The 95,058-nt window shown below is 72.9% G+C and carries 71 protein-coding genes and 5 pseudogenes (1 of these 76 cut by a window edge); 35 read left to right on the forward strand and 41 right to left on the reverse strand.

Translation table 11 applies throughout. From position 1 onward, the window contains the following. From AC3ET4_RS01870 to AC3ET4_RS01890, 5 genes are all read right to left on the reverse strand, one after another. Positions 1–56: the start of a helix-turn-helix domain-containing protein gene (locus AC3ET4_RS01870; RefSeq protein WP_431945117.1), read on the reverse strand. 652 nt of this gene lie to the left of the window's left edge; 56 of the gene's 708 nt are visible here — the first part of the coding sequence; the start codon lies at positions 54–56; the stop codon falls past the left edge of the window. 296 nt (positions 57–352) lie between these two features. Continuing rightward, positions 353–2,752 (reverse strand): glycoside hydrolase family 65 protein, encoded by a 2,400-nt coding sequence (locus tag AC3ET4_RS01875; protein ID WP_431945119.1) that lies wholly within the window; start codon positions 2,750–2,752, stop codon positions 353–355. A gap of 67 nt (positions 2,753–2,819) precedes the next feature. Continuing rightward, a complete protein-coding gene (locus tag AC3ET4_RS01880; RefSeq protein ID WP_431945121.1) occupies positions 2,820–3,050 on the reverse strand; it encodes a ubiquitin family protein in 231 nt (76 codons plus the stop codon). Between the two features lie 320 nt (positions 3,051–3,370). After that, positions 3,371–3,604, reverse strand: coding sequence for a hypothetical protein (locus AC3ET4_RS01885; RefSeq protein ID WP_431945123.1), 234 nt, complete (start codon positions 3,602–3,604; stop codon positions 3,371–3,373). Positions 3,605–3,775: 171 nt separating this feature from the next. Further along, on the reverse strand, positions 3,776–4,042 hold the full coding sequence (locus AC3ET4_RS01890) for a DUF4235 domain-containing protein (RefSeq protein ID WP_431945125.1): 267 nt from the start codon (positions 4,040–4,042) through the stop codon (positions 3,776–3,778). Positions 4,043–4,538: 496 nt separating this feature from the next. On the opposite strand from AC3ET4_RS01890, the gene AC3ET4_RS01895 reads away from it, so the two are divergent. Both AC3ET4_RS01895 and AC3ET4_RS01900 read left to right on the forward strand, forming a co-directional pair. Next, complete coding sequence (locus tag AC3ET4_RS01895) at positions 4,539–5,033, forward strand: SPW repeat protein (protein WP_431945127.1); 495 nt, start codon at positions 4,539–4,541, stop codon at positions 5,031–5,033. 709 nt (positions 5,034–5,742) lie between these two features. Then, positions 5,743–9,174, forward strand: a complete 3,432-nt coding sequence (locus AC3ET4_RS01900) for a CARDB domain-containing protein (RefSeq protein WP_431945129.1) — start codon at positions 5,743–5,745, stop codon at positions 9,172–9,174. A 48-nt stretch (positions 9,175–9,222) separates the two neighbouring features. Here the strand turns inward: AC3ET4_RS01900 and AC3ET4_RS01905 are convergent, their stop codons facing one another. Then, the gene (locus AC3ET4_RS01905; protein WP_431945131.1) at positions 9,223–9,945 is read right to left on the reverse strand and encodes a methyltransferase domain-containing protein; all 723 of its coding nucleotides are present in this window, start codon (positions 9,943–9,945) and stop codon (positions 9,223–9,225) included. Positions 9,946–10,116: 171 nt separating this feature from the next. Here AC3ET4_RS01905 and AC3ET4_RS01910 point away from each other — a divergent pair, with 171 nt between their 5' ends. Further along, positions 10,117–10,245 carry a hypothetical protein gene (locus AC3ET4_RS01910; RefSeq protein WP_431945133.1) on the forward strand — a complete coding sequence of 43 codons (129 nt, stop codon included), beginning with the start codon at positions 10,117–10,119 and terminating at the stop codon, positions 10,243–10,245. A gap of 35 nt (positions 10,246–10,280) precedes the next feature. On the opposite strand, the gene AC3ET4_RS01915 is transcribed toward AC3ET4_RS01910, so the two are convergent. The 5 genes from AC3ET4_RS01915 to AC3ET4_RS01935 all read right to left on the reverse strand — a co-directional run bounded on the left by AC3ET4_RS01915 (position 10,281) and on the right by AC3ET4_RS01935 (position 17,390). Then, positions 10,281–11,312 carry a Rieske (2Fe-2S) protein gene (locus AC3ET4_RS01915; RefSeq protein ID WP_431945134.1) on the reverse strand — a complete coding sequence of 344 codons (1,032 nt, stop codon included), beginning with the start codon at positions 11,310–11,312 and terminating at the stop codon, positions 10,281–10,283. Then, positions 11,309–12,316 carry a phytoene/squalene synthase family protein gene (locus AC3ET4_RS01920; RefSeq protein ID WP_431945136.1) on the reverse strand — a complete coding sequence of 336 codons (1,008 nt, stop codon included), beginning with the start codon at positions 12,314–12,316 and terminating at the stop codon, positions 11,309–11,311. Before AC3ET4_RS01920 ends, AC3ET4_RS01915 begins: the two co-directional genes overlap by 4 nt. Continuing rightward, positions 12,313–13,830 (reverse strand): phytoene desaturase family protein, encoded by a 1,518-nt coding sequence (gene crtI, locus AC3ET4_RS01925; protein WP_431945138.1) that lies wholly within the window; start codon positions 13,828–13,830, stop codon positions 12,313–12,315. The genes AC3ET4_RS01920 and crtI overlap by 4 nt, the downstream gene beginning before the upstream one ends. 46 nt (positions 13,831–13,876) lie before the next feature. Further along, the gene (locus tag AC3ET4_RS01930) at positions 13,877–14,983 is read right to left on the reverse strand and encodes a polyprenyl synthetase family protein (RefSeq protein WP_431945140.1); all 1,107 of its coding nucleotides are present in this window, start codon (positions 14,981–14,983) and stop codon (positions 13,877–13,879) included. 952 nt (positions 14,984–15,935) lie between these two features. Next, positions 15,936–17,390, reverse strand: coding sequence for an MFS transporter (locus AC3ET4_RS01935; protein ID WP_431945142.1), 1,455 nt, complete (start codon positions 17,388–17,390; stop codon positions 15,936–15,938). 165 nt (positions 17,391–17,555) lie between these two features. On the opposite strand from AC3ET4_RS01935, the gene AC3ET4_RS01940 reads away from it, so the two are divergent. The 5 genes from AC3ET4_RS01940 (at position 17,556) to AC3ET4_RS01960 (ending at position 22,201) form a co-directional block, all read left to right on the forward strand. Further along, positions 17,556–17,996: a MarR family winged helix-turn-helix transcriptional regulator gene (locus AC3ET4_RS01940; protein WP_431945144.1), complete on the forward strand. Its 441-nt coding sequence runs from the start codon at positions 17,556–17,558 to the stop codon at positions 17,994–17,996. 129 nt (positions 17,997–18,125) lie between these two features. Continuing rightward, positions 18,126–18,818 carry an SDR family oxidoreductase gene (locus tag AC3ET4_RS01945; RefSeq protein ID WP_431945146.1) on the forward strand — a complete coding sequence of 231 codons (693 nt, stop codon included), beginning with the start codon at positions 18,126–18,128 and terminating at the stop codon, positions 18,816–18,818. A 235-nt stretch (positions 18,819–19,053) separates the two neighbouring features. Beyond that, a complete protein-coding gene (locus tag AC3ET4_RS01950) occupies positions 19,054–19,524 on the forward strand; it encodes a cation:proton antiporter regulatory subunit (RefSeq protein ID WP_431945148.1) in 471 nt (156 codons plus the stop codon). A gap of 2 nt (positions 19,525–19,526) precedes the next feature. Next, positions 19,527–20,774, forward strand: a complete 1,248-nt coding sequence (locus tag AC3ET4_RS01955) for a cation:proton antiporter (protein WP_431945252.1) — start codon at positions 19,527–19,529, stop codon at positions 20,772–20,774. Positions 20,775–20,947: 173 nt separating this feature from the next. Continuing rightward, on the forward strand, positions 20,948–22,201 hold the full coding sequence (locus tag AC3ET4_RS01960; RefSeq protein WP_431945150.1) for an MFS transporter: 1,254 nt from the start codon (positions 20,948–20,950) through the stop codon (positions 22,199–22,201). Positions 22,202–22,276: 75 nt separating this feature from the next. Here the strand turns inward: AC3ET4_RS01960 and AC3ET4_RS01965 are convergent, their stop codons facing one another. Beyond that, positions 22,277–23,164, reverse strand: a complete 888-nt coding sequence (locus AC3ET4_RS01965) for a LysR family transcriptional regulator (protein ID WP_431945152.1) — start codon at positions 23,162–23,164, stop codon at positions 22,277–22,279. A gap of 305 nt (positions 23,165–23,469) precedes the next feature. Between AC3ET4_RS01965 and AC3ET4_RS01970 the strand changes: the two genes are divergently transcribed. The 4 genes from AC3ET4_RS01970 to AC3ET4_RS01985 all read left to right on the forward strand — a co-directional run bounded on the left by AC3ET4_RS01970 (position 23,470) and on the right by AC3ET4_RS01985 (position 33,655). Further along, positions 23,470–30,885, forward strand: a complete 7,416-nt coding sequence (locus AC3ET4_RS01970) for a non-ribosomal peptide synthetase/MFS transporter (protein WP_431945154.1) — start codon at positions 23,470–23,472, stop codon at positions 30,883–30,885. 88 nt (positions 30,886–30,973) lie between these two features. Next, the gene (locus AC3ET4_RS01975; protein ID WP_431945156.1) at positions 30,974–31,897 is read left to right on the forward strand and encodes a pyridoxal-phosphate dependent enzyme; all 924 of its coding nucleotides are present in this window, start codon (positions 30,974–30,976) and stop codon (positions 31,895–31,897) included. Then, on the forward strand, positions 31,887–32,840 hold the full coding sequence (locus AC3ET4_RS01980; RefSeq protein WP_431945158.1) for a fatty acid desaturase family protein: 954 nt from the start codon (positions 31,887–31,889) through the stop codon (positions 32,838–32,840). Before AC3ET4_RS01975 ends, AC3ET4_RS01980 begins: the two co-directional genes overlap by 11 nt. Positions 32,841–33,127: 287 nt before the next feature. Continuing rightward, positions 33,128–33,655 carry an NUDIX hydrolase family protein gene (locus AC3ET4_RS01985; protein ID WP_431945254.1) on the forward strand — a complete coding sequence of 176 codons (528 nt, stop codon included), beginning with the start codon at positions 33,128–33,130 and terminating at the stop codon, positions 33,653–33,655. Between the two features lie 72 nt (positions 33,656–33,727). On the opposite strand, the gene AC3ET4_RS01990 is transcribed toward AC3ET4_RS01985, so the two are convergent. Continuing rightward, on the reverse strand, positions 33,728–34,117 hold the full coding sequence (locus AC3ET4_RS01990; protein WP_431945160.1) for an STAS domain-containing protein: 390 nt from the start codon (positions 34,115–34,117) through the stop codon (positions 33,728–33,730). A gap of 397 nt (positions 34,118–34,514) precedes the next feature. Between AC3ET4_RS01990 and AC3ET4_RS01995 the strand changes: the two genes are divergently transcribed. After that, positions 34,515–35,612 (forward strand): baeRF2 domain-containing protein, encoded by a 1,098-nt coding sequence (locus tag AC3ET4_RS01995; protein ID WP_431945162.1) that lies wholly within the window; start codon positions 34,515–34,517, stop codon positions 35,610–35,612. A gap of 68 nt (positions 35,613–35,680) precedes the next feature. After that, positions 35,681–36,109: pseudogene (locus tag AC3ET4_RS02000) on the forward strand (ATP-binding protein); the annotation flags it as partial. A gap of 114 nt (positions 36,110–36,223) precedes the next feature. Here the strand turns inward: AC3ET4_RS02000 and AC3ET4_RS02005 are convergent. Both AC3ET4_RS02005 and AC3ET4_RS02010 read right to left on the reverse strand, forming a co-directional pair. Continuing rightward, a pseudogene (locus tag AC3ET4_RS02005) lies at positions 36,224–37,315 on the reverse strand (SpoIIE family protein phosphatase); the annotation flags it as partial. A 60-nt stretch (positions 37,316–37,375) separates the two neighbouring features. Beyond that, positions 37,376–37,735: pseudogene (locus tag AC3ET4_RS02010) on the reverse strand (PAS domain-containing protein); the annotation flags it as partial. 189 nt (positions 37,736–37,924) lie between these two features. Here AC3ET4_RS02010 and AC3ET4_RS02015 point away from each other — a divergent pair. The 5 genes from AC3ET4_RS02015 (at position 37,925) to AC3ET4_RS02035 (ending at position 40,772) form a co-directional block, all read left to right on the forward strand. Beyond that, a complete protein-coding gene (locus AC3ET4_RS02015) occupies positions 37,925–38,512 on the forward strand; it encodes a hemerythrin domain-containing protein (RefSeq protein ID WP_431945164.1) in 588 nt (195 codons plus the stop codon). A 141-nt stretch (positions 38,513–38,653) separates the two neighbouring features. Next, a complete protein-coding gene (locus tag AC3ET4_RS02020) occupies positions 38,654–39,064 on the forward strand; it encodes a hypothetical protein (RefSeq protein WP_431945166.1) in 411 nt (136 codons plus the stop codon). Between the two features lie 136 nt (positions 39,065–39,200). Then, positions 39,201–39,875, forward strand: coding sequence for a DUF6766 family protein (locus AC3ET4_RS02025; RefSeq protein ID WP_431945168.1), 675 nt, complete (start codon positions 39,201–39,203; stop codon positions 39,873–39,875). Positions 39,876–39,889: 14 nt separating this feature from the next. Then, a complete protein-coding gene (locus AC3ET4_RS02030) occupies positions 39,890–40,507 on the forward strand; it encodes a phosphatase PAP2 family protein (RefSeq protein ID WP_431945170.1) in 618 nt (205 codons plus the stop codon). Between the two features lie 13 nt (positions 40,508–40,520). Further along, positions 40,521–40,772, forward strand: a complete 252-nt coding sequence (locus AC3ET4_RS02035; protein WP_431945172.1) for an acyl carrier protein — start codon at positions 40,521–40,523, stop codon at positions 40,770–40,772. Positions 40,773–41,073: 301 nt separating this feature from the next. Here AC3ET4_RS02035 and AC3ET4_RS02040 read toward each other — a convergent pair whose 3' ends face one another. Both AC3ET4_RS02040 and AC3ET4_RS02045 read right to left on the reverse strand, forming a co-directional pair. Beyond that, complete coding sequence (locus tag AC3ET4_RS02040; protein ID WP_431945174.1) at positions 41,074–41,361, reverse strand: hypothetical protein; 288 nt, start codon at positions 41,359–41,361, stop codon at positions 41,074–41,076. A gap of 8 nt (positions 41,362–41,369) precedes the next feature. Beyond that, a pseudogene (locus tag AC3ET4_RS02045) lies at positions 41,370–41,606 on the reverse strand (DUF2243 domain-containing protein); the annotation flags it as partial. Between the two features lie 567 nt (positions 41,607–42,173). Between AC3ET4_RS02045 and AC3ET4_RS02050 the strand changes: the two are divergent. Together AC3ET4_RS02050 and AC3ET4_RS02055 are read left to right on the forward strand one after the other, a co-directional pair. Continuing rightward, positions 42,174–43,376: a PP2C family protein-serine/threonine phosphatase gene (locus AC3ET4_RS02050; RefSeq protein ID WP_431945176.1), complete on the forward strand. Its 1,203-nt coding sequence runs from the start codon at positions 42,174–42,176 to the stop codon at positions 43,374–43,376. 201 nt (positions 43,377–43,577) lie between these two features. Beyond that, positions 43,578–43,928, forward strand: coding sequence for a hypothetical protein (locus AC3ET4_RS02055; protein ID WP_431945178.1), 351 nt, complete (start codon positions 43,578–43,580; stop codon positions 43,926–43,928). Between the two features lie 203 nt (positions 43,929–44,131). Here the strand turns inward: AC3ET4_RS02055 and AC3ET4_RS02060 are convergent, their stop codons facing one another. From AC3ET4_RS02060 to mmsA, 3 genes are all read right to left on the reverse strand, one after another. Next, positions 44,132–45,244: a substrate-binding domain-containing protein gene (locus tag AC3ET4_RS02060; RefSeq protein WP_431945180.1), complete on the reverse strand. Its 1,113-nt coding sequence runs from the start codon at positions 45,242–45,244 to the stop codon at positions 44,132–44,134. A gap of 77 nt (positions 45,245–45,321) precedes the next feature. Continuing rightward, positions 45,322–46,620 carry a multiple monosaccharide ABC transporter permease gene (gene mmsB, locus AC3ET4_RS02065; RefSeq protein WP_431945182.1) on the reverse strand — a complete coding sequence of 433 codons (1,299 nt, stop codon included), beginning with the start codon at positions 46,618–46,620 and terminating at the stop codon, positions 45,322–45,324. Next, positions 46,617–48,164, reverse strand: coding sequence for a multiple monosaccharide ABC transporter ATP-binding protein (gene mmsA / locus AC3ET4_RS02070; protein WP_431945184.1), 1,548 nt, complete (start codon positions 48,162–48,164; stop codon positions 46,617–46,619). The genes mmsB and mmsA overlap by 4 nt, the downstream gene beginning before the upstream one ends. A 265-nt stretch (positions 48,165–48,429) precedes the next feature. Here mmsA and AC3ET4_RS02075 point away from each other — a divergent pair, with 265 nt between their 5' ends. Further along, positions 48,430–49,620 carry an ROK family transcriptional regulator gene (locus tag AC3ET4_RS02075; protein ID WP_431945186.1) on the forward strand — a complete coding sequence of 397 codons (1,191 nt, stop codon included), beginning with the start codon at positions 48,430–48,432 and terminating at the stop codon, positions 49,618–49,620. 120 nt (positions 49,621–49,740) lie between these two features. Here AC3ET4_RS02075 and AC3ET4_RS02080 read toward each other — a convergent pair whose 3' ends face one another. Continuing rightward, entirely contained in the window at positions 49,741–51,111 is a 1,371-nt protein-coding gene (locus AC3ET4_RS02080) for a sensor histidine kinase (protein ID WP_431945188.1), read from the reverse strand. Next, positions 51,108–51,767 (reverse strand): response regulator transcription factor, encoded by a 660-nt coding sequence (locus AC3ET4_RS02085; protein WP_431945190.1) that lies wholly within the window; start codon positions 51,765–51,767, stop codon positions 51,108–51,110. Before AC3ET4_RS02085 ends, AC3ET4_RS02080 begins: the two co-directional genes overlap by 4 nt. Positions 51,768–51,881: 114 nt before the next feature. Here AC3ET4_RS02085 and AC3ET4_RS02090 point away from each other — a divergent pair, with 114 nt between their 5' ends. Further along, on the forward strand, positions 51,882–52,517 hold the full coding sequence (locus AC3ET4_RS02090) for a PepSY domain-containing protein (RefSeq protein ID WP_431945192.1): 636 nt from the start codon (positions 51,882–51,884) through the stop codon (positions 52,515–52,517). A 37-nt stretch (positions 52,518–52,554) separates the two neighbouring features. Here AC3ET4_RS02090 and AC3ET4_RS02095 read toward each other — a convergent pair whose 3' ends face one another. From AC3ET4_RS02095 to AC3ET4_RS02105, 3 genes are all read right to left on the reverse strand, one after another. Continuing rightward, positions 52,555–53,178, reverse strand: coding sequence for a histidine phosphatase family protein (locus AC3ET4_RS02095; RefSeq protein WP_431945194.1), 624 nt, complete (start codon positions 53,176–53,178; stop codon positions 52,555–52,557). Positions 53,179–53,317: 139 nt separating this feature from the next. After that, complete coding sequence (locus tag AC3ET4_RS02100) at positions 53,318–53,836, reverse strand: response regulator transcription factor (RefSeq protein ID WP_431945196.1); 519 nt, start codon at positions 53,834–53,836, stop codon at positions 53,318–53,320. A gap of 142 nt (positions 53,837–53,978) precedes the next feature. Then, complete coding sequence (locus AC3ET4_RS02105; protein WP_431945198.1) at positions 53,979–54,326, reverse strand: hypothetical protein; 348 nt, start codon at positions 54,324–54,326, stop codon at positions 53,979–53,981. 250 nt (positions 54,327–54,576) lie between these two features. On the opposite strand from AC3ET4_RS02105, the gene AC3ET4_RS02110 reads away from it, so the two are divergent. Further along, positions 54,577–58,332 carry a S8 family serine peptidase gene (locus AC3ET4_RS02110; RefSeq protein WP_431945256.1) on the forward strand — a complete coding sequence of 1,252 codons (3,756 nt, stop codon included), beginning with the start codon at positions 54,577–54,579 and terminating at the stop codon, positions 58,330–58,332. 148 nt (positions 58,333–58,480) lie between these two features. Here AC3ET4_RS02110 and AC3ET4_RS02115 read toward each other — a convergent pair whose 3' ends face one another. The 6 genes from AC3ET4_RS02115 to AC3ET4_RS02140 all read right to left on the reverse strand — a co-directional run bounded on the left by AC3ET4_RS02115 (position 58,481) and on the right by AC3ET4_RS02140 (position 69,775). Continuing rightward, entirely contained in the window at positions 58,481–60,184 is a 1,704-nt protein-coding gene (locus AC3ET4_RS02115; RefSeq protein ID WP_431945199.1) for an ABC transporter family substrate-binding protein, read from the reverse strand. A 115-nt stretch (positions 60,185–60,299) separates the two neighbouring features. Beyond that, positions 60,300–62,414 carry an ABC transporter ATP-binding protein gene (locus tag AC3ET4_RS02120; RefSeq protein ID WP_431945201.1) on the reverse strand — a complete coding sequence of 705 codons (2,115 nt, stop codon included), beginning with the start codon at positions 62,412–62,414 and terminating at the stop codon, positions 60,300–60,302. Beyond that, positions 62,411–63,430 carry an ABC transporter permease gene (locus tag AC3ET4_RS02125; protein ID WP_431945203.1) on the reverse strand — a complete coding sequence of 340 codons (1,020 nt, stop codon included), beginning with the start codon at positions 63,428–63,430 and terminating at the stop codon, positions 62,411–62,413. The genes AC3ET4_RS02120 and AC3ET4_RS02125 overlap by 4 nt, the downstream gene beginning before the upstream one ends. Before the next feature lie 58 nt (positions 63,431–63,488). Beyond that, positions 63,489–64,460 (reverse strand): ABC transporter permease, encoded by a 972-nt coding sequence (locus AC3ET4_RS02130; protein WP_431945205.1) that lies wholly within the window; start codon positions 64,458–64,460, stop codon positions 63,489–63,491. 361 nt (positions 64,461–64,821) lie between these two features. Next, the gene (locus AC3ET4_RS02135; protein WP_431945207.1) at positions 64,822–68,100 is read right to left on the reverse strand and encodes a GH92 family glycosyl hydrolase; all 3,279 of its coding nucleotides are present in this window, start codon (positions 68,098–68,100) and stop codon (positions 64,822–64,824) included. 943 nt (positions 68,101–69,043) lie between these two features. Then, positions 69,044–69,775, reverse strand: coding sequence for a DUF7873 family protein (locus tag AC3ET4_RS02140; RefSeq protein ID WP_431945209.1), 732 nt, complete (start codon positions 69,773–69,775; stop codon positions 69,044–69,046). A gap of 1,005 nt (positions 69,776–70,780) precedes the next feature. On the opposite strand from AC3ET4_RS02140, the gene AC3ET4_RS02145 reads away from it, so the two are divergent. From AC3ET4_RS02145 to AC3ET4_RS02155, 3 genes are all read left to right on the forward strand, one after another. After that, positions 70,781–71,677, forward strand: a complete 897-nt coding sequence (locus AC3ET4_RS02145) for an SCO4651 family lipoprotein (RefSeq protein ID WP_431945211.1) — start codon at positions 70,781–70,783, stop codon at positions 71,675–71,677. A 226-nt stretch (positions 71,678–71,903) separates the two neighbouring features. Beyond that, on the forward strand, positions 71,904–73,055 hold the full coding sequence (locus tag AC3ET4_RS02150) for a methyltransferase (protein ID WP_431945213.1): 1,152 nt from the start codon (positions 71,904–71,906) through the stop codon (positions 73,053–73,055). Positions 73,056–73,103: 48 nt separating this feature from the next. Beyond that, on the forward strand, positions 73,104–73,547 hold the full coding sequence (locus tag AC3ET4_RS02155) for an archease (protein WP_431945215.1): 444 nt from the start codon (positions 73,104–73,106) through the stop codon (positions 73,545–73,547). Positions 73,548–73,577: 30 nt separating this feature from the next. Here the strand turns inward: AC3ET4_RS02155 and AC3ET4_RS02160 are convergent, their stop codons facing one another. Then, positions 73,578–74,990: an RtcB family protein gene (locus AC3ET4_RS02160; RefSeq protein ID WP_431945217.1), complete on the reverse strand. Its 1,413-nt coding sequence runs from the start codon at positions 74,988–74,990 to the stop codon at positions 73,578–73,580. A 214-nt stretch (positions 74,991–75,204) separates the two neighbouring features. On the opposite strand from AC3ET4_RS02160, the gene AC3ET4_RS02165 reads away from it, so the two are divergent. The 4 genes from AC3ET4_RS02165 (at position 75,205) to AC3ET4_RS02180 (ending at position 79,144) form a co-directional block, all read left to right on the forward strand. Further along, entirely contained in the window at positions 75,205–75,561 is a 357-nt protein-coding gene (locus tag AC3ET4_RS02165; RefSeq protein WP_431945219.1) for a PRC-barrel domain-containing protein, read from the forward strand. 30 nt (positions 75,562–75,591) lie between these two features. Then, the gene (locus AC3ET4_RS02170; RefSeq protein ID WP_431945221.1) at positions 75,592–75,759 is read left to right on the forward strand and encodes a hypothetical protein; all 168 of its coding nucleotides are present in this window, start codon (positions 75,592–75,594) and stop codon (positions 75,757–75,759) included. A 95-nt stretch (positions 75,760–75,854) separates the two neighbouring features. Then, a complete protein-coding gene (locus AC3ET4_RS02175) occupies positions 75,855–77,735 on the forward strand; it encodes a transketolase (RefSeq protein ID WP_431945223.1) in 1,881 nt (626 codons plus the stop codon). Between the two features lie 353 nt (positions 77,736–78,088). After that, positions 78,089–79,144 carry a hypothetical protein gene (locus tag AC3ET4_RS02180; protein WP_431945225.1) on the forward strand — a complete coding sequence of 352 codons (1,056 nt, stop codon included), beginning with the start codon at positions 78,089–78,091 and terminating at the stop codon, positions 79,142–79,144. Between the two features lie 91 nt (positions 79,145–79,235). Here AC3ET4_RS02180 and AC3ET4_RS02185 read toward each other — a convergent pair whose 3' ends face one another. The 4 genes from AC3ET4_RS02185 to AC3ET4_RS02200 all read right to left on the reverse strand — a co-directional run bounded on the left by AC3ET4_RS02185 (position 79,236) and on the right by AC3ET4_RS02200 (position 85,991). Beyond that, entirely contained in the window at positions 79,236–82,091 is a 2,856-nt protein-coding gene (locus tag AC3ET4_RS02185) for an FAD-binding and (Fe-S)-binding domain-containing protein (protein WP_431945227.1), read from the reverse strand. A 41-nt stretch (positions 82,092–82,132) separates the two neighbouring features. Beyond that, positions 82,133–83,317: an anhydro-N-acetylmuramic acid kinase gene (locus AC3ET4_RS02190; RefSeq protein ID WP_431945229.1), complete on the reverse strand. Its 1,185-nt coding sequence runs from the start codon at positions 83,315–83,317 to the stop codon at positions 82,133–82,135. A gap of 86 nt (positions 83,318–83,403) precedes the next feature. Continuing rightward, positions 83,404–84,984: a sodium:solute symporter gene (locus tag AC3ET4_RS02195; protein ID WP_431945231.1), complete on the reverse strand. Its 1,581-nt coding sequence runs from the start codon at positions 84,982–84,984 to the stop codon at positions 83,404–83,406. Between the two features lie 8 nt (positions 84,985–84,992). Beyond that, the gene (locus tag AC3ET4_RS02200; RefSeq protein WP_431945232.1) at positions 84,993–85,991 is read right to left on the reverse strand and encodes an N-acetylglucosamine kinase; all 999 of its coding nucleotides are present in this window, start codon (positions 85,989–85,991) and stop codon (positions 84,993–84,995) included. 204 nt (positions 85,992–86,195) lie between these two features. Here AC3ET4_RS02200 and AC3ET4_RS02205 point away from each other — a divergent pair, with 204 nt between their 5' ends. The 3 genes from AC3ET4_RS02205 to AC3ET4_RS02215 all read left to right on the forward strand — a co-directional run bounded on the left by AC3ET4_RS02205 (position 86,196) and on the right by AC3ET4_RS02215 (position 88,969). Continuing rightward, positions 86,196–87,146: a MurR/RpiR family transcriptional regulator gene (locus AC3ET4_RS02205; protein WP_431945234.1), complete on the forward strand. Its 951-nt coding sequence runs from the start codon at positions 86,196–86,198 to the stop codon at positions 87,144–87,146. A 49-nt stretch (positions 87,147–87,195) separates the two neighbouring features. Beyond that, positions 87,196–88,101, forward strand: a complete 906-nt coding sequence (gene murQ, locus AC3ET4_RS02210; protein ID WP_431945236.1) for an N-acetylmuramic acid 6-phosphate etherase — start codon at positions 87,196–87,198, stop codon at positions 88,099–88,101. A gap of 487 nt (positions 88,102–88,588) precedes the next feature. Then, positions 88,589–88,969 (forward strand): DUF488 domain-containing protein, encoded by a 381-nt coding sequence (locus AC3ET4_RS02215; protein ID WP_431945237.1) that lies wholly within the window; start codon positions 88,589–88,591, stop codon positions 88,967–88,969. Between the two features lie 175 nt (positions 88,970–89,144). Here AC3ET4_RS02215 and AC3ET4_RS02220 read toward each other — a convergent pair whose 3' ends face one another. The 5 genes from AC3ET4_RS02220 to AC3ET4_RS02240 all read right to left on the reverse strand — a co-directional run bounded on the left by AC3ET4_RS02220 (position 89,145) and on the right by AC3ET4_RS02240 (position 93,997). Then, on the reverse strand, positions 89,145–89,714 hold the full coding sequence (locus AC3ET4_RS02220; RefSeq protein ID WP_431945239.1) for a GNAT family N-acetyltransferase: 570 nt from the start codon (positions 89,712–89,714) through the stop codon (positions 89,145–89,147). Between the two features lie 383 nt (positions 89,715–90,097). Next, the gene (gene snpA / locus AC3ET4_RS02225; RefSeq protein WP_431945241.1) at positions 90,098–90,955 is read right to left on the reverse strand and encodes a snapalysin; all 858 of its coding nucleotides are present in this window, start codon (positions 90,953–90,955) and stop codon (positions 90,098–90,100) included. Positions 90,956–91,551: 596 nt separating this feature from the next. Then, entirely contained in the window at positions 91,552–92,412 is an 861-nt protein-coding gene (locus AC3ET4_RS02230) for an alpha/beta fold hydrolase (protein ID WP_431945243.1), read from the reverse strand. A gap of 351 nt (positions 92,413–92,763) precedes the next feature. Then, complete coding sequence (locus AC3ET4_RS02235; RefSeq protein WP_431945245.1) at positions 92,764–93,189, reverse strand: cytidine/deoxycytidylate deaminase family protein; 426 nt, start codon at positions 93,187–93,189, stop codon at positions 92,764–92,766. A 634-nt stretch (positions 93,190–93,823) separates the two neighbouring features. Continuing rightward, entirely contained in the window at positions 93,824–93,997 is a 174-nt protein-coding gene (locus tag AC3ET4_RS02240) for a hypothetical protein (protein ID WP_431945247.1), read from the reverse strand. A gap of 504 nt (positions 93,998–94,501) precedes the next feature. On the opposite strand from AC3ET4_RS02240, the pseudogene AC3ET4_RS02245 reads away from it, so the two are divergent. Beyond that, positions 94,502–95,058, forward strand: a pseudogene (locus tag AC3ET4_RS02245) (serine protease); the annotation flags it as partial.

Consider the following 95,058-nt stretch of genomic DNA (forward strand, 5'->3'; position numbering starts at 1 on the left):
TCGGCGTCCAAGGAGCCTTTGCCCGCCGAGCGGGACTGTTCCGGACCACCCCGCACAGCCGCTCACCTCCTGCGTCATGTCTCCTTACAGGCCGCGCGCATAGGCGGGCCTGCGTCGCGGGTCGACGGCTCTCGCCCGGCGGCGTTGTCGTCGGTCGCCGCAGCTCCGCTGCGTCTCCCTTCTCCGCCTTGCCCGGCTCGGCCCTCGACCCGCTCCTTTCTCCACCCCGCCTATCCGCGCGACCTCTTAATCAAGCGCAGCAGACCCGCTCGCCGCCCGCCAGTCCAGAGCCCGTACCTGTGTCTGGGCTCGCCCGCGCGCAGGGGAACGGCCCCTGCGCCGCCGAGCCGTGTCACCGGGCCGGCAGGTCGAGCAGCCGGGAGCGGCCCGGCGCGACGGACCAGGTCCGGCCGTCGAGGCGCACCCGGACGGGAGCCGCGGCGAAGGCGGGGACGGCGATGCCGACGTGGTCCCTGTCGACGTGGATGCGCACGCCCCAGTGGCCCCGGTAGCGCACGGTCAGGGCGAACCGGGAGAGCTGCGGCAGCGGCGCCGGATCGAGCCACAGCGCGTCCTCGCGGGCCTCCAGGCCGGTCAGGCCGCGCTGCACGAGGTCGAGGGTGCCGGCCATGGCCCCGAGGTGGACGCCCTCCTCGGTCGTGCCGCCCTGGATGTCGGTGACGTCGCCCAGCAGGGCCTCCTGCGCGCAGGACCACGCGCCGGCCCGGTCGGTCCGGGCCAGCACCCAGGCGTGCACCACCGCGCTGAGGGTGGAGCCGTGGCTGGTGCGCCGCAGGTAGTGCTCGACCGTCGCACGCCATGTGCTGTCGTCGAGCTCGTATCCCAGGTGCGCGAGGAGGCGGTGCAGTTCGCCGGGCGGGAACAGGAAGCCCAGCATGAGCACGTCGGCCTGCTTGGACGCCTGGTAGCGGTTGACACAGTCCCCTTCCGCCTCCAGGATCCGGTCGAGCCGGCGAATGTCGCCGTACCGCGCGCGCAGTCCTTCCCAGTCGAGCTCCTCCAGCTCGCCGTAGCCGGCGAACTGGCTGATCACGCCGGCGTGCCAGGGGACGTACAGCTTGTGTGAGACGTCCTCCCAGCGGTCCGTCTCCTCGGCTGCGAGACCCATGCGCTCACGCAGTTCGTCGCGGCGCGGCGCCGGGAGGGTGCGCCACAGGTGGAGGGCCCGGTCCAGCACCCAGGCGGCGGTGAGGTTGGTGTACGCGTTGTCGTCGATGCCGGGTGAGGCGGAGTCGGGGTAGGCGTCGTGGTACTCGTCGGGCCCGACGACACCGCGGATGCGGTAGCGGCCGCCGCTGTCGCGGTCGGGGTCCCAGGTGGCGAGGCAGGCCCAGAAGCGGGCGATCTGCAGCAGCATCTCGGCGCCCTTGGTGTGCAGGAACTCAGTGTCACCGGTGGCCTGGGCGTACCGCCAGATGTTGTAGGCCACGGCCGATCCGACGTGGTGCTGGAGCCTGGTGTGGTCGGGCAGCCAGCGCCCCGAGCGCGGGTTGAGGTGGAGGGTCTGGGTCTCCTCGCGTCCGTCGCTGCCGCTCTGCCACGGGTACATCGCCCCGGTGCGGCCGGCCCGCTCCGCCGCCAGGCACGCCTCCCCCAGGCGGCGGTGGCGGTACTCCAGCAGCGCCCGGGACACCTCGGGAAAGTGCAGGTCCAGGTAGGGCAGGACGAACAGTTCGTCCCAGAAGACGTGGCCGCGGTAGGCCTCACCGTGCAGGCCCCTGGCAGGCACGCCCACGTCCAGTTCCGCCGTATGGGGGGAGAGGGTCTGCAGGACGTGGAAGGTGTGCAGCCGGAGGATCCGTCCGGCCTCGCCGGGGACGTCCAGGCCGGCGCGGTGCCACAGCCGCTCCCAGGCGGCCGCGTGGGAGGCGAGGAGGCCGCGGAAGTCCGGGGACCGCCCGACGCGGTCGAGTGCGGCGTGCAGCGGGTCGCCGATCGCCCGGTCCCGGGAGGTGTGCAGGGCGACGGTCTTCTCGACGACGGCGGGGCGGTCCGGCGCCACCGGGACGGTCAGCCGGTGCACCACGGTGCGCTCTCCCGCCTCGAATGAGCCGGTGTCCGCCGGACGCGGCGTGGCGCGGGTGCGGGCGGCGAGTGTGATGCGGATGTCGGAGGCGGTGGTCCGGCAGCGCAGCCAGACGGTGTCGGGTTCCGCCGTCCCGGTTTGCGTGCCGGTCAGGTGACGGCCGTTCAGGGCTCGGTAGCGGGCGACACCTGTGTTGGCGACGGCGCCGTCGAGCGCGGACTCCACCTCCAGTTCCCCGGACCAGTCGCCCTCGGCGCGGAAGACGGTGCGCAGTGCGGCGAGGTGCGGATCGCTCATGTGAACCAGCCGGGTCTGCTCGACGGCGAGGATCCGTCCGCGCGGGTCGCGCAGCCGGAACGTCCGGGTCAGAGTGGCGTGGCGGAGGTCGAGATCCTGCCGGTGCTCCAGCAGCGAGCCGTCGTCCGGGGTGAACCACGTGCCGCCGTCCCGGATCCTGAACCTCAGCGGCAGCCAGTTGGGCAGGTTGACCAGGTCCTCGTTGCGGACGGTTCGTCCGGCGACGGTGGAGTCGAGCCGGTTGTAGCAGCCGGCGGCATAGGTGCCGGGGTAGTGGTGGGGGCCTGCGGTGGTCTCCGGGGCTGCGGCGCGGGTGGCGAAGTAACCGTTGCCGAGGGTGCACAAGGCCTCACGCAGGCGCTCGCGGGCGGGGTCGTATCCCTCGTAGGACCAGGTCCACTCCCCCATCGTCACCCCTCTCGGGCCCGCGGCGGCCGGGGTCGGGCCCGCGGCACGCCGGAGGTGCGTGCGGACGTCACGCGGGCACGACCTCGATGAGGTCGCCGTCCGTGAGGCCCAGGGCGTCCGGTGTGCGCGTCGGGCTGCAGGGTGCGCCGTGGGCGAGGAAGCCGAGTCCTCCGTGGGCTCGTCCCGTCCTGGCGCAGTACGTGTCCATCAGCTGCTTGAGGGGCGTGTGCGGGCGCACCTGGAAGATCATCTCTCCGGTGTCGTCCTTGACCCACAGATTGATCGTGGCTTCGCTCATGACCGCACCTCCGCCGATACTGATCCGGCACGACACCCGATCCGGTGCGTCCGCCGCGCCGGGCCGGGCCGCCGTGGTCGTCGCCGGTGGCGGCTTCGAGGGGAACCGGCCTGGGCCGGACGGGCGCAGGGAGCGGCGGCGGCACCGGCTCCCGCGCGGCCGCGCCGCCCCGTAGGGCCACGGGTCCGGCCGGAACCGGCGAAACCCCCTTCCATGATGCGACACGGACTCCGCGCACGCCGCGCGCCGGCACAGGAGCGCCGACGTGCCCGCACCCAGGCCGGCTGAGCGGGCAGGGCGGCGGCGCGGCCGCGGTTGCCTCAGGCGTGGTCGACGAGCCGGGCGTGGCCCTTCTGGCGCGCGCAGTGGGCGCAGCAGAAGAACTGTCCGTCGGACTGCAGCCCGTGCCCCAGGATGCGGCACTGGCAGTTCTCGCAGATCGGAGCCATCTTCTGCGCCGCGCACTCCAGGCTGTCGAAGATGTGGAGTGCTCCCGCCGCGCGGACCTCGAAAGCCATCTCGTAGTCGTTGCCGCAGACTTCGCATACCGCCATCGGTTGCTCCTCGCGCCGTTTCACGGGTGGACCCTGGACGCTACGAGGCTGGAGCCGGGCCCGCCCCGAGGCAAGGCGACCAGCGGCAGGAGCGCCGGCAATCACCCTCCTGCACCCCGGGGAGCGCACCCGCGGGGCCACCAGGCGCGTCCCCCTGCGTGCCGGCCGCCCTCAACCGGGCCAGGTGCCCGTCAGCCGCCGGACGGTAGTGGCGCCCGCGCGGTCGACGGCGGCCTTGACGGCCGCGAAAAGCGCCCCCTGCAGAGCCGCCGCCAGGAGTACCTCACGCCACGTGCGGTCCTCGTCGGTGGCGTCCGGAGCCGCCGCCTCGTGCCGCAGTGCCTTCCACACCTGTTTGAAGAGCGCGCCGGCCACCATTCCCGAGAGCGCGCCCACCGCCATGCCGACAGGCTTGTACACGATCTTCGACTTCCTCACCGGTACACCTCCCAGGTGGCTTACCCACCCTCTTCCCCTTCCCCGGAACGCGCCTTCGGCCGCCGAAGCCGCAGCAGCCGAGAGGCCGTGCGGAGAGGTGGGCGGAGCAAGGAGCGGGTCGAGGCCGACTCCGGCACGGCGGAGCAGGAAGTCGCGGCGGAGTTGCGGCGATCGACGACAACGCCGCCATGCGGGAGCCGTCGACCCGCGAGCCGCCCCGCCTGTCCGCGCCGCGTACAAGGCCCACGCGCCGCGAGGGCCCCGGAGGCCACTGCCAGGGCCGTGCCGTTCACGCGGCGCGTGAGCCGCTGCTCCCAGCCTGCTCCCGACCTGGCCGCGGCGCATCCCGGCCCTTGACCGGCATCCCCGCCGAGTCCCCCTGATCACCACCGGCCACATATCCGTCACGAAGCGAGAACCCCATGGCTTCGCTTCGACGCCTACAGGCCGGGTAAGCGAAAACAGAAGAAACCACACAAAAGGGGAGATGGTCTGGATGACTCACACGCAACCCGGCATCGAGCAACATCCCGATCTGCTCGAACTGCGCGACGACTACGAGAGGGCCACCGCCACCAATCGCGGGCAGGCGACGGAGGCCATGGGGCTGATAGCAGGTACCTACCTGGCCGCCTCGCCGTGGATCGTGGGATTCAACGGACTGTCGACGATCACGGTCAGCACCCTGATCGCCGGTATCGCCTACGCCCTGCTCATGGGAGGCGTGGGACGGGGCTACGAGCGCACCCACTCCAAGGCGTGGGCGGCCGCCGTCATCGCCCTGTGGACGATCATCTCGCCCTGGTGCATCGCCGGTGACGTCAGCACGACGCGCACCATAACCAACAACGTGATAGTGGGCGTGATCGCGCTCATCCTCGCTCTCGCCACCGCCTCGATGCGCCCGGACGGCGCCCGCAAGAAGGGCGGCGGCATGAGCGAGGCCATGAGCGGCCTGCGCGGCTCGCAGGGCGGTGCGTCGTCGCGGTGACCACGGCCGCCGCCGACGGGGAGCCTGCCGCCGCGAGGCGACAGCCCTCTCGGACGCATGGCCGAAGAACCGGATGCGTTCCCGAGCCTCGCCGGCGCGCAGCGCTCGGCGAGGGCCGCCGGAAGAAGGAGAACTGACGGCGGCCCGGTGAGTGGCCGGCACGCGCCGGCGGCACGGACCGTCCCCTCGACGACCCGGAGGCAGCGACGCCGAGTGCGGCGCCTCCGGGTCGATCGCTGTCCTGGGCGTGAGGGCCGGTGCCCGGCACGACCGTGCCGGGCACCGGCCCTCAGTGTCGCCCCGTCAGCGCCCTTGCGCGGAACACTCAATAAATTGCGCTGCCTTCGCACCCGCGGACGGGCCGGAGAGGCCCGTTCCGGCACGCGTCCGGAGCACTGCCAGGTGTTAAACCGCCAGCGCGCCCCGATGCGCCGCCCGCAAGCACTCCGCAACCAGCGCAAGCCTCGACGCGGCCAACTGCCCTCTTGATTACGTGCTGTTGACAAAGCGGAGACGTGCAAGAAATCTAATGACGCCGTTTCCGCAAGAATTCGACTGGTTGACTCAATCCGCATGCATGACCTCCCTCCCGGGCACCGGGAGGGACCTCGTCGGTCCCTGCTCGTCCCGCGAAACCTGCGTCCCCGCTCCCCCTGGTTCCTCCTCTGCCGCCACCGCGCACCCCCACCCCCACGGAATAGAGGACCCCATGCGTTGGAGATCCCTCAGCCGGCGGTCGCTGTCCACCGCCGCCCTGGCCGGGCTCATGGCCCTTGCGCCGTTACCGACGACCGCCCCCGCACTGGCAGTCTCCTCGGCCCCCGCCGCTGCCGCCGCCGACGTCAACCTCGCTCTCGGCCGCCCCGCCACGGCGGGCGGCTCCCACGGCGAGTACCCGGCCGGGAACACCACCGACGGCACCCAGGCCACTTACTGGGAGGGACCGTCCGGCTCCTTCCCGCAGTGGGTGCAGGTCGACCTCGGCGCCGCCCGCGGTGTCGACCGGCTCGTGCTGAAGCTGCCCGCCGCGTGGGAGGCCCGGACCCAGACACTCTCCCTGCAGGGCAGCACCGACGGCTCCTCGTTCAGCACCCTGGCCGCCTCGGCGGGACGCGTGTTCGACCCGGCCCAGGCCAACACCGTCGCCGTGGACCTGACCTCCCCCGCCGAGGCCCGCTACGTCCGCGTCAACGTCACCGGCAACACCGGCTGGAACGCCGCGCAGCTTTCGGAACTGGAGGTCTACGGCGAGGAGGACGGCGGGAACGAGCCGCCGCCCACCGGCACCAACCTGGCGCGCAACAAGCCGGTCGAGGCCACCTCGTCGGTGCACACCTATGTGGCCGCCAACGCCACCGACGACTCCACCGCCACCTACTGGGAGGCGGCCGGCCATCCGGCGGACCTCACCGTCAAGCTGGGTTCGGCGGCCGACGTCACCGGCGTCGTCGTCAAGCTCAACCCCGACCCGGTGTGGGCAGCCCGCACCCAGGGCATCCAGGTGCTGGGCCGTGCGCCGTCCGCGACCGGTTTCACCTCGCTGCGCGACCGCGCCGACTACTCCTTCAGCCCGGGCGCGGGCAACGCGGTGACCATTCCGGTCAGCGGACGCTGGGAGGACGTACGGCTGCGGTTCTTCGCCAACTCCGGGGCGCCCGGCGGTCAGGTCGCGGAGTTCCAGGTCGTCGGCACCGCCGCGCCGGCGCCCGACCTCACCGTCACGAGCCTGAACTGGTCGCCGGCCACCCCGTCCGAGCGGGACGCGGTCACCGTGAACGCCGGGATCCGCAACGCCGGCACCGCGCGCTCCGCCGCGACGACCGTGGACGTGGGCGTGGAGGGCACGGTCGCCGGCTCCGCCCAGGTGCCCGCCCTCGACCCGGGCCAGTCCGCCACCGTCGCCGTCCCCGCCGGCACGCGCGCGGCGGGCAGCTACGCGGTCTCCGCGGTCGTCGACCCGCGCGACACGGTGGCGGAGCTGGACGACAGCAACAACAGCCGCAACGCCGCCGACCGGCTGGTCGTCACCCAGGCGCCCGGGCCCGACCTCGAGGTCGGCGCCATCACCACCAACCCGGCGAACCCAGCGGTCGGCTCGTCGGTCTCCTTCACCGTCGCCGTGCACAACCGGGGCACGACGGCCGCGCCCGCCGGCTCGGTCACCCGCCTGCAGGCCGGTGCCACCACGCTGAACGGCACGACCGGTCAGGTCGCGGCCGGGGCGACGGTGAACGTCGCGATCAGCGGCAGCTGGACGGCGACCGCGGGCGGCGCAACCCTCACGGCCACCGCGGACGCCACCGAAGTGGTCGCGGAGACCAACGAGAGCAACAACGTGCTCGCCAAGCCCCTCGTCGTCGGGCGCGGCGCGGCCGTGCCGTACACCGAGTACGAGGCGGAGGACGGGCGCTACCAGGGCACCCTGCTGACGGCCGACGCCAAGCGGACCTTCGGGCACACCAACTTCGCCACCGAGTCCTCGGGCCGCAAGTCCGTCCGGCTCGACTCCGGAGGCCAGTACGTCGAGTTCACCTCCACCACGCCCACCAACTCCATCGTGGTCCGCAACTCCATCCCCGACGCCCCGGGCGGCGGCGGCACGGACGCCACGATCAGCCTCTACGCCGACGGCGGCTTCGTGCAGAAGCTGAACCTCTCCTCCAAGCACAGCTGGCTGTACGGCAGCACCGACGACCCGGAGGGCCTGACCAACCGGCCCGGCGGCGACGCGCGGCGGCTGTTCGACGAATCGCACGCGCTGCTGTCGCGCACCTACCCGCAGGGCACGACCTTCCGCCTGCAGCGTGACGTCGGCGACTCGGCGGCCTACTACGTCATCGACCTGATCGACCTGGAGCAGGTCGCGCCCGCGGCGGACAAGCCGGCCGAGTGCGCCTCGATCACCGAGTACGGGGCCGTCCCCGGCGACGGGCTCGACGACACCGACGCCATACAACGAGCGGTCACCGCCGACCAGAACGGCCGGATCTCCTGCGTGTGGATCCCGGCCGGGCAGTGGCGGCAGGAGCAGAAGATCCTCACCGACGACCCGCTCAACCGCGGCCAGTACAACCAGGTCGGCATCCGGGACGTCACCATCCGCGGCGCGGGCATGTGGCACTCGCAGCTCTACACGCTGACCCCGCCGCAGAACGCCGGGGGCATCAACCACCCGCACGAGGGCAACTTCGGCTTCGACATCGACAGCAACACCAAGATCTCCGACATCGCCATCTTCGGCTCGGGCACCATCCGCGGCGGCGACGGCAACGCCGAGGGCGGCGTCGGCCTCAACGGGCGGTTCGGCCAGGGCACGAAGATCACGAACGTGTGGATCGAGCACGCCAACGTCGGCGTGTGGGCCGGACGCGACTACTCCAACATCCCCGAGCTGTGGGGACCCGGCGACGGGCTGGAGTTCTCGGGGGTGCGGATCCGCAACACCTACGCCGACGGCATCAACTTCGCCAACGGCACCCGCAACTCCACCGTCTTCAACTCCTCGTTCCGCAACACCGGCGACGACGCGCTCGCGGTGTGGGCCAGCAAGTACGTCAAGGACACCTCCGTGGACGTCGGCCACGACAACCACTTCCGGAACAACACGATCCAGCTGCCCTGGCGCGCCAACGGCATCGCGATCTACGGCGGCTACGGCAACACCATCGAGAACAACATCGTCTCCGACACGATGAACTACCCCGGCATCATGCTCGCCACCGACCACGACCCGCTGCCGTTCTCCGGGCAGACGCTCATCTCGGGCAACGCCCTCCACCGGACCGGCGGCGCGTTCTGGGGCGAGGCGCAGGAGTTCGGCGCCATCACCCTCTTCGCGCAGGGTCAGGACATCCCCGGCGTCACCATCCGGGACACGGAGATCCACGACTCGACCTACGACGGGATCCAGTTCAAGACGGGCGGCGGCGCGATGCCGGGCGTGAAGATCACCGGCGTCCGCATCGACAGGTCCACCAACGGCTCGGGCATCCTCGCGATGGGCGGCGCCCGCGGCAGCGCCACCCTCACCGACGTCACCATCACCAACTCGGCGCAGGGTGACGTGCTCGTCGAGCCCGGCTCGCAGTTCACCATCACCGGCACACCGAACGGCGCGTCGGCGGCGCGCTCGTCCCGCTGAACCGGGCGGGGTCCCCGGCTCGCGCCGGGCCGGGGACCCCGCGCGGTGTCATACGCGCCCGTGGACCGGCGCCCGGGCGACGAACGTGTGCGCGACACCGGTCTGCCAGCCGGGCAGCGGCAGCACCCGGACCCGTGTGAAGCCCGCCCGCCGCATCCGTGCGGCGAAGGCCTCGGCCGTGTCGAAGGCGAGGACGCTGCGCCACAGGTGCTCGTAGAGGGGGCGGTCCCCGGTCAGGCGGGCGACGGGCAGCAGCAGTCCCCGGCACACGGCCGTCCACACCGCGCGGTGACGCGGCTGCCCGCTCAGGGCGAACTCGTGGACGGCGATGCGCCCGCCCGGGACCATCGCCTCCCGCACCCGGGCGAGGACGAGATCGGGGTCCGACACATTGCGGAAGAGATAGGCGGCGAACACCGCGTCGTACGGCCCGGCCGCCCCCGACTCGGCAAGCCTCTCGGCCGGGGCGCGGCGGAAGGTCACGCCGGGGCCCCACCGCTTGCCGGCCGCCACCCGGAGCATGCCCGCGGAGGAATCCACGGCGGTGATCAGGGCGCGGGGGGCCGCGGTGAGCAGGGCGGCGGTGGACGCGCCGGTGCCGCACCCCAGATCCAGCAGCCGCATCCCCGCCCCGCCCGCGGGCAGCCCCAGCCGCCGGGCCGACCTGCGCAGATGGGCGTGGTAGCCGGGATTGGCGGCGACCAGCCGGTCATAGAGCGCGGCTGCGTGGTCGAACGCGGTCACGAGGTCACCGCCGTGCAGCACCGTCATGAGCACTCCATTCGCCGGCATGGGCATCGGGGCGGGCCGGACCGGCGCACGGACGGCCCGCGCCCATCCCACCCCCCCCGCCGGTCGGTGCGCACCTCGGCGCGGCGCCTCCCCGGTTCCACGGACGGCCCAAGAACCGCGTGTCCGGCCCGGCCGTGGGCCCTGTCGGCCGTGCGAGCGGCGATCATCGCCGCAGCGCCGCAGCGCCGCAACCGCCGCACCACCGGCCCGGAGGATCCGTTGACCGAGACCGGCCTCCGTGGTGCCGTCGACGTCGTGATCCTGGCGCGCCGGGGCTGACCGGCCGCGCCGCCCGCCCGGCGCGCCTGGCGGCTTCAGCCCGGGAACCGGCCCTTGCTGCGCAGGGCGTAGCGGCGCTCGGCGTAGGCGAGGTCGTCGCGCCACAGGCGGGCCGCGGTCCGCCGCATCGCCGGCCGCAGCAGCGGCGCGGCCCGGCGTACGAGGGTGAAGCCAGGGCGCGGCGAGTGGGCGACGACGGCCTCGGTCACGGCGGTCCGCGGCCGTCCGTCCTCGCCGTCGCCGAGGGGGGTCGCATGGGTCTCGACGACGCTGCCGGCCCCCTCCCCGGAGACGATGCGCATCACGACGGTGCGCGGTCCGGGCGCGGTGAACTCGGCCCGCACGGGGACGCCGAGGCGTCCGCGCACCCGGAAGGAGACGTCGACCAGGAAGCGGTCGGCGGACGCGTCCGCGTCCGGCGTGTCCGTCCCCTGGGCGGCGGAGGGCCCCGGCGCCTCGACGACGGTGAGGTCGGCGAAGGAGTGGGGGTGGAACCAGGCCCCGTGCCACGGGTCCAGGCGGTTGGCGACCACGTCCTCGGGCTCGCACCGCCCGGTGGCGGTCATGACGGCCGCCATCGACGTCGCGGGGGCGGGCCGCGCGGGAACGGACGGCGCCGGTGAGGGTTCCTCACCGCCCACCGCGTCCAGCCGCACCCACACCAGGAGGCCGTCGTCGTGGGCGGGGTAGGGCTCCCAGCCCGGGTGCCCCGAGGGCTCGAGTGCGAGGCCGTGCCAGTGGCAGACGATCGTGCCGTCCCGCACGAAGCTGTCGCACAGCGGGGCGCCCAGGTGCGGGCACGCGCCGGGGGCGGCCCTGGCCTGCCCCTGCCGGTCGCGCCACAGCACCACTTCGAGGCCCGCCACGGACCTGCCGGTGACGCGGCGGCCGACGACCTCGGCACTGGCGGCCGCCACGTACCAGTTGCCGGACGGGCGGGACTGGGCACGCTTCAGCGCCGCCGCGATCAGGGCGGGTCTGGCGGCACGCCAGGTGGGCGGCTGGCCCTGCCACGGGCCGCCGCCGATCCGTGCCAGCGGTTGGAACGGACGGCCGGAGCGGCTCATACGGTCGACCCCTCGGGCGTGTCGGACACGGCGCCGCAGGGCACCGGGCGCGGGCGCACCCGGTGGCCGACGCGGCTGGAGACGACGCCCACGAGCCCGCGGGCGGCGCCGCGGGCACGGCGGCGGCGCGGCACGGCCACGCGGCGGTGCAGCACCGGGTAGTCGGCGGCCTCGATCTCGTCCAGGATGCCCCGGTAGAGCACCAGGGCCGTGTCCACGCAGGGGCGTGAGACGGGGGCGAGCATGGGGATGCCGACGGCCGCCCGGCGGTAGACCCCGCGGGTGAGCTCGGCGGTCTCGCGGAGCGCGGCGCGGACCCGCGGGTCGGTGGTGCCGCGCCGGCGGCACCAGGTCAGCAGGGCGCGGTCGGCCCCGTGGGCGGCCAGGATGTCGCCGGGGATGTAGATCCGGCCGCGGTCCAGGTCCTCGCCGACGTCGCGCAGGAAGTTGGTGAGCTGGAAGGCGATTCCGAGGGCGGCCGCGGCGGGCGCGGCCTCCTCCCGAGGGGTGACCGTGTCCAGGACGGGCAGGAGCTGGAGGCCGATCACCGCCGCCGAACCGTGCATGTAGGCGGCCAGATCGGCGTAGGTGGGGTACGCGGTGACGGTCAGGTCCATCCGCATGGAGGCCATGAAGTCGGTGAACAGCGCGTGGTCGAGCCGGTGCCGCCGCACGGTGTCGGCGAGGGCGGTGACGACGGGGTGGTGCGCCCGGCCCCCGCGCAGCGCGTCCGCCAGCGCCGTCTCCAGGGCGGCGAGCTCCTCGCGCCGGGCTGCGGGTGTGACGTTCGCGGGGGCGTCGGCCTCCACGGTGTCGACGATGTCGTCGGCCCACCGGGCGAAGCCGTAGAGGGCGTGGACGAAGGGGCGGCGGTCCGCGGGGAGCAGCCGGGTCGCCAGGAAGTAGGTCTTGCCGTGCCGGGCGTTCAGGGCGCGGCAGCGCGCGTAGGCGGCCCGTGTCCCGGGCTCGGTGATGCCGGCGGCGTCGAGTTCCCGGGCGGTCACAGGACCCTCCCTCGCGGTCGCTGCCTCGCCACGACCCGGTCCCCGGCGATGCGGGCCGCGGCGAGCTTCCCCGAGATCAGCACGGTGGGCACTCCCACTCCGGGGACGGTGCCGCAGCCGGCCAGGACGACGTTCTCGGCTCCGTGGACGAGGTTGCGGGAGCGGAAGGGGCCCGTCTGGGCGAAGGTGTGGGCGGCCGAGAAGGGGGTGCCCACCGCGTGTCCGGCCGCTGCCCAGTCGGCGGGCGAGACGGTGCGCAATGTCTCCACGGACGCCTCGAACCCCTCCAGTCCGCGCTTGTCCAGCTCTTCCATCAGGCGCTCCAGGTAGGCGGGGGCCAGCTGGGCCCAGTCGACGGGCCCGGTGGCCAGGTTGGGGCACGGGGCGAGGACGTAGTGCAGGTGGCGGCCCTCGGGTGCGAGGGAGGGGTCGGTGGCCGTGGGGCGGGTGATCAGCAGGGAGGGGTCGCTCATCAGGCGTCCCTGACGGGTCAGTTCGTCGAAGGTGCGGGTCCATGCGGCGCCGAAGGAGAGGGTGTGGTGCGCCAGGAGCGGCCAGGTGCGGCGGGTTCCGGCGTGCAGCACGAACGCCGAGGGCGACCAGCGCAGCCGTACGGGCCGCAGGGGGGCGCGCCCCAGGAGCCGGTGCACCACCGGCAGATCGGGTGTGAGGACGACGGCGTCGCAGGCGATCCGCTCGCCCTCGCCGGTGCGTACGGCCGTCACCCTGCCGCCGTGGCCGCGTTCCAGGGCGGCGGCCTCGCTGCCGTAGCGCAGGTCGGCCCCCGCGGCGGCGGCCTCGGCGGCCAGGCCGCGGGCGACGGCGTGCATGCCGCCTCGCGGGAAGTACACGCCGGCGACGGTGTCCATGTAGGCGATGACGGCGTACGCCGCCAGCGCCCGGGCGGGCGGCACGCCGGCGTAGAGGGCCTGGAAGGAGAACACGCGCTGCAGGCGCTCGTCCTTGACGAAGCGCGCGATGCGTGGCTGGAGCCGGCCGAATCCGCCGAGCGCCGCCAGCCGGGCCAGGTCGGGGGTGAGCAGGGCCAGCGGCGAGTCGAAGTTGACGTCGATGAAGCTGCGCATCTGCACCCGGTACAGCTCGCGCAGCCAGGACCGCAGCCGCCGGTACCCGAGTGCCTCCGGACCCCCGGCGAACCGGGCGACCTCGGCCTCCATCGCCTCCGGGTCGCAGTGGACGTCGAGCACGGAGCCGTCGGCGAACCGCGCCCGGTATGCGGGGTGCAGTTCCCGCAGCTCCACCCGCGAGGCCATGGAGCCGCCGGTGGCCGCGAACGCCTCTTCCAGGAGATCGGGCATGGTGAGTACCGTCGGGCCGGTGTCGATGCGGTAGCCGTCCAGTTCGAGCAGGCCGGCGCGGCCCCCCGGTCCTCCGTCGCGTTCCAGGACGGTCACCCTGCGGCCGGCACCCAGCAGGTGGAGGGCGGCGGCGAGCCCGGACAGTCCGGCGCCCACGACGACCACGTGATCGGTGCGGCCCTGGACGGTCCTCATCGCCGGTCGTCCTGGCGTACGAGGGTCCGGCGGACCGGGGCGGCGGTCATGCGACGGCCACCGCGCCGATGCGGCGGGCCAGGGCGGTCAGGTGGCCGATCCCGCGCGGTGTGAGGAGACACGCCGTGGTCGTCAGGAGGGCGGCGGCCTCGTCGGCGAGCGCGGCGATCCGGGCCTCCACGGCCCGCACCGCGCCGAGGTCGCGCAGGAGCCCGCGGAAGGCCTTCAGTTCCGTCTCGTCCGCAAGGGGATTGCCGAGAGTGGAACGGATACGGGCCTCGGCTCCGGGCGGCCCGGACCGCCGGGCCAGCTGCACGGCCACGGCGGTCAGATACGTGAGCTTGCCCGAACGGATGTCGTCGCCGGACGGCTTCCCCGTCTGCGCGGGGTCCCCGTAGACGCCCAGAAGGTCGTCGCGGAGCTGGAACGCCAGGCCGGTCCGGCGGCCGAACTCGTGCAGGACCTCCGTCGCGCGGTCGTCCGCGCCGGCGGCGACCGCGCCAACGGCCAAGGGGCGGGCGACGCTGTAGAGGGCGGACTTCAACTCGGCGGTGCGCAGCGCCGCCTGTGGGTCGTCGGAGCCCTCCGCCTGCAGGCGGAGGTCCAGGTGCTGGCCCGCCACCATCTCGGACCGCATGGCCTGCCAGAGCTCTTCGACCCTGCGGCGCACGGCGGCGTCCATGGGAACCGTCCTGAGCAGGTCCTCGGCCCACACCAGGGCCAGGTCGCCCGCCAGCACGGCCTGTGCGAACCCGTAGGCCGCCGCGTCCCCGGACCAGCCCGCGCGGCGGTGCGCCTCGGCGAAGTGGGCGTGCACGGCGGGCCCGCCGCGGCGGGTCTCCGAACGGTCCATCACGTCGTCGTGGATCAGTGCGCAGGCCTGCAGCAGCTCCAGCGCCGCCCCCAGCCGCACCGGCACCCCGGCCTCGTCCCCGGCGGTGGGCCCGCCGGCGGCGAGCCAGCCCCACCACACGCAGCGGGCCCGCAGCCGGGCACCGCCCCGCGAGACGAACTCCGTCAGCACCTCGGCCAGGGCGGCGTCCGCGGGCAGGACGCCCGATCCGGTGAGGCGCCGCTCCGCCATGTAGGCGGACAGTTCGGCCTCCACTGCTCCCACCACTTCGGTGTCGGCTCCCGCATCCGCGCGTTCCACGTCGGCCTCTCGGTCGATGTCCCGGGCGGCCGGACTCCGCGTGCGGAGTCGGCTCCCTCTGGCGACCGCTTCCCACTCCGCCGCCTCGGAGCCTCGCGCCCGCCGCAGGGCGTGCCCGCGGCGGTGTGCGGACCCCTCGGGGGTCCACGGTCGCTCCCGACTCTCGCACCGGCCCGGCCGCCGCGCATCCGCAGGCACCCGCACGGCCGGTCTCGCCGGGGCGCGTCGGGGCGCGTCGGGGCGGGGTCACGTCAGGTCGGGTGGGTGGGGTCGGGACGGGCGGGATCTGATCGGACGCACGCTGCCGGTTCGGGGAGCGGGGGTGCCCCGTCCAGGTGGGCGACGACGGCCCCAGGGCGGGTCCGCCCGGTTGCCGCCGTCCGAGGTCTGCGGCGGTTCAGCCGTTCGCCGTCCACGGGCGCGAGCGGCACGCGGGTCGGCGACGGTCCCGTCGTGCCCCGTCAGAGGGGAGGGTGTGCGCCGCCACCGCGGCCGGCCGTCGCAGCTCGTACGCTCCGTGGGCTTCCCGGTCGTCCCGCCCGAAGCCTTGCTCCAGCACGTGCCGCGCGGGGCGGTGGGATGGGTCGATGGCCGCCTGCGGTGCGCTCCGCTCGGCGCCCACCACCGTCGTGGCGTTCGGGCGGTCCCGTGTCCGGCGGGCCCGGCGCAGCACCGCCGCCCCGCGGGGGCCTGTTCGAGCGGGCCCGCGGGTGCGGAGCCGAGCGGGCCTCGGTTCCGGCTCGCGCCGGTGCGCGGCTTGCCCGCACGGCGGCGGGCGGTCGCGGGCCCGTGACGGGACGTCCGACCGCGCCGCGCCCGGCGCAGCCCGGAGCGGGAAGAGCGGGGGGGGCCGTACGCCCGGCCCGGGGCGTGCGGCCCGTCCCCGACCGCGGTCGGTGACACTCTGGGGCCGGCACCGCGTGGTGGCGAACCGCCGCTCAGCCACCGCCGTTCAGCTGTCGAGGACCGCCTGCCGGGGCTCGGTGGCCGGTGCCGCCTCAGCGGTGCCGGACGCCGCGCGGGCGGCCGGGATGGCCGCGGCGATGAGCGCGGCGAGCAGTGCGATGCCGCAGCCGATCATCAGGCCGGTGCGGAAACCGCTCTCGGAGGTGAAGGTGTAGCCGCCCGCGGTCATGGACATCTGGGAGAGGACGACACCGACCACAGCGGCGCCCACCGAGGTGCCGAGCGAACGCATCAGGGCGTTGAAGCCGTTGGCGGCGGCGGTCTCCGCCAGCGGGACGGAGCCCATGATCAGGGCGGGCATCGACCCGTACGCGAGTCCTACACCACTGTTGACGACCATGACCGCCAGCATCAGGCCCCAGGCGGTGCCGGTCAGGACCAGCGACAGCCCGTACCCCGCGGCGAGGACCAGGGTGCCGCAGATCAGGGTGACCTTGGGGCCGCGGGCGTTGGTCAGCTTGCCGCCGAGGGGAGAGACGATCATCATCATGACGCCGCCGGGCAGGAGCCACAGGCCCGCCGCGAGCATGGACTGGCCGAGGCCGTAGCCGGTCGCCTTCGGGAACTGCAGCAGCTGCGGGACCACCAGCATCCCGGCGTACATGCCGAAGCCCACGAAGACCGAGGCGACATTGGTGATCAGCACCCGGGGCCTGGCCGTGGTGCGCAGGTCCACCAGCGGGTCGCGGGTGCGCAGTTCCCACCATCCCCAGACGCCCAGCACGACGACGGCCGCACCGAAGAGGCCGAGCGTGGTCGCCGATCCCCAGCCCCAGTCGGCGCCCTTGGACACGGCCAGCAGCAGGCACACCAGGCCGGCGCCCAGGCCGAGCGCCCCGGGCACGTCGAAGCGCTGTCCCTTGGCGCCGGCGGGCACCTCGGGAATGAAGAACCAGATCAGCGCCGCGACCACGGCCGCGAGGCCCCCGGCGCCCCAGAACAGCACGCGCCAGTCGGCGTACTGGGCGACGGCGGCGGCGATCGGCAGGCCCAGGCCACCGCCGATACCCATGGAGGCGCTGACCAGGGCGATGGAGGAGCTGAGCCTCTCCGCGGGCACCACGTCGCGCAGCAGGGCGATCCCGAGAGGCACCATGCCCATGCCCATGCCCTGCAGACCGCGTCCGACGATCATCGGCACGACGGAGGACGACAGGGCGCACACCACCGAGCCCGCCACCAGCGGCACCGAGCAGGCCACCAGCATGCGCCGCTTGCCGACCAGGTCGCCGAGCCGTCCGAAGACGGGCACGCACACGGCCGCCACCAGGAGGGTGGCGGTGATCACCCACGCGGCGTTCGAGGACGAGGTGTTCAGGATCCGGGGCAGTTCGGTCAGCAGCGGGGTGACCAGCGTCTGCATGATGGCGGCGGTGGTGCCGGCGAGGGCGAGCGTGGCAACCACGCCCCCTGCACGGGCTGTGGGTGGTGGGGCGTTCATGTCGGCACTCCTCGACGGGCGTCCATACGTTTCAAGCGGTGTGCATCATACATATGAGATGCATGGCACACATGATGTGTCGGGTGCACGCCTATGCGACGATGACCATGGGCGCCGAGGAGGGACACCGGCGGCGGCCTGTGAACGGCAGGAGGCGGAAGCGACATGGGCAGACACTCCCACGAGGTCGAGTACGAGCAGATGCTCCTAAGCCGCCACGAGGTGCTGCGCCACCGGTCCAGCAGCCTGGACCGCAGCGCCTACATCCTCCTCAGCCGTATCCGCGTCCAGGGGCCGATGTCGATCGGCGAACTGAGCGAGGCCTTCGCGCTGGACACCTCGACCCTCAACCGGCAGACGGCCGCCGCCATGCGCGCCGGCCTCGTCGAACGCATCCCCGACCCCGAGGGCGGCATGGCCCGCAAGTTCCGCATCACCCTCCGGGGCGCCCGCATGCTCGACGAGGAACGGGACACGATCATCAGCGGCCTGGACAGGGTGATGGCCGACTGGTCCGACGAGGACATCGCCGCCTTCGCCTCCTACCTCAGGCGCTTCAACACCGACATCGAACGCCTCGCCGGGCGGCCGTGGCCGCGCCCGTGACCATCTGCGGCGCATCTCACTTTCAAATATAAATTCAGGAGGTAGCCTGGGGGTGCGCGGACCTCCAGGGGCCCGCTGCGGAACACTGCACGGAGCCCTGAAGAAGGGCATGTCGCGAAGGACTGCGGTATGGAGATCAAGGGGTCGGTCGCCCTGGTGACGGGAGCCAACCGGGGGATCGGGCACGCGTTCGCCCGGGCCCTCCTCGAACGCGGCGCGGCGAAGGTCTACGCCGCCGTTCGCGATCCGAAGAGCGTGACGGATCCGGACGTCGTGCCGCTGCGGCTGGACGTGACGGACGAGGCGCAGGTGGAGGCGGCGGCGCGGGCCGCCGGCGACGTCTCCGTCCTGGTCAACAACGCCGGCGTCGCCGGCGGGGGCGCCGGGCTGCTGTCGGGCGGCCTCGACGGCGCGCGCCAGGCCATGGAGGTCAACTTCTTCGGCACGTGGTCGGTCTCCCGGGCCTTCGCCCCGGTGCTGGCGCGCAACGGCGGCGGCGCGGTGGTGAACATGCTGTCGCTGGCGTCCTGGGTCGGGCGGCCGGACTTCCCCGGCTACGCCGCGTCCAAGGCGGCGCAATGGTCGCTGACGGATTCCCTGCGCAAGGGGCTGCATGCGCAGGGCACCCTCGTCGTCGGCGTGCACTGCGGATTCGTGGACACCGATCTGAGCGCCTGGACGGACGCGCCGAAGATCAGCGCCGCCGACGTGGCGGACATGGCCTTGGACGCCGTGACCCAGGGCCGGTACGAGGTCCTCGGCGACGAGGCGACGCGGAGCACCAAGGCCGCCCTCTCGCTGCCGCCCGTGTCCGGCGCCTGATCCGCGCCGCTCCTCAGGGTCCGCGCCGGTCCGCGCATGATGTCGCCCCGCACCACCGGCGATCCGGCGCGCGGGACACCCCCCGCGAACCGTCACGCGCACACCGGCGCGGAATAGAACCCTCCGGAGGAACGTAATAAGGAGGCAAAAGACGCTGGTCACGTGAGAGCCCGTACACCTCGGTGGCGGTCGGGTCCGCGGTCGGCGCAGATCACGGACCGTCCGGGAGGCAGACATGGGCATACGGCGGACGACCCTTCCGGGCATCGGGACGCAGTATGTCGTGCCCACGCGTACCGGGCGGAACCTGTCGGTGGTGGTGCACCAGGACGGGCGGAGGTTCCTCGGGTTCTACGAGGCCGACGATCCCGACGCCTGCGGAATGTCCCTCCCCCTGGAGGCCGACGAGGCCGCGGCACTGGCCCGGCTGCTGGACCCGACGCCCCTGGACGCGGTGCGGACGGACGGCATCGGGCTGGTCACCGAGCAGCTCCCCGTCGACTCGAGATCGCCGTACGCGGGGCGGCCGCTGGGCGACACCCGGGCGCGGACGCTGACCGGTGCCTCCGTCGTCGCGGTGCTGCGACGGACGAGCGCGCATCCCTCGCCCGGCCCGGACTTCCGGCTGGCGATCGGCGACACGCTCGTGGTGGTCGGCACGCGTGAGGGCGTCGACGCCCTGGCCGCCATCGTGGCGGGTCGGTGAGCATGCACGACACCACCGCTCTGCTGATCGAACTCGGGGCCGTCATTCTCGGCCTGGGCCTCATCGGGCGCTTCGCGGGCCGGCTGGGGCTCTCGCCCGTCCCGCTCTACCTGCTGGCCGGTCTGGCCTTCGGGCACGGCGGCGTCCTTCCGCTGTCCGCGAGCGAGGACTTCATCTCCGTGGGGGCGGAGATCGGGGTGATCCTGCTGCTCCTGATGCTGGGGCTGGAGTACAGCGCCTCGGAACTGGTCACCAACCTGCGCACCCAGTACCCCTCGGGGGCCGTGGACTTCGTTCTGAACGCGGTGCCGGGCGCGGTGGCCGCGCTGCTGCTGGGATGGGGGCCGGTGGCGGCCGTCGCGCTGGCGGGGGTCACCTGGATCTCCTCCTCGGGGGTCATCGCGAAGGTGCTCACGGACCTCGGACGGCTCGGCAACCGCGAAACGCCCGTGGTGCTCGGCGTCCTGGTCATCGAGGACCTGGCCATGGCGGTCTACCTGCCGCTGCTGACCACCTTGCTGGCGGGCCTCGGGCTGGCGGCCGGGGGCGTGACCCTGGCCATCGCCCTCGGCACCGTGGGCGTCGTGCTGTATCTGGCACTACGCCACGGACGACTGCTGAGCAGGGCCGTCTCCTCCGACAACCCCGAGATGCTGCTGCTGGTCGTGCTCGGGCTGGCGCTGGTCGTGGCGGGCATCACGCAGAAGCTCCAGGTGTCGGCGGCCGTCGGCGCGTTCCTGGTGGGCATCGCCCTGTCCGGTGAGGTCGCCGAGGGTGCGGGACGGCTGCTGACGCCGCTGCGCGATCTGTTCGCCGCCGTCTTCTTCGTGTTCTTCGGGTTGTCGACCGACCCCGCGGCCATTCCGCCGGTACTGCTCCCGGCGCTCGCCCTGGCGCTGGTCACCACGGGAACCAAGATCGCCACCGGCTGGTACGCCGCGCGGCGGGCGGGCATCCAGGCGCGCGGCCGGTTGCGGGCGGGGGGCGCGCTCGTGGCGCGCGGGGAGTTCTCGATCGTCATCGCCGGCCTGGCCGTCGCCGCGCAGCCCGGGATCGGGCCTCTCGCCACCGCGTACGTCCTGATCCTGGTCGTCGCCGGTCCGCCGGCGGCCCGCTACACCGAGCCCGCGGTCACCGCGCTCGCCCGGCTGCTGCGGCGGGACGCGTTCGCGCCCCCGCCACCGGAGACCCTGGAGCCCTTCGAGGCCCTCGATGTGGCGCAGGCCGAGGAGTCCTCCGCGCGGCCCTGAGCGCGGCCATCTTGTTCCGAGATGACTGACATCATGATCCATCTCTACTGAAGGGGAAGCATCCGCGGCGTGCGGGCGCTGCACCAGTGGTCCGGGCGGCACAAGGAGTCGTCCGGCACCGACACCGTCCGCTGAACCGCGCTCCCGGTCCCCGCCGGGGAAGGGGCTGCCCCATGGCCACCCGCCCGAAGCGCCCTTCCGTGCGTTCCCAGGCGCCCGCCGCTGCCGCCCCCGGCGTCCCCGGATGGCTGATAACCCTGCTGGCCGTCGCCTCCGGCATGACCGTCGCCAACCTCTACTACGCCCAGCCGCTGCTGTCGTCCCTGAGCCGCGACTTCCACCTCGGAACGGCGACCGCCGGCGCGCTGGTCACGGTGACGCAGATCGGTTACGTGGTGGGGATGGTCTTCCTGGTCCCGCTCGGCGACCGGCTGGAGAAGCGCCGGCTGGTCACCTCGGTGCTCGCCCTCACCACGGTCGCCCTCGCGGTGGCGGGCACCGCCTCGAGCTTCCCGGTGCTGCTCGTGGCGTCGCTGGTCAGCGGTGTCACCTCCGTCGTCGCGCAGATCCTCGTGCCGTTCGCGGCGGACCTCGCGCCCGACCAGGCCCGCGGTCGCGTCGTCGGCCGGGTGATGAGCGGGCTGCTCGCGGGGATCCTGCTCTCCCGCACCGTCAGCAGCCTGGTTTCCGACGTCGCGGGCTGGCGCTACGTCTATCTCGGCTCCGCGGTCCTGATGGCCCTCCTGGCCCTGGCGCTGCATGCCGCCCTGCCGCAGCGCGCCCCGACGACCGCCCTTCCCTACGGCCAGGTCCTGCGCTCGACGGCGCGACTGGTGCGGACGCATCCGGCGTTGCGGCGCCGGGCGCTGTACCAGGCCGCCCTGTTCGGCGCTTTCAGCGCGTTCTGGACCACCGTGTCCTTCCTGCTCACCGGACCGTTCCACTACTCGCAGATCGGGGTCGCGGTCTTCGCGCTCGTGGGCGCCGCGGGTGCCGCGGTGGCTCCGGCGGCGGGCCGCTGGGCGGACCGCGGGCTCTCCCGCCCGATCACGGGGACCGCATTCGGCGTGGCGGCCGCGGCCTTCGCCGTGGCGGGCTTCGGGCAGCACAGCATCGTCCTGGTCGCCCTCGCCGGGATCCTGATCGACATGGCCGTGCAGACCACGCTGATCCTCGGGCAGCACACGGTGTACCAGCTCGACGCCACCGCCCGTTCCCGGTTGAACAGCGCCTTCATCGCGCTCTTCTTCGTGGGCGGTGCGCTCGGATCCGAGCTGGGGTCGTTGGCCTACCACGCGGCCGGCTGGACGGCGGTCAGCTACCTGGGCGCCGGACTGCCCCTGATCGCGCTCGGCTACTGGGCGACGGAGTGGCGCGCCGCCCGCACGACCGCGCGGGACCCGGCGGCGCAGACCCACACCCGCTGACCGGACTCACCCGCCCACCGCGGTTCTTGCGGCCCGACACCCCGCCTGCCTCCCCGCAACGGCGCCCCGCACGGATCACCCCTGCCCCGTAGCGGCCGTACCGGAAACGATGTGCCTCAACAGCGCCTGCACCGCGGGCGCCGGATCACCGCCCGGCCTGACCACCATGATCTTCCAGGCGGGCGCGTGCCGCTCGAACCGGCGGACGGCCAGATCCGGGAAGTGCGCGGCGATCGAGGCGGGCATGACACAGACCCCCAGATCGTGCCGGACCAGCTCGGCCGCGGCAAGGACGTCGTTCGCCTCGAACACCCGGGTCCGCTCCACCGCCGCTGCCCGAAAAGCCCGGTCCACCTCGGCGCGGGCGGCGAAACCGGGCGGGAAGTCCACGAAGGGCATACCGGAGACCTCCTCGAAGGTCACCACGTCCTTCCTCGCGAAGGCCCGCCCCGGCGCGGAGACCAGAAGCATCTGCTCGCGCGACAGGAGGCGGGTCACCAGCCCCCGTTGCTGCTGGCGGTCGAGGGCCACCACCGCGAGGTCCACCGTGCCCTCCCGCATCGCCTGCCGGATGTCGGCCACCGCGGCCTGCCGAAGGCGCACGGTCACCCCGGGGTGTTCCGCGCGCAGGCGCGCCAGGGGCTGGTGCAGGCCGGCCCAGACCCCCTGCATCGTGCCGACGGTCACCAGCCCCCGCAGCTCCCCCCGGACGGCGTCGACGGCGGCGCGCGCCTCCTCGGCCGCGCGGAGCGCGGCACGCGCAGCGGGCACGAACGCCTCCCCCGCCGGGGTCAGCGACACCCGGTGCGTCGTCCTCTCGAAGAGTGCGCTGCCCAACTCCCGCTCCAGCGCCCGTACGGCTCCGGACACCGCGGACTGCACGACGTGCAACCGGCGGGCGGCCGCCGTGAAGCCGCCCTCCTCGGCGACCGCGACGACCACTTCCATCTGCCGCAGATCCATGCGCACCAGCCGCCTTCCCGTCACCGGCCCCGGGCCGGCCGCCCTGATGATCCACCGCTGCAAGCATCGCACCGGCAGCAGGACGGGCGGACTCTCCGCGTGGTGCGGGGCCTGGCGGCCCTGGCCGCCCGATCCTGTCCCCGAACGTCATATGCGTCTCAACTTCCCTCTCTCGACACTCCGTTCATGTGATCACGCGCCTGACGACCACGCTCGTTCACACCGCGGCCGGGTGCGTGCCGCACATTCGCCGGGGCGTTCCGCTCGGGGCCGCCGCAGTGCAGGGACAGCACCAGGGAGAACGCGTGCGAGCCACACCAGCCGCCGTCCCCGCCGCGCCGGGCGGCGCGGCGGCAGCCGCTGACACCGCTGACACCACCTCAAGCGTCCTCGGGGCAGCGCCGCCGGACGTGCTCGCCGCGATCGAGGAGCAGGCGCGGCGGACACCCGACGCCCCGGCAGTCGTCGATGCCGCGGGCACCACCTCCTACGCAGGGCTCCTGGCCGCCGTCACCCCGCTGGCGCGGGCCCTGCGGGGGCACGGAGTGCGCCCGGGGGACCTGGTGGGCCTGTGCCTGCCCAGGGGCCGGGACGCGGTCGTGGCGATGCTGGCGGTGCTGCGGGCCGGGGCCGGCTACCTGCCGCTCGACCCGGGATACCCGGCGGCGCGAGTGGCGGTCATGCTCGAGGAGGCCGCGCCCCGGGTGGTGCTGGTCCCGCCCGGCGGCACGGACGGGTTCGCCCCCTCCCTGCCCGCGGGGACGCCGGTGCTCGCGGTGGACGCGGCCGCCGGGGCCGATCCCGTCCCGGGCACGCCGCTGGCCCCGGAGGACCCGGCGTACGTCATCTTCACCTCCGGCTCGACGGGACGGCCCAAGGGCGTGGTGGTACCGCGCCGCGCGCTGACGCACTTCTGCCGGGCGGCCGGGGAACGCTACGGCTTCTCCCCCGTCGACCGCGTGCTGCAGTTCGCGTCCCTCAGCTTCGACGCCAGCGTGGAGGAGATCTTCCCCCCGCTCGCCGCCGGCGCCGCGGTCGTCGTCCGGGACGACGACATGATCAGCCGTCCCGACGTCTTTCTGGACCGCTGCGCCGGGCTCGGCATCACGGTCCTCGATCTGCCGACCGCCTACTGGCACGAACTCGTCGCCGCGCTCGCGCGCGGCGAGGCGGTGCTCCCCCCGACGGTGCGCACGGTGATCATCGGCGGTGAGGCGGTCCATCCCGAGGCGGTCGCCCGCTGGGAGGCGCGGGTGGGCACGCGGGTGCGGCTGCTCAACACCTACGGGCCCACCGAGACCGCGGTCGTGGCGACCGCCGCCGACCTGACCTCCTGGACGGGCGAGGGGCCGGTGCCCATCGGCACTCCGCTGCCAGGTGTCGCCGTACGGGTCGTCGCCGAGGACGGCACGACAGCGGCGCCCGGCGAACCGGGCGAGTTGCGCATCGGAGGCGCCGGAGTGGCCACCGGCTACCTCGAACGCCCGGAACTGACCGAGGACCGGTTCCGCGAGGGACCGCACGGACTACGCGAGTACCTGTCCGGCGACCGGGTGCGGCAGCTGCCGGACGGCGGCCTGGAGTACCTGGGCCGGCTCGACCACCAGGTGAAGATCCGCGGCTTCCGGGTGGAACCGGGCGAGGTGGAGAGCGCGCTGCGGGCGGTGCGGGGCGTCACGGACGCCGTCGTCCTCGTGGACACCGGCGCGGGCGCGCCGCGGCTCGCGGCCCACCTCGTGACCGCGGACAAAGCGCCGGGCACCGACGCCATCCGCCGTGAGCTGGCCACCCGCCTGCCGCACTACCTCGTTCCGGCCGTCCTCTTTGTCCACCCGGCCTTCCCGTTGACGGCGCAGGGCAAGGTGGACCGCGCCGCGCTGGCCGCCTCGGCGACCGCGGCCCCGGTGGTGCCCCCGGTCGCGGCGGACAGCGCCGGGGACCGTTCGCCCGAGGCGCTCGTGGCCGCCGTGTGGCGGGAGGTGCTCGGCGCCGGGGACATCCGTCCCGGTGACGACTTCTTCGCCCTCGGCGGGGACTCGCTCTCCGCCATCCGTATGATCAGCCGGCTGCGGCACGCGCACGGGGTCGACCTCACGCTCAGCGCGCTCTACGCGGCGCCCACGCTGGCCGAGGTCGCCACCGCCGTCCGTGCCGCCGGCGGTGCCCCGGGTTCCTCGCCCACCCTGGGCGCCCGCGAGGACGAGGAGCACGGTGAGGGACACGGCGGGGAGCTGCCGGCCGGAAAGCCGTCGCAGGTCCCGCTCACCGCTCTGCAGCGCGACTTCTGGATGGCCGAGCAGGTGAGCCCGGAACTTCCGGTTCACACCCTGGGCATCCGCTATCGCTGGGCGGCGCCCGTCCGTCCCGAACTGCTGCCCCGGTGCCTCGCCGAACTGGCCGCGCGCCACCCCGCTCTGGTGTCGCGCTTCCCCTACCGCGACGACACGCCGGTGATGGCCGTCGACCCGTCCGCGACCATCCCCTTCGGCGAGATCGACCTGCGGGACCTGGAACCGGCGGCGGCCCGGGCGCGGGCGGCGGAGGAGCGCCGCGGGATCGTGGGCGAGCCGATCGATCTCGAGCGGGGCCCGGTCGCCCGCGCGGTGCTGGTGCGCACGCCCGACGGGGACGAGCTCCTTTTCGCCGTCCACCACCTGGTCTTCGACGGCTGGTCCGTGGGGGTGCTCGGGGACGGGCTCGCCGAGGTGTACGACGACCTGAACGCGGGTCGTGAGCCGCGGCGCACCGGCCCCGACCGCCTCGCGGAGGCCGTTCGCCGGCGGACGGCCGCCTCGGGTGACGCCGCCCTCACCGCGTACTGGCGCGACCGCTTCGACGGCGCGGACCTCGACCTGGAGCTGCCAGCGGACCGGCCGCGTCCCGCCGCGGCGACCCACCGTGCGGGACGGGTCACCCGCGACCTCGGTCCCGCGTCGCTCGCCCTGCTGAACGCGTGCGCCAGGGAGCACCGGGTCAGCCTCTTCATGGTCGTCCTCGCGGCTGTGCAGGTCGTCCTCGGCAGATACAGCGGCCGAAGCGACGTGACCGTGCTGGCCCCGGTGGCCGGACGGGAGGACCCCGCGCTGGACCGCGTCGTCGGCTCCGTCCTCGACATCCTGCCGCTGCGCGGCGACCTGACGGGCCGTCCGACGTTCGCCGGGCTGCTGGCCCGGGTGCGGGACGCCGTGCTGCGCGACCTTGAGCACCAGGGGCTGCCGCTGCCCGAGATCACGGCGGCGGTACGGCGCCCGGGCGGCGGCCGGCTCGACCCGCTCAGCCGGGTGAGCGTGACCGTCCACAACACGGCGGCGCCGCGTGACCCGCTGGTGGCGTACGCCGGGGACGAGGCGCCCGCCGCGACCGTGGCGGACCTCGCGATCGGTCTGGACTTCCCGGCCGACGGCCCGGTCCTGACCGTCGACTACGCGGCCGAACTCTTCGACGCCGAAAGGGTCGAGGCCTTCGTGGGCCATCTGCTGACCCTGCTCCTCGCCGCGGCCGCCGCCCCGGGGACCGAGGTGGGCCGGCTGCCCCTGCTCACGGCCACCGAACGGCACACCGTCCTCCGCACGTGGAACGACAGCGCCGCCGAGATCCCCGCGGCGCGCGGCCTGTCGGAGGTCTTCGAGCGCTGCGTGGCACGCCGGCCGGACGCGCCCGCCCTCACCTCGGGCTCGCGGACGGTCAGCTACGACTGGCTCAACCGGAGGGCGAACCGCGTCGCCCACGTGCTGCGTGAGCGCGGCGTGCGCCCTGGCGAGCGGGTGGCGATCTGCCTGGACCGCGGGATCGACCTGTTCGCGGCGATGTGGGGGGTCCTCAAGGCGGGCGGCGCCTATGTGCCGTTGGACCCGGCATACCCGCACGAGCGGCTGCGCTACATGCTCGAGGACAGCGGCCCGGTGGCCCTGGTCACCCGGCTCGACCTCGCGGGCGCCCCGGACGCGCCCACAGGCTCGGCCGTCCTCGCGCTCGACCGGGACGCCCCGCTGCTCGACGCCGCGGCGGACACCGACCCGGAGCCCGTCGGGACACCGGACGACCCGGCCTACGTCATCTACACCTCCGGGTCCACCGGCCGCCCCAAGGGCGTGGTGGTGACCCACCGGAACCTGGTGCACGCCGCCACCATGTGGCAGCGCGCCTACGACCTCGACCCGGACTGGACGTACCAGCAGGCCGCAAGCTTCTCCTTCGACATGTTCGTGGGCGAGACGCTGCGCGCGCACTGCACCGGCGGCCGGCTCGTCGTCGTCCCGCGCGAGACGCTGCTGGACCCGGCGGAGCTCTACGCGCTCATGCGTACGGAGCGGGTCCAGTGCACCGAACTGGTGCCGGCCGTGCTGCGGGCGCTGCTGGCCCACGCCGAACAGGCCGGGGAGCGCCTGGACTTCGTGCGGCTGCTGATCGGCGGTGGCGAGAAGTGGCAGGTACGCGAGTATCAGCGGGCGCAGCGCCTCGTCGGCCCCGGCAACAGGGTTGTCAACGCGTACGGCGTCACCGAGGTCACGGTCGACAACGTCTACTTCGACGGGGACGTCGACGACCTTCCGGCCGAGGCGCCGCTGCCCATCGGCCGTCCCTTCCCCAACAACCGGGTGTACGTCCTGGACGCGTTCGGGGAGCCGGTGCCGCCCGGTGTCGTGGGCGAGCTGCACCTGGGCGGCGCCGGGGTGTCGCCCGGCTACCACGAGCGGCCGGAACTGACCGCGCAGCGGTTCGTCCCCGACCCGTACGCTCCGGACGCGGCAGGCGGCCTGGGCGGCACGGCAGGCGGCGCGCGCATGTACCGGACCGGGGACAGCGCGCGCTACCGCCGCGACGGCACGGTGGACTTCTTGGGCCGTCTCGACGACCAGGTCAAGGTGAACGGCTACCGGGTCGAACTCGGCGAGGTCGAGGCAGCGCTCGGCGCGCTGCCCGGGGCGGCGGCGTCCGCGGCCGCGGTGCACACGCTGCCCTCCGGGTCCGCCCAGCTCGTCGGCTACGTCGTGACGGCTCCGGACGCCGGGCTCACCGAAGCGGCGGTGCGTGAGGCGCTGGGCACCACTCTGCCCGCCCACATGGTGCCCGCGCGCGTGGTGTTCCCGCCGCGGCTGCCGCTCACCCCGAACGGCAAGCTCGACCGGCGCGCCCTGCCCGCACCGCCCGACGCCGCCGACGCCCCGGCGCGCACCGCCCCCCGGAACGCGGCCGAGCAGCGCATCGCGGCCGTCTGGGCGAGCACGCTGGGAGTGCGGGAGACGGCGATCGGCATCGACGACAGCTTCTTCTCGCTGGGCGGGGACTCCTTCGCGGCGCTGTGGGCCGTCCGGCGGATCGATCCGGGCCTGGCCCTGGTGGAGCTCTACCGCACGCCCACCGTGCGCGGGCTCGCCGCGCTGCTCGCGGACCGCGCGGAACGCGAGCAGCGAGGCGAGGGGCGGGCCACGGAGCCGGCGCCGCTGCTGCACCGGCTCACGGCGCGGGAGGCGGATCCGGGCGCGGGCGGCGTCACGGTCGTCGCGGTGCCCTTCTCCGGCGGCAGCGCCGTCGCCTACCGGCCGCTGGCCGAGCAACTGCCGCCGCAGTGGGGGCTGTACGCGGTCGAGCTGCCGGGCCACGACATGAGCAGGCCGGACGACGCGCTGCTCCCGGGCGCCGAGGTGGCGTCCCGGGTGGTGGCGGAACTCGGGGCGGTGCCGGGCCCCGTCCTGCTCTACGGGCACTGCCTGGGCACGGGCGTCACGCTGCAGATCGCACGCCAGGCGGAGGCCGCCGGCATCGACGTGGTGGGAGTCGGCCTCGGCGCGGCCTTCCCCACAGCGCGGCTCCCCGGGCGCTTCTTCGACTGGCTGCACCGGCTGGTGCCCACCGACTGGCTCACCTCAGACCGGGAGTACCTTTCCTACCTGCGGGCGCGCGGCGGCTTCACGGAACTCGACGACCCCGAGCAGGAGCAGTTCGTGCTGCGCAACGTGCGGCACGACGCCCGGGACGCCGAGGAGTTCTACACGAGGGCATACCAGAACACGGCGACGCCCAGACTGCGGGCCCCGGTCCTCAGCGTGGTGGGCTCCCGGGACCGGGTCACCGAGCTCTACCAGGAGCGCTATCACGAGTGGGAGCACTTCGCGGACGACGTGTCCCTGGCGGTGCTCCCGAAGGCGGGCCACTTCTTCGTCAAGTCCCACGCCGCACCGCTGGCCCGGACCCTGGTGGAGCACGTCGAGCGGCGGTGCGAACAGCCGGCCCCGGTGGACGGCGCGCGGGTCGACAGCGGCACGCCCCAGGACGGCGCGGCCGGAGCAGAGCGCTCCGGGCAGGACGGCGCCGAGGGGCAGCCCGACAAGGTCCGGCTGCCCCGGCGGCAGGCGAGGGCCACGGCGGGCGCCAGGCCGAGCCTGTCCCGGTTCGCCGTCGTGGCCCTCGGCCAGTTCCTGTCGATGATCGGCAGCAGCCTCAGCACCATGGTCCTGAGCATCTGGGTCTACCGGCAGAGCGGTTCGATCACCGACTTCGCCGTGGTCAACGCGGTGGGCATGCTCCCCGGCATCCTTGCGGGGCCGCTGGCCGGCGCGATGGCGGACCGCTGGAACCGCCGCATGATCATGCTGGCGAGCGACGCGGTGGCGGGCCTGGCGATGGGCGCGCTCGGCCTACTCGTCCTCGGCGGCGGCCTGCGGATGTGGCAGGTCTACCTGGCCGTGTCGGTCACGTCCGTCGCGGGCGCCTTCCAACGGCCCGCCTACCTGGCCGCGGTGGCCCAACTGGTGCCCAAGCGGTACCTCGGGCACGCGGGCGGCATCAGCCAGCTCGGGGTGGGCGTGGGCACGGTGTCCGCGCCCATGATGGGCGCCGGGCTGATCGGGGTGATCGGCGTCCCCGGTGTGCTCCTGATCGACGTGTGCAGCTTCGCGGCGGGAGTCGTGACACTCGTGGCGGTCCGTTTTCCCGACACCCTCTTCCGCCGCCGCGACGAGTCGTTCGGCAGGGAGCTCACCGGCGGCTGGCGCTACGTCGCCCGCCGGCCCGGGCTCCGCGCGGCGCTGCGCTTCTTCGTCGTCGACCACGCCTTCTACACCCTCGGCTTCGCGGTCATCACACCGATGCTGCTCATCGAGCAGTCCCCACTGGTACTGGGCACGGCACTGGGCGCCGGGGGTGTCGGCGGGCTGTGCGGCAGCCTGGTGATGGGACTGTGGGGCGGCACGGCCCGCAGAGCGCACGGCATGCTCGTCTCCATGGCGGTGGCCAGCCTGGCGATGGCGATGACCGGTTTCGCCTGCCCGCCGCTGATCGTGGCCGGGATGTTCCTGCTGGCCTTCGGCGAGTCCCTGGCCGACGGACACTGGGTCGCTCTCGTCCAGACCAAGGTCGGCCTCGAGCTCCAGGGGCGCGTCCTGGCCCTGTTCATGACGCTGATGATGCTGACCATGCCGCTCGGCTATCTGGTCGTCGGCCCGCTGGCCGAGCACTTCGTGACGCCGCTCCTGGAGCCGGGCGGCGCGCTGGCGGGCACGGTCGGAGTGCTGCTCGGCACCGGCCCCGGACGCGGGCTCGCGCTGCTCGTCGTCGTCAGCGGCCTGCTGCAACTGGGCTGGGCCGCCCGCGGCTGGGCCGACGCACGGCTGCGCCTGATCGAGGACGAACTGCCCGACGCCCTGCCCCCGGCGGAGATCGGCGACCTCGACGACCTCCAGGCCCACGCCGACTCCCAGCTCGTCACGGCCCGCGCCTGACACCCCGCGCACCGGTGCCCGCAGCCATGCCGGGCGCCGGCGGGCACATCCCACCACCACACCCCACCACGCCCGAGAGGGAACCGTCATGTCCACCGCAGCACCACCGTCGACCGAAGCCCCCTCCGACGCCTTCGGCACCCCCCTCGTCGATGTCTCCGCCCTGATCCCCTCGGACGGCCGGGTCCTGGTCAAGGACGAGACGCGCTACGCCTCGGGAAGCCACAAGGAGCCCGCCGCCCGCGCCGTCGTGGCCCGTGCCGTGGCCGACGGCCACCGGCACGTCACCATCGCGACCTGCGGCAACTACGGCCGGGCCATGGCCACGGCCTGCCAGGCCGCCGGCGTGGAGTGCACGGTCGTCCTCCCCTCCGGCTGGAGCGACGGCGGCGAGGCGATGCGCGCCGCCGGAGCGCGCGTCCTCCTGGTGGACGGGTCCTACGAGGACGCCGTGGACGAGTCCCGCCGGCTCGCCGCCCGCGGTGACCGGGTCGACGGCAATGTGGACGGCCCCTACGCCGAGGCCGTGTTCGAGGGGCACGGGGTGGTCGTGTCCGCCCTGCGTGCCGCGCTGCCCGAACCGCCTGCGGCGATCTGGCTGCCGGTCGGCAACGGCACGACCGTGATCGGCGTCAGGCGACGGCTGGAGCTGCTTCGCTGGGACACCGTGGTCAACGGCGTGGGATCGGCCGGCAACAACCCGATGGTGACCTGCTGGCCGGGCCCGTACCGGCCGCTGCCCCCGCAGTCCGTCACCACCACCGACCACAACCAGCCGCTGGTCAACTGGCACGCCCTCCAGGGGGACGAGGCCATGACGGCGATCGCTGCCACCGGCGGCACCGTCCTCGGCGCCGACGACCGGGAGCTGTGCGAGGCAAGGGACGCGCTAACGGAATTCGGGGCCTTTCCCACCGCCGCCGGAGCCGTAGCCCTCGCCGGGCTGCTCCGCACCGCCCGCTCCGAGGGCCTGGCGCCCGGCACCCACGTGGTGGTGCTCAGTGGCCGTTGACCGGCTCCTCCCCGAAGTGGAGTACCACCCGCCCGCCGGCCCGGCCGTGCTGTTCACACGGCTGAAGGTGACGGCCGCCGACGAGCGCGTCTTCCTCGGCAAGCTGGCCGTCCTGGCCGCCCTCGTCTGCGTGGGTGCGGTGCTCGCGCTGCGGCGCGACGTGTGGGCAGCAGGTGCCGGGATCGTGCTGCTGGCGGCCATGTTCACGCACGCCGTCGAGTTGCAGCACCAGTGCCTGCACCACTCCGCATTCCGGCGCGCGCTTCCCCACCGGTTGGTCGGCGTCCCGCTGGGGATGCCGCTGCTCGTCGTCTACAGCCACTACCGGGTGCGCCATCTGCAGCACCACCGCTACCTGGGCACCCCGCAGGACACCGAGTTCTTCGGCTTCGACACCCGGGGACCGCTGACCTTCCGGGCGCTGCTGCGCGGGCTGCTGGACTACCCGCGTCTGGGCGCCGTCGCGGCGGACGTCGTACGCGCCGCCACGGGGCGCTGGACCTACGCCTTCGGGCAGATCGCGCCGGCGATGCGGCGGCGCATCGTGACCGAGCACATCCTGCTGGGCGCCGCGGTGCTGGGCGCGGTCGTCCTGACGGTCCTCGGCCACGGCGGGTATGTGCTGCGGCTGTGGATGCTCCCTCTGCTGCTCGCCGTCCCGCTGCACTTCCTCGTCGAGCTTCCGGAGCACCTGCTGTGCGACCCGGAGACGACCGACGTGCTGCGCAACACACGGTCGATCAAGGGAAACCGGCTGAGCACCTGGTTCACTAACGGCAACAACCTGCACATCGAGCACCACGCGGCGATGACGGTGCCGATCAACCGCCTCGGCGAGCGGCACGAGGAGACGAGGGCCTTCGCCGTGCACGTGGAGCGCGGCTACGCGGACTTCTACCGGCTCCTCTGGCAGGCGCTGAGGAACCGGCCGGCGGACTCGTAGCCCCCGGTCGACGACGGCACCGATGCGCGCCCGCGGCGGGGGCCGGGCGGCGGCGGCCGCGCCCGCGGCGGGGGGCCGCCGCCCAGGACGCCCCGCCGCCGTCCGGCCGCCGTCCGGCCGTCGTCCCGCCGTGCCCGAGCGGTCCCGGGCGGTCCCGGGCGGTGTCCCGGGCGGTGTCGCTGACGAGGGGAAGCGCCCGCTCACGCGCCTCGAACGGGTTCGTGGCGCGGGCCGCCGATCACCCCCGCGCGGGCGTTCTCTCCGCGTACCATCACTCGATGGCCGACATGACCGAAACCACGCCCGGCTGGCTGTCTCCGGACGACCTGGAGCTGACCCGCGCACGCATGCCGATCCTCTACGTCGACGCCGTGCCCGTGCGGGTCGACGACAGCGGGGAGGTGACACACATCGGTCTCCTCCTGCGCATCGGTCCGGACGGGAGCGTCAGCCGCGCCCTCGTCTCCGGGCGGGTGCTCCATCACGAGCGGGTCCGCGAGGCGCTGCTGCGCCACCTGGAGAAGGACCTGGGGCCCATGGCGCTGCCGCGCGTCCCGGTCTCCCCGCAGCCCTTCACCATCGCGGAGTACTTCCCGACGCTGGGCGTGACCCCCTTCCACGATCCCCGGCAGCACGCCGTGTCCCTGGCCTACGTCGTCCCGGTCGCGGGTGACTGCCACCCCCGGCAGGACGCCCTCGACCTGGTGTGGTTCACGCCGCAGGAGGCGTCGTCGCCCCAACTGCAGCAGGAGATGCAGGGCGGCCAGGGCGTCCTGCTCCGGCAGGCCCTGGCGCACGTCGGCTGCCTTTCCTGAGGACCGCCTGCACCCGGCTCGGGCGACCGGGCCGGGCACGGGCCACCGCGGCCGCCGCAGAGGCCGTCGCGGTCACGCTCGGGACGGCGCCGCGGTGGCGGCCGGCGTTCTCTCCGCCTCCGCGGCGGCCAGGGCCTCCTCGAGGGTGCAGTGGACCGGTATGACCTCGGTCAGCTCGGTGATCCGCAGGAGACGTCTGGTCGACCCCTCGGGACAGACCAGACGCAACCGGCCGTCGCGGCCGTCGGCCGCGTGGTGCGCCCAGACCAGGACGCTCAGCCCGCTGGCGTCGCAGAACTCCAGCCGGGACAGGTCGAGGACGACGTGCGCCGGGCGGTGTACGGCGATGACGTCCTCGAGGTGGTCGCCCAGCAGGTGCGCGGTCGAGATGTCGAGTTCGCCCGCCACCTCCACCACGGGCCACCCGTCGCAATGACAAGATGAGACCGTCAGCGGATCCATCGTCTCCCACCTCCCGCGGCCGTACGCGTTGTCCTCGCGGGCCGCGGCTGAGCGGCCCGGCAGGGCTTGTTCGGGGCTTCCATCTGCGCCGAACCCGGAGCCACCGCTCGTGCGGCACTCCGGGCTGCTCGGGCCGGCGCCCTACAGGTGCCATACCCATATCCAGCATATGCCAACAAAATGTGCGTAAATCCCTGCCGGGCCGCCGACGTTCCGCCCTCCCAGGGGCCACCGGTCACCGCACCGGGGCGGGCCGGCCACACCCGCGTGCATGGGGCGTGACCGCGCGGGTACGGGCACGCTCAGGGAGGCACCGCCTCCGCTCGCCGTCCCGCACCGATCCGCGCATGTCCCCGCCGCCCCCGGCCGCGGGAGCCCAAGTCTGTGAGGCACCCAGATGAAGCTGTCCTTCCTGCAACCGCTGTACAGCCGGCCGGGCCCGTGGGCGAGCACCTACCTGGACACCTCCCGCGACATCGCGGAACCCGACAGGGTCATCGCCTCGCGCTGGCGCCGGCTGCGTGACGACCTCACGGCCCACGGCGCCGACCCCGCCACCGTCCATGCCCTGCACGCCGCGGTGGGGATCGACGACGACCTGCCCGGACGGCACGGCCAGGCCCTGTTCGCCACCCGCGGGGAGCTCGTGCTGGCCGAGGAGCTGCCCGCCCCTCCCCCACACGACACGGCCAGCGTCGACGCCCTCCCCGACGCCCTGCCGCTGGTGCTGCAGCGCGCTCCGGACCTCCCGTACCTGGCACTTCTCATCGGCCGCGCCGAGGACGGCGACAGCGTCCGGCTCGCCGCCCAGGCCGAGCGCTGGCCGGCCGGACGCATCGACACGGACCTGGCGGTGCGGCAGACCGTGCCGCTGGAGGAGTGGCAGCAGACCGCCCCCCAGCTCTCTCGGGATCTGGCCGACCTGGCCGAACGCGGTGGCGCTGAGGTCCTCGTGCTGGGACGGGATCCCGGCGACACCTGGGTGTCCGATGTCCTGGTCGACCGCTTGCCGGAGCACCTCAGGAAGAACCTCGTCACGGTGGGGGGCCGCGACCACGGGGGCACCTGGGACCGGGCCCTGCTGGAGGAGCGGCTCTCCCACGAGCTGGGCAGCCGCCTCAACGCCGCCGACCAGGCCCGGCTCGAGGCATACCTGGCGCAGCGGGCCCGTGACCGCGCCGGCTGCGAGGGCACCGCCGCCACGGTGACGGCACTGCGGCGCGCGCGGGCGGCAGCCGTCCTGGTCAACGACCCGGCGTCGCTGCCCGAGCGTCTGTGGGCCGGACCCGAGGCCACACAGATCGCGGAGTCGGCGGCGGAGCTGCACACCTTCGGCGTGACACACGTGCGGGAGGAACCCGCCGGTGCCGCCCTGCTGCGGGCCGCCGCGGAGACCGGGGCGGAACTGGTGGTCGTGCCCCGCCGGACCCTCCCCCTGGACGACGGCATGGGTGTCCTGCTCCACGACGACGACGCCGGCGTACCACCCCAGTGAGGCCTCGGGTGCGGAATCGGCGCCGCCCGGGATGCGTTTGTACCAATGAGTACAACGAGAGGGGCAGGATGCCGACCGTCGACGCGGTACAGCAGCCGGGCCGTCAGCCACAGCAGCAGCCGGCCGTGGAAGGACGCTGGACGCTCTCCCATCAGCCCGACGCGCCCGCCCGGGGCCGCGAGCTCTCCAGGGAGCTCCTGCGGCGCTGGAACGTGCCGCCCGCCATAGCCGCTGAGATCCTGCTGGTCGTCTCGGAACTCGTGACCAACGCCATCGAGTACGCTCGGCCGCCCATCACGCTGCGCCTCGACCGCGACGACGACACCGGCCAGGTACGCGTGGAGGTCACCGACGGCGGACCCGCCGCGTCCCAGGGCGAGTGGGCGGCCAGCTGCGGAGCCGGCGAACACGGCCGGGGCCTGCTGATCGTGCACCAGGTCGCCTCGGCGCACGGCGACCGGATCGAGACGGGCCGCGCCCTGCACTGGGCGGAACTGGCCACCGCGGCCTCACAGAAGCACCGAGGGAAGGGCGCTCGGGGATCGCGTCGCCTGACGGACACGGCCGGGACCCGCGCGTCCGCGAGGCGGGCACGCCGGGCACGGCGGGTGCTACGACGGCCGGAACTGCTCCGCCCAGATGGTCTTGCCGGTCGGGGTGTGGCGGGTGCCCCAGCGGTGGCAGAGACGGCCGACCAGCAGCAGGCCGCGGCCACCCTCGTCGAGGACGCGGGCACGGCGCAGGTGCGGGGAGGTGTTGCTGGCGTCGGACACTTCGCAGATCAGTGTCCCGTTGTGGATCAGGCGCAACTGGATCGGCGCCTCGGCATGGCGGATGGCGTTCGTGACCAGTTCGCTCACGATCAGTTTGGTGGCGGGAACCGCGTCCGGCAGGCCCCAGCTGGCGAGCTGACCGGCGGCACGCCGACGGGCGTCGGCCACCGCGGCCGGCCGGTGCGGAAGCTCCCAGGTGACGACGTGGGAGGCCCCGAGCGCATGGGGCCGGGCGACGAGCACGGCGGCATCGTCCTCGTGCTCTTGCTGCCGCAGTCGCCGGAGCAGCGTGTCGCACACCGCGTCCAGTGAGGACGCGGGGTCCTCCAAGGCCCCGCGCAGGCGCCGCAGGCCCTCCTCGATGCCGTGGTGACGGTCCTCCACGAGTCCGTCCGTGTACATCACCAGCAGGCTGTCCTCGGGCAGTTGCAGCTCAGTGGCCTCGAACGGCACACCCCCCACCCCCAGGGGCGGGCCGGGCTCCACGTCCACGAAGTCGACGAGCCCGCGAGGGGTGACGACCGCCGGCGGGGGATGGCCGGCGCTGGCCATGACGCAGTGGCGGGTGACGGGGTCGTAGACCGCGTAAAGGCAGGTGGCGCCGATCTCCCCGACGCCCTCCGCGCCTTCCCGCACCTGTTCGAGGACCAGGTCGTCGAGCTCCGCGAGAAGCTCGTCGGGCGGCAGGTCGACGTCGGCCAGGGTGCGCACCGCGGTACGCAGCCGTCCCATGGCGGCGGAGGCGTGGATGCCGTGGCCGACCACGTCGCCGACGACCAGCGCGACCCGCGCGCCGGACAGCGGGATGACGTCGAACCAGTCGCCGCCCACGCCCGCCTGGGGATCGGCCGGCAGATAGCGGGCAGCGGTCTCCACGGCCAGATGCGAGGGCAGCCGCCGCTGGAGCTGGCTGCGCTGCAGGTCGCGTGCCGCGCCGTCGCTCTCCGGAGGGGCGACGGCTTCCATGAACCACTGCGTGCGGCCCTCCGCGTCGATGAGCGGGCAGGCGCGCAGGTCGACTTCGACCGGATCGCCGGCCAGGTCCCGCAGCACCACCCTGGCCCTCCACGCCCGCGCCCGGGCCAGATGCCACCGGGCGGACTGCGGCAGCCGCGCGTCGAGCACGGCGAAGGCGGATCTGCCGAGGACGTCCTCAGGCCTGTACCCGAGCAGCGACTGCGCCTCGCGGCTCCACGCGGTGAACCTGCCACGCTCGTCGACGGCGGCCGCGATCACGGCGGCCGTCCGCGGGGATCCGGTGCCGGCCACGGTCTCGGGCGGTGTCCCGTCATTGCTCATCACGAACCACGTCCCAGCACGCTGACGTGCCAGAGGGAAAAGCTGAACCATTCATCACCATAGACTCGATCCAGTTTTGAACAAACTTTTAGCAGCGCCGTGCGCCGGCCGCCCGGCGTCGGCGCCCGCGGTCGCCGACGCCGGGCAGACGTCCCGTTTGGGGCGGCCCACAGCGGTCAGGCGTCCCTTCGGACGGGCTCGGGGAGCGGACCGAGCCCGTATGCGAGTGGGAGGAAAGCCATGAGCGACGCGAAGGCCGAACGCGCACAGGCCGACGAACTCCCCGGCGGCGACGTCGTACGCATCCTGCTGCAGCAGCACGCCCACATCCGTGATCTGTTCTCGAACGTCAGGAGGACGCGGGGCGCTGAGAGGCAGCAGTGGTTCGACGAACTCCGGGCCACGCTGGCGGTCCACGAGACCGCCGAGGAGATGATCCTGCGGCCGGTGGCCAAGCGCACAGCCGGTGCGGCCGAGGTCGCGGCACGCAACGCCGAGGAGAAGGCCCTCAGCGAGGCACTGGCGGAACTCGAGACGATGGATGTGGACAGCGGCGCGTTCACGACGAGGATCGGCTCCTTCGAACGGGCCGTGATCGCGCACGCCGAGCGGGAGGAGCGCGAGGAGTTCCCGGCCGTGCGCGCGGGCTGTGACCGGGACCAGCTGCGCACCATGGGCTACCACCTGCAGTCGGTCCTCGCCATGGCGCCCACGCATCCGCATCCCAAGGTCGCGGGCTCGACGACGGCCCAGTGGATGACGGGCCCGTTCGCCGCGCTCCTCGACCGGGTCAAGGACGCGGTCGCGGCGGCCGGCGACCGTCGCTGAGAGCCCTGCGCGGCGTGCCGGAGTGGTCATGGCCCGCCCCCGCGGCGGTCCGGCCCAGGGTTGGGAAGCGCACCGGAGGGAAGCCGACCGCAAGGGACACGTCGGGAGGGCGGTCCGGCCCGTCCGAACCGTGGAGGCGCGATGCCTCGAAGACGTCACGCGCCGATGGCGGCGGCCGTCGCGCTGGCCGCCGCGGTGAGCGCCTGCGGCACTCTCGCCGAACGGCAGGACGCGGCCTCCACCGTCGCGGAAAGCTTCGAGCGGGCACTGAGCGACCAGCGGTCGGGGGCGCTGTGCTCCGCGCTCGCCCCCACAACCCGCGACGAGCTGGAGCAGACGGCGAAGCAGCCGTGCGAAGAGGCGATCCTGCGGGCCGAGCTGCCCCAGGCCGGTGACGTACGGCACGTGGACGTCTACGGCGGGCAGGCGCGGGTGGTCCTGGAACGCGACACCCTGTTCCTCGCGCACTTCCCCACCGGCTGGAAGGTCAGCGCCGCCGGTTGCACGCCGGTGCCGCAGCAGCCCTACCGGTGCGAGATCAAGGGCAGGTGAGAATCATGCGGACGCTGTTCGTCGGCACACTCGGGCTGATCGCGGTCGGCCTGGCGTACTTCACGGCGCTGGGACTGATGCAGCGATGACCGCCTCCCCCCGAGCCCGCGAAGAACCATCGCCCAAGCGGCGGCGCATGTGGCCGTTCGTCCGCGACAACAGTCTCGGGCTCGCCTTCATGTCGGCCTTCCTCGTGGCCCTCGCCGGACAGGCGGTGGCCGGTCACGCCGAGTTCAACAACCAGCTCGCCACCGACGGGCTGGCTCCTGTCGGCTTCGGCGCCTACCTCGCTTCCTCGGACTTCGCCGTCGACGTGACCGAGAACTGGCAGTCGGAGTACCTCCAGTTCTTCCTCTACATCTTCGCCACCGTCTGGCTGCTGCAACGCGGCTCCTCGGAGTCGAAGGAACTCGGCAGAGCGGGCACCGAGTCCGACGAGGAGCAGATGACGGGCGAACACGCCCACCGCGACTCGCCCCGTTGGGCGGCGGCGGGGAACTGGCGCGGGATTCTCTACTCCCGTTCCCTCGGCCTGGTCATGGCCACGATCTTCCTGCTGTCGTGGCTGGCCCAGTCCATCAGCGGCGTCGCCGCGTACAACGAGACGCAGCTGCGCCGGCTGGAGGCGCCGACCAGCTGGGCCGACTACCTCTCCTCCGCGGACTTCTGGAGTCGCACGCTGCAGAACTGGCAGTCCGAGCTGCTGGCCGTCGGATCGATGGCCATTCTGGCGATCTATCTGCGGCAGCGCGGCTCGCCGGAGTCCAAGCCCGTCGGGGCGCCGCACACCGCCACCGGCGTGGAGAGCTGATCGGAACCGGCGGCATGACGGTAAAAGCCATCCTCCGCGAAACCGACCGGCGGATCGCCTACCGCGTCGCGGCGTGGGACCCGCCGTGCGCGCGGTGCGCGATGCCGGCGGTGGGCCGGGCCGCGCGGCACGGCAAGGTGTGGTGCTTCTCGGCCGCGCTCATGGCGGGCCTGGGCGGTCGGCGCGGCCGGACCGCCGCGTGGGCGGGTCTCAGCGCCGTCGGTGTGGCGCAGGTGGCAGCCGGCGTCGCCGTCAAGCCGCTCACCGACCGGCCCAGGCCGCCCCCGCGGTGGGTGCCCCGGGACATCGGAGAGCGTCCCGGCAGCTCCTCCTTCCCCTCCGGACACACCGCCGCGGCCGTGGCGTTCGCCGCGGCCGTGGGCCGCACCTGGCCCACCATGGGCGCGGCGTGCGCGCTACCGGCGGCCATGGTCGCCCTCGAACGCGTGCACAGCGGGTCCCACTACCCCAGCGACGTCGCGGCGGGCGCGGTCATCGGGCTCGCCGCCGCCAGGCTCGTCCACGGCCTGCCGCCCCTGCGGACACCGCCCTCCACCGGGGGCCGGGGCGCAGCACGAACCGCGTGCTGTTTGTCCGGATTGAACCCGGGAAGGCGTGCCATGTCCGCATGAACGGAGAAGAGCAATGGCGACAGGCGAGACAGGATTCAAGGACGTGGCGTACGACTTGGTGTCGGTCCAGTACCACTCGTTGAAGGCGGGGCACGACTACGGCCAGTACGTCCGGGACGCGAGGAACGCGGGCGAGAACGACATCGCGGACTTCTTCCAGGACGTCATGCGGGAGGACTCCGAGCGTGCCGCTCGTTGCCACCAGTTCCTGTCGGAGCTGGCCGAGAAGGGCGACATCGGCCCGGCCGCGTCGGCCGCGTCCTGACCGGCGCGCCCGACCCGCGGGCCCGTGGGCACGGGTGGGGCGCCCGTTGATCGCGGTACGCCCTGCCCGGCCCGCATGCGCATGGATCCGGGTCCGCCTCCCATGCGGGTCCTAGTGACAGACCTCTCCTCGCTCGAGGAGACGGCCGCCCTCGCCCGACCGGGCGGCGAGTTCCACTCGTCGAAGGGGCCGCACACCGATCTGGTGACCGCTGACAACGCGGACGTGCATCGGCGTGCCTCCGGCGCGGGTCCGTATCGGGCTCCGTGAGCCGGCCCCGTCCCGGTGGTGGGCCGGCCGGTCAGCGTCTCGGACTGACGCCGATCCTCGGTCCGGGCGCGGCGACGCGGCCCGCCGCAGCGGCCCCGTCCGCGGACATCCCGAGCTCGGCCGGATGACGGCACCTGCCCGGCCCGTCCGCGGCGGCGCGGGCGGGCCGTGCGGGACGCCAGGTGGTGACCAAGGCGGCCGCCAGCAGAAGTTCGGCGAGGTCACCGGCGTAGTACATGATCTCGGCCGCCTGGCGCACCTGGTCGGCGGGCGCGTGGACATGCACACGGAAGCCGCCGTACATCAGCTGGGCGAGCACCGCGTGGTGTGGAAGAAGCCGTCCCAGACGGTGTTCATCCGCAGGCCGGGGACGGTGCGCGGGTCGTAGAACCTGACACCGATGCGGTCGTCGTCGGTGCCGCTGAGCATGTGGTGCCACTGCAGTACCTGATGGAGCAGGATGCCGTCGACGAACCCGCCCATCCCCACTCCCAGGAGGAGCCCCGGCAGCCGCAGCCCGACAGGGGCGTCACCGGTCTCAGTCCCGCCGATGGTGCGGGCCATCGCGTTCCTCCGTTCTCGGCGTGCGCTCGCGCTTCCCGGCCCGTCCCCGGGTCACCAGCCTTCCCCGGCCACCGTCCGGACTCACGCGGCGGCCCGGGTCCGCACCGGAACGGCCGCGCCCACTCGGGCGTCTCCCGACAGCGGCCCGGCGTCGGGGCGGGCGACCGTCCCGGCCCCGGACGGCGCGCCCCACCCCAGGGCAGGGTCGGCGTTCCTCCTCAGGTGCGCTAGCCGCGTTCCCTGCAACGGGGAGCGGTGCAGCCGGCCCAGGCCCATGGCCGTGCCGTCGGCACGGCACCGCTCGCCTGAAGCGCTCCCGCTGGAGACGCGCACTCGGCGGTGACCGGCGCGTCCGGCGGCGGGTCGGCGGCGGAGGCGTACCGGTCGGGGTATCGGCCAGGGATGCGCCGGGACGGGACGGGAGCGCGGGGCCCGGGGGGCAGCGCCCGCACCGGCGGGCGGCGCCGGCGGCCCGCCAGCATACTGAGGGGGAAGGCCCCTCCCGCGAGGTACCGAGGGGGAAGGCCCCGCCCGCGAGACCGATGGGCAGCACGTCCGGGACGCACCATGGCAGGACCGGGGATCGATTACCGCGCCATATTCGAGGCGTCGCCCAGCGCGACGCTCGTGCTCGACCCTGCGTTCGTCATCCTGGACGCCAACCCGGCCTACCAGCAACTGGTCGGCCGCACCCGGGAGGACCTGGTCGGCCGGTACGTCTTCGACGCCTTCCCGCAGGACGACGCGTCCGAACTGGCCGATCTGCAGGCCTCCCTGCGGCGGGTGGTGGAGAACCGCGCCCAGGACGTCGCGGGCTTCGTCCGCCACGACATCGAGGAACCGGACCGGCAGGGGGTGTTCGCGGAGCGCTACTGGAGCCCGGTCAACGCGCCTGTCCTGGACTCCGGCGGGCGGGTCTCGCTGGTCGTGCACCGGCTGGAGGAGATCACCGACCTCGTCCGCGCCGGCGCTCCGGACGTCGACCACCGGCACCGCCGGATGCAATTGGAGCTGTACGCGCGGTCGCGTGAGCTGCAGCAGGTCAACGAGCGGCTGCGGGAGGCCAACGCCCGCGAACGCGCGGTGGCCCTGGCCCTGCAGGAGGCGATGCTGCCCGCCCCGCAACCGTTGGCGCACCACGAGGCCACCGTCCGCTACCGCCCCGCGGTCAACACGCTCAACGTGTGCGGTGACTGGTACGACGTGACCCGGCTGCCCGGCGGCGAGTACGCCGTGGCCGTCGGTGACGTCGTCGGGCACGGCCTGGCCGCGGCCGGTGTCATGGGCCAGTTGCGCAGCGCCCTCAGCGCCGCCATCCGGGTCGTGGACGGCCCCGCCGCGGCGCTCGACGCCCTCGACCTGTACGCCCGCTCCGTCGAAGGCGCACTGTCCACCACCGCCGTGCAGACCGTCGTGGACCCGGACCGCCGCCGGATCACCTACAGCAGCGCAGGCCACCCGCCACCCGCTCTCACCGACCCCGGTGGCGAGGTGCGCTTCCTGGACGGCGCGACCGACCCTCCGCTGGGCGCAGCCCCCGACCACTCCCCGCGCCCCCAGGCCACCACCGCCTACCGCGACGGCTCCACCCTCGTGCTCTACACCGACGGGCTGGTGGAACGCCGCGGCGAGGACATCGACCGCGGTCTGCGACGCCTCGCCGACCGGCTGGCCAAGTACCACGTGCTGGACCCCGAGGAGTTGGCGGACCGCCTGCTGGGCCTCGGCCTGGCCGCGGACGACACGGCCGTGGTCGTCGTCCGCCTGTGAGCCCTGCGCCGGTGGGCCGTGCCTGCCGGGCGCTCCGTGTTCGGGCGCGTGCGCACCGCCGCCGCGCCGAGCGGTGAAGGTGACTGGCTGTCACACCGGCGCCGGCTGTCCGGTCACCAGGTAGACGGCTCACTTCGGAAGGACTCCCGGCGGGTCCTGCCCGGTACGCGACCGGTGACACCGGTGACGAGGAGGCGCGGAATGCTGCACATCGCCAGGGCCCTGTCGGCGCTCGGGCCGGCGCGCGGACACGGCCGCGAGGACTACGCCCTCGCGCCGCGGTGCCCGCGCGCGGCGGCGTGCCGCGCCACCTCGGCGGACAAGTGGCTGGTCGGATTCAGGGTCGGCACTCGGGGACGGTCGCCGACCTGGCTGTACTACGTGGTGGATCACGCGAACGATGCGATGGGGGCGAAGCAGAGGGCCCTCTCCATGGCCGGGGACGAGATCGACGCCCCCTTCCTGCGCGGGTCCGACGGCGTCGGCAGGACGGAGATCCGTCTGCTCCGCGACGACGGGATCGGGCCGCGGCGACTCCTGCACTGCACATGACCCGTCCGCCCCGCAGGACCGGCCGGCACCGCCGACGCCTCGCCGGCTCCTCCCGGTCGGCGGGACGGTGCGGCGGGCCGGGGCGGCCGCGTCGGGGTGCGGCCCGCCCTCCGGCGCGGCCCACCGCCCGTGCCGGGAAAGCGGCTGCCGCCGGTGCCCGGACGTGCTCCGGGAACCGGCGGCGGAAGGTGCGGTGCGCGCGCCTACTTGGTGAGCGGGGAGAGCTTGGGGTCGTTGGCGTAGGCCTCGGCCGCGTTCTCCTTGGTCACGATGACCGGCGGGAGCAGGTAGGACGGGACGACCTTGCTGCCGTTGTCGTAGGACTTGGTGTCGTTGATCGTCGGCTTGCCGCCCTTCTGCAGGGCCTGGACCATCGCGATGGTCTCGGCGACGAGCTTGCGGGTGTCCTTGTTGATGGTGGAGTACTGCTCACCCGCCATGATCGATTTCACCGACTCGACCTCCGAGTCCTGGCCGGTGACGACCGGGACCGGCTTGCCGGCGCTCTTCACCGAGGTGATGATCGCCCGGGCGAGGGCGTCGTTCGGCGAGAGCACGCCGTCGAGCGTCTTCTTGCCGTTGTAGGTGGAGTTCAGCAGGGAGTCCATGCGCTGCTGGGCGTTCTCCGGCTTCCAGGCCTGGATCGCGGTCTGCTTGATGTCGGTCTGACCGGAACCGACAACGATGTCGCCCTTGTCGATGGCGGGCTTGAGCACCTCCATCGCACCGTCGAAGAAGACCTTCGAGTTGTTGTCGTCCGGCGAACCGGAGAACAGCTCGATCGTCCAGGGGCCCTTCGGCTTCTTCGCCTTCATGCCGTCCAGCAGCGCCTGACCCTGCAGTTGGCCGACCTTGAAGTTGTCGAACGCGATGTAGTAGTCGACGTCCGGCGTGTTGGTGATGAGGCGGTCGTAGGCGATGATCGTCGCCCCGGCCTGCTTGGCCTGCGCCACCTGGGTCGACAGCTGCGAGGCGTCGGTCGCGCCGATGACGATGACCTTCGCGCCCTTGGTGACCATGGAGGAGATCTGGGCCTGCTGGTCCGCGACGGTGGTCGAGGCGCCCGCGTACTGGACGTCGGCCTTGAAGCCGGCGTCCTTCAGCCCGTTGGTGAACAGGTCACCGGCGAGCACCCAGTTCTCCGAGGTCTTCGCCGGCAGCGCGACACCGATCAGGGCGTCCTGCGCGAAGCCGCCCTTGGTGTCCTTGGTGTCCGTGCCGGTGGAGCCCTCGCGCTCGTTGGAGCACGCCGTGCCCAGGGCGAGCAACGCGGCGGCGCCGATGACGGCGATGGCTCTGGTGATGGTTCTGCGCATGTGGGTTGTGCCCTTTCCTGATGGTGCGAAGTGGGTCGAGCGCCGCCTGGTGCGGCACCCCGGAGTTGCTGCCGGCGTCAGCCCGCGACCGGAGCCTTGTCGGGTTCCGAGGCAGGGTTCGGCGGGTCGGCCGGTGCGGACGTGTCGTTCGAGCGGAACGGACGCATCAGGGTGCCGATGATCGAGAAGCGCCCCTGGCTCTTGCTGTAGACGTCGAACGCGACGGCGAGGAGGAGGACCAGACCCTTGATGATCTGGACCATGTCCGAGCCGACACCCTCCAGTTGCAGACCGTTGTTGAGCAGCGCCATGACGAGACCGCCGACGATGGAACCGCTGATGGTCCCGAGACCGCCGGAGACAGCGGCGCCACCGATGAACACGGCCGCGATGGCGTCGAGTTCCCAGCTGAGACCGTCCTGCGGGCCGGACGCCGCGGATCGGGCCACGAAGATCATGCCGGCGAGCGCCGCCAGCACGGACATGTTCATCATGACCAGGAAGTTGACACGCCGGAGCTTCACGCCGGAGAGCTCGGCCGCGCGGGAGTTGCCTCCCACGGCGTAGATGTGCCGTCCGCCGATGGTGTTGCGGGTGTAGTACGAGTACGCCAGCACCAGGACGATCAGGATGATGCCGGAGATCGGGAAGCTGGTGCCGACACGGCCGCCGGCGAAGCGCAGCGTCGCGAAGACGATGACGCCCACCATCACGACCACGCGGATCGCGGTGACCCACAGCGGAGCGGGGTCGGCGCTCATGGCGCGCCGGGTCTGCCGGGCCCGCCACTCGCGCCAGCCCACGCCCGCGCAGGCGACCAGGCCGAGCAGCAGCGTCAGGTTGTTGTAGCCGGTGTCGGGGCCCACCTCGGGCAGGAAGCCGGCGCCGATGTCGCGGAACCCGTCGGGAACCGGCACGGTGTCGGCGTTGCCGATGTACTGGTTGCCACCGCGGAACAGCAGCATGCCCGCCAGCGTGACGATGAACGCCGGCACCCCCACGTAGGCGACCCAGAAGCCCTGCCAGGCGCCGATCGCCGCGCCGACGAGCAGGCCGAGCAGGATGCCGAGCGGCCAGGGGAGCGAGTGCTCCTGCATCAGCTTGGCCACCACGATGCCGGTGAACGCGGCCACCGAGCCGACCGACAGGTCGATGTGCCCGGCCACGATCACCATCAGCATGCCGATGGCCAGGATCAGGATGTAGGAGTACTGGCTGACCACGGCGATGAGGTTGCCGGAGGTCAGGGTCAGGCCCCCCGTCCAGATCTGGAACAGGAGCACGATCGCCACGAGCGTCGCGATCATGCCGAACTGGCGGGCGTTGGAGGTCGTGCCTCCGAACAGGTTCTTCTGCAGGTCTGAGATGCGGCTCATGGGCTCGGTGTCTTCTTCATAGAGGTCATCTGTTTCATGAGGAGTTCCGGGTTCGCGTCGCGGCGCGTCACCTCACCGGTGATGGCGCCTTCGAACACCGTGTAAATGCGGTCGCACAGTCCGATGAGCTCGGGCAGCTCCGAGGAGATGACGATGACGCCCTTGCCCTGGGCCACCAGCCGCTGGATGATCCCGTAGATCTCGTACTTGGCACCGACGTCGATGCCGCGGGTCGGCTCGTCGAGGATGAGCAGGTCGGGGTCGGTGAACATCCACTTGGCGAGGACGACCTTCTGCTGGTTGCCGCCGGAGAGCTTGACGACCTCCTCGTCCACGCTGGGCGTCTTGATCCTCAGGTTCTGCCGGTACTCCTCGGCGATCCGGTGCTCGCGTACCGGGTCGATGACGTGGTGGCGGGAAATCTTCGACAGCTTGGCCGCGACCATCGAGGTCTTGATGTCGTCCAGCAGGTTGAGGCCGATCGACTTGCGGTCCTCGCTGACGTAGGCGAGGCCGTGCCGGATGGCCTCCGGCACCGTCTTGAGGTGGATCTCCTTGCCGTCCTTGAAGACCTGTCCCGACAGGAAGGTGCCGTAGGAGCGGCCGAACAGGCTCATCGCGAGTTCGGTGCGCCCGGCGCCCATGAGGCCGGCGAAGCCGACGATCTCACCGCGCCGCACGGTGAAGCTGGAGCCCTTGCACACGAGGCGCTCGTCGGAGGCGGGGTGCCGCACGGTCCAGTCGCGGACCTCGAAGAACACATCCCCGATGTCGGGCGTGTGCTCGGGGAACCGGCTGTCGAGTTCACGGCCGACCATGCCGCGCACGATGCGGTCCTCGTTCACGCCGTCGGCCTTGACGTCCAGGCTCTCGATCGTCCGGCCGTCACGCAGGATGGTGATGGTGTCGGCGACCGCCTCGATCTCGTTCAGCTTGTGACTGATCATGATCGAGGTGATGCCCCGGTCGCGGAAGCCCCGCAGCAGATTCAGCAGGTGCCGCGAGTCGGCCTCGTTGAGGGCGGCGGTCGGCTCGTCGAGGATGAGCAGCTTCACGTCCTTGGCGAACGCCTTGGCGATCTCGACGAGTTGCTGCTTGCCGACGCCGATGTCCTTGACGAGCGTGTCCGGGTCCTCCTTGAGGCCGACCTGCTCCATCAGCTCCAACGCCCGGCGCTGCGCCGCCTGCCAGTCGATCCCGCCGCGTTTGCGCGGCTCGTTGCCGAGGAAGATGTTCTCCGTGATCGACATGCCGGGGACCAGGGCCAGTTCCTGGTGGATGATGACGATGCCGGCCTGCTCGCTGGCCCGGATGTCGTGGAACTTCACGGTGTCGCCCCGGTAGACGATCTCACCGGTGTAACTGCCGTGCGGGTGGACCCCGCTCAGCACCTTCATGAGGGTCGACTTGCCTGCGCCGTTCTCGCCGCAGATCGCGTGGATCTCACCTTCCTTCACCACCAGGTTGACATCCGCGAGCGCCGTCACGCCGGGGAACGTCTTGGTGATGGACCGCATCTCCAGCAGCATCGGGGCGCGGCTCATGCGCGGAGCTCCACGCTGCGGACGCCGCGACGATCGCGCGAGCCCGCCTCCCCTGGGATGCGACGTTTCGTGGACATCAACTTGCCTCCGTTGACACTGCGCTGTGCCTCCATGCCGGACCTGTTGCGGCTTGGGCACCGGACTTTAAATCCATTTGTTTTACTAAGTCAACGCCCTTGCGCGGTATCGTCGTCGAAGCAAGAGAGGAACGCGTGTGCGGCAAGCAGGAACAAACCTCCCCAAAGTCGGGCGGTACAACCGGGCGGTGGTCCTGGATCAGATCCAACTCGCGGACGGGATCAGCAGGGTCGAGATCGCCCAGAAGACGGGCCTGACCCCGCAGACCGTCTCGGGGATCGTGCGGCGTCTGCTGGGCGAGGGGATCGTGCGCGAGGACGGCGCCAGCCGCGGCGCCGGCGGCGGTAAGCCCCGCACCACCCTGCGGGTGAACGCGGACGCGGGCAACGCCGTCGGCCTCGTCTTCGACCCGGTCGAGCTCACCTGCTCCGTGGTCGACCTGCTCGGCCGGCCGCTGGTCGTCCAGCGCCGCCCCACTCCCCCCGGCACCGACCCGGCGCACGTGGTGGCCGCCATGGCCGACCTCGTCGCCGAGGTGCTGGCCGAGGCCGACGTACCGCGCGCCGGCGTCCTGGGGCTGGGCCTGGCCACCCCCGGGCCGATCGACCAGCGCAACGGCATGATCGTCGCCCCTCCCCAACTCGCGCACTGGACCCGGGTGCCGCTGCAGCAGATGCTCGGCGACGCCACGGGGCTTCCGGTGACCCTCGACAACGACGCCACCGCCGCCGCGGTCGGAGAGCGCTGGTCCGGCGCGGGCCGGGGTGTGGCCAACTTCGCGTACCTGTTCTTCGGCACCGGCATCGGCGGCGGGCTGGTCCTCAACCACCAGGTCTACCGGGGTGGTTCGCTCAACGCCGGCGAGTTCGGGCACTCCACGGTGGCCTCCGGCGGTCCGGAGTGCTACTGCGGCAACCGGGGCTGCCTGGAGGCGCTGGCGAACCCGTCCGCGATCGTCGCCGAGACGCACCGCCGCCTGAGCGGCGAGCCCGGCGCCAGTGCGCTGTCACCCGCGTTCGCCCGCGACCCGGCCGCCGTCGACCACGCCGCGGTCAAGCTCGCCGCGGGTGCCGGCGACCCGGTCGCGACCGCCGTCGTCGACGAGGCCGCGCGGCACGTCGCCACGGTCGCCGTGTCGATCGCCAACTTCATCGACGTCGACCTCATCATCCTCGGCGGTCACGGCATCCAGCACGTGGAGTCCCGGTACGTCGACGCCGTCGCCTCCGCCCTGGCCGCACGCCCCCTGGCCCGGCACATCCGCACGGTCCAGGTCGAGGCCTCCCCCCTCGGCGCCGACGCGGCCGTCGTGGGCAGCGCGGCACTCGTGCTGCACGCCACCTACTCGCCGCAACTGTCGTCCCTGGTCCTGGACTGAGGGGACGGGAACCGCCTCCGGTGCGCGCGGCGTACCCACGCCGACGTGAGATACCGCGTCCCGCCAGGTCACCGGGCCCTGAGTCGCCCGTCACCCCGGCTCCGGACGGCGACACCGCCCTCATACCAGCGGGAGCCTGACGCGCAGCAGGGCTCCGCCCCAGGGAGCCGATCCCGCCTCGACCCGCCCGCCGTGCCGGTGGACGATGTCGCGGACGATGGCCAGCCCCAGCCCGGCGCCTCCCGCGTCGCGGGCGCGTGACTCGTCCAGCCGGACGAAACGGTCGAAGACGCGTTCCCGGTCGGCCGCCGGGATGCCCGGGCCGTCGTCGGCGACCTCCAGCAGCGCCCACCGTCCGTCTTCGGCGACACGCACCGCGACCGCGCCGGCCGCGTGGCGCTGCGCGTTGTCCAGCAGGTTGTCCAGGACGCGCTCCAGCCCCTGCCGGTCACCCCGGACCGTCAGGGTCTTTACCGTCTCGACGGTCACCGGCACCGTGCCCGAGCGCAGCGCGACCTTCTCGCGGGCCAGTTCGTCCAGGTCGAGCGGCTCCATGGGCGTCTCCTCCCCCGCGTCGAAGCGGGCGAGCAGGAGGAGGTCGGAGGCGAGCGTCTGGAGCCTGGCGACGTCGCCCACAGCGCTGTCCAGGTCCAGCAGGGACGGGTGGGCGGCCGCCACCTCCAGTTCGGTGCGCAGAGCCGCGATCGGATTGCGCAGTTCGTGGGACGCGTCGGCGACGAAGCGGCGCTGCCGTTCGACGGCGGCCTGCAGGGCCGCGAGCGTCTCGTTGGTGGCGCGGGCCAGCCGGGCCACCTCGTCGCGGACCTGGGGGACGGGAACCCTGCGGGACAGGTCGGTGCTCGCGGTGATGGCCTCCATCTCGGCCCGGATGCCGTCCACGGGGCGCAGCGCGTTGCGGGCCGCGACCCAGGTCGCCGTCCAGACCACGGCGAGCAGGACGGGCAGGCCGGCCAGCAGGAAGACGACCGCGGTGCGGACGGCGTCCTGTTCGGCGGAGAGGGAGGCGCCCGCGGTCACGGTGTAGGGCGTGCCGTCGCGCTCCCCCGAGAGGACGGCGAACCGGTACGGCTCCTGGTCGCCGTCGACGTTCGCGGTCCCGGTGCCGTATTCCGCCTCCGTGTCGGTGTCCTTGTCGTTCTCGCTGTCGCCGCCGCTGTCCGGGGCGTCGGCCGCGTCCGGCACCGGTGCTCCGGTGATGCTCCGGACGTCCTCCGATGCCGCGAGTAGGGCGCCGCGGCCGTCGGTGACCCGGACCGGGTACTCGTCGCCGTCCGGCAGGTCGAGGCGGTCGAACGGGGTCCCGGCGGCGATCTGGGCGGCAACCTCGCGTGCGGCGATCTCGGCCCGCAGGCCCGCCTGCCCGGTGAGATCGGCCCGCAGCGCGAGGACGAGGCCGAGGCCCGCAAGAACGAGGACGGCGCCCACCACCGCGGTCGCGGAAAGGGCCGTGCGGGCCCGGACGGAGCTCAACCGGCCTCCAGCACGTATCCGGCGCCGCGGACGGTGCGGATGGCGGAGGCCCCGAGCTTGCGACGCAGGGCGCTGACGTAGACCTCGACGATGTTGGGGTCGCCGCTGTAGGCGAAGTCCCACACGTGCTCCATGATGTCGGCCTTGGCGACCACCTCGCCGGCGTTGCGCACCAGGTGCTCCAGCACGGCGAACTCCCGTGCGGTGAGCGGTACTTCCTCTCCGTCGCGGGTGACCCTGCGGCGTCCGGGCTCGACGGTCAGCGAGCCGACGGCGATGACCGGCGAGCCGCCGCGGGGGCGCCGCCGCAGCAGCGCGCGGATGCGTGCCAGCAGCACGACATAAGCGAAGGGCTTCGTCAGGTAGTCGTCGGCGCCGGTGTCCAGGCCCTCCGCCTCGTCGTACACCCCGTCCTTGGCGGTGAGCATCAGGATCGGCGTGTCGTCGCCCGCGGCCCGCAGGGCGGCGCAGACGCGGTACCCGTTCATCCCGGGCAGCATGATGTCCAGCAGGATCAGGTCGTAGGACTGCTGCGTGGCCTGGTGCAGCGCTTCGGCGCCGTCGTGCACCACGTCGACGGCGAAGCCCTCGGCGGTCAGCCCCTTGGCCAGCGAGGCGGCGAGGCTGCGCTCGTCCTCCACGATCAGCAGGCGCATGGGTACAGGGTGCCAAAACGATCCTGAGGATTCCTTCAGGATCCTTCAGCGTGGCTTCAGGTACGGAGCGCGAGGGTGGGGTTCGCCGGATCCCCTCACGGAAGGAACACCATCATGAGGCGCAAGACGCTGATCGCCACCGCGGCCGCCGTCGCCGTCCTGGCCGGAGCAGGAGGCGTCGCGGCGACCGCCATGGCGGACGACGAGGAGCGCCGGCAGCCGGCCGCCGTGGCCGCCGACGACCGGGGCGCCGACCGCGACAACGAGCGCGACGACGAGCGCGACGACGACGGCGCCCGTGACGACGACCGCGGCGCCGCTGACGCCGGGGCCCGCGACGGCGGCGCCCGCACGGTGAGCCTGACCGACGCGGTCGGCGCGGCACGGGCCGAGGCTCCGGGCACCGTGGTGTCGGCCGAACTCGACGAGGACCGCGGACGCACCACCTGGGAGGTCGAGACGCTCGCCGAGGACGGAACCTGGCACGACGTGACGATCGACGCCGCGGAAGGCACGGTCCTCGCCACCCGCGAGGAGCAGGACCAGCGGAACGCCGACGAGGCCCGTGACGCGCTGCGCGGCTCCCGCACCGACCTCGTGGAGGCGGCGAAGGCGGCCGCCGACGCCCGGCCGGGTACGGTCACCGCCGTGTCCCTCGACGACGACACCCGCCGCTGGGAGGTCGAGATCCAACAGGACGGCGTCGAGCACGAGGTCCACGTCGACCCGGCCACCGGCGACGCCCGCTGACCCGGCTCACCGGCCGACCTGGCGCCCGGTCGCGGTCTCAGATCCGCGCACCGGGCGGGAAACCGGTCCAGCGCAGCTCCGCCGGCAGATGCCTCATGTCGTTGTGGACCAGGACCGTGACGGGCCGCCCCGGCGTGTAGCGGATGACGGTGAGGGCCGCATTGGCCTGCTGCACCGAGAGCCAGCGCCACGGAGGGGCGTCCATGGCATGGCTCACCAGCCAGCCGACCAGGAAGTTGTGGGTGACGAGCACTTCGTGCCGCTCCTCGTCGCCCTCGGCCGGGCCGGTGAACTGCTCCAGCGCGCGCCGGGCCAGCGACGGTCCGAGGGCGCGCTCCTGCTCCGTGGCGCCCTCGAGGAAGCGCAGCAGGCGCTCGGCGCTGTCCGGCGGCAGTTCCTCCCGCCGCGGGACGTAGGGAACGTAGTCGCCGGCGGTCGCCGCGACGCACCGGGGGGCGGCGGGCAGGTGCTCCCCGATCAGGGCGGCGGTCTGTGCGGCCCTGGGCAACGGGCCGTGGTGGATCACGGATATCGGGTGCTCGGCCAGTCGGCGGCCGAGCGCGGCCGCCTGGCGGCGGCCGTCGTCCGACAGCCCGCTCTCGTCCGGCAGGGCCTCCCCGTGCCGCACCAGGTACAGATGGCGAGTGGCCGCAGCCGCCATGCCCGGGCTCCTTCTCCACGCGTCGTGATCGTTCGTCCTGGGCACGACGCCGCGGCCGCCGTTCCGGTTCCCGCGACAGGGGGTGCCGCCTGCCGGGAACACGGGCACTGTGCCGGACCGGCCGACTCCCCCCGGGGGCTCACACCCAGTTGCGCCGGGCCGCCGCGACGCCGGCGCCGAACCGGTTGGTGGTGCCCAGTTCCGCGTACAGGGCCTGGATCCTCCGGCGCAGGGTGCGCGTGGAGACGCCGAGTTGGCGGGCGATGGCGTCGTCCTTCACCCCGGCGGCGAAGAGGGCGAGCAGGCTCCGCTCCTCGTCGGTGGGTTCGCGCACCTGGTCCCCCGAGGTGGCCGGCCGCGGCGCCGGCGCCGGCGTCGACGGCGACGAGCCCGGCGCGCTCAGCGCGGGCGCGCCGCTCCAGTAGCGCTCGAAGAGTTCGGTCAGGGCCTCCAGCAAGGGCGGCGACTCGGTGTAGAGGCATTCGTAGCCGCCGGCCTCCAGGCTCAGCGACACCAACGCCGCCGTGCGGTCCCCCATCGCCAGTTTGATGGGCAGCGCGGGCACGACCCTGGCCTCCTCGCCACGGGAGACGAGGCTGCCCAACTCCTGCCAGCCGCAGCCCTCGTCGAAGCTGGCGGCCGCGTAGACCACCCGCACCCGTACGCCGCGCCGATGGCGGCCTCGTCGAGTGCCTCGTTCGGGGCGAGCAGGAAGGGCGGGCGGTCCAGGGCGCAGAACTCCTGCCGGGCGGCCTGCTTCAGGCGGTAGTAGCAGTCCCCGACCTCCTCCGGGCCGCTGATCATCCGCGTCGCCGGTTCGCCGCTGCTCGACCGCCTGGCCTCGTCGAACAGCGCGCCGAGCGGCCCGGTGGCCGCCCGGACGGCCGCCAGTGGCGTTCGCGCGACAGCACCGGCGCCCGCAGCGCGTGCCGAGGATCCACCGTCAGGTACTCACCGGAGGAGCGACGGCTGAGAAGTCCGGAGTGGTGCAGTCGTTCCATGAGCGCCAGGGCCTGTCCGGTGCCCAGCCCGAACGCCGCCGTGACGTCGTCGACCGTGCCGCCACCTCGTGCCAGCAGATCACGGTAGACGGTCGCCGCCCCCGCGTCGAGGCCGATCAACTCCAAGGGCGCGTCTGCGTCCGTCATCGTTCTCCATCTCGGGGGAAGAAGCAGGCCATCCGGCACAGCGCCAGCAGACTCGCCGGTTTCCGGGGGCGTGTCGACCCCCGCGCCGTGCGGTACCTCAGGCTTGCCAAGCATTGCACCGGTTTGCGCCGTGTCCAGTTTCGGACATGGCACAGAAGTGCCAATGGGGTGCCTTTACAGGGGACAGCGGTAAGTGGCTGATTGCGTTCAACCGCTTCCACAGCAATTGTTCAACGAGGTTTCCGTGCACATGTCTTCCTCCCGCAGACGCGGGCTGACGGCCGCCGTCGCCGCCCTGGTGGTGCTGACGGCCACCGGACCGGCCGCCTCGGCCGACCCGTCGGCGACGCCCCCGTCCCCCGGCACGGCCGGTGCCGCGCCTACGACCATGCGCACCGTCACGCTGATCACCGGTGACAAGGTCACGGTGGCCGGGAACGGCCGCACCGAGTCCGTCACTTCGGTCACCGGCCCCAACGGCAAGCCCTCCGGCGCGCATGTGATGTCGGTGGGCTCCGACACCTATGTGTACCCCGATGCCGCGGTGCCCTACGTGGCGTCAGGAGCGCTCGACGAGAAACTCTTCAACGTCACCGCCCTGCTGGCGGACGGCTACGACGACGCTCGCAGCGACCGGCTGCCGCTCATCGTCACCTACACCGACGCCGCCGCTCTCTCCCGCAGCGCGAAGGCCCCGCAGGGCGCGCGCAGGACACTGACCCTCAGCAGCATCCAGGGCGCGGCGTTCTCCGCCGACCACGAGCGGGCCGCCGACTTCTGGTCCTCCCTGACGGGGGGCGCCGAGGCGAAGGCCACCAGGGCCGCCGAGGCGGCGGCCGGCGGCACGCTGGCCGGGGGCATCGCGAAGGTGTGGCTGGACGGCAAGGTCAAGGCCACGCTGTCCGACACGACGGCGCAGATCGGCGCCCCGGATGTCTGGAGCGGCGGGGACACCGGGCAGGGCGTGGACGTCGCCGTGCTGGACACCGGCATCGACGCCGCGCACCCTGACTTCGCCGGCCGGATAGCCGAGGCGCAGAGCTTCGTGCCCGGACTGGACGTCACGGACCGCAACGGCCACGGCACCCACGTCGCCTCCACCATCGCCGGGACCGGCGCCGCCTCCGGTGGCACCGAGAAGGGCGTCGCCCCGGGCGCGTCGCTGCACATCGGCAAGGTCCTGGACGACTCCGGCAGCGGCCAGGACTCCTGGATCCTGGCCGGCATGGAGTGGGCCGCCCGCGACCAGCACGCCAAGGTCGTCAGCATGAGCCTGGGCAACGAGCCCACCGACGGCACCGATCCGCTCAGCGAGGCCGTGAACCGGCTCAGCGAGGAGACCGGAGCTCTGTTCGTCATCGCGGCGGGCAACTCCGGCCCGGAGCCCTACACCGTGAGCGCGCCCGGCGCCGCCGACGCCGCGCTGACGGTGGGCGCGGTGAACGGGCCCGGCAAGGGCGTGGACCAGCTGGCCTCGTTCTCCAGCCGCGGTCCGCGCGTGGGCGACAACGCCGTCAAGCCCGATCTGACCGGCCCGGGTGTGGACGTGCTGGCGGCGCGCTCGCAGTACGCGCCGGAGGGCGAGGGCGCCTACCAGACGATGAGCGGCACCTCCATGGCGACGCCGCACGTGGCGGGCGCCGCCGCCCTGTTGGCGGCGAAGCACCCGGACTGGACGGGCCAGCAGCTCAAGGACGCCCTGGTCAGCACCACGGCGAGCACCCAGCGGTCCAGCCCCTTCGAGGCCGGCAGCGGTCGCGTCGACATCGCCGCCGCGGTGAAGGCCACGCTGGTCGCCTCCGGTGACGCGTTCGCGCAGACCCACTACCCGTACACGCCGGGCCAGACCGTCCGCAAGGACGTCACCTACACCAACTCCGGCGCCGAACCGGTCACCATGGACCTGGCGCTCAGCGCGGGACCGCTGCCCGAGGGCCTGTTCACCCTCAGCGACTCGCGGCTGACCGTGCCCGCGCACGGCACCGCCACGGTCGGGGTGATCACCCACCTCGACGCCGCGGAGGACGACGGGGCCTACACCACCCGGCTCGTCGCAACCGGCACCGACGGCACGCCCCTGGCCCGCACCTCGGTCGGGGTGAACAAGGAGGGCCGGCGGACCGTGCTGACGGTCATCGCCAAGGACCGGCACGGCAAAACCCTGCCCGGCACCCTCGTCCTGAAGGACGTCAAGCGCGACACCCCGCCCAAGGCGGTCGCCGTCGACGCCTCCGGCCGTGTCGACCTGCGTCTGCCCCCGAGCACGTACTCGGCGTGGATGACCGCGGACGTGCCCGGCATCGACGGCACGCACACGCTCGGCTTCGCGATGTTCTCGGCGCCGCAGATCGACCTCGACAGCGACCGCACCGTCCACTTCGACGCCGCGAAGCTGCGCAAGGCGGCGGCCGTCACCCCGCAGGCGACGGCCAACCAGTTCATGCGGGTGGACCAGTACCGCACCAACGGCGACCTGTTCCCGTTCCTGGACAGCTACATGCCGGAGTACTGGCGCTACGACAGCCTCTGGGTGACCCCGACACCGAAGGTGACCGAGGGCGAATACCACTTCGCGACCCGCTGGCGGCAGATCCAGCCGCCGCTGACGTTCTCCTCCGGCCCGGAGACCTACGGCGACGTCACCATCCCAAGCCAGTCCCCCGCCCTGCCGGACGGCAAGGGCACCTACCACGCGGTCTGGGCGGCCGACGGCTCGGCCGCGGACTTCCGCGAGGTCGCGGTGCGCGGCCAGGTGGCGGTCGTGCGCCGCAGCGACACCGTGTCCGCCCCTGACCAGGCAGCGGCCGCGGCGAAGGCCGGTGCGCGGCAGCTGCTGATCCTGGGCGACGGCTACGGGAAGTACGACCCGTGGGCCGACCTGTCCGAAGGCGCCCCCCTGCCGGTGGCCTCGCTCGGCGCCGACGACAGCGCACGCCTGCTGACCCGGCTCCGCAAGCCCGGCACCGCGACGCTGAAGGTCGTGTCGCACCCGCACCCGGCGTACCTCTACGACCTGATCCGCCACCACGACGGTTCGGTACCGCAGGACCCGTCCTACCGGCCCGGCCCGGGCGACCTGGCCCGCATCGACGAGTCGTTCCGCAACACCACGCAGGGTGAGGCCTTGGCATCCCGCGCGGATGTCTCGCTCTACTTCGACGGGCGCATGGACGGACAGCCGACGCCGGTCGCGGCCCAGGGCACCCTCACGTCGTGGGTCACCGCAGGCGAGGACGCCCGCTGGATCTCCGGGGCAGCCATGCGGGACCTCGGCCTGTGGGGCGTGATGCGCACGTACAAGCCGCGCAGCACCAGCAGCGAGACCTGGTTCGCCCCGGTCCAGCGCCCGCGTGTGCTCAATGACGGCATCATGTGGACGGCTCCGTTCCGGGTCGGCGACATCATCAACACCTCCAGCCTGCCCGCCTGGGGGGACTCCGGCGGCCACGCGGGCATCGTCTGGGCCGACGGCGACACGTCGAAGATCTCGCTGTACCAGGGCGACGAGCTGCTCGGGGAGGCCTACAACGAGGGGTACGTCAACGCCGAGGGGCTGTCGCCCGACCCGCAGCCCTACCGGATCGTGCTGGAGGGCCAGCGCAACCTGCCGGACCGCCCGTATTCGACGCGTACCCGCACCGAGTGGGGGTTCACCTCGAGCACGACGGACTACGACCACATCACTCCCCTGCCGTTGTTGCAGCTCGACTACGCGGTGGACACCGACCTGTCCGGCAAGGCGGCCCGCCGCACCGGGCTGACGGTCACCGCCTCCCATCTGCAGGGCGCGGCAGGCGCGGGCGCGGTCCGCACGGCGACCCTCGAGGTGTCGTACGACGACGGCGCCACCTGGCGCAAGGTGACGCTGCGGCAGTCGGGCGGCGACTGGAAGGCGCAGCTCGAAGCGCCGTCCAAGGCCCGCTTCACCAGTCTGCGGGCGACGGCCCGGGACGCCGAGGGCAACAGCGTCAGCCAGACCGTGATCCGGGCGTTCGGCGTCAGGTAGCCGACGGCTCGAACGGACACAAGGCCCTTGCTCCCGGTGCGATACCGGGGGCAAGGGCCTTGTGCGTTGTCGGCTCGGGTCAGGTGCCGACACGGCGCGGGAGGTGTTGGGGAGGGGGGTCGTCCTCCCGCGCCGTGGTTTCGGGGGGTCAGCTGGTGAATCCGACCCGGGACCAGTCGGTGTCCTGGAAACCGAAGGCCCCGTAGTTGGCCACGTCGGACTTGGCCGCGACGATCTGCGGGCGCTGGTACAGCGGCAGGTCCGCGGCGAGCTTCCACAGCGCGGTGTCGGCGGCGTTGAGGTCGGCGAGGTAGGCGGAGTGGTCGACCTCGGTGCCCGCCTTGCGCATGTCGGCGTCGATGGCGGCGGTGCCGATGCGCGAGTAGTTCTGGCCGATGTTCCCGTGCTGCGGGGAGACGAAGGAGGCCGCGCTGTTGGTCAGCGGGAAGAACGGCACGGCGCCGATGCCGCTGAACAGCGTGAGGTCGAACTTCCCGGCGCTGATGTCGTTGAAGAAGTCGTCGCTGGGCTTGACCGCGGTGTGGAGGGTGATGCCCACGTTCTTGAGCATGGCCGTGAACAGCTGCGCCTCGTTGGCAGCGATGGGCGTGCCGGACGGGATCGCCAGCGTCAGCGCCAGGGGCTTGCCGTCCTTCTCCCGGACGCCGTCGTGCAGCTTCCAGCCCGCCGCGTCCAGTCGCTTCGCCGCCGCGGTGGGGTCGTAGCGGCCGATGGAGCCGGCGTTGTCGCGGTAGGCGGCGTCGTTGTTGACCAGGAAGTGGTTGTTGAGGGGCTTGGCCGGGAAGGGCAGGCCGTTGAGGTCGGCCTTGCCGATGGCCTCGCGGTCCAGCGCCATGAACACGGCCTGGCGCACCCTCTCGTCCTTCAGCAGCGGGCTCTTGCCGTTGAGGACCAACTGGCGCAGGTTGGGGGCGCCCGCCACCCGGATGGAGGTGTGCGGCACCTTCTGCGCCTGCTTGTAGGCGGCCACGTCCGGCCCGATGTCCTCGACGTCGATCTCGCCCGAGGCGAAGGCGCCGGGGGTCGACGCGGCGTCCAGAGTACGGAAGTTGATGCCGTCGAGCACCGGCTTGGGGCCCCACCAGTCGGGGTCGCGGACCTCGGAGACGACCTTGGTCGTCGGGTCCATCTTGCTCACCTTGAACGGACCGGCCGTGACCGGGATGTGGTTCTTGTAGGAGGTGTCGAACTTGTGCGGGGTGTCGATCTGCGACGCGGGGTACAGCGGCGAGAACAGCGTCCGCCACTCGGAATACGGCGTGCCATAGGTGACGACGACGTGCCGGGCGTCGCTGCCCTGCGTGACGGAGGAGATCTCCTCGTAGCCGGTGGTGCCGACGGGTGTGTACCCGGGGTTCTTGCCGTTCTGCGCCACCCAGTCCGCCCGGAAGTCCTTCCAGGTGATGGGGGTTCCGTCGGACCACCGCGCCTTGGGGTTGATCACGTAGGTGGTGACCTGCTTGCCGTGCTTGAGGGCGGTGGTCACCTTGGTGAGGTAGTTCGGGTTGGGGGTCTGCTTGTTGTCGGGGGTGCTATGGAAGAGCGACGGCAGCAGGGGAGCCATGGTCGTGGTGACGGCTACGGTGTTCTGCGAGGCCGCGTTGAGGCTGTTCCACTGGGTGGAGTACTCGTCGACGGGGAAGTTGAGGGTGCCGCCCTGCCGGAGCTTCGCGGGGTCGACGGGGTTGATCTGGTTGAGCGTCGCCTTGGGCGGGGCCTTCGGCGCCGACGCGTTCGCGTCGCCCTTGGAGGCGCCGCACGCGGTGGCGCCGGCGAGGAGACCCGCGGACACCACGACTGCCGTGGCCAGCCTTGCGGACTTTCGGTTCACCTGGATTCTCCTTGTGGGCGTTGGGGGCGGTGTGGGAAGCGCGGGTCGGGGGCCGGGCCGGGCCGGGTGGGTGCGGCCGGGGAACGCGGCGGGCGTGTCACGGGGCGGGGGCGCGTCACAGGACCTCCAGGGCGGCCGCGTAGTGGCAGGCGGCGGCGTGGTCCTCTCCCAGGGCCCCGGCGGCGGGGTCCTCGGTGTCGCACCGCTGGGACTCGGCCGGCGCGAGGTGCAGGTACTTGGGGCAGCGGGTGCGGAACCGGCATCCCGAGGGGGTCTCCGCGGGACTGGGGAGGTCGCCCTGGAGGATGATGCGCCTGCGCTGCCGCTCCTTGGCGGGGTCGGGCAGCGGCACGGCGGACAGCAGCGCCTGGGTGTAGGGGTGGGCGGGGCGGGCGAAGACCTCCTCGACGTCGCCGGCCTCGACGATGCGGCCGAGGTACATGACGGCGACGCGGTCGGCGATGTGCCGGATGACCGACAGGTCGTGCGCGATGAACAGGTAGCTCAGGCCGAGTTCGGCCTGCAGTTCGTCGAGCAGGTTGATCACTCCGGCCTGGATCGAGACGTCGAGCGCGGACACCGGTTCGTCGAGCACGACCAGCTTGGGGTCCAGGGCCAGCGCCCGCGCGATGCCGATCCGCTGCCTCTGGCCGCCGGAGAACTCGGCGGGGTAGCGCTCGGCGTGCTCGGGCAGCAGGCCGACGAGGCGGAGCAGTTCGGGGACGCGCTCGGCGATGCGTGCCCGGTCCCAGCCGTGGGTGCGCAGCGGTTCTGCCAGGATGTCGCCGACCGGCATGCGGGAGTCCAGCGACGCCATCGGGTCCTGGAAGACCACCTGGAGGTCCCGGCGCAGCTCCCGCCGTGCCCGGCGGTCCAGTTCCCCGACGTCCCTGCCGAGGACGGCGACGGTGCCGGAGCGCCGGGCGGCGAGGTCGAGGATCTGCAGCATGGTGGTGGTCTTGCCGCAGCCGGACTCGCCGACCAGCGCGAGCGTCTCGCCCTGCCGGATGTCGAAGTCCACACCGTCGACGGCGCGCACCGTGCCCACGCGGTGCTTGAACACCGAGCCCTTGAGGAGCGGGAAGTGCTTGGTGAGGCCCGTGACCCGCAGGACCTCGGGGCGCTCGGCGCGCGGCAGTTCGACCTGCCGCGCGGGGACGGCGGGAGTGGGGAACATGCCCTGGGACGGGATGCCGCCGGGGGTGTCGATCTCCTGTCCGCGGTGGCAGGCGGTGCTGTGCCCGGAGCCGGTCCCGACGGCCAGCAGCACCGGCTCCTCGGTGCGGCAGCGGTCCACGGCCACCGGGCAGCGCGCCGCGAAGGGGCAGCCGGCCGGCAGGTCCACCATGGACGGCGGTGTGCCCTCGATGGGGGTCAGCGCCGTCCGCTCGCCTGAGTCCAGTCGCGGCACCGAGCCGAGCAGGCCGATGGTGTAGGGCATGCGGGGCGCGGTGAACAGCTCGTCGGCGGTGCCCGTCTCCACCGGCTTGCCGGCGTACATGACGACCACCCGGTCGGCCATCCCGGCCACCACCCCGAGGTCGTGGGTGATCATCAGGATCGCCGCTCCGGTGACCTCCTGGGCCTTCTTCAGGACCTCCAGCACCTGCGCCTGGATGGTGACGTCGAGAGCCGTGGTGGGCTCGTCAGCGATGATCACCTCGGGGTCGTTGGCGATGGCCATGGCGATCACCGCCCGTTGGCGCATACCGCCGGAGAACTCGTGCGGGAAGGCGTCCATCCGCCGCTTCGGGTCGGGGATGCCCACCAGCTCCAGCAGTTCGATGCCGCGTGTCCGGGCCTGGGCGGAGGTCAGGTCCTGGTGGATCCGCAGGGCCTCCACCAGTTGCGCGCCGACGGAGAAGACGGGGGTGAGCGCGGACAGCGGGTCCTGGAAGACCATCCCGATGTCACGGCCGCGGATGCCGGACATCTGGCGGTCCGACAGCCCGAGCAGCTCGCGGTCCTTGAGGCGTACGGAGCCGGTGACCTCGGCGTCGTCGGGGAGCAGGCCGAGCACGGCGGTGGCGGTGACGGACTTGCCGGAGCCGGACTCGCCGACCACGGCGAGGGTCTCGCCGGCGCGGAGCACCAAGTCCACGCCCCGGACGGCCTGCACCCGTCCGGCCTCGCCGGGAAAGGACACCCGCAGGTCGCGCACGGTCAGCACCGGGCTGTCCGCGGCCGGTCGCGGGGAGGCGCCTCCAGGGACGGCGGTGGGGTCGGTCACGGGGTGACTCCTTCCTTCGCCGGAGCCGCCGGGACGGCCGCGGCGGTGGACGGGCGGCGGGGGGCGCGGGAGGTCCGCGCGTGGCGGGAGCGGGGCGCCGCCGGCCGGGTCCGCCGGCGGGACTTCGCTCCGCGTGCCGTGGGGTCGAAGGCGTCCCGCAGGCCGTCGCCGATGAAGGCGACGGCGAGGCCGATCAGGACGAGGAAGGCGGCGGGGAAGAAGAACAGCCACGGGGAGGTGTTGGCGTCCGGGGTCCCGGCGGCGATGAGCGTGCCGAGCGAGACGTCGGGCGCCTGGATGCCGAACCCGAAGTAGGACAGCGAGGTCTCGCCGAGCACGATCGCGCCGACCTGGACCGTCGCGTCGATGATGAGGATGGAGGCCGCGTTGGGGAGGATGTGCCGGAAGATGATGGCGAGCGGATGCACCCCCATGTAGCGGGCGGCCAGGACGTACTCCCGTTCCCGCAGGGTCTGCGTCATGCTGCGCACCACCCGGCCGGTGATCATCCAGCCGAACGCCGCGAGCAGGACCACGAAGAAGAGCCAGGTCCCGTGCTGGAAGGCCGGTGAGAGGACGGCGAGCAGCAGGAACGCCGGGATCACCAGCATCAGGTCGAGGAACCACATCAGCACGCGGTCGGTCCAGCCGCCGAAGTAGCCGGCCGAGGCGCCGACCACGGCGGCGATGAGCGTCGTGAGCGGTCCGCCGACGAGTCCGACGACCAGTGACTTCTGCAGGCCCCGCAGGGTGAGTGCGAACAGGTCCTGGCCCGAGTGCGTGGTGCCGAACCAGTGTGCGGCACTGGGCCCGGTGCCGAGGCTGGAGAAGTCGTTGTCGTGGTACGTCCAGTGGAGGAACGGCGGTACGGCGTACGCGAGCAGCACCAGGGCGACCACCAGGGCGATGCCCACCAGGGCCAGCCGGTTGCGGGCGAAGCGGGCGAGGATCAGCGCGCCGCGGCCGCGGCTCCGGGATGGCGCCGCCGTGCCGGCGCCGGGTGCGGGGGTGGTCATGAGGGTGTCTCCTCGGGTCGTGCGTCGCGGTCGTTCACCTGGGTCGACATGGGCCTTCTCAGGTGCGGACCCGAGGGTCGAGCGCCGCGTAGACGAGGTCGGAGAGCAGTCCCGCGATCAGGACGATCACGGCGGTGAAGATCGCGACGGCGGCGACCGCGTTGACGTCGTTGCTGGTGATGGAGTTGACCAGCCACTCCCCCATCCCGTGCCAGCCATAGATCTCCTCGGTGAAGGTGGCGCCGGTGAACAGCAGCACGACGTTGTAGACGACCAGCGGCATCACCGGGATGACCGCGGTGCGCAGTCCGTGCCGCAGGACCGCCTGGCGCCGCCGCAGCCCCTTGGCCCGGGCTGTCCGCAGGAAGTCGCTGCCCAGGACGTCCAGCATGGTGCTGCGCTGGTAGCGGCTGAAGAACGGGATCTGGGTGAGGAGCAGGGTCAGGGTGGGCAGCACCAGGTGCTCGAGGTTGTTGAGGATGACGGAGGCGGCGCCGTGCACCTTCGGGTCGTACATCCCGATGTACTGCACCAGCGGACCGCTGCCGCTCGCCGTGTCCAGGGTCCGCAGGCCGACCGCGATCACCACGACCGGGGTGGCCAGCAGGACGTAGGAGAGGATCGTCGACACCCGGTCGGACGGCCGGTACTGCCGCAGCGCGTTCCACGCGCCCACCGCCACGCCGCCGACGGCTCCGAGGACGGTCGCGACGAAGAGCAGCTCGGTGCTCACCAGGACCCGGCGGCCCAGTTCGGTGTTCACCGAGGCGCCGTCGTAGGTCTTGCCGAAGTCGCCGTGCAGCACGATCCCGGTCAGCCAGCGCCAGTAACGGAGGTACACGGGAGTGTGCGGATCGAGGTTGTAGCCGCGCAGGATCGTGTAGATCGAGTGCAGCGGCGGCCGGGGGTTCTTCGACAGGTAGTTGATGTCGGGGTGGAGCGTGAGGGACGCGAGAAAGTACGTCGCGCTGGCCGCGATGAACACCAGGATCACGTAGTTGCCGAGGCGGCGCAGTAGGTAACGACCCAACGTGCTTTCTCCTTCGCGTGGCCCGCCCTATGAGCAGGGCCGTACCGGCTCCCGTGCGGGGTGCGACCGATTCGGCGGTGCCGTCGGGGAGGTCACCGCGGCGGAGCGGGGAATACCGATCGAGCCCTGGTGAAACGACTCGGGAATATCCTCGCGCCCGCCGCGTTCATAAGAGGCAATGCGAACACAAAGAATTCGCAATAGGCATGGGGGACGGAAATTCAGGGAAAAGGGTTCCGGGCCGCCGGGAATTGATCGTATGAGGTGCGCCACTTTATGCGCTGCTGACGCCGGGCGTCCTCGGGCAGCACGAAGGGCGGGCGCGGAGTCAGCTCCGCGCCCGCCCCGGGGGTGTGTGCGATCAGCTCACCGCGAGGGTGAAGACGTGCAGGTTCACGTTGTCGGGAAGCTTCACACGGGTGATGGTCCTGCCCTCCGGTGCGGCGAAGGGCTTGGTGGCGAAGACGTACGTCGCCACCGGGTCCTTGTCCTCTCCGACCTTGTTGCGGTAGTCGGTCCTGGCGACGACCTCGTTGCCGAACTGCACGGTGCTTCCGCCTCCGTACATCGTCCAGTCGGTGAAGGACAGGTCGACCGAGCCGGTGCTGCCGTCGTCGTAGGTGACGGTCGCCCTCGCCTGCTGGTCGCCGTTGACGGCGCTGCCGACGAACGACAGCCGCGAGGCGGGCGTGGGCAGGGCGATGGACTGGCCGGTCGCCGCGGCGTTGTCGGGACGGCCCGCCGCAGACTGCGGCCAGGTGAAGGCGAGGCCACCGGTGACACTGCCCTGCGCGCCCGGGGTGAGACCGGCCGACGCGAGGGCCTGGCGGGAGTAGCTCCAGCCACCGCCGTCGTAGTTCGCCTCGGCGTGGTCGCCGGAGTCGTCCGAGATCCCCCTGCTGTTGTACGCCGCGACGAGCGAGCCGGGGGCGGCCACCGTCAAGGACAGAGGCTGCTCATAGGACGTGTCCCCGAAGGCCACCGTCACCTTGGCGTCGTAGAAGCCCTGCCGGACGTCCTCGGCCGTGGACAGGGTGATCGACTGCTCGCCACCGGTGAACACGCCTTCGGCGGGGGACGCGGTGACGCCTTCGGGCGCCGTGACCTGGAAGCGCACCTGCGGCGCCGCGCCGCCGCTCAGGGCCAGGGCACGGATGCCGATCTCGGTGCTGCCGCCCGGCGCGATGGTCGCCGAGGTCGGGCCGACGCCGATCTGGTACGGCTGCTCGCCCTCCCGGAAGGAGGGAGGCGCGTCGGCAGCGTCCGCACCCCAGGCGGGGTCGGCAGCACGGGAGAGCTCGTAGTCGAGCTCGCCGCCGTTCTCGACGAAGGAGGCGGGCAGCCACGGGCGGTCGCTCGCACGGCCGTCGACCTTCAGCGATCGGATGTACGGCGCGTCGGCCGCCGCCCCCTCGGCGCGGATGGAGATGTCGTTCCCGGCGGGGCGGTCGATCTCGATTCGCGGGAACAGCGGTGAGGCGAGGACGAGTTCGGCGCGGGAGGGCACCTGCGGGTACATGCCGAGCGCCGAGAAGACGTACCAGGACGACATCGCGCCGAGGTCGTCGTTGCCGGGGATGCCGCCCGGCTTCGTGGACCACAGGACGCTCATCGCGGCCCGGACGGTCTCCTGCGTCTTGTAGGGCCGGCCGGCGTAGGCGTACAGGTAGGGCACGTTGATCGACGGCTCGTTGTCCATCGCCGACTTGGCGCCGCCGCTGCCGGTGAAGGCCCAGCTGCCGTCCGCGTTGTGGAAGAAGGAGTCCAGCCGGGCGAGGGCCTTGTCGCGTCCGCCCATCGCGGCGAACAGCCCGGCCGGGTTGTGCTGGACCATCCAGGTGTACTGGGCTGCGGTGCCCTCGACGAAGCCGTTGTCGGTGGCGGGCGTGAACCCGGTGACCCAGCTGCCTTCCGCCGCGCGGTCGGCGATGTAGCCGCCGCTGGGGTCGGCGGCGATGTTGAAGTTGTTCTGCCACCACTGCGAGCGCTTGGCGAAGTCGGCGGCGGTGCGCTTGTCACCAGCGGCCGTGGCGAGCTGGGAGAGGGCGAAGTCGGCGCCCGACATCTCCAGCGTCTCGGCGGCGCCGCCCCAGGCGTTGGAGACGGACGGCATGTAGTGCAGCTTCAGGTACTTGTCCAGGGACGGGCGCTGGCCGACGGAGAGGACCGGCTTGCCCGCCGGCGACAGGTCGCGTTCGGTCGGAACGGTCGCCGCCTTCACCAGGGAGTCCAGCGCGCCGCGCAGGTCGAAGTCCTTGCCGCCGAAGGCCCGGATCCCGGCGAGCGCGGCGGGCGACGGATCGCCGTTCATGACGTGCGTACCGGAGGCGCCGTGCAGCCAGCGGTCCCAGACGCCGCCGTTCTGCCGGGCGAGCTCGTACAGGGACTGGGCGATGTCCGAGCCCGTGCGCGGGTTCAGCAGGGTGACCAGCTGCACCTGCGAGCGGTAGACGTCCCACCCGGAGAAGGTCCCGTACTGGGCGTCGTGGCCGCGCCCGACGGTGTGGACCTCGCCGTCGCTGCCGCGGTACCTGCGGTCGGCGTCGCTGATGACATTGGGGTGGATCATCGCGTGGTAGAGGGCGGTGTAGAAGGTGGTGCGCTCGGCGTCCGTACCACCGCCCACCTTGATCGCCTTCAGCCGGTCGCGCCAGGCGCGGCGGGCCGCCTCCCGCACCGAGTCGAAGGACCGGTTCCCCGGGTTCTCCGCGGCGAGGTTGGCCTCGGCGCCGGCCTGGCTGACGTAGGAGATGCCGACCTTGACGTTCACCGGTCCGGTGCCCGGCGCGAACTCCACCCAGCCGCCGGCGCCCTTGCCGGCCACCGGGAACCCGCCGTCGGCGAAGCCGCCGGTGCCGCCGGAGGCACTGGTGGAACCGGGGGTGATCTTGTCGTCCTGCCAGGTGCCGGTCTCCTTGAAGGAGCGGTCGAAGCGGGCGGTGAAGTAGAGGGTGTAGTAGGGGCGCCGGCCCTCGGGGTCGATGTAGCCGCAGAAGTTCCCCGAGGTGACCGAACCGGAGACGGTGCGCGTCTTCGGGTCGATCCTCACCGTGGAATCGGTCGCGCCCACCTCGGAGTTGGCGGTGCGGATCAGCATCGAGGCGGGCTTGTCCGCCGGAAAGGTGAAGCGGCCGGAACCGGTGCGGGTGGTGGCCGTCAGGTCCGCCGTCACGCCGGAGGACAGGCCCACCTTGTAGTGCCCGGGCTCGGCGGTCTCGTCGGTGTGCTTGAAGTCCGCGGCGTACACCGCGTCCTTGGTGTCCGCGGCGGGCGACGAGGTGACCTCCCCGGCGAACGGGAGGAACGGGATGTCGCCGCTGCCGCCCGCACATCCGGTGCCCGACATGTGGGTGAGGCTGAAGCCCCGCACGCGGGGGGTGTCGTAGTGGTAGCCGCCGGGGGCCGTGGTGCGGGTGGCGTCTCCACGGGTGGTCTCGGGGCTCCAGGAGAGCATGCCGAACGGCACGACGGCACCGGGGAAGACGTTGCCGGCGTTCGCGGTGCCGATCAGGGGGTCCACGTAAGAGGTGGGGTCCTTCACGAGCTCGGGTGGCGACGCGGCGGGCGCCGCGAGGGCGGGAGTGGCGCCGCCGACCGCCAGGACGGCGGCAAGCAGCACGGACGTCGGACGCAAACGCATACGCGGGCCCTTCTCTCATGGACGGGTCGGGCACCACGGGTCACACAAGCCTCGGGGACCCTAACGCGCCCCACCGGTGCACCGGAAGACCCTGGCGGGCGCAGTTCAACTCCCTTGACAACGTTGCCGCTACGGCCGGTATAGTCACGGCCAGTTGCTGACTGACAACGTTGTCGTCGCACCACGGTTCCGCCACACAAGCCCCGCACGCTCGCACCGCCGCACCGCCGGCCGACGTCCGGACGTTCGCCGTCCCGGCACCGTCGTCGCCCGGAGTCGGCGCCGATGGCAGTCCCGCGTCAGCGACGGCGCGATGAACCAGGTGCGCGTCCCACGCCGGCCCAGCCGCAGCGGTGGCGGAACATCGCACCAGCGGCACGGCCTCACGTGACGGAGACCTGTTCCCGCCGCCCGAACGCTCGGCCTTCGACGCCCCGACGCCGACTCGCGCCTCCCGGCACGCCGCTGGACTTCCTCGCGCCTCCCGGCACGCCGCTGGACTTCTCCACTCTCCGGATGACCGCCCCCGGCACCCGCCTCCGACTGTACGGAGAAGTGACGGAGCCCGGGAGCATATCCAGCTGCCCGGGCTCCTGTGGTGCCACCCAATTGCGCACACCGGCGGCGTTTAAGAGCCGCGGATCATCGTGAGATCGACGCGTTCTACCTTTGAACTACCGCGCCGCGAAGAGGCGCAGAGGGGACTCGAACCCCCATCCGTCGATGATCGTCCGCACTCGGTCGATCCGGTGTTCGGCGGCGAATGCTGAAACTGGAGCGAGAGTCTGAGATTCAGGGGGCTGCCTCTACCGGTTGGGCCACCCCGGCGCGTGATGCCGGGGGAGGGATTCGAACCCCCACTGTCACCCCTGGTGAGCTTCAACGTCAGTGTCAGCTTGCGCTCTCGGCGCACCCCTCGCTCTCACGAGGGGCGTTGATGGGGCTACCCGAACAGGTAGCCGAAGACCGCCTCCCCCACCCGCTGGTCGGCGACGTCCGCGCTGTTGGCCTCCTCGCGGGCGAACTTGACGGCATGCTGCAGTTTCTCGACCCTGCCGAGCAGTTCGTTCACCCGCCGCGCCGGCAGCGCACCGGAGAACTTCACGGTCGTCCAGTACCCCACGGGGACGTCTTCGTAGTACACCTCGACCTGTGCCGGGTGCTTCTCGGTGGCCTCGGCCTTCACATGGTTGCGGGGCACCTTCTTGGTGCGGATCGTCCGCACCGGGTCGGTCTTCCAGCAGTCCGTCGACGGGTCCGGGTTCCACGACTCGGACGCGTCGAGGACCGGCAGCTTGCGTACGAACGTGTGCAGGTCGGTCAACTGCTTTTCTAGGAACAGCAGATAGGGGACAGGGACCTCGGCGAGCAGCACCCGCCCGTCCACCACCACGTCCGCCGCCGCCGTGCGGTTGGCCCAGTCCTTCGTCGCCGTCACGTCGAAGAGCCGCGTCAGCGTGCCTCCGACCGCGTGCAGGACGTCCTCGGCCTTCACCTGGACCCGGGTGGACTCGGGGGGCAGTTGCTCGCCCTCCTCGTCCTTGGGCTGGTACGTCCGCGAGATCCCGGCCAGCAGCGCGGGCTTCTGGACGTCGTGATGGGCCTGGGTCAGTTCCTGGAGGGACTTGGACTTGACGCCCTTTTCCACGGCGATGATCTGATTGAGCTTCGGCACATCGTCAAACTAGCAGTGCCGTGTGCGTACACACACCCGATTTCCCGACCGTCTCGATCGCCCGCGGGACGGTTTCGCAGCCTGTGCTCCGCGAACTGCCCCCAGAACAGCGTCTGTGTCGGAGGCGAGCCCGCAAGCCCTGCTGGAGCGCGGGGACGGCGTCGCGGCGACGAGCACGCTCGCCCGAGCGGCTGCTCGCGTCGACTGGGCGAGCCGTGCGAACTGCGGCTCCGCACGGGGCACCTGGGCGCCGTACCGTCCTGATGTCGATGTCGGCGCCGCCCGGTCGCGGACGGTGTCGCCGGGGAGGATCTCGCCGGACGGACGGGGTGGTGCACAACGCGGGCTGCGGATTCCTGGCCGCGGTGCGGTGGAGGAGACCACCGACCGCGACGCCCGGGGGCCGGACGGGTGGCCAGGGCAGGAGGCGACGGCCACGGGCCCCGGCCGCAGGGGGTGAACCGGCGTGGCCCGCAGGGTACGCGGCGGCATCGCCCTGCGGCCGGACCGGCGAGCGGGTGGCGGTTCGGCCGCATCGGCCACGGCACCGGCCCCGATGCGCCGGCACCTCGGCCCCTCCGCCGGTACGGACCGGCCACCCGTGCCCGGCCCGGATCCTCGACGGGATCGGCTGCGGCATACTTGCCGGATCGACGCCACCCGCCGGTTCGGGCAGGCGAGCGACGCGGTGAGGCATGCGCTGCGTCCGGAAAGCCCTTCCCGGTGTGGTTCGCCGGCGGACGGACCGCAGCGCGCCGAGCCTGCGGGTCCGGCGGCTGCGCACCGGCTGCTTCGGCGCGGGTGGGGTTCGTCCGGCGGTGCCGGCGGGGCGCGGGAGAGATCCGCCCGTCGCGACTCGCCGGCCGCGGTCGCGGCGGCGGCGCCCTGAGCGGTGACGTCACCCGCCGACGTCGATCACTCGTGCGGAACGGGTGTCCGACCGCTGATGTATCGTTCGCAGCAGTTGATCGTTGCACAATCTTTGCCTCCTGGGGGGAACTTCCCATGTACGTTCGTCGTTCTCTGGCGATCGCCGCTATGACCGGCACGCTCGCGCTCGGTCTCGCGGCCTGTGGTGACTCAACGACGGACGCGCCGAAGGCCGAGTCGACGCAGAGCTCCGTGCAGAACTCCGTCAAGCCGGCGGCCAAGGAGGTCGCCCCGGCCGACCGGATGCGGAACGCCGCCAAGGCGGTGGAGCAGCAGGCCTCCGCCAAGGTCTCCGTCGACTCCGTCGAGCCTGGCGAAGGCAACACCAAGGCCGAGGGCACCTTGAGCTGGAAGAAGGGTTCTGAGGGGGCCGAGCTGAGCATGGACGCCGGCTCCGACCCCGACCTGCGGGAGATGGCCGGCCCGGACGGCAAGGTGCACATGACGATGGCGAACGGCAGCGTGTACTTCCCGGTCGCGGGCGAGATGGTCGAGATGGCGGGCGGCAAGAAGTGGCTGAAGCTCGACGGCTCCGCCGCTGAGGACAACCCCGCCGACGACCTGCCGCACGGTCCCGCCGCGAGCCTTGCCGCCCTGTCCACCGCGACCGACCTCGCCAAGGTGGGCAAGGAGCAGGTGGCCGGTGCTGAGGCGACCCACTACGCCGGCACCGTGGACATCAAGAAGCTGGCCGCGGACTCGGCCGTCCTCAAGGTCATCAGCAAGGACGAGCGCGACGCCTACATCAAGGAACTGCACACCACCGGACTCAAGGCCACCGTCAAGATCGAGGTGTGGATCGGCGCCGACGACCTCGCCGTCAAGACCATGGAGTCCGGCTCCACCGCCAAGGGCACGTCCAAGGTGACGATCGTGTACTCCGGCTACACCCGGACGGCCACCGTCGAGGCGCCCGCGGCCAAGGACGTGACCACGCTCGCCGAGATGATGCAGAACGCCGCCCAGGGCTGATCCTCTCGGCGTGCCGGTGGGTTCGCGTCGCCGCGCGTTCCCACCGGCACGCCGGCGCCGTGGCGGACCGGGTGCCGCGCAGCAGCGAGCGCTGCCAGCACGGCATCGCCCGGCCCGCCGTGGAGCACGGCGGCGGCGGCCACCGGCGGGAAGCCGTACGCCGGGCCGTGAGCGAGCGGGGGCCTGGCACCGGAGGCGGTGCCGCAGCCCGTACCCTGAGGGGGCGATGAACCTCTTCAGCACGCCGTGGGGCGCACTCGAACTGACCCGATTCCCCGCGGATCCGCGGGAGACACTGCGCGCATGGGACGCCGCGGACGACTACCTGCTGCGGCACCTCTTCGAGAGCGGGACGGACCTGACGGGTGCGACCGTCGTCCTGGGCGACCGCTGGGGGGCGCTGGCCACGGCACTGGCCGTGCACCGTCCCACCCAGATCACCGACTCCCACCTCGGGCAGCAGGCGACCCGGGCGAACCTGCGGCGCAACGCGCCGGACGCCGAGGTGCGCCTGCTGACCACGCGCGACGAGCCGCCCGCCCGCATCGACGTGCTGCTGGTCCGGGTGCCCAAGAGCCTCGCGCTGCTGGAGGACCAACTGCACCGGCTGGCGGCCTCGCTCCACCCCGGCACGGTCGTCGTGGGAACCGGCATGGTCACCGAGATCCACACGTCCACGCTGCGGCTGTTCGAGCGGATCATCGGGCCGACCCGGACCTCGCCGGCGGTGCGCAAGGCGCGGCTGATCTTCAGCACGCCCGATCCCGCGCTGTCTCCCGGCGCGAACCCGTGGCCGCTGCGGTACGCGCTGCCGGAGGGCATCGGCCCGCTGTCCGGTCGCACCGTCACCAATCACGCGGGGGTGTTCTGCGCCGACCACCTCGACATCGGCACCCGTTTCCTGCTCGAGCACCTGCCGGACCGCAAGGGCCCTGACCGCGTGGTCGACCTGGGCTGCGGCAACGGTGTGGTCGGCACCGCGGTGGCGCTGGCGAACCCCGACAGCGACGTGCTGTTCGTCGACGAGTCGCACCAGGCGGTCGCCTCCGCCGAGGAGACCTTCCGCGACAACGCCGGCCCCGCCGGCCGGGCCCGTTTCCTCGTCGGGGACGCGGCCGACGCGGTGGCCGCCGTCGGGCCCGAAGGCGCCGATCTCGTCCTCAACAACCCGCCGTTCCACTCCCACCAGGCCGTCACCGCCGCGACCGCCCAGCGCATGTTCGTCACCGCCCGGTCCGCGCTGCGGACCGGTGGCGAGCTGCTGGTGATCGGCAACCGGCACCTCGGCTACCACGTGCGCCTGCGGCGGCTGTTCGGCAACTGCGAGGTCGTCGCGTCGAATCCGAAGTTCGTCGTCCTGCGGGCCGTACGGCGCTGAGGCGGGCCCCGCAGCCTTGATGCGGCGTGGAGCGGGCAGGCGTTCCCCATGGCGGACGAGGCGTACGGCGGCGGAACGGTCACGGGCGGGCACCGTGGGGTGCCGCACACCGCCGACGTGCGGATCGAGGCATGGGGGGCGACCAGGGAGCAGTGCCTGGTCGAGGCGGTGCTGGGGCTGGTCGAGTGCTTCGCGGACGTCGCAGGGGTGCGGCCGGCGTACGTGCGGCGGATCGCGCTGGCGGAGGGCGCCGACGACGATCTGCTGGCCGACATCCTCGACGAGGTGATCTTCCGGCTCGAGGTGCACGGGGAGGTGCCCGTCGACCTCGAGGCCGAGGCGGACGACGGCGGCCTGGACGTACGGATGGCCGTGGCCGACGTCGCATCGGTCGAGGTCGTCGGCGCGGTGCCGAAGGCGGTCTCGCTGGGCGACCTCCACCTGGCGCCCGGCCCCTACGGGTGGACCTGCGCGGCGACGGTCGACGTCTGACGGCGACTTCCAGGAGCGGCCGCGCAGCGGTCAGCCCTTCACCACACCGAGCGGCACCAGCCGGACGACCCTGCGGCACAGCCCCGCGCCCTCGCTCGCCTCCACCACCGCCGAGACGTCCTTGTAGGCCTCCGGAGCCTCCTCGGCGAGGCCGCGCCAGGACGAGGCGCGCACCGCGATGCCGCGGGCCTCCAGCCGCTCCCGCAGCTCCCTGCCGCTGACGCCGCGCGCGGCCTGGTGCCGGCTCTTCTCCCGGCCGGCGCCGTGGCAGGTCGAGTGGAAGGCGTCGCCCCGGGGGACGCCGGTGAGGACGTACGAACAGGTGCCCATGGTGCCCGGGATGAGGACGGGCTGGCCGGCGCCGCGAAGGTCGGCGGGGAGGTCCGGATGGCCGGGCGGCAGCGCCCGGGTGGCTCCCTTGCGGTGCACGCACAGCGTGCGGGGCGCCCCGTCCACCTCGTGCTCCTCGATCTTCGCCAGGTTGTGGGACACGTCGTAGACGAGCGTGAGGCGGGCACCCGCCTCGCGGCGGAAGACACGGCGGGACAGCTGGCCCAGCAGCTGGCGGTTGGTCCGGGCGTAGTTGGCCGCGGCGGCCATCGCGCCGAGGTAGGCGCGCCCCTCGGGCGAGTCGACGGGGACGCAGGCGAGCTGCCGGTCGGGGACCTGGACGCCGTACCGCCGCATCGCGCGGTCCATCGTCCGGACGTGGTCGGAGCAGATCTGGTGCCCCAGCCCCCGGGAACCGCAGTGGATCATCACGCAGACCTGGCCGAGGGCGAGGCCGAAGGCGGCGGCGACCGGTGCGTCGTAGACCTCGGCGACCTCCTGCACCTCGAGGAAGTGGTTGCCCGAGCCGAGGCTGCCGACCTGGCCGAGGCCGCGTTCGCGAGCGCGTGCGCTCACCTGGCCGGCGTCCGCGTCGGCCACGGTGCCGTGGTCCTCGCAGCGCCGCAGGTCGCCGTCCTCGCCGTGCCCCTCCTCCACGGCGTATCGGGAGCCGCCCTCCAGCACGCGTTCGAGCAGTCGGTCGCTGCCCAGGCGCCAGACGGCTCCGGTCACCGCGCCGCGGGGGGTGTCCCGGCCCAGCGCGTCCATGACGGCCGGCAGCGCGGGCCCGAGTGCCGCGCGGTCGCAGTCGGCGGCCAGCAGCCGTACGCCGCAGGAGATGTCGAAGCCCACCCCGCCGGGAGAGACCACCCCGCCGCCGGCGGTGTCGGTCGCGGCCACGCCTCCGATGGGGAAGCCGTAGCCCCAGTGCACGTCCGGCATGGCGTACGAGGCGCCGACGATGCCCGGCAGCGCCGCCACGTTGACGACCTGCTCCAGGGCCTTGCCGGCATGGCCGATCAGGTCGCGGGAGGCGAAGACGACGCCTGGCACGCGCATCGGCGGCCGGCGGTCGATGCGGAACCGGTGGGGGTGCTCTTCGACGACGTCCATCTCGGCCTCCAGGGGCCCCGTCGGCAGGCGACCGCGCCTCTAAGGTGTCACGTTGCCGGGGCGAAGGCCGGCAAACGGGCCCGTGCGCATCCCGGTTCCGACGTAGCATGAGAGAACAGGCAGGAACGCATTCACCTGCGACGGCTGGGCCGGCGCGATCCCGGAGCAGCGCCGGGGCGCGGCGCGGTCCGGCGCTCCACCCGAGGAGCAGCGCATGATCCATTCAGCCGACATCCGCGAGTGGCGCGACCGCGACGTCATCGATCGCAAGGGGCACAAGATCGGCGCACTGGAGGCGGTCTACGTCGACACCGCCACCGACGAGCCTGCCATGGCGACGGTGCGCACGGGGTTGCCCACGCACCGGCGACTGGTCTTCGTCCCCCTCGACGACGCCGTCGTGGGGCCCGGGTACGTCCAGGTCGCCCAGTCCAGAGGGCTGGTGAGGAAGGCGCCGTCCATCGGGATGGACGACGTCCTGCCGGTCGAACAGGAAGGGGAGATCTTCCAGTACTACGACATGGCCTACCACCCGGGCGCCGGCGGCGAACGAAAGCTCGCCCGGCGCTGAGGCCCGCGTCGCGAGGAGGTGTGCACTGCCATGGCGATCTTCCTGTTCCTGCTCCTGGTGGCCGTGGTCCTGGGCCTGATCGGTGTGGTCGCCGAGGGCCTGCTCTACCTGCTGGTGATCGGCATCGTCGTCTTCCTGCTCGCCCTGGTCTACCTCGGGGTGCGGTGGCGGTCGAAGCACAGCGGCCCCCTGCGCTGAACCGGCGCGGCCGCCCTTGCGGGGCGAATGCCACTCGAACCGGTGGGTAGCAGACGCCAGGTACGCGCAGTCCTCCGTCGAAGAGGGAATCCGCCATGACGGACCAGAAAGCCGCCGCCCGCCCGGTCGGGCCCGACAGCGACCTGGAACAGGTCTTCGAACTCGCCCAGCAGCTCCGGGTGGACTCCGTGCGGGCCAGTACCGCGGCCGGCTCGGGCCACCCCACCTCCAGTCTGTCCGCCGCCGACCTGATGGCGGTGCTGATGGCACGTCACCTGCGGTACGACTGGCACCAGCCGGAGAACCCGGCCAACGACCACCTCATCTTCTCCAAGGGACACGCCTCTCCCCTGCTGTACGCCATGTTCCGCGCCGCGGGCGCCGTCGACGAGCACGAGCTCATGACGACCTACCGCACCTTCGGAGCCCGCCTCCAGGGCCACCCCACCCCCGTCCTTCCCTGGGTGGACGTGGCCACCGGATCACTGGGCCAGGGCATCGCCTACGGCGTGGGCATCGCCACGGCGGGACGCGACCTGGAGCACGAGCCGTACCGGGTGTGGGTGCTGTGCGGCGACAGCGAGATGGCCGAGGGCTCGGTCTGGGAGGCCCTCGACAAGGCCGGTCAGCGGCGACTGCCCAACTTCGTCGCGATCGTCGACGTCAACCGGCTCGGCCAGCGCGGCCCCACCGAACTGGAGTGGGACACCGAGGCGTACGCCCGCCGCGTCGAGGCCTTCGGCTGCCGCGCCCTGATCGTGGACGGGCACGACCTGCAGGCCGTCGACCGGGCGCTGACCACCGCCGCCGACGGGCAGGCGCCCACGGTCGTCGTGGCCAGGACCGTCAAGGGCCAGGGCGTCCCGGAGGTCGCCGACCACGAGGGCTGGCACGGCAAGCCGCTGCCGCCGGACCTCGCCGAACGCGCCGTCGAGGAACTCGGCGGGCTGCGCCACCTGACCGTCCGCGGCCCGCGGCCGCCCGAGGCCGCGCCGCGTCCCCCCAGGGCCGCCGCGACGGCGGTGGACCTGCCGCACTTCCGGCGCGGGGAGGCGGTCGCCACCAGGGTCGCCTTCGGCAAGGCGCTCGTAGCCGTCGGCGCGCGCCCCGACGTCGTGGTCCTCGACGCCGAGGTCGGCAACTCCACGCACGCGGAGGACTTCGGCAAGGCGTACCCCGACAGGTACTTCGAGACCTACATCGCCGAGCAGCAGATGATCGCCTCGGCCGTGGGCATGGCCGTGCGCGGCTACCGCCCGTACGCCGCGACGTTCGCGGCCTTCCTCACCCGGGCCCACGACTTCATCCGCATGGCCGCCGTCTCCCAGATCTCCATGGCCCTGTCGGGCAGCCACTGCGGCGTGGAGATCGGCGCGGACGGGCCGTCGCAGATGGGCGTGGAGGATCTGGCGATGATGCGCGCGGTCCACGGCTCCACGGTGCTGTACCCGAGCGACGCCACCTCCGCCGCCGCGCTGACGGCCGCCCAGGCCGACCTCGCGGGCATCTCCTACCTGCGCACCACGCGCGGCGCCTATCCCGTCCTGTACGCGCCCGACGAGCCCTTCCCCGTCGGCGGGTCCAAGACCCTGCGGGAGTCCGGGGACGACAGGGTCACGCTCGTCGGGGCCGGGGTCACGCTGCACGAGTGCCTGGCAGCGGCCGACGCGCTGGCGGGCGAGGGCATTTCGGCTCGGGTGATCGACGCGTACTCGGTCAAGCCCGTGGACGCCGACACCCTCGCGCGCGCCGCCCGCGACACCGGTGCCCTCGTCGTCGCCGAGGACCACCATCCCGAGGGCGGCCTGGGCGAGGCCGTCCTGTCCGCCCTCGCCGCGCGGCGGGCGGGCCCGGCCTTCGTGCACCTGGCCGTCCGCGACCTGCCGGGATCGGGCACCGCCGAGGAACTCCTGGACGCCGCCGGGATCTCCCGCACGCAGATCGCCGAGGCCGCGCGCCGGCTGGCCGCCGGCTGACCGAGGGGCACGACCTAGCGCCTGGCGGCGGGCCGGTGTGCCCGCGGGCCCTGGGAGACGCGGGGGCCCCCGGGCGCGGCGGACGCCACTCGGCTCCCAGGGCCCCCCGCGCCGGACTCCCGCGCCCCGCGGCCCGTCACCGGGACGGGCTAACCGGGCCGCCCGCCGGGCGCCCCCCGGCTCCCCTCCGGAGAGCGGCGCGGGGACGCCGACGCACGTCCGGAGCCGCGTGCGCTCGCCGGGCGATCTTCGTCAGGTTCGCCCAGGCTGGTGCCGGTGCCCGCCCATCCGGCGGCGCCGCCGCACGCCAGGACGGCCTTCCCGGCCGCCACGAACCCCACGAGGGAGCAGGCATGACCTTGACGACGGACGCGCTCATACCCGCGCTCGAGGATGTGCGGGAGGCACACGCCGCGGTGGTCGACCGGTTCCGGGCCGACATGGCCGAAGCCCCGGTCGGTCCCCACCGGCAGACCCTGGAACGTCATGCCGCCCAGACCCAGCAGCACATCGCCCGCATCGACGCGTACCTCCGTGGCATGCGGCCGCGTCACCTGCTCCGGGACACCGGCGACATGGTCCTGACCGCCTCGGCCGGCGCGTTCCGCACGGCGATGGCGCCCCTGCACATGGGTGCCCGCATGGTCCGCGACGTCCTGCCGGGTATGACGCGCGCCGACGAGCACCGGCTGCTGAAGAACGCGGAGGACGAGTACGCCGCCACCGCGCGGGCCCTGGCCGCCTGCCGCGCGGGCGAGAGCATCGCCACGCTCGCCCAGGACGACCGCGCCTCCGCGCTGCTGAGCACGCTGCGCCGGCAGGACGAGCAGCTGCTGCGCGAGCTGGAGTCCGGCGTGGAGGAACAGGCGCTGGCCGTGGCCACCACGGCGGCCGGAAACGGTCACCGCTCCCTCGGGGCGGTCGGCATCGCCGACGCCGCGGTCCGCACGGTGCGCACCACCGCCCAGCGGCTGCAGACCGTCTGGGCGGGCGGCGGGGAGCCGGCGCACCGCCCCGCCGGCGGCGACGCCGCTCGCCCGGCCGCGAGGGCCCCGCGGGCCCACGCCCCCATGGACCGGAACGTGGACCTGCCTCTCGCGGACTACGACCGGCTCCCCGTGGCCGAGATCATCCAGCGGCTGCGCCTGTTCTCGCAGGCGGACCTCTCCCTGATCGAGGACTACGAGCGCGAGCACGGCGACCGGGTCGGCATCCTGAACGCCATCGAGAACCTGCGCGGCAACCAGCCCTGGCCCGGCTACGACACCATGAGCCCGGATCAGATCACCGGGCGACTGCGCGGTGCCGAGCCGCTGGTGGCCCGCCAGGTCATGGACTACGAGCGGCAGCACCGCCGCCGCCCCGACGTCATCAGCGCCGCCAAGCAGCGCACCCGCGCTGCCGTCTGAGCCGCCCCTTCACGAGGTCCCCGCCGTGCCGCCACGGCGGGGACCTCGTGCGTGAAGGCGGCGCCGCTCGCCCCATGAGCCCTTCGGCCCCTCAGGCGGTCGCCTCGTCCAGCAGTTCCAGGACGTGCCGGTAGGGGCGGCCGGTGGCACGGCTCATGCCCATCTCGCAGGTGCGGTTGCACGAGGCGTACGCGTCGAACGCGCCGGCGGTGATCTCCGCCGCCTGGGCGGCCGTCGCGGACCGCGTGACTTCCGGGTGGAGCATGCCGCGGTCCCCGGCGAAGGCGCAGCAGCCCCAGTTGTCGGGGACGGTGACCTCGTCGCTGACCGCGGCAGCGACCTGGCGCAGGGCCCCGTCGATGCCCAGGTGGACGGTGGAGCAGGTGGGATGCAGGGCCATGCTGCCCACGCGGCGCGGCGCGGGCAGCGCCGGGAGCAGGTGCTCGGCGGCGAAGGCGACGCTGTCGACGAAGCGCAGGGCCGAGTAGCGGGCGCGCTCGGACTCCGGGAGGGTGTCGGCCAGTTGCTCGAGGCCGTGGGTGCAGGAGGAGGCGTCGCAAACCACCGGCAGCCGCCCGCCGTCGCTGGCCTCCCACAGGGCTTCCAGGGTCCGGCCGGCCATGCTGCGGTGCCCGTCGGTGTAGCCCTTGGACTGCCACGGGGTGCCGCAGCACAAGCCGGTCAGCCCCTCCGGGACGGTGACCTGGACGCCGGCGCGTTCGCACAGCCGCAGGAAGGCGGCCGCCGCTCCGCCGGAGTCCCCTTCGGGGGCGAAGACGCTGCCGATGCAGGCGGCGAAGAACACCGCTCGCGCCCCTTCGGGGTGCCTCGGGGCCGGGCGGGCCGGGCCGCCGCGCGGGATGTCAGAGGACCACGCGGGCACCAGTTCCGTCGCCCCGAGCTTGCGGACGGCGCCGGCGGCGGCGCGGGTGACCGGGGTGGGCAGGGCGTGAGCGGTGTTGAGGGCGGCACGCACTCCGGTGACCGCGCTCCCCCAGTGCCGGGCGGTGGCGTCGCCGAGGCGCTGGGCGGTGGGGCTGTGGCGCTGCGCGCGCAGGCGCTTCATGACCGCGCCGGTGTCGATGGTGACGGGGCAGGCGGTGACGCAGAGGCTGTCGGCCGCGCAGCTGTCGACGGCCGCGTACGCGTAGTCCGCCTCCAGGGCGCGGCGGCGTTCCTCGTCGCCGGCCGCGGTCGCCAGGGCGATCTCCCGCTGGAGGGCGATGCGCTGCCGGGGTGTGGTGGTGACGTCGGCCGTGGGGCAGACCGGTTCGCAGTAGCCGCACTCCACACACGCGTCGACGGCCGGGTCGACCGGGGGCACGCTCTTGAGGTCGCGCAGGTGCGCGGCCGGGTCGTCGGTGAGCAGGACGCCGGGGCTCAGGACGTCGTGGGGGTCGCAGAGCCGCTTCAGCTCGCGCATGACGTCGTACAGCTCGTCGCCGTACTGGCGTTGGACGAAGGGGGCCATGGCGCGGCCGGTGCCGTGCTCGGCCTTGAGGGTGCCCCCGGCGTCCAGGACGAGGTCGACCATCGCGTCGGTGAAGCGGGCGTAGCGCTCGGTCTCGGCGCGGGTGTCGAAGTCCTGCGTGAGCATGAAGTGCAGGTTGCCGTCGCGGGCGTGGCCGAAGATGACCGCGTCCTGGTAGCCGTACCGGTCGAACAGGCCGATCAGTCCCTCGCAGGTGCCGGTCAGCCGCTCCATGGGCACCGCGATGTCCTCCAGCAGCGCGGTCGTCCCGGCGGGCCGGGCCCCGGCGACGGCCGTGTACAGGCCCTTGCGCAGGTGCCAGAGGCGTCCACGCACGGCCGCGTCGCGGGTGAGCGCGGAGCCGGTGACGGCGGGCAGCCGGTCCAGGACGGGCTGGGCGGCCGCCACGGTGGCGTCGAGCGCTTCGGCGCTGTCCTCGGCGAACTCGACCAGCAGGGCGGCATGGCGTTCGACCCGCAGCCCGCGCAGTTCCTCGACGGGGTCGGCGGCCTGCTGGGCGACGCGCAGGGAGGCGGCGTCGAGCAGTTCGGCGGTGCGGGCGCCGGCGGCCAGCAGCGCGGGCAGTGCGTCGGTCGCCTCGGCGAGGCCCGGCAGGATCAGCAGGCCGGTGGCGGTGTACGGCAGCAGGGGAACGGTGCGGAAGACGGCCTCGCCGACGAAGCCGAGGGTGCCCTCGCTGCCGATCATCAGGTGGGCGAGGATGTCGGCGGGGTCGGTGTGGTCGAGGAACGAGTTGAGCCCGTAGCCCATGGTGTTCTTCATCGCGAACAGCCGCTCGATGGTGGCGCGTGAGGCGGCCGAGCCGCGGACCCGGTCGCGCAGCCTGAGCAGTCCGGCGTGGAGGTCGGGCTCGTGGGCGCGCAGCGCGGCGTCCGCGTCGCGGGCGGCGGTGTCGACGACGGTGCCCGACGGCAGCACGAACTGCAGCGACTCCATCGTGCGGTAGGCGTTGTCCTGGGTGCCGCAGTTCATGCCGCTGGAGTTGTTGGCGACGAGCCCGCCGATGGTGCAGGCGCTCTCGCTGGCCGGGTCGGGGCCGAGGCGGCGGCCGTAACGGGCGAGGCGCGCGTTGGCCTGGCGCACCGTGACTCCCGGCTGAAGCCGGATGCGCCGGCCCTCGTCGAGGACCTCGGCGGAGCGCCAGTGCGTGCGCACGTCCACCAGCACGCCGTCGCCGCCGGCCTGCCCCGCCAGGCTGGTGCCGCCGGAGCGCAGCGTCAGCGGCACCCCGGCCCGGCGCGCCCCGGCCATGAGCGCGCCGACCTCTTCGGCGGAGGCGGCGCGCACGACGGCCCGCGGCGTGAAGAGGTACGGCGAGGCGTCGTGGGCGGCCGCGACCCTGCGGGGCACGTCGGTGGAGACCCGCGAGGGGTCGGTGACGCAGTCGGCGAGCCACGCGGCCGGGCCGGGGCCGGCGGTGCGGGAGGTGGTGGCGCGGGTGGCGGGGGTGCTCATGGTTCCTCGGATGCGACGGTACGGCGGGGCGCTTGCGGCGGTCAGTGAGCGGGGGCGGGGTCGGTGATCCGCAGCAGGCGGGGCGGCCGTGCGGCGGGTTCGGGCAGGCGCAGCGGGGCCGCTCCGGGGGTGATGCTGCCCAACAGCGTGGCGTGGCGGGCGCCGGTGCCCGAGGTGAGGGCGCCGGGCAGGCCGTTGACGGTGAGGAAGCCGAGCACGGCGAAGGCGAGCGCTTCCTTGGCGTCGGAGGGCAGGCCCAGGGCGTCGCTGGGGCGCATCTCCACGCCGGGCATCTCCTCGCCGAGCATGCGCATCAGCACGGGGTTGCGGGCGCCGCCGCCGGAGACGATCAGGCTGGTGACGCCGTGCGCCCGGCAGGCGTCGGCGACGGTGACGGCGGTGAGCCGGGTCAGGGTGGCGAGGACGTCGTCGGTGCCCGGCGTCGGCACGGCGGCCAGGGCCCGCAGCAGGTAGGGCAGGTGGAAGAGCTCCTTGCCGGTGCTCTTCGGTGCGGGCCTGCGGTAGTAGGGGTCGTCGAGGAGGACCTTCAGCAGGTCGGGGCTGGTGCGTCCGGCGGCGGCCCGGCGGCCGTCCTCGTCGTAGGCGGCGGCGCCGTCGGTGAAGTGGCGCACGGCCGCGTCCAGCAGGGCGTTGGCGGGGCCGGTGTCGAAGGCCAGGGGCTCGGCGCCGGGGGCGACGACGGTGATGTTGGCGATGCCGCCGAGGTTGAGCGCGGCGGGTACTCCGGGCAGTCCGCGCAGCAGGAGGGTGTCGGTCATCCCCACCAGCGGGGCGCCCTGGCCGCCGGCGGCGACGTCCCGGCTGCGCAGGTCGGAGACCACGGGCAGCCCGGTGGCCTCGGCGATCCAAGCCGGCTGCCCCAGTTGCAGGGTGCCGCGGACGACGCCTTCCTCGACCCAGTGGTGCATCGTCTGGCCGTGGGACACCACCAGGTCGGCGGCGCCTCCGCACAGCTCGTCGAGCGCGCGGGCGGCGGCCCGCGCGAAGGACTGGCCGATGCCGGTGTCCAGGGCGCACACGGCCTCGGTGGTGGTCGGCGCGGGCGGCAGCGTCGCGCCGATGAGCGCCCGCAGGTCGTCGGCGTACGGCACGGACAGATGGCCGAGCGGCCGCATGAGCAAGGTGTCGCCGTCCAGCGTGAGGTCGGCGGCAGCCGCCTCGATGGCGTCGTACGAGGTGCCCGACATCAGGCCGATCACGCGCATGGGTTCTCCCAGCTGTTGTGTCCGAGGCGGTCGTGTGGTGCCCCGGGGTGGGGGCCGCCCTTCGACGGACCCCACCCCGGGAGTCCTCACTTGGCGCCGGCGCCCGCCGCGACCCGGCCCGAGCCGGACTCCGGGCCGCCGTCCGCGCCCTCGGCCTCGGGGATCGCGCGGACCTCGGGGGCCTTGTGGAACAGGCTCAGCACACCGCCGACCACCAGGGTGATCACCACGCCGATCGGCACGAGCCACTGGGCGGCGATCGCGGTCGGCACCGTCGCGCCCGCCACCGTGACGTCGATCTTCACCGAGCGCACGATGTAGGTCATCACTCCGACCGTGACCAGGAAGGCGATGATCGAGTCGACCTCGTTGGCGCGCTTGACGATGCGGCCCAGGAGGAACGCGCCGAGCAGCGCGCCGTAGGTGTAGCCGGCGATGGTCAGACCGGTCAGGTACACGTTGCCGGTGCTGGTGCTGAAGGCGCAGGCGAAGACGGCCATGAGCACGGCCCACACCAGCGTCATCACCCGGGCGAGCTTCAGCAGCGACTCCTCCGACGGGGTGCTGCGGAAGAAGCTGTGGATGATGTCGGCGACGGTCGAGTTGGACATCGAGTTGAGCGCGGAGGACAGGGAGCCCATCGCGGCGCCGAGGATGCCGGCCACGAGCAGGCCGGAGATCACCACGGGCAGCCCGTGCAGGATGAAGTTCGGGTAGAGGTTGTCCGAGCTGGAAAGACCCAGGTCCGAGAAGCTCTTGCCCTCGTTGTACGACCACAGCAGCGCGCCGACGAGGGAGAAGGCGGCGAACTGGAGGGTGACGAAGACACCGGAGGCGATCATGGCCTTCTGGCCGTCGCGCAGGGAGCGGGTGGCCAGGACGCGCTGGACGATCAGCTGGTCGGAACCGTGGCTGGCCATCGCGAAGATGGCGCCGCCGATGATCGCGGTCGGCAGGGCGAACGGGCTGGTGAGGATGTGCGCCAGGTCGAAGTTGGTGTCGAACAGCTTGAAGTGGCCCGAGTGCAGGGCGTCGGAGAAGCCGCTGCCGCCGACGTGGCCGGAGAGCACGGCGATGGCGAGGATCGCGCCGCCCAGGTACAGGCCCATCTGGATGGCGTCGGTCCAGATGACCGCCTTGATGCCGCCGAGGTAGGTGTAGACGACGGTGATCACGGTGAGGACGATGATGATCAGGCGGTAGCCGGCGTGCACGCCGAACTCGTCGAGCAGCAGCTTGATCGGGATCGCGGACGCGAACAGCCGGACGCCCTCGGCGAGCAGGCGGGTGAAGACGAAGGTCACCGAGGCGAGTCCCTGCAGCTTCAACCCGAACCTGCTGCCCAGGTACTGGTAGGCGCTGACGAAGCCGCCGCGCTTGTACAGCGGGATCAGCACGGTCGCGACGACGACGCGGCCGATGACGTAGCCGAGGGCGAGTTCGACGTTGCCGAAGCCCTGCCCGCTGTAGGCGCCGCCGGGCACGCTGATGACGGTCAGCACGCTCGTCTCGGTGGCCACCACGGAGAACGAGACGGTCCACCAGGGCATGTGCCCTTCGCCGACGAAGTAGTCCTTCGCCGTCTTCTGGCGTCCGGCCAGTCGCAGTCCGATCCAGGCGATGGCGATCAGATAGACGACGACCACGACGAGGTCGAGTTGGCGCACTCTCGCTCCTAAACAGCAGCCGGCGGGATCACCGGCATGGTGGGGACGGATGGTGGGGACGTCGTCCGGCGGACGCGGACGACATGGGGCTCGTGCGGCACGGTGGCGTCCCGTGCCAGCAGGCGCGCGCCGTCCAGCGGGTCCCCGAGCGGGGGCCGCGGGCTCAAGGGTCGCGCAGAGCCCTCGAGCGCCGCGCGAAGCGGCGCCATGAGCGGTTCACCGAGGCCGGTCAGGCCGCCGGTGACGGTGACGGGCAGGACCTCGCCGGTGATCCGGGCGGCGGCCGCGAGCACGGCCTTGCCCAGTGCGGTGGCGGCGTCCCGGACGATGCGGCCGGCGACGGGGTCGCCGGCCTCGGCCGCGTGGGCCACGTCCGGGGCGAAGGAGGCCGCGGTGCGGGCCGGGTTGCCGCCCGCGGCGAGGGCTGCGGGCAGCGTGTCCGGGTCGCCGAAGCGCGCGGTGGCGGCGGCCAGCAGTGCGGTGTCCGGTCCGCGCCCGTCGTGGGCGCGCAGTGCCGCGCGCAGGCCGTTCATCCCGATCCACGCGCCGCTGCCCTCGTCGCCGAGCCAGGGACCCCAGCCGTCGACGCGGGCGTACGAGCCGTCCTCGCCGAGGCCGATGGCGACCGATCCGGTGCCGATGGCCAGCACCACGCCGGTACGGCCGCCGAGGGCGCCCGCGTGGGCGGTGACGGCGTCGCTGGTGACGGCGACCTCGTCCGCGGGCAGGTCCTGGAGCAGCAGTGCGGCCAGTGCGCGGGCGGCCTCGGGGGCCGCGGCCGCTCCGGCGGCGCCGACGCAGACGGCGGCGAGCCCGGCGGGGGTGTGCTGCCGGAGCAGGGGCAGGACGGCGGCGCCCACGGCGGCACGGGCCGCCTCGACACCGCCCTCGGCGACGAGGCCGGGCGCCCCCGGGACCTCGTGGACGGGGCCGGCGGTGCCGTCCGCGCTCATGAGCACGGCTCGGCAGCCCGTCTTCCCCAGGTCCACTGCCACTGCTGCTGTCATGCGGCACGCCTCGTGTCGTCAGGGATCCGGCTCGTCGGATGGTCGCCCTGGGCGGTGACCGGCGCGGATCGCGGTGCAGCGAGTATCGGAAGGCAGAGCTCCGTATGTCAATAAGTAACTTCACGAAAAGCAGCAGGTAACTTTTTGACGTGACGGACGGGCCGTGGTTACGCTGACGCCACCGACTCAGGAGGGAACCCGTCCATGGCCTCCACGGACCCGACCCGCGCGACCGCGCACCCGGCACAGGAGACCGCCCCCGGCGGCGACATCCTGGCCCGCGTCCGCGCGGCCCTGCCCGGCCTGGCCCCCTCCGAGCGACGGGTGGCCGAGGCCGTCCTGGCCGATCCGGCCCAGGCGGCGGAGCTGTCCATCAGCGCCCTCGCCGAACGGGCCACCACCTCGGTGGCCACCGTCATGCGCTTCTGCCGGACGATGCGGCTGGGCAACTACCCCCAGCTGCGGCTCGCGCTGGCCGCGGCAGCGGCCCGCGAGCACGCGCTCGGCGGCGAGCGCCCGGCCCCGGGCACCGACATCAGCGCCACGGACACCCTCGAAGAGGTCGTCCACAAGATCGTGTACAACGAGGTCCGCGCCCTGGAGGACTCGGGGGCCGGACTGGACATCGAGGCACTCCGCCGGGCCGTCGACGCCGTCGCGGGCGCCCGGCGCGTGGACGTCTTCGGCGTCGGGGCGAGCGCCTTCGTCGGCCAGGACCTGCACCAGAAGCTGCACCGCATCGGCCACATGGCGTTCATCTGGACCGACCGCCACGCGGCGCTGACCGCCGCCGCCCTCCTCGGTCCCGGCGACGTGGCCCTGGCCATCTCCCACACGGGCGAGACGGAGGACACCGTCGAGCCGCTGCAGGCGGCCGCCGAGCGCGGCGCCACCACCATCGCCCTCACCAACGTCCCGGGCTCCACCCTCGCCGAGAGCGCCGACCTGGTGCTCACGACCTTCGCCCGGGAGACCCCCTTCCGGTCCGGCGCCACCGTCAGCCGGATCGCGCAACTCGCCGTCATCGACTGCCTGTTCGTAGGCGTCGCCCAGCGCTCCTACGACGCCACCGCAGCAGCGCTGCAGAAGACCTACGGGGCGGTGCAGCGCCGCAGGCGCCCGCAGCCCCAACGCCGCACCCCGGCCGACGGCTGACCGCCGGCCCCGCACGACACCCCAGCACCACCGAAAGGACGACCGCGCCGTGGACCTCAGCACACTCGGCACACTCGGCACCGAGACCCGCAACGAGCGGACCGCCGAACTGGACCGCATGCCGGTCTCGGAGCTCCTGAGCGTGATGAACGCCGAGGACCAGACGGTCGCCCTCGCCGTCCGCGAGGCGCTCCCCGACATCGGCACCGCCGTCGAGGCCGTCACGGAGTCCCTCCGTCGCGGCGGCCGGCTCATCTACCTCGGCTCCGGCACCAGCGGCCGCATCGGGCTGCTCGACGCCGTCGAGTGCCCCCCGACCTTCGGCACCGCGCCCGAGCAGGTCGTGGGCCTGCTCTCCGGCGGCCCCGGCGCCTTCATCGTGGCCGTCGAAGGCGCCGAGGACGAGCCCGAGCGGGCGGTCGCGGACCTCGACGAGATCGGCGTCGGCGACAACGACACCGTCGTCGGCCTCGCCGCCAGCGGCCGCACCCCCTACGTCATCGGCGGCCTCAAGCACGCCGCGGCGCGGGGCGCCGTCACCGTGTCCGTGGCCTGCAACCGCGACGCCCTCGTCAGCCGCTACGCCGACATCCCGATCGAGGTGCCCACCGGCCCGGAGATCCTCACCGGCTCCACCCGGCTCAAGGGCGGCACCGCGGAGAAGATGGTCTGCAACATGCTCTCCACCGCGTCGATGGTCCGCCTCGGCAAGGTCTACGGGAACCTCATGGTCGACGTGCGGGCCACCAACGCCAAACTCGTCGACCGCGCACGGCGCATGGTGGTCCAGGCCACGGGCGCGGACCCCGACACCGCAGCGCAGGCGCTGAGCGCCGCGAACGGCCACGCCAAGACCGCCATCGTGATGCTGCTGACCGGCACCACCGCCGAGGAGGCGGCCCGGCGCATCGCGCAGGCCGACGGCGACACTCGCACGGCAGCGGGCCAGGTCTGACCTGGGGACTGACTGCCCGCCCGGCCGCGGCCCTCGGGCGCCGGTGGGGCCGCGCGAGCGGTCCCACCGCGGCCGGGCAGGCCAGGTGACGGCGCCGGCGGTGTGCCGCCCGGAGCGGGCGGACCCGCCGTACGATGCGGCGGCTCGCAGCGGGCAAGCCGCTCCCCCGCCGGCCGCGGCCCTTTCCCCTTGCCGAGCGCGCACCTTCGACGCGGGTGAGGCGCGGGGCGGCCAGAGGCTCCGCGGCCGAGCGGCGGGTTCGCCCCGGCTCGCGGCAACGGTGAGGATTCCCTCGACGACGTCGTCCGCGGAGCAGAGGCAGCGGATCTGGGTGCCCGACGCACTCGGCGAGCCCGTCCCCGCCGCTGCGCTCCGCCCCCACGGCCGCACCGCGCGGGCGCCGCCCTTCCCGGACGGGCCGCGCCGCCGCACCGCCGATAGAGTGAAGATCGCGGGAGTACGGCGACCGCGGGAGGTGACGACGGCCATGGCCGGACGATTCAGCTACCGGAGGATCTACGAGGACGACGCCTCGTCGCAGCAGGGCAAGCGCGTGCTCGTCGACCGGCTCTGGCCCCGAGGCATGAGCAAGGAGCGCGCCCACCTCGACGAGTGGCTCAAGGGCGTCGCCCCCTCGACCGCTCTTCGTCAGTGGTACCACCACGACACGGAGCGCTTCGACGAGTTCCGCGACCGGTACGTCGCCGAGCTGGAGGACGCCGAGCACCGGCCGGCCGTCGAGCATCTGCGCGACCTCGCCGCCCGGGACAAGGTCACCCTGCTCACCGCCACCAAGGACGTCGACCACAGCGAGGCCTCCGTGCTCGCCGAGTGGCTCGACTCCTCCCCAGGAGCCGAAAGCCGCTGAACGCGCCACAAGCGCGCGGGCGAGCCGGCGCCCACAGGTGCCCGCAGGCGGTCGCACCACGGTAAGGGACACACGCGCCTGCGGTGGCTGGGGCGCAGATGGCTGCGCGACTGCCTGAACAGTGCAAGGCCGTGCGGGCTGATGACTTCACATCAGGTGCCGCGCCTCGCACCGCCTACGCCTGCCGCCGCTCCCACTGCTCCTTCGTGATCTCGTACCGCACACCCCCGTGCTCGGAACCCTCGACCGCCATCATGTCGTCCGGCGTGGGGATGCTCTCCGCGAGCGTCATCCCGAGCTTCTCCATGACCTTGCGCGAAGGGCGGTTCACGGTCATCGTCTCGGCCCAGACCATGCGGATGCCGAGCTCGGCGAACCCCTTCGCCAGCAGCGCCTGCGAGACCTCGGTGGCGTAGCCCCGGCCCCAGGCCGCCTGGCGCAGGCGGTAGCCGAGTTCGGCCTCCTCACGCGGGCCGCTGCGCAGCGGACGCAGGCAGAACCAGCCGACGAACGCGCCGCCGTCCTTCTCGTACGCCGCGAACAGGCCGAGGTCGTGACCCCAGCGCTCGTAGCCGGCGAGGATGCTGGGGATGGCGAGGTCGCGGACCTCCTCCGGCGGGGTCGGAGCGCCGCCGGTCAGGTAGCGCATCACCGCCGGGTCGCTGTCCAGCTCGATCAACAGGTCCGCGTCGGCGGCGGCGAAGGGGCGCAGGGTCAGGCGCTCGGACTCGAGGTAGGTGATCACGTGAGGATCATGGCCGAGACGGGCCTGACGGTCCAAGGCGTTTTCCGGCTGCGTCTGTCACCGGGGCTGGAGAAGCAGCAGCACGGCACTGCCGCCTGCACCTCAGGCCGAGGACCCGCCTCTGTCGCTCCCCAAGTCGTCACCGGTTGACTTGGTCCGTCACGGTGACTGCGGCGCTGACCAGGTGGATGATCCTCGCCGGGGACCCTGCTCGCCCGTCTACGGGAACCCCTTGGGAACCGCCGTGACGGCTGGGGACCTGTACGGGCTTGAAGCACTCGCGTCCTTCCGCGGACCTGCGAGGGGTGCCCGGAGGACTGTCCTGAGGGCATCATCCCCCTGAGCCGTCCTCGGACGCGAGCTGCCTGCAGCGACGAACGCGATCAACCCCAGGGCGTGCTGGTGAGCGGTCGCCCCGGTCGATGGCCTCGCCCCGGGTGCTCACCGGGCTGGATCAGCGTGCCCGGTGTCTGCGCGAGTCCGTTCGCCCGCCCCGGGTGCTCACCGGGCTGGTCCACCGTGCCCGGTGTCTGCGCGAGTCCGTCCGACCGCCCCGGGTGCTCACCGGGCTGGTCCACCGTGCCCGGTGTCTGCGCGAGCCCGTTCGCCCACAGCTGGTCGACACGGGAGCGTTCGGCGGCGTCCGGATAACGGTTGGTGCAGGACGGTCCGGGGCCGCCTCCCGACATCAGCTCGCTGCACGGCCCGCTGTAGTCGTCCTGCAGACCCAGCACGTGGCCGGTCTCGTGGGTGACGACGCGGACCGAGTCGTTCTGCCGGTTCTGGGTGTAGTCGAGGAAGACGTAGCCGCTTCCGTGGCCGTCGGTGGATGCGTAGGACCCGCGCGAGTCGTTGCCCTCGTAGTAGGAGAAGTCCGCGCCGCTCGAGGCCTCCTGGAGCTTGACGTGGGACTCGGAGCTGTTCCATATAGAGGCCGCACTCGCTATCTGCGAACGGAAGCTCGGCGCATGCGAGTCGTCGTAAGTGACGACCACCGCTTGCCCGTTGGGCTGGGCGGCGCGCTTCTCGGCGACCGACGTGAGCACGGCCTGGAAGAACGCCCTGTTGTTCGCGGCCTCATCGGTCGACCCGTCGTACCGGGCCACGGAGGTACCGGCGGGAGCGGACGGTACGGCGACCGGCTGTGCGCTCGCCGGCACCGCCGCGCCCGCAGCGGCGGAGGCCAGTGCCGCGCCGAAAGCGAGGGCGAGGAGCCGTGCGGAGGGTCGGGGCGATTTCATGAGAGGGCTCCTCCTCACTCGGTGACGCCGAGCGCCCGGTGCGCGGTCGACTCCGCGTGAACACCGGTTCCGAACTGCAGCGACGTCCTGTGGGTCGCCATTCTGAGAACGCCTCGGCAGGGAACGCAATGGGGTCCTGCCACTACCTCGCCTCGTAGATCCGAGAACCTCTCCCGGACGACCGACCGGGTCTCCGGTCCGCAGGCGGCGGCGGACAGAAAAGCTGTCGAGGCGTCAGAATCCGTACGGCGAAGGGCAGCGACGCCTACGTCGGCAGGGCGGAACTCCGGGGCACGCAACACACTCGACACCGTGATGAAAGCGGACAAATGCCATGATGTCTGCTACGTCGCATCTACTAAGCACGCCGGATGGTCAGCCATGCGCTGTGACCGACCTCATAGGATCTGGGGACTCCTTTCCCCAGGGCTGCGGCAGCTCGCGCTTGCGACGGCTGGGCCGGCACCGCCGGGGCGTCGGAAGAACGGCCTCGCGTTTCGCCGGCTGCCGACGCGTACGACGGGGTCAATAAAGGCGCCCCCTTGTGTGGAGCGGTCCTGGATGCCGGCAGAGGCGACACGCGGAGGTCGGCTGCTTCACGGGGCGTCGGAGGCAGGCCGGCCCGGACCGTCCAGCAGCCGGGCCAGGTACGCGGGGCGCTCTTCGACCACGAGGTGTCCGGCAGCGGAAACCACACCCAGCTCAGCTCCGAGACTGCCGCGCACTGCCGGACCGAGCCTTTGCGGAGGGAGAAAGACGTCGTGTTCCCCGGTGACGACCAGACGGGGAATCGACCGGGCGGGCAAGGCGGCGGCGCCGGGCGCCCCGCTGGAACGCGAGTGCCGGGCGACCAGGGTCATCCAGTCCACCAACTCCTCGCGCGGTGGGCGGCCGGGCGCGAGCATGGCGCGCAGGAGCCGGGCGCTGTGCGAGGGTGCGGGCACCAGGAACCAGGCGGCCGAGGCGGCCAGCACCGTGGGAGTCAACCTGAGCCTGGTCAGTCCGCCGGGGGAAACCAGAACAAGCTGGTTGATCAGGGGGGAATCGCTGGACAAGGCGATGGCGGCACCGAAGGAGTGGCCCATGACCGCCACCGGCTCGGACGAGATCTTCTCGATCACCTCGCTCAGCCACGCCCCGTACCAGGACAACCGGCCGCCGGAAAGACCGCGTTCGCCAGAGCTGAGTCCCGGCTGCCCCGGGACGTCCACCATCAGCACCCGGTGATCGGCAGCGACCAGGGCCGTGGCCAGCGGCAGGGATGCGGCGGCGTTGAAGTTGGTGCCCGGGACGAATACGACCGTCGTCGCGCCGGAGCCAGCGAGCACCGCATGGGTCTGTGCGCCCTTGGCCGTCACCGTCCTCCGCTCGTGCGGCACCGGCCACGCGGCCAGTCGGTCGAGGCACCAGCGTCGGATGAGCTCCCTGCCTGGCGTGCTGCGATAGATCGAGTCCACTGGTCGAGTATCGCGCCTCGTCCCGGGCCGTGACGTGCGAAGGACCGCACGGGTCGGGCGAGTTGCGACGTTCCCCGGGGCCCGCGGCCTGTCCGCGTCCTGCCCATCCGGCCTCCCGCCGACGCACTTCGGCGAGTTGGGCACACCCGGGTTCGACGAGGCTGTCAGGCGCAGGCAGAGGGAGCTCGAAGCCGCATGTTCCCGCCGGTGCCGCAGGCGCCATCCTTTCGGCCGCAGCAGCCGGCGTCCCCGCCGCGGCTGAGCGGTCCCGGATCGAGGAACTGCTGCCCTCGCAGGAGACTTTCGCAGAAGACCTTCTCGAAGCGCACCGGAACCAGGGGAACCGACGTCTCAGTGGTCTCCTGTCTCGTCGTCGAGTTGGTGATCCGCCCAGACGTAGCTCTCGGGGAGCAGGCCCGTGACGGGCAGCGTCCGCAGCCCGTCGGCCGTGCCCACGATGACCCCGAGCGAGGGGAAGTAGTCGAGGAGGACCTGGCGGCAGCGCCCGCACGGTGGCACGACGCCCCGGTCGCGGTCCCCAACGGCGACGATGGTCTCCAGGTCGTAGACGCCCTGGGCGGCGGCAGTCCCGATCAGGACCAGCTCCGCGCACGGCCCCCCGGTGAAGTGGTAGGCGTTCACGGCGGTGACGATCCGGCCGTCCCTGGCGCGGGCGGCGGCCGCCATGGTGTGGTTGTCGCCCCGGCAGCGGGTGGCGGCGACCTCGGCCGCCGCCTGGATCAGCTCGTGGTCGACACGGTCGGTCTGTGCGGTCATTCGCATGTTCTATCGCGCCGTCGGAGAAGCGTGCCACCTCGCCGGTCGCACCCCGGACGTGGAGGCGCGCCGGCGTGGCGGCGTGCGCCACGAGGTGACCGGGACCGCGCGGCAACAGTGGGCAGTGGTGAGGTGCCCGCCCTGTCCACGCCCCGGCTGATCGCGTGGATGGAGGCGGAGACGGTGCACGCCGCGGCGCCCTTCGCGTGGCGGGGCATACGACGGTGGGGACGGCGCTGCGCATCGAGCACGTCCGGGCAACGCCGGTCGGCGGCAAGGTGGACATCCCGCTGACCCGCCGCAGGCTCCCGACGGTCACCGCCTCACCTTCCGGGGACGGGCCTTGGACGATGCGGGCCGGCTTGTCGCCACCGGCGCGATCGACCGTGGTGTCGTCGACCGGGAGCGTCTCCTGGCGGCCACCGCCCGCGCTGCGGACCCCCCGTCCTGACGGGGCTCGCGAGGACGGCTCCGGTCAGCCGGTACGGCGCCCGGCTCCTCGAGGCGGCGCGCTCGTGGACACGTCATCGCGTGAAGCCGCCTGAGCCCCGGACGAGCTGGTCTTCTCGCAGGTGCCCGTCGCGCGCCGGCGGGCCGGAGGCAGAAAGCGCTCCGGCCCGCCGCCGATGGGTCGTCAGTGCTTGAGGAGCCCCTTGGCCCTCTCCTTTCCGCCCCGCATCCTGCCGCGCGATTCGAGGGCGGCTCCTTTTGCCGCGAGCTTCTCCTTGTGCATCGCGTGGGCCGCCTTCCTCACGGTCCTCCCGACGACCTGTTCCATCTTCGCCTTGGCCTTCTCTCCCGTACTCATCTCGGCACCTCCGCGGCTCTCACCCGGCGCGTGCCCGCGCGGCCCTCGCCGAAACCACCGCGCTTCCCGCACCAGGCGGTGCGGGAAGCGCGCTGTCGCGCGCCCGCCGCACGCGGGAGCCGGTCGAAGGAGCGAGTCGGTGGCCTCGGCGAGGGGTCACCGGTACTCCGCGTCGCGGCCTCGACGGCGGCCCGGGTCTCCTTATGACGTGGACGCCGTCCCACAGCACCGGCACCGCGCCATGCTGCCCGTCGGTCACCCCCGCCGCCCGTTGCGCCTCGTGTCCCGACGTCCCTCGATGACGAGTTCGTCGGTACGTGAAGGCCTTCGGCCGCCCCCGCGGTGGCACAAGGGTGCCATGGCACAAGTGTGCCGCCCTGAGCTCTTGAGCGACGGCGTGCCCGCCCCGATGATCAAGGGCTGTTCATTCTTCACACGGCTTGAGGGGTTTCCTTGCCCACGGTTCACATCCGCCGGCCCAGAGCCGGGGCGATCGCGCTCGGCGTGGTCGCATCCCTTGCGCTCGGGGTCATACCGGCCACGGCCGCTGTTTCCGGCGGTGACGCCGGTCGCGGGCGCGCCGCGGCGGGCGCACCACATCGGTCCCCCGGCAGCGCCGGCACCCACACCGTCACGCTGATCACCGGCGACAAGGTCACGATCGGCACCGCGCCCGACGGCACCATCGTCCGGTCCTTCGAGGGCGCGGACGGGGCCACCACCGGATTCCACCGCGCCGTCGTCGACGGCGCCACGTACGTGTACCCCGACGCGGCCCTGCCCTTCGTCGCCGCCGGGAAGCTCGACAAGCAGCTGTTCAACGTGACGCGGCTGATCGCCGACGGGTACGACGACGCGCACAGCGCCCGGTTGCCGCTCATCGTCGGCTACACCGACGCCGCCGCCCGGTCCCGCACGCTGCCGAAGCTGACCGGTTCGGACGTCGTCCGCCGGCTGGACAGCATCCAGGGCGCGGCCGTCGCCGAGAACCGCACGAAAGCGCCGGAGTTCTGGTCCGCGCTGACCGGCGGCAGCGGCGGCGCCGGGGCCCGGTCGGCTAA

The organism is Actinacidiphila sp. bgisy167, from assembly GCF_057707665.1.

Coding starts and splice junctions, on each gene's coding strand:
- AC3ET4_RS02105 (WP_431945198.1), bottom strand. CDS start 54,326: ATGACGGACGCAGACGCGCCCTTGGAGTTGATCGGCCTCGACGCGGGG.
- AC3ET4_RS02235 (WP_431945245.1), bottom strand. CDS start 93,189: ATGACCGCACAGACCGACCGTGTCGACCACGAGCTGATCCAGGCGGCG.
- AC3ET4_RS01950 (WP_431945148.1), top strand. CDS start 19,054: ATGGGCATACGGCGGACGACCCTTCCGGGCATCGGGACGCAGTATGTC.
- AC3ET4_RS01940 (WP_431945144.1), top strand. CDS start 17,556: ATGGGCAGACACTCCCACGAGGTCGAGTACGAGCAGATGCTCCTAAGC.
- AC3ET4_RS01915 (WP_431945134.1), bottom strand. CDS start 11,312: ATGAGCCGCTCCGGCCGTCCGTTCCAACCGCTGGCACGGATCGGCGGC.
- AC3ET4_RS01985 (WP_431945254.1), top strand. CDS start 33,128: ATGACCGAAACCACGCCCGGCTGGCTGTCTCCGGACGACCTGGAGCTG.
- crtI (WP_431945138.1), bottom strand. CDS start 13,830: ATGAGGACCGTCCAGGGCCGCACCGATCACGTGGTCGTCGTGGGCGCC.
- AC3ET4_RS01875 (WP_431945119.1), bottom strand. CDS start 2,752: ATGGGGGAGTGGACCTGGTCCTACGAGGGATACGACCCCGCCCGCGAG.
- AC3ET4_RS01955 (WP_431945252.1), top strand. CDS start 19,527: ATGCACGACACCACCGCTCTGCTGATCGAACTCGGGGCCGTCATTCTC.
- AC3ET4_RS01895 (WP_431945127.1), top strand. CDS start 4,539: ATGACTCACACGCAACCCGGCATCGAGCAACATCCCGATCTGCTCGAA.
- AC3ET4_RS02150 (WP_431945213.1), top strand. CDS start 71,904: ATGAACCTCTTCAGCACGCCGTGGGGCGCACTCGAACTGACCCGATTC.
- AC3ET4_RS01965 (WP_431945152.1), bottom strand. CDS start 23,164: ATGGATCTGCGGCAGATGGAAGTGGTCGTCGCGGTCGCCGAGGAGGGC.
- AC3ET4_RS02135 (WP_431945207.1), bottom strand. CDS start 68,100: ATGCGTTTGCGTCCGACGTCCGTGCTGCTTGCCGCCGTCCTGGCGGTC.
- AC3ET4_RS02145 (WP_431945211.1), top strand. CDS start 70,781: ATGTACGTTCGTCGTTCTCTGGCGATCGCCGCTATGACCGGCACGCTC.
- AC3ET4_RS02200 (WP_431945232.1), bottom strand. CDS start 85,991: ATGACAGCAGCAGTGGCAGTGGACCTGGGGAAGACGGGCTGCCGAGCC.
- AC3ET4_RS02205 (WP_431945234.1), top strand. CDS start 86,196: ATGGCCTCCACGGACCCGACCCGCGCGACCGCGCACCCGGCACAGGAG.
- AC3ET4_RS02125 (WP_431945203.1), bottom strand. CDS start 63,430: ATGACCACCCCCGCACCCGGCGCCGGCACGGCGGCGCCATCCCGGAGC.
- mmsA (WP_431945184.1), bottom strand. CDS start 48,164: ATGAGCCGCGCCCCGATGCTGCTGGAGATGCGGTCCATCACCAAGACG.
- AC3ET4_RS02240 (WP_431945247.1), bottom strand. CDS start 93,997: ATGAGTACGGGAGAGAAGGCCAAGGCGAAGATGGAACAGGTCGTCGGG.
- AC3ET4_RS02050 (WP_431945176.1), top strand. CDS start 42,174: ATGGCAGGACCGGGGATCGATTACCGCGCCATATTCGAGGCGTCGCCC.
- AC3ET4_RS02060 (WP_431945180.1), bottom strand. CDS start 45,244: ATGCGCAGAACCATCACCAGAGCCATCGCCGTCATCGGCGCCGCCGCG.
- AC3ET4_RS01990 (WP_431945160.1), bottom strand. CDS start 34,117: ATGGATCCGCTGACGGTCTCATCTTGTCATTGCGACGGGTGGCCCGTG.
- AC3ET4_RS01905 (WP_431945131.1), bottom strand. CDS start 9,945: ATGACGGTGCTGCACGGCGGTGACCTCGTGACCGCGTTCGACCACGCA.
- AC3ET4_RS02035 (WP_431945172.1), top strand. CDS start 40,521: ATGGCGACAGGCGAGACAGGATTCAAGGACGTGGCGTACGACTTGGTG.
- AC3ET4_RS02030 (WP_431945170.1), top strand. CDS start 39,890: ATGACGGTAAAAGCCATCCTCCGCGAAACCGACCGGCGGATCGCCTAC.
- AC3ET4_RS01935 (WP_431945142.1), bottom strand. CDS start 17,390: ATGAACGCCCCACCACCCACAGCCCGTGCAGGGGGCGTGGTTGCCACG.
- AC3ET4_RS02215 (WP_431945237.1), top strand. CDS start 88,589: ATGGCCGGACGATTCAGCTACCGGAGGATCTACGAGGACGACGCCTCG.
- AC3ET4_RS02160 (WP_431945217.1), bottom strand. CDS start 74,990: ATGGACGTCGTCGAAGAGCACCCCCACCGGTTCCGCATCGACCGCCGG.
- snpA (WP_431945241.1), bottom strand. CDS start 90,955: ATGAAATCGCCCCGACCCTCCGCACGGCTCCTCGCCCTCGCTTTCGGC.
- AC3ET4_RS02025 (WP_431945168.1), top strand. CDS start 39,201: ATGTGGCCGTTCGTCCGCGACAACAGTCTCGGGCTCGCCTTCATGTCG.
- AC3ET4_RS02020 (WP_431945166.1), top strand. CDS start 38,654: ATGCCTCGAAGACGTCACGCGCCGATGGCGGCGGCCGTCGCGCTGGCC.
- AC3ET4_RS01995 (WP_431945162.1), top strand. CDS start 34,515: ATGAAGCTGTCCTTCCTGCAACCGCTGTACAGCCGGCCGGGCCCGTGG.
- mmsB (WP_431945182.1), bottom strand. CDS start 46,620: ATGAGCCGCATCTCAGACCTGCAGAAGAACCTGTTCGGAGGCACGACC.
- AC3ET4_RS02185 (WP_431945227.1), bottom strand. CDS start 82,091: ATGAGCACCCCCGCCACCCGCGCCACCACCTCCCGCACCGCCGGCCCC.
- AC3ET4_RS01880 (WP_431945121.1), bottom strand. CDS start 3,050: ATGAGCGAAGCCACGATCAATCTGTGGGTCAAGGACGACACCGGAGAG.
- AC3ET4_RS02180 (WP_431945225.1), top strand. CDS start 78,089: ATGACCTTGACGACGGACGCGCTCATACCCGCGCTCGAGGATGTGCGG.
- AC3ET4_RS02085 (WP_431945190.1), bottom strand. CDS start 51,767: ATGCGCCTGCTGATCGTGGAGGACGAGCGCAGCCTCGCCGCCTCGCTG.
- AC3ET4_RS01975 (WP_431945156.1), top strand. CDS start 30,974: ATGTCCACCGCAGCACCACCGTCGACCGAAGCCCCCTCCGACGCCTTC.
- AC3ET4_RS01885 (WP_431945123.1), bottom strand. CDS start 3,604: ATGGCGGTATGCGAAGTCTGCGGCAACGACTACGAGATGGCTTTCGAG.
- AC3ET4_RS01900 (WP_431945129.1), top strand. CDS start 5,743: ATGCGTTGGAGATCCCTCAGCCGGCGGTCGCTGTCCACCGCCGCCCTG.
- AC3ET4_RS01960 (WP_431945150.1), top strand. CDS start 20,948: ATGGCCACCCGCCCGAAGCGCCCTTCCGTGCGTTCCCAGGCGCCCGCC.
- AC3ET4_RS02155 (WP_431945215.1), top strand. CDS start 73,104: ATGGCGGACGAGGCGTACGGCGGCGGAACGGTCACGGGCGGGCACCGT.
- AC3ET4_RS02165 (WP_431945219.1), top strand. CDS start 75,205: ATGATCCATTCAGCCGACATCCGCGAGTGGCGCGACCGCGACGTCATC.
- AC3ET4_RS02095 (WP_431945194.1), bottom strand. CDS start 53,178: ATGGCGGCTGCGGCCACTCGCCATCTGTACCTGGTGCGGCACGGGGAG.
- AC3ET4_RS01945 (WP_431945146.1), top strand. CDS start 18,126: ATGGAGATCAAGGGGTCGGTCGCCCTGGTGACGGGAGCCAACCGGGGG.
- AC3ET4_RS02190 (WP_431945229.1), bottom strand. CDS start 83,317: ATGCGCGTGATCGGCCTGATGTCGGGCACCTCGTACGACGCCATCGAG.
- AC3ET4_RS02170 (WP_431945221.1), top strand. CDS start 75,592: ATGGCGATCTTCCTGTTCCTGCTCCTGGTGGCCGTGGTCCTGGGCCTG.
- AC3ET4_RS02110 (WP_431945256.1), top strand. CDS start 54,577: ATGTCTTCCTCCCGCAGACGCGGGCTGACGGCCGCCGTCGCCGCCCTG.
- AC3ET4_RS02055 (WP_431945178.1), top strand. CDS start 43,578: ATGCTGCACATCGCCAGGGCCCTGTCGGCGCTCGGGCCGGCGCGCGGA.
- AC3ET4_RS02090 (WP_431945192.1), top strand. CDS start 51,882: ATGAGGCGCAAGACGCTGATCGCCACCGCGGCCGCCGTCGCCGTCCTG.
- AC3ET4_RS02015 (WP_431945164.1), top strand. CDS start 37,925: ATGAGCGACGCGAAGGCCGAACGCGCACAGGCCGACGAACTCCCCGGC.
- AC3ET4_RS02175 (WP_431945223.1), top strand. CDS start 75,855: ATGACGGACCAGAAAGCCGCCGCCCGCCCGGTCGGGCCCGACAGCGAC.